The organism is Streptomyces sp. NPDC093591 (genome assembly GCF_044764885.1).
Lineage (GTDB): Bacteria > Actinomycetota > Actinomycetes > Streptomycetales > Streptomycetaceae > Streptomyces.
This window is the reverse complement of record NZ_JBIWIY010000006.1, coordinates 171,368-285,521: the sequence shown is the minus strand read 5'-3', so window position 1 is coordinate 285,521 and position 114,154 is coordinate 171,368. Positions and strand designations below refer to the sequence as shown.

At 70.8% G+C, this 114,154-nt stretch carries 99 protein-coding genes and 2 pseudogenes (2 of these 101 cut by a window edge); 54 read left to right on the top strand and 47 right to left on the bottom strand.

The genetic code is table 11. The features are described 5' to 3' along the window. The 6 genes and pseudogenes from ACIREI_RS15480 to ACIREI_RS15455 form a co-directional block, all read left to right on the top strand. Window positions 1-4,247, top strand: the 3' portion of a protein-coding gene (locus ACIREI_RS15480; protein WP_403332644.1) for an amino acid adenylation domain-containing protein. 439 nt of this gene lie to the left of the window's left edge; the window shows 4,247 of its 4,686 coding nt (coding positions 440-4,686); its start codon lies beyond the left edge, outside the window; it ends in the stop codon at window positions 4,245-4,247. Beyond that, window positions 4,247-8,122, top strand: a complete 3,876-nt coding sequence (locus ACIREI_RS15475) for an amino acid adenylation domain-containing protein (protein ID WP_403332642.1) — start codon at window positions 4,247-4,249, stop codon at window positions 8,120-8,122. The genes ACIREI_RS15480 and ACIREI_RS15475 overlap by 1 nt, the downstream gene beginning before the upstream one ends. Next, window positions 8,112-11,414, top strand: coding sequence for an amino acid adenylation domain-containing protein (locus tag ACIREI_RS15470; RefSeq protein WP_403332639.1), 3,303 nt, complete (start codon window positions 8,112-8,114; stop codon window positions 11,412-11,414). The genes ACIREI_RS15475 and ACIREI_RS15470 overlap by 11 nt, the downstream gene beginning before the upstream one ends. Further along, window positions 11,411-13,486: a beta-ketoacyl synthase N-terminal-like domain-containing protein gene (locus ACIREI_RS15465; protein ID WP_403332636.1), complete on the top strand. Its 2,076-nt coding sequence runs from the start codon at window positions 11,411-11,413 to the stop codon at window positions 13,484-13,486. Before ACIREI_RS15470 ends, ACIREI_RS15465 begins: the two co-directional genes overlap by 4 nt. Next, on the top strand, window positions 13,483-14,235 hold the full coding sequence (locus tag ACIREI_RS15460; RefSeq protein WP_403332634.1) for a thioesterase II family protein: 753 nt from the start codon (window positions 13,483-13,485) through the stop codon (window positions 14,233-14,235). Before ACIREI_RS15465 ends, ACIREI_RS15460 begins: the two co-directional genes overlap by 4 nt. A gap of 100 nt (window positions 14,236-14,335) precedes the next feature. Beyond that, window positions 14,336-15,601 (top strand): annotated as a pseudogene (locus ACIREI_RS15455) (beta-ketoacyl-[acyl-carrier-protein] synthase family protein); the annotation flags it as partial. Window positions 15,602-15,619: 18 nt separating this feature from the next. Here the strand turns inward: ACIREI_RS15455 and ACIREI_RS15450 are convergent. Continuing rightward, on the bottom strand, window positions 15,620-16,666 hold the full coding sequence (locus ACIREI_RS15450; RefSeq protein ID WP_403332631.1) for a Ku protein: 1,047 nt from the start codon (window positions 16,664-16,666) through the stop codon (window positions 15,620-15,622). 42 nt (window positions 16,667-16,708) lie between these two features. Between ACIREI_RS15450 and ligD the strand changes: the two genes are divergently transcribed. Further along, entirely contained in the window at window positions 16,709-17,590 is an 882-nt protein-coding gene (gene ligD, locus ACIREI_RS15445; RefSeq protein ID WP_403332629.1) for a non-homologous end-joining DNA ligase, read from the top strand. 179 nt (window positions 17,591-17,769) lie between these two features. On the opposite strand, the gene ACIREI_RS15440 is transcribed toward ligD, so the two are convergent. Beyond that, window positions 17,770-18,579, bottom strand: a complete 810-nt coding sequence (locus ACIREI_RS15440; protein WP_403332626.1) for a nuclease-related domain-containing protein — start codon at window positions 18,577-18,579, stop codon at window positions 17,770-17,772. Between the two features lie 114 nt (window positions 18,580-18,693). Between ACIREI_RS15440 and ACIREI_RS15435 the strand changes: the two genes are divergently transcribed. From ACIREI_RS15435 to ACIREI_RS15410, 6 genes are all read left to right on the top strand, one after another. Further along, window positions 18,694-19,200 carry a dual specificity protein phosphatase family protein gene (locus tag ACIREI_RS15435; RefSeq protein WP_403332623.1) on the top strand — a complete coding sequence of 169 codons (507 nt, stop codon included), beginning with the start codon at window positions 18,694-18,696 and terminating at the stop codon, window positions 19,198-19,200. A 92-nt stretch (window positions 19,201-19,292) separates the two neighbouring features. Next, entirely contained in the window at window positions 19,293-20,048 is a 756-nt protein-coding gene (locus ACIREI_RS15430; RefSeq protein ID WP_403332620.1) for a hypothetical protein, read from the top strand. Then, window positions 20,045-21,280, top strand: a complete 1,236-nt coding sequence (locus ACIREI_RS15425) for an ATP-binding protein (RefSeq protein ID WP_403332618.1) — start codon at window positions 20,045-20,047, stop codon at window positions 21,278-21,280. The genes ACIREI_RS15430 and ACIREI_RS15425 overlap by 4 nt, the downstream gene beginning before the upstream one ends. 216 nt (window positions 21,281-21,496) lie before the next feature. Then, on the top strand, window positions 21,497-22,015 hold the full coding sequence (locus tag ACIREI_RS15420) for an SH3 domain-containing protein (RefSeq protein WP_403332615.1): 519 nt from the start codon (window positions 21,497-21,499) through the stop codon (window positions 22,013-22,015). A 43-nt stretch (window positions 22,016-22,058) separates the two neighbouring features. Beyond that, complete coding sequence (locus ACIREI_RS15415; RefSeq protein ID WP_403332612.1) at window positions 22,059-23,486, top strand: FtsW/RodA/SpoVE family cell cycle protein; 1,428 nt, start codon at window positions 22,059-22,061, stop codon at window positions 23,484-23,486. After that, window positions 23,483-24,958, top strand: coding sequence for a penicillin-binding transpeptidase domain-containing protein (locus tag ACIREI_RS15410; protein ID WP_403332609.1), 1,476 nt, complete (start codon window positions 23,483-23,485; stop codon window positions 24,956-24,958). The genes ACIREI_RS15415 and ACIREI_RS15410 overlap by 4 nt, the downstream gene beginning before the upstream one ends. On the opposite strand, the gene ACIREI_RS15405 is transcribed toward ACIREI_RS15410, so the two are convergent. Then, a complete protein-coding gene (locus tag ACIREI_RS15405; RefSeq protein WP_403332606.1) occupies window positions 24,935-26,902 on the bottom strand; it encodes a nitrate- and nitrite sensing domain-containing protein in 1,968 nt (655 codons plus the stop codon). The two genes, ACIREI_RS15410 and ACIREI_RS15405, sit on opposite strands and share 24 nt — an antisense overlap. 167 nt (window positions 26,903-27,069) lie before the next feature. Between ACIREI_RS15405 and ACIREI_RS15400 the strand changes: the two genes are divergently transcribed. From ACIREI_RS15400 to ACIREI_RS15375, 6 genes are all read left to right on the top strand, one after another. Beyond that, window positions 27,070-27,588 (top strand): DUF3291 domain-containing protein, encoded by a 519-nt coding sequence (locus ACIREI_RS15400; protein ID WP_403332603.1) that lies wholly within the window; start codon window positions 27,070-27,072, stop codon window positions 27,586-27,588. Window positions 27,589-27,901: 313 nt separating this feature from the next. After that, window positions 27,902-28,186 (top strand): hypothetical protein, encoded by a 285-nt coding sequence (locus ACIREI_RS15395; protein WP_403332600.1) that lies wholly within the window; start codon window positions 27,902-27,904, stop codon window positions 28,184-28,186. Window positions 28,187-28,416: 230 nt separating this feature from the next. Continuing rightward, window positions 28,417-29,355 carry a diiron oxygenase gene (locus ACIREI_RS15390; RefSeq protein ID WP_403332597.1) on the top strand — a complete coding sequence of 313 codons (939 nt, stop codon included), beginning with the start codon at window positions 28,417-28,419 and terminating at the stop codon, window positions 29,353-29,355. A 246-nt stretch (window positions 29,356-29,601) separates the two neighbouring features. Beyond that, entirely contained in the window at window positions 29,602-30,249 is a 648-nt protein-coding gene (locus tag ACIREI_RS15385; protein WP_403332595.1) for a TetR/AcrR family transcriptional regulator, read from the top strand. Between the two features lie 10 nt (window positions 30,250-30,259). Further along, window positions 30,260-30,562: a hypothetical protein gene (locus ACIREI_RS15380; RefSeq protein WP_403332592.1), complete on the top strand. Its 303-nt coding sequence runs from the start codon at window positions 30,260-30,262 to the stop codon at window positions 30,560-30,562. Window positions 30,563-30,664: 102 nt separating this feature from the next. After that, entirely contained in the window at window positions 30,665-31,786 is a 1,122-nt protein-coding gene (locus tag ACIREI_RS15375; RefSeq protein WP_403332590.1) for an NlpC/P60 family protein, read from the top strand. Here ACIREI_RS15375 and ACIREI_RS15370 read toward each other — a convergent pair. The 5 genes from ACIREI_RS15370 to ACIREI_RS15350 are packed head-to-tail and all read right to left on the bottom strand — an operon-like array spanning window position 31,704 to window position 37,425. Continuing rightward, window positions 31,704-32,957 (bottom strand): styrene monooxygenase/indole monooxygenase family protein, encoded by a 1,254-nt coding sequence (locus ACIREI_RS15370; RefSeq protein ID WP_403332587.1) that lies wholly within the window; start codon window positions 32,955-32,957, stop codon window positions 31,704-31,706. The genes ACIREI_RS15375 and ACIREI_RS15370 overlap by 83 nt on opposite strands. A gap of 29 nt (window positions 32,958-32,986) precedes the next feature. Beyond that, window positions 32,987-33,634: a GTP-binding protein gene (locus ACIREI_RS15365; protein ID WP_403332584.1), complete on the bottom strand. Its 648-nt coding sequence runs from the start codon at window positions 33,632-33,634 to the stop codon at window positions 32,987-32,989. Next, entirely contained in the window at window positions 33,615-34,043 is a 429-nt protein-coding gene (locus ACIREI_RS15360) for a DUF742 domain-containing protein (RefSeq protein WP_403332582.1), read from the bottom strand. Before ACIREI_RS15360 ends, ACIREI_RS15365 begins: the two co-directional genes overlap by 20 nt. Next, entirely contained in the window at window positions 34,040-34,543 is a 504-nt protein-coding gene (locus ACIREI_RS15355; protein ID WP_403332579.1) for a roadblock/LC7 domain-containing protein, read from the bottom strand. The genes ACIREI_RS15360 and ACIREI_RS15355 overlap by 4 nt, the downstream gene beginning before the upstream one ends. After that, window positions 34,540-37,425, bottom strand: a complete 2,886-nt coding sequence (locus tag ACIREI_RS15350; RefSeq protein WP_403332576.1) for a nitrate- and nitrite sensing domain-containing protein — start codon at window positions 37,423-37,425, stop codon at window positions 34,540-34,542. The genes ACIREI_RS15355 and ACIREI_RS15350 overlap by 4 nt, the downstream gene beginning before the upstream one ends. Window positions 37,426-37,791: 366 nt before the next feature. Between ACIREI_RS15350 and ACIREI_RS15345 the strand changes: the two genes are divergently transcribed. Continuing rightward, window positions 37,792-38,649 carry a protein phosphatase 2C domain-containing protein gene (locus tag ACIREI_RS15345; RefSeq protein ID WP_403332573.1) on the top strand — a complete coding sequence of 286 codons (858 nt, stop codon included), beginning with the start codon at window positions 37,792-37,794 and terminating at the stop codon, window positions 38,647-38,649. A gap of 154 nt (window positions 38,650-38,803) precedes the next feature. Next, window positions 38,804-39,358 carry a DUF2690 domain-containing protein gene (locus ACIREI_RS15340; protein WP_403332570.1) on the top strand — a complete coding sequence of 185 codons (555 nt, stop codon included), beginning with the start codon at window positions 38,804-38,806 and terminating at the stop codon, window positions 39,356-39,358. A 54-nt stretch (window positions 39,359-39,412) separates the two neighbouring features. Here the strand turns inward: ACIREI_RS15340 and ACIREI_RS15335 are convergent, their stop codons facing one another. Beyond that, window positions 39,413-39,907 carry a MarR family winged helix-turn-helix transcriptional regulator gene (locus ACIREI_RS15335; RefSeq protein WP_403332567.1) on the bottom strand — a complete coding sequence of 165 codons (495 nt, stop codon included), beginning with the start codon at window positions 39,905-39,907 and terminating at the stop codon, window positions 39,413-39,415. A gap of 240 nt (window positions 39,908-40,147) precedes the next feature. Between ACIREI_RS15335 and ACIREI_RS15330 the strand changes: the two genes are divergently transcribed. After that, window positions 40,148-40,987: a lysozyme gene (locus ACIREI_RS15330; RefSeq protein WP_403332564.1), complete on the top strand. Its 840-nt coding sequence runs from the start codon at window positions 40,148-40,150 to the stop codon at window positions 40,985-40,987. An 84-nt stretch (window positions 40,988-41,071) separates the two neighbouring features. On the opposite strand, the gene lon is transcribed toward ACIREI_RS15330, so the two are convergent. Continuing rightward, entirely contained in the window at window positions 41,072-43,486 is a 2,415-nt protein-coding gene (gene lon, locus ACIREI_RS15325; protein WP_403332561.1) for an endopeptidase La, read from the bottom strand. A gap of 212 nt (window positions 43,487-43,698) precedes the next feature. Between lon and ACIREI_RS15320 the strand changes: the two genes are divergently transcribed. After that, complete coding sequence (locus tag ACIREI_RS15320) at window positions 43,699-44,451, top strand: GNAT family N-acetyltransferase (protein WP_403332952.1); 753 nt, start codon at window positions 43,699-43,701, stop codon at window positions 44,449-44,451. A gap of 78 nt (window positions 44,452-44,529) precedes the next feature. Here ACIREI_RS15320 and ACIREI_RS15315 read toward each other — a convergent pair. Then, window positions 44,530-45,195: pseudogene (locus ACIREI_RS15315) on the bottom strand (rhomboid-like protein); the annotation flags it as partial. A gap of 236 nt (window positions 45,196-45,431) precedes the next feature. On the opposite strand from ACIREI_RS15315, the gene ACIREI_RS15310 reads away from it, so the two are divergent. From ACIREI_RS15310 to ACIREI_RS15295, 4 genes are all read left to right on the top strand, one after another. Beyond that, window positions 45,432-46,109 carry a spermidine synthase gene (locus ACIREI_RS15310; protein WP_403332558.1) on the top strand — a complete coding sequence of 226 codons (678 nt, stop codon included), beginning with the start codon at window positions 45,432-45,434 and terminating at the stop codon, window positions 46,107-46,109. A 132-nt stretch (window positions 46,110-46,241) separates the two neighbouring features. After that, window positions 46,242-46,979, top strand: a complete 738-nt coding sequence (locus ACIREI_RS15305) for a response regulator transcription factor (protein ID WP_030956984.1) — start codon at window positions 46,242-46,244, stop codon at window positions 46,977-46,979. After that, complete coding sequence (locus tag ACIREI_RS15300) at window positions 46,976-48,082, top strand: ATP-binding protein (RefSeq protein ID WP_403332555.1); 1,107 nt, start codon at window positions 46,976-46,978, stop codon at window positions 48,080-48,082. The genes ACIREI_RS15305 and ACIREI_RS15300 overlap by 4 nt, the downstream gene beginning before the upstream one ends. A 281-nt stretch (window positions 48,083-48,363) precedes the next feature. Further along, complete coding sequence (locus tag ACIREI_RS15295) at window positions 48,364-52,158, top strand: multifunctional oxoglutarate decarboxylase/oxoglutarate dehydrogenase thiamine pyrophosphate-binding subunit/dihydrolipoyllysine-residue succinyltransferase subunit (RefSeq protein ID WP_403332552.1); 3,795 nt, start codon at window positions 48,364-48,366, stop codon at window positions 52,156-52,158. A gap of 93 nt (window positions 52,159-52,251) precedes the next feature. Here the strand turns inward: ACIREI_RS15295 and ACIREI_RS15290 are convergent, their stop codons facing one another. From ACIREI_RS15290 to ACIREI_RS15275, 4 genes are read right to left on the bottom strand one after another with little or no spacing between them, the layout of a single operon-like run. Further along, window positions 52,252-56,640, bottom strand: a complete 4,389-nt coding sequence (locus ACIREI_RS15290; RefSeq protein WP_403332549.1) for an SAV_2336 N-terminal domain-related protein — start codon at window positions 56,638-56,640, stop codon at window positions 52,252-52,254. Further along, window positions 56,640-57,671: an AAA family ATPase gene (locus ACIREI_RS15285; RefSeq protein WP_403332546.1), complete on the bottom strand. Its 1,032-nt coding sequence runs from the start codon at window positions 57,669-57,671 to the stop codon at window positions 56,640-56,642. The genes ACIREI_RS15290 and ACIREI_RS15285 overlap by 1 nt, the downstream gene beginning before the upstream one ends. Window positions 57,672-57,700: 29 nt before the next feature. Beyond that, window positions 57,701-59,647 (bottom strand): trypsin-like peptidase domain-containing protein, encoded by a 1,947-nt coding sequence (locus ACIREI_RS15280; protein WP_403332543.1) that lies wholly within the window; start codon window positions 59,645-59,647, stop codon window positions 57,701-57,703. A 2-nt stretch (window positions 59,648-59,649) separates the two neighbouring features. Next, a complete protein-coding gene (locus ACIREI_RS15275; protein ID WP_403332540.1) occupies window positions 59,650-60,057 on the bottom strand; it encodes a CU044_2847 family protein in 408 nt (135 codons plus the stop codon). Window positions 60,058-60,245: 188 nt separating this feature from the next. Between ACIREI_RS15275 and ACIREI_RS15270 the strand changes: the two genes are divergently transcribed. After that, the gene (locus ACIREI_RS15270) at window positions 60,246-60,428 is read left to right on the top strand and encodes a DUF6104 family protein (RefSeq protein ID WP_003997970.1); all 183 of its coding nucleotides are present in this window, start codon (window positions 60,246-60,248) and stop codon (window positions 60,426-60,428) included. A gap of 226 nt (window positions 60,429-60,654) precedes the next feature. Here ACIREI_RS15270 and ACIREI_RS15265 read toward each other — a convergent pair whose 3' ends face one another. Then, window positions 60,655-61,500, bottom strand: coding sequence for a hypothetical protein (locus ACIREI_RS15265; protein ID WP_403332537.1), 846 nt, complete (start codon window positions 61,498-61,500; stop codon window positions 60,655-60,657). 169 nt (window positions 61,501-61,669) lie between these two features. On the opposite strand from ACIREI_RS15265, the gene ACIREI_RS15260 reads away from it, so the two are divergent. Together ACIREI_RS15260 and ACIREI_RS15255 are read left to right on the top strand one after the other, a co-directional pair. Continuing rightward, on the top strand, window positions 61,670-62,671 hold the full coding sequence (locus ACIREI_RS15260) for a DUF4097 family beta strand repeat-containing protein (RefSeq protein WP_403332534.1): 1,002 nt from the start codon (window positions 61,670-61,672) through the stop codon (window positions 62,669-62,671). Window position 62,672: 1 nt separating this feature from the next. Beyond that, window positions 62,673-63,722, top strand: coding sequence for a helix-turn-helix transcriptional regulator (locus tag ACIREI_RS15255; protein WP_403332531.1), 1,050 nt, complete (start codon window positions 62,673-62,675; stop codon window positions 63,720-63,722). Window positions 63,723-64,007: 285 nt separating this feature from the next. Here ACIREI_RS15255 and ACIREI_RS15250 read toward each other — a convergent pair whose 3' ends face one another. From ACIREI_RS15250 to ACIREI_RS15235, 4 genes are all read right to left on the bottom strand, one after another. Then, the gene (locus tag ACIREI_RS15250) at window positions 64,008-64,571 is read right to left on the bottom strand and encodes a Clp protease N-terminal domain-containing protein (protein WP_403332528.1); all 564 of its coding nucleotides are present in this window, start codon (window positions 64,569-64,571) and stop codon (window positions 64,008-64,010) included. Then, window positions 64,571-64,780, bottom strand: a complete 210-nt coding sequence (locus ACIREI_RS15245) for a helix-turn-helix domain-containing protein (protein WP_003997975.1) — start codon at window positions 64,778-64,780, stop codon at window positions 64,571-64,573. Before ACIREI_RS15245 ends, ACIREI_RS15250 begins: the two co-directional genes overlap by 1 nt. A 108-nt stretch (window positions 64,781-64,888) precedes the next feature. Continuing rightward, window positions 64,889-65,851: a zinc-binding dehydrogenase gene (locus tag ACIREI_RS15240; protein WP_403332524.1), complete on the bottom strand. Its 963-nt coding sequence runs from the start codon at window positions 65,849-65,851 to the stop codon at window positions 64,889-64,891. Window positions 65,852-66,232: 381 nt separating this feature from the next. Further along, window positions 66,233-67,456, bottom strand: coding sequence for an NADP-dependent malic enzyme (locus ACIREI_RS15235; RefSeq protein WP_403332522.1), 1,224 nt, complete (start codon window positions 67,454-67,456; stop codon window positions 66,233-66,235). A gap of 637 nt (window positions 67,457-68,093) precedes the next feature. On the opposite strand from ACIREI_RS15235, the gene ACIREI_RS15230 reads away from it, so the two are divergent. From ACIREI_RS15230 to ACIREI_RS15220, 3 genes are read left to right on the top strand one after another with little or no spacing between them, the layout of a single operon-like run. After that, window positions 68,094-69,059, top strand: a complete 966-nt coding sequence (locus tag ACIREI_RS15230) for an ABC transporter substrate-binding protein (RefSeq protein WP_403332519.1) — start codon at window positions 68,094-68,096, stop codon at window positions 69,057-69,059. A 31-nt stretch (window positions 69,060-69,090) separates the two neighbouring features. Beyond that, window positions 69,091-70,056, top strand: a complete 966-nt coding sequence (locus tag ACIREI_RS15225; RefSeq protein ID WP_403332517.1) for an amino acid ABC transporter permease — start codon at window positions 69,091-69,093, stop codon at window positions 70,054-70,056. Further along, window positions 70,053-70,814 (top strand): amino acid ABC transporter ATP-binding protein, encoded by a 762-nt coding sequence (locus ACIREI_RS15220; protein ID WP_403332514.1) that lies wholly within the window; start codon window positions 70,053-70,055, stop codon window positions 70,812-70,814. Before ACIREI_RS15225 ends, ACIREI_RS15220 begins: the two co-directional genes overlap by 4 nt. A gap of 62 nt (window positions 70,815-70,876) precedes the next feature. Here the strand turns inward: ACIREI_RS15220 and ACIREI_RS15215 are convergent, their stop codons facing one another. The 3 genes from ACIREI_RS15215 to ACIREI_RS15205 form a co-directional block, all read right to left on the bottom strand. After that, window positions 70,877-71,590: a hypothetical protein gene (locus ACIREI_RS15215; protein WP_403332511.1), complete on the bottom strand. Its 714-nt coding sequence runs from the start codon at window positions 71,588-71,590 to the stop codon at window positions 70,877-70,879. Continuing rightward, the gene (locus ACIREI_RS15210) at window positions 71,587-72,075 is read right to left on the bottom strand and encodes a SigE family RNA polymerase sigma factor (RefSeq protein ID WP_403332508.1); all 489 of its coding nucleotides are present in this window, start codon (window positions 72,073-72,075) and stop codon (window positions 71,587-71,589) included. Before ACIREI_RS15210 ends, ACIREI_RS15215 begins: the two co-directional genes overlap by 4 nt. A 147-nt stretch (window positions 72,076-72,222) precedes the next feature. Beyond that, complete coding sequence (locus tag ACIREI_RS15205) at window positions 72,223-72,996, bottom strand: class I SAM-dependent methyltransferase (protein ID WP_403332505.1); 774 nt, start codon at window positions 72,994-72,996, stop codon at window positions 72,223-72,225. 100 nt (window positions 72,997-73,096) lie between these two features. Between ACIREI_RS15205 and ACIREI_RS15200 the strand changes: the two genes are divergently transcribed. Further along, window positions 73,097-73,726: a CGNR zinc finger domain-containing protein gene (locus ACIREI_RS15200; RefSeq protein ID WP_274243280.1), complete on the top strand. Its 630-nt coding sequence runs from the start codon at window positions 73,097-73,099 to the stop codon at window positions 73,724-73,726. On the opposite strand, the gene sodX is transcribed toward ACIREI_RS15200, so the two are convergent. Further along, window positions 73,630-74,064, bottom strand: coding sequence for a nickel-type superoxide dismutase maturation protease (gene sodX / locus ACIREI_RS15195; RefSeq protein WP_403332950.1), 435 nt, complete (start codon window positions 74,062-74,064; stop codon window positions 73,630-73,632). The genes ACIREI_RS15200 and sodX overlap by 97 nt on opposite strands. A gap of 145 nt (window positions 74,065-74,209) precedes the next feature. Between sodX and sodN the strand changes: the two genes are divergently transcribed. Then, window positions 74,210-74,605, top strand: a complete 396-nt coding sequence (gene sodN, locus ACIREI_RS15190; protein ID WP_007491258.1) for a superoxide dismutase, Ni — start codon at window positions 74,210-74,212, stop codon at window positions 74,603-74,605. A gap of 7 nt (window positions 74,606-74,612) precedes the next feature. Here the strand turns inward: sodN and ACIREI_RS15185 are convergent, their stop codons facing one another. Continuing rightward, on the bottom strand, window positions 74,613-75,767 hold the full coding sequence (locus ACIREI_RS15185; protein ID WP_403332501.1) for a tyrosine-type recombinase/integrase: 1,155 nt from the start codon (window positions 75,765-75,767) through the stop codon (window positions 74,613-74,615). A 21-nt stretch (window positions 75,768-75,788) separates the two neighbouring features. Beyond that, window positions 75,789-76,292: a helix-turn-helix domain-containing protein gene (locus ACIREI_RS15180; protein ID WP_403332499.1), complete on the bottom strand. Its 504-nt coding sequence runs from the start codon at window positions 76,290-76,292 to the stop codon at window positions 75,789-75,791. 120 nt (window positions 76,293-76,412) lie between these two features. On the opposite strand from ACIREI_RS15180, the gene ACIREI_RS15175 reads away from it, so the two are divergent. The 4 genes from ACIREI_RS15175 to ACIREI_RS15160 all read left to right on the top strand — a co-directional run bounded on the left by ACIREI_RS15175 (window position 76,413) and on the right by ACIREI_RS15160 (window position 80,968). After that, on the top strand, window positions 76,413-76,607 hold the full coding sequence (locus ACIREI_RS15175; protein WP_102912061.1) for an AlpA family transcriptional regulator: 195 nt from the start codon (window positions 76,413-76,415) through the stop codon (window positions 76,605-76,607). A gap of 577 nt (window positions 76,608-77,184) precedes the next feature. After that, the gene (locus ACIREI_RS15170) at window positions 77,185-78,357 is read left to right on the top strand and encodes a DUF3631 domain-containing protein (RefSeq protein ID WP_403332947.1); all 1,173 of its coding nucleotides are present in this window, start codon (window positions 77,185-77,187) and stop codon (window positions 78,355-78,357) included. Window positions 78,358-78,675: 318 nt separating this feature from the next. Continuing rightward, window positions 78,676-79,284: a hypothetical protein gene (locus ACIREI_RS15165; RefSeq protein ID WP_403332496.1), complete on the top strand. Its 609-nt coding sequence runs from the start codon at window positions 78,676-78,678 to the stop codon at window positions 79,282-79,284. Beyond that, entirely contained in the window at window positions 79,274-80,968 is a 1,695-nt protein-coding gene (locus ACIREI_RS15160) for a relaxase/mobilization nuclease domain-containing protein (RefSeq protein ID WP_403332493.1), read from the top strand. The genes ACIREI_RS15165 and ACIREI_RS15160 overlap by 11 nt, the downstream gene beginning before the upstream one ends. A gap of 62 nt (window positions 80,969-81,030) precedes the next feature. On the opposite strand, the gene ACIREI_RS15155 is transcribed toward ACIREI_RS15160, so the two are convergent. The 4 genes from ACIREI_RS15155 to ACIREI_RS15140 all read right to left on the bottom strand — a co-directional run bounded on the left by ACIREI_RS15155 (window position 81,031) and on the right by ACIREI_RS15140 (window position 84,069). Continuing rightward, window positions 81,031-81,609, bottom strand: coding sequence for an HAD domain-containing protein (locus ACIREI_RS15155; protein WP_403332490.1), 579 nt, complete (start codon window positions 81,607-81,609; stop codon window positions 81,031-81,033). Between the two features lie 30 nt (window positions 81,610-81,639). Continuing rightward, the gene (locus tag ACIREI_RS15150; RefSeq protein WP_403332487.1) at window positions 81,640-82,335 is read right to left on the bottom strand and encodes a class I SAM-dependent methyltransferase; all 696 of its coding nucleotides are present in this window, start codon (window positions 82,333-82,335) and stop codon (window positions 81,640-81,642) included. Further along, the gene (locus ACIREI_RS15145; protein WP_403332484.1) at window positions 82,336-83,247 is read right to left on the bottom strand and encodes a phosphotransferase family protein; all 912 of its coding nucleotides are present in this window, start codon (window positions 83,245-83,247) and stop codon (window positions 82,336-82,338) included. It abuts the gene before it with no gap. Between the two features lie 72 nt (window positions 83,248-83,319). Further along, window positions 83,320-84,069, bottom strand: a complete 750-nt coding sequence (locus ACIREI_RS15140; RefSeq protein ID WP_403332481.1) for a hypothetical protein — start codon at window positions 84,067-84,069, stop codon at window positions 83,320-83,322. Window positions 84,070-84,294: 225 nt separating this feature from the next. Here ACIREI_RS15140 and ACIREI_RS15135 point away from each other — a divergent pair, with 225 nt between their 5' ends. The 5 genes from ACIREI_RS15135 (at window position 84,295) to ACIREI_RS15115 (ending at window position 91,752) form a co-directional block, all read left to right on the top strand. Beyond that, window positions 84,295-85,653 carry a tetratricopeptide repeat protein gene (locus tag ACIREI_RS15135; RefSeq protein WP_403332478.1) on the top strand — a complete coding sequence of 453 codons (1,359 nt, stop codon included), beginning with the start codon at window positions 84,295-84,297 and terminating at the stop codon, window positions 85,651-85,653. 34 nt (window positions 85,654-85,687) lie between these two features. Beyond that, a complete protein-coding gene (locus ACIREI_RS15130) occupies window positions 85,688-86,188 on the top strand; it encodes an NUDIX domain-containing protein (RefSeq protein ID WP_403332475.1) in 501 nt (166 codons plus the stop codon). A gap of 1,634 nt (window positions 86,189-87,822) precedes the next feature. Next, window positions 87,823-89,946, top strand: coding sequence for an ATP-binding protein (locus tag ACIREI_RS15125; RefSeq protein ID WP_403332472.1), 2,124 nt, complete (start codon window positions 87,823-87,825; stop codon window positions 89,944-89,946). Window positions 89,947-89,959: 13 nt separating this feature from the next. Continuing rightward, the gene (locus ACIREI_RS15120) at window positions 89,960-90,685 is read left to right on the top strand and encodes a hypothetical protein (RefSeq protein WP_403332469.1); all 726 of its coding nucleotides are present in this window, start codon (window positions 89,960-89,962) and stop codon (window positions 90,683-90,685) included. Beyond that, window positions 90,682-91,752 carry a ComEC/Rec2 family competence protein gene (locus tag ACIREI_RS15115; protein WP_403332466.1) on the top strand — a complete coding sequence of 357 codons (1,071 nt, stop codon included), beginning with the start codon at window positions 90,682-90,684 and terminating at the stop codon, window positions 91,750-91,752. Before ACIREI_RS15120 ends, ACIREI_RS15115 begins: the two co-directional genes overlap by 4 nt. A gap of 287 nt (window positions 91,753-92,039) precedes the next feature. Here ACIREI_RS15115 and ACIREI_RS15110 read toward each other — a convergent pair whose 3' ends face one another. Then, window positions 92,040-92,693, bottom strand: coding sequence for a M15 family metallopeptidase (locus tag ACIREI_RS15110; RefSeq protein ID WP_403332464.1), 654 nt, complete (start codon window positions 92,691-92,693; stop codon window positions 92,040-92,042). A gap of 313 nt (window positions 92,694-93,006) precedes the next feature. Between ACIREI_RS15110 and ACIREI_RS15105 the strand changes: the two genes are divergently transcribed. Further along, window positions 93,007-94,458, top strand: coding sequence for a glycosyltransferase family 39 protein (locus ACIREI_RS15105; protein WP_403332944.1), 1,452 nt, complete (start codon window positions 93,007-93,009; stop codon window positions 94,456-94,458). Window positions 94,459-94,502: 44 nt separating this feature from the next. On the opposite strand, the gene ACIREI_RS15100 is transcribed toward ACIREI_RS15105, so the two are convergent. Together ACIREI_RS15100 and ACIREI_RS15095 are read right to left on the bottom strand one after the other, a co-directional pair. After that, window positions 94,503-94,736, bottom strand: coding sequence for a hypothetical protein (locus tag ACIREI_RS15100; protein ID WP_403332461.1), 234 nt, complete (start codon window positions 94,734-94,736; stop codon window positions 94,503-94,505). 79 nt (window positions 94,737-94,815) lie between these two features. Beyond that, window positions 94,816-95,970 (bottom strand): anion permease, encoded by a 1,155-nt coding sequence (locus ACIREI_RS15095; RefSeq protein WP_403332458.1) that lies wholly within the window; start codon window positions 95,968-95,970, stop codon window positions 94,816-94,818. A gap of 188 nt (window positions 95,971-96,158) precedes the next feature. Between ACIREI_RS15095 and ACIREI_RS15090 the strand changes: the two genes are divergently transcribed. Next, the gene (locus tag ACIREI_RS15090; RefSeq protein WP_403332455.1) at window positions 96,159-96,932 is read left to right on the top strand and encodes a VOC family protein; all 774 of its coding nucleotides are present in this window, start codon (window positions 96,159-96,161) and stop codon (window positions 96,930-96,932) included. Here ACIREI_RS15090 and ACIREI_RS15085 read toward each other — a convergent pair. The 6 genes from ACIREI_RS15085 to ACIREI_RS15060 all read right to left on the bottom strand — a co-directional run bounded on the left by ACIREI_RS15085 (window position 96,919) and on the right by ACIREI_RS15060 (window position 100,136). After that, window positions 96,919-97,155 (bottom strand): hypothetical protein, encoded by a 237-nt coding sequence (locus tag ACIREI_RS15085; RefSeq protein WP_403332452.1) that lies wholly within the window; start codon window positions 97,153-97,155, stop codon window positions 96,919-96,921. The two genes, ACIREI_RS15090 and ACIREI_RS15085, sit on opposite strands and share 14 nt — an antisense overlap. Further along, the gene (locus tag ACIREI_RS15080) at window positions 97,152-97,484 is read right to left on the bottom strand and encodes a DUF952 domain-containing protein (protein ID WP_403332449.1); all 333 of its coding nucleotides are present in this window, start codon (window positions 97,482-97,484) and stop codon (window positions 97,152-97,154) included. Before ACIREI_RS15080 ends, ACIREI_RS15085 begins: the two co-directional genes overlap by 4 nt. Before the next feature lie 9 nt (window positions 97,485-97,493). Next, window positions 97,494-98,720, bottom strand: coding sequence for an RNA polymerase sigma factor (locus tag ACIREI_RS15075; RefSeq protein ID WP_403332446.1), 1,227 nt, complete (start codon window positions 98,718-98,720; stop codon window positions 97,494-97,496). Window positions 98,721-98,727: 7 nt separating this feature from the next. Beyond that, the gene (locus ACIREI_RS15070) at window positions 98,728-99,144 is read right to left on the bottom strand and encodes a YciI family protein (protein WP_403332443.1); all 417 of its coding nucleotides are present in this window, start codon (window positions 99,142-99,144) and stop codon (window positions 98,728-98,730) included. Between the two features lie 93 nt (window positions 99,145-99,237). Further along, a complete protein-coding gene (locus tag ACIREI_RS15065) occupies window positions 99,238-99,525 on the bottom strand; it encodes a hypothetical protein (RefSeq protein WP_403332440.1) in 288 nt (95 codons plus the stop codon). Window positions 99,526-99,551: 26 nt separating this feature from the next. After that, complete coding sequence (locus tag ACIREI_RS15060) at window positions 99,552-100,136, bottom strand: dihydrofolate reductase family protein (protein WP_403332438.1); 585 nt, start codon at window positions 100,134-100,136, stop codon at window positions 99,552-99,554. A 121-nt stretch (window positions 100,137-100,257) separates the two neighbouring features. On the opposite strand from ACIREI_RS15060, the gene ACIREI_RS15055 reads away from it, so the two are divergent. After that, on the top strand, window positions 100,258-100,848 hold the full coding sequence (locus tag ACIREI_RS15055; protein WP_403332436.1) for a TetR/AcrR family transcriptional regulator: 591 nt from the start codon (window positions 100,258-100,260) through the stop codon (window positions 100,846-100,848). A 21-nt stretch (window positions 100,849-100,869) separates the two neighbouring features. Here ACIREI_RS15055 and ACIREI_RS15050 read toward each other — a convergent pair whose 3' ends face one another. The 3 genes from ACIREI_RS15050 to ACIREI_RS15040 all read right to left on the bottom strand — a co-directional run bounded on the left by ACIREI_RS15050 (window position 100,870) and on the right by ACIREI_RS15040 (window position 104,360). Continuing rightward, window positions 100,870-101,463: a GNAT family N-acetyltransferase gene (locus ACIREI_RS15050; RefSeq protein WP_403332433.1), complete on the bottom strand. Its 594-nt coding sequence runs from the start codon at window positions 101,461-101,463 to the stop codon at window positions 100,870-100,872. Window positions 101,464-101,759: 296 nt separating this feature from the next. After that, on the bottom strand, window positions 101,760-102,899 hold the full coding sequence (locus ACIREI_RS15045; RefSeq protein WP_403332430.1) for a family 2 encapsulin nanocompartment cargo protein polyprenyl transferase: 1,140 nt from the start codon (window positions 102,897-102,899) through the stop codon (window positions 101,760-101,762). Window positions 102,900-102,953: 54 nt separating this feature from the next. Beyond that, on the bottom strand, window positions 102,954-104,360 hold the full coding sequence (locus ACIREI_RS15040; RefSeq protein ID WP_403332427.1) for a family 2B encapsulin nanocompartment shell protein: 1,407 nt from the start codon (window positions 104,358-104,360) through the stop codon (window positions 102,954-102,956). A gap of 316 nt (window positions 104,361-104,676) precedes the next feature. On the opposite strand from ACIREI_RS15040, the gene ACIREI_RS15035 reads away from it, so the two are divergent. Both ACIREI_RS15035 and ACIREI_RS15030 read left to right on the top strand, forming a co-directional pair. Then, complete coding sequence (locus tag ACIREI_RS15035) at window positions 104,677-105,267, top strand: N-acetylmuramoyl-L-alanine amidase (protein WP_403332424.1); 591 nt, start codon at window positions 104,677-104,679, stop codon at window positions 105,265-105,267. A gap of 65 nt (window positions 105,268-105,332) precedes the next feature. Continuing rightward, window positions 105,333-106,235 carry a 1-aminocyclopropane-1-carboxylate deaminase/D-cysteine desulfhydrase gene (locus tag ACIREI_RS15030; protein ID WP_403332421.1) on the top strand — a complete coding sequence of 301 codons (903 nt, stop codon included), beginning with the start codon at window positions 105,333-105,335 and terminating at the stop codon, window positions 106,233-106,235. 56 nt (window positions 106,236-106,291) lie between these two features. Here ACIREI_RS15030 and ACIREI_RS15025 read toward each other — a convergent pair whose 3' ends face one another. The 3 genes from ACIREI_RS15025 to ACIREI_RS15015 form a co-directional block, all read right to left on the bottom strand. After that, entirely contained in the window at window positions 106,292-106,753 is a 462-nt protein-coding gene (locus tag ACIREI_RS15025; RefSeq protein ID WP_403332419.1) for a toll/interleukin-1 receptor domain-containing protein, read from the bottom strand. Between the two features lie 101 nt (window positions 106,754-106,854). Continuing rightward, entirely contained in the window at window positions 106,855-108,450 is a 1,596-nt protein-coding gene (locus ACIREI_RS15020; RefSeq protein ID WP_403332416.1) for a Na+/H+ antiporter, read from the bottom strand. Beyond that, a complete protein-coding gene (locus ACIREI_RS15015; RefSeq protein WP_403332413.1) occupies window positions 108,441-108,587 on the bottom strand; it encodes a hypothetical protein in 147 nt (48 codons plus the stop codon). Before ACIREI_RS15015 ends, ACIREI_RS15020 begins: the two co-directional genes overlap by 10 nt. 27 nt (window positions 108,588-108,614) lie before the next feature. On the opposite strand from ACIREI_RS15015, the gene ACIREI_RS15010 reads away from it, so the two are divergent. The 3 genes from ACIREI_RS15010 (at window position 108,615) to ACIREI_RS15000 (ending at window position 110,686) form a co-directional block, all read left to right on the top strand. Further along, window positions 108,615-108,875 (top strand): UBP-type zinc finger domain-containing protein, encoded by a 261-nt coding sequence (locus ACIREI_RS15010; protein ID WP_403332410.1) that lies wholly within the window; start codon window positions 108,615-108,617, stop codon window positions 108,873-108,875. A gap of 249 nt (window positions 108,876-109,124) precedes the next feature. Next, window positions 109,125-109,538, top strand: coding sequence for an anti-sigma regulatory factor (locus tag ACIREI_RS15005; protein WP_004925829.1), 414 nt, complete (start codon window positions 109,125-109,127; stop codon window positions 109,536-109,538). A 17-nt stretch (window positions 109,539-109,555) separates the two neighbouring features. Continuing rightward, on the top strand, window positions 109,556-110,686 hold the full coding sequence (locus tag ACIREI_RS15000; RefSeq protein WP_403332407.1) for an RNA polymerase sigma factor SigF: 1,131 nt from the start codon (window positions 109,556-109,558) through the stop codon (window positions 110,684-110,686). 16 nt (window positions 110,687-110,702) lie between these two features. Here ACIREI_RS15000 and ACIREI_RS14995 read toward each other — a convergent pair whose 3' ends face one another. Beyond that, window positions 110,703-111,149 carry a hypothetical protein gene (locus ACIREI_RS14995; protein WP_403332404.1) on the bottom strand — a complete coding sequence of 149 codons (447 nt, stop codon included), beginning with the start codon at window positions 111,147-111,149 and terminating at the stop codon, window positions 110,703-110,705. A 466-nt stretch (window positions 111,150-111,615) separates the two neighbouring features. Between ACIREI_RS14995 and ACIREI_RS14990 the strand changes: the two genes are divergently transcribed. Both ACIREI_RS14990 and ACIREI_RS14985 read left to right on the top strand, forming a co-directional pair. After that, window positions 111,616-112,584, top strand: a complete 969-nt coding sequence (locus tag ACIREI_RS14990; RefSeq protein WP_403332401.1) for a diacylglycerol/lipid kinase family protein — start codon at window positions 111,616-111,618, stop codon at window positions 112,582-112,584. A gap of 318 nt (window positions 112,585-112,902) precedes the next feature. Further along, complete coding sequence (locus ACIREI_RS14985) at window positions 112,903-113,160, top strand: WhiB family transcriptional regulator (RefSeq protein WP_006142322.1); 258 nt, start codon at window positions 112,903-112,905, stop codon at window positions 113,158-113,160. A gap of 281 nt (window positions 113,161-113,441) precedes the next feature. Here ACIREI_RS14985 and ACIREI_RS14980 read toward each other — a convergent pair whose 3' ends face one another. Next, window positions 113,442-114,154 carry the 3' portion of a sensor histidine kinase gene (locus tag ACIREI_RS14980; protein ID WP_403332941.1) on the bottom strand. 754 nt of this gene lie beyond the right edge of the window, so 713 of the gene's 1,467 nt are visible here — the last part of the coding sequence; its start codon lies off the right edge, out of view — the gene reads right to left on this strand; the stop codon is at window positions 113,442-113,444.

Here is a 114,154-nt window from a genome sequence, read left to right as displayed (position 1 = left end):
TCGAGACGTTCCGGCGCCGCTCCTTCGACATGGGCGGGGGGCCGCTGATGCGGGCCCGTCTCGTCACGGTCGACGAGAAGCGGACCACCCTGATGCTGGGTCTGCACCATGTCATCGCCGACTGGTGGTCCTTCGACGTCCTGCAGGCCGAGTTCGCCGAGGCCCACCACGCGACCGGGGCCGGCGCCGCGTCGGCCCTGACCCGGCCGCCCGTCCAGTACGCCGACTTCGCCTCCTGGCAGGGCGAGTTGGAGGAGGCCGGGGTCTTCGAGGCGCGGCTGGGCTTCTGGCGCCGCTATCTGGCCGAGCCGCCCGCGCCGCTCACCGTGCCCGGCACCCGTACCGGGACCGGGGACGGCATCGCCCAGGTCCCCTTCCGTGTCGACGAGCCCACCGCCCGGGCCGTACGGGCGCTGGCCCGCGAACGCGGCGCCTCCGTCTACGTCGTCCTGATGGCGGCCTTCGCGGTCCTGGCGCACCGCCTGACCGGCGCCGACGACATGGTGCTCGGCACGCCGACCGCCAACCGGGCCGCCAAGGGGCTGGAGCGGGTCATCGGGTACGTCATGAACGCCATCCCGACCCGCTGGCGGATCCGGCCCGATGACTCCTTCGCCGGCGTACTGGCCCGGTTCGCCGCGGACTTCCCGGAGCTGATGGCCAACTCCGACGTGCCCGTGGGCCGGATCGTCTCGGCGGTCGCGCCCGACCGCAGCGCCGGGCGCTCCCCGCTGTTCCAGTGGGTCTTCATGCACCTCACCCAGCAGCGCAGTGTGGCCGCGCTGCGGGAGTTCAGCGAGCCCGAGCGCATCCACACCGGTGGCGAGCACGACCTCGTCGGCATCGTCCGTGACTGCGACGACGGCACGATGGAGGGCAGCTTCGAGATCCGTACGGCCCTCTTCGGCGCCGACACCGTACGGCACTGGACGGACGCCTACCTGGAGCTGCTGCGCCGCTTCACCGCCGGCCCCGAGGTGCCGCTCACCGAGGTCGGCCTGGTGCCCGAGGCCGACCGGCGCCGGCTGGTGGAGCTCGGCTGCGGCGGGCCCGCCCCCGAGCCGCTGGCCCTCCCCGACCTGGTGGCCAGGCAGGCGGCCCGCACGCCCGACGCGCCCGCGCTGGAGGGCGATGACCTGCGGCTGACGTACGCCGGACTGACGGACCGCGTGAACCGGCTGGCGGCTCATCTGGCCCGGCACGGGGCGGGCCCCGGACGGATCGTGGCCCTCGCCCTGGGCCGTACGGCGGTCATGATTCCGGCGCTGCTGGCGGTGCAGCGCACGGGCGCCGCCTACCTCCCGATCGACCCCGACTATCCGCCCGAGCGCATCCGGTCGGCGCTGGAGGGCACGGCGCCGATCCTGGTGGTGACCGCCGGGCCCGGGGTGCTCCCGGAGACGGACGTCCCCACGCTCGTCCTCGACGAGCGCGCCTACGACGAACAGCCCCTGGACGACCAGGAGTTGGATCCTTCGGCACCCGCCTACATCATCCACACCTCGGGCTCCACCGGCCGCCCCAAGGGGGTGGTCGTCCCGCACACGGGCCTCACTGCCCTCACGCGTGGCCTCGTGGACGTGCTCGCGCCGGGCGCGGACAGCAGGGTGCTCCAGCTCGCCTCGCCCGCCTTCGACATCTCCCTGGGCGAGATGTGCCTGGCGTTCGGGTCCGGCGGCACTCTCGTCGTACCGCCTCCGGGCCCGCTCGTCGGACAGGACCTGGCGGACGTGCTGACCGGGCGGCGGATCAGCTGTGCGCTGCTGCCGCCCTCGGTGCTGGCGACGGTACCGGCCGGGCAGTATCCGCAGCTGCGGTCGCTGGCCGTCGGTGCGGAGGCGTGTCCGCCGGATCTGGTGGCCCGGTGGGCCGTCGGCGGGCGCCGGTTCCACAACGCCTACGGGCCCACCGAGTTCACCGTCGGCGCCACCGTCTCCGGCCCGCTGACCGGCGACGGCACGGTGCCGCCCATCGGCGCCCCGTTCCCGGGCACGCGCACGTACGTCCTCGACGGGCGGCTGCGTCCCGTGCCGCCCGGGGTGTACGGCGAGCTCTATCTGGCGGGGCCGGGCGTGGCGTACGGCTATCTGGGGCGGGCGGCGGCGACCGCCGAGCGGTTCGTCGCCGACCCGTACGGGCCGCCCGGCGAGCGCATGTACCGCACCGGGGATCTGGCCCGCCGCCGGGACGACGGGCAGCTGGAGTATCTGGGCCGCTCCGACGACCAGGTGAAGATCCGCGGCCTGCGCATCGAGCCGGGCGAGATCGCGGCCGTCCTCACCGGGCATCCCTCGGTCGAGCGGGCGGTCGTCGTCGTCCGGGAGGACCGGCCAGGCAGGCCGCGGCTCGTCGCCTACGTCGTGGGCGGCGACGAGGGCGTCCCGGTACCGGACGCGCTGCTCGCGTACGCCGCCGGGCGGTTGCCCACCGCCATGGTGCCGTCCGACGTGGTGGTGCTGGACGAGCTGCCGCTGACGGCCAACGGCAAGCTGGACCGGGCCGCGCTGCCCGCGCCGGGCAGTCGGCCGAGCGGTTCCGGACGGGCCCCGCAGGGCGCCCGTGAAGCCACCCTGTGCGCCTTGTTCGAGGAGGTGCTCGGCGTCGAAGGGGTCGGCGCCGACGACGACTTCTTCCGGCTGGGCGGCGACAGCATCATGGCGATCCAGCTGGCGGGACGGGCCTCGGGGGCGGGGCTCGGCATCGCGCCGCGTGACGTCTTCACGGCCCGTACGCCTGCCGTGCTCGCGCTGACGGCACGGGAGGCGGCGGACACCGGCGCCGGCGAGGACACCGGCACGGGGCGGTTCCCGCTGACGCCCGTCATGCGGTGGTGGCGCGAACAGGGCGGGGATCCGGCCGCGTTCACGCAGTCGATGGTGTTCCCTGTGCCGCGGGACGCCGGCCCGGAGCGTGTCGGGGCGGCGGTGCTCGGGCTGGTCGAGCGGCACGGCGTGCTGCGGATGCGCCTGGTGGACGGGGAGCTGGAGGTCCCCGAGGAGGTCCCCGGTGTGGCGGTGGAGCGGGTCGAGGTGCCCGTCGGCGCCGATCCGCGGGCGGCGGCCGAGGAGTGGGCGGCGTCGGTGCGGCTCGCCCCGGAGAAGGGGGAGATGCTGCGGGCCACCTGGCTCGACCCGGCCTCCGGCGGGCCGGGGCTGCTGTTGCTGACGGTGCACCATCTGGCGGTGGACGGGGTGTCCTGGCGGCTGCTGGGTCCGGAGCTGGCGGCGGGACTGGCCGGGGAGCGGGTGCCGCAGAGCCCGGGCACGTCCTTCGCGCGCTGGGCGCGGCTGCTGGCGCGGGAGGCCGTCGCGCCCGAGTCGGCCGGCACGGAGTCCGCCTGGTGGGAGCGGATGCTGGGCGGCCCGGACGCACGGATCGCGGGCGGGCGGGGTGTCGGCGCGAGCCGTGCCGTGCTCACCGTCGAGCTGACGCCCGAGGTCACCGAGGCGGCGCTGTCCGAGGTGACCGCGGCCTTCCACTGCGGCCCGGACGCCGTGCTGCTGACGGCGCTGGCCGCGGCGGCGGTACGGCGGCGGGGCGAGGCCCCCGCGACGGCCACCGGCCTGCTGGTCCACCTGGAGGGCCACGGCCGCGAGGCACTGTCCGAGCCCGCCGACGTCTCCCGCACCGTGGGCTGGTTCACCACCCAGTACCCGGTCCGGCTGGACGCGGGCGGCGCGCTCGGCCGGGACTTCTGGCAGCCGGCGCGGGACGCGGCCGGTGAGGCGCTCAAGCGGGTCAAGGAGCAGCTGCGGGCGGTCCCGTCGGGCGGGCTCGGCTGGGGGCTGCTGCGCCACCTCAACCCGGACACGGCCCCGAAGCTGGCCGCACTGCCCGTCCCGGACCTGCGCTTCAACTACCTGGGCCGGTTCTCCGGCGGCGACACGGCTGACGGGGAGCTGCTCGGCATGGCCGCGGAGGCGCTGCCGCTCGGCCATGCGGTGGAGGTGGACGCGCTGGTCCTGGAGCGGGAGGACGGGCGGCTGTGTCTGAGCGCCGGGTTCTCGTACGCGCGCGGGGTGCTCGGCGAGGACGAGGTGAGGGAGCTGGCCGGGCTGTGGTGCGAGGCGGTCGAGGTGCTGGTCGAGCACGCCCGCCGGGACGGCACGGGCGGCCACACCAGCTCCGACTTCCCCCTGGTCGACCTGTCGTCGGACCAGCTCGCCCTGCTGGAGGACGACTTGGAGTTCGAGGACTGGGACGAAGAGGCCGAAGAGCACGGAGAGAACGACGAGGGGGACGCCTGATGGGCGGCCGCATCGCGGACGTACTGCCGCTCTCCCCCGCTCAGGAGGGCCTGCTCTTCCACGCCCTGCGCGACCCGGACCGCCCCGACCCGTATCTGGTGCAGGCCCGCTTCCGGATCGCCCCCGGCATCACGGCCGAGGCGGTGCGGGCCGGGGTGACGGCGTTGCTGGAGCGGCACCCGAATCTGCGGGCGCGTTTTCGGCACGAGCAGGTCGACCGGCCGGTGCAGGTGATCCCGCTCTCGGTGAAGGTGCCGTGGGCGCAGACCGACTGCACGGGCCGTACGCCGGACGAGACGGAGGCGGAGTTCGCGCGTCTCATGGCCGAGGACCGGGGCCGCCGCTTCGACCTGGCCCGGCGCCCCCTGGTGCGGGCCACGCTGGTGCGGCACGACGCGGGCGCCGACCTGCTGCTGACGATCCATCACATCCTGCTCGACGGCTGGTCGCTGCCGTTGCTCGCGCGGGATCTGCAGGCGCTGACGACGGGTACCGCCGCGCTGCCGCCCGCGGTGCCCTTCAAGCAGTACCTGGTCTGGCTGAACGGGCAGGACCGGGCGCGGGCTCAGGCCGCCTGGCGCGACGCGCTGGACGGACTGTCGCGGCCCGCGCTGCTCCCCTCAGCCGTGCCGGACGGACCGGGCGGGGCCGAGGACACGATCGACATGGAGCTGACGCCCGAGCTGACGGCGGCGATCACCCGGCGTGCCACGGACGCGGGCGTCACCGTCAACACCGTGGCGCAGACGGCGTGGGCCCTGGTGCTGGCCCGGCTGACCGGTGCCGATGACCTGGTGTTCGGCGCGGTCGTCTCCGGGCGGCCGCACGATCTGCCCGGGGTCGAGCGGATGGTGGGCCTGTTCATCAACACGCTGCCGGTGCGGATCCGGCTGCGCCGCGGTGAGGGCGTCGACGAGCTGCTGGCCCGCGTGCAGAGCGAGCAGCTGCGGCTGGCGCCGTATCACCATGTACGGCTGTCGCAGGTGCAGCGGGCGGCCGGGGTGGGCGAACTCTTCGACACGGTCCTGGCGTTCGAGAACTTCCCGCGCGCCCAGGGGTCCACCGCGAGTGTCGAGCTCGTCGAGACGCGGGACGCCACCCACTACCCGGTGACGGTCGCCGTCGTCGCCGGGGAGCGGATGCTGCTGCGGATCAGCTGTCGCCGGGGCATCTCCGCGGCCGCGGTCGGCGCCCGGCTGGCGCGCGCCTTCGAGGCGCTGACGTCCGCGCACGGCACACCGACCGACCGGCTCGACGTCCTCCCGGAGGAGGAGCGGCGACAGCTGCTCGCCCTCGCCGAGGGCCCGGTGCGCCCGGCACCGGAACCGTCGAGCATCACCAGGCGCTTCGCCGAGCAGGCGACCCGTACGCCCGGCGCGCCGGCCGTCGAGGCGGACGGTGAGGTGCTGACGTACGGCGGTCTCGACGCGGCGTCCGACCGGCTGGCGGCGCGGCTGTGGGCGGCGGGGGTGCGGCCCGGCGACACGGTGGCGTTGCCGCTGGCCCGGTCCGTGTCCCTGGTCGTCGCACAGCTGGCGGTGCTGAAGGCGGGCGCGTGTTGTCTGCCGCTGGATCCGGCGGCTCCGGCGGGGCGGCGGGCGGCGCTGGTGGGGCAGGCCGGCGCGCGGGTCGCGGTGACGATGCCGGATGTACAACTACCGGACGGGGTAAGGAGGTTGGACCCGGAGGGCAGCGCCGCCGACGCGCCGCCGACCGTGTCCTCGCACTCCGAATCCGCCGCCTGCGTGATGTACACCTCCGGCTCGACGGGTGAGCCCAAGGGCATCGTCACCCCGCACCGGGCCGTCGTCGAGCTCGCCGCCGACACCCACTTCGCGGGCGGCGCGCACCGACGCGTCCTGCTGCACAGCCCGCACACCTTCGACGCCGCGACCTACGAGACCTGGGTGCCGCTGCTGAACGGCGGCACGGTCGTGCTCGCCCCGCCCGGCCCCGTCACCCCCGACCTGCTGAAGCGGCTGCTGCCCGAAACGCGCGTCACCGCTGTGTGGCTCACCGCCGAACTCCTGCGCGCCGTGGCGGAGATCGCGCCCGAGGCGCTCGCCGCCGTGCGGGAGGTGTGGGCGGGCGGGGACGTCCTCGCGCCCGAGGCGGTCCGGCGGGTGCGCGAGCACTGCCCCGGCACTCGGGTCGTCAACGGCTACGGGCCCACCGAGACGACCGTGTTCGCCACGGCCCACCGGGTGACCGGTGACGTCGGCGCGTCCGTGCCCATCGGGCGGCCCCTCGACAACACCCGCACCTACGTCCTCGACCGGCTCCTGCGCCCCGTACCGGCCGGAGCCGTGGGCGAGCTGTACGTCGCGGGCACCGGGCTCGCACGCGGCTACCTGAACCGTCCGGGGCAGACCGCCGAGCGCTTCGTCGCCGACCCGTACGGGCCGCCCGGCGCCCGCATGTACCGCACGGGCGATCTGGTGCGACAGCTCCCGGGCGGCGAGCTGCAGTTCACCGGCCGGAGCGACGACCAGGTCAAGGTGCGGGGCTACCGGATCGAGCCCGGCGAGGTGGAGGCCGCCCTGGCCGCCTGCCCGGGCGTGGAGCGGGCCGTGGTGGCTGCACGCCCCGGGCCGGACGGCGGCAAGAGGCTCGTCGCCTATGTCGTGGGCGGCGACCTGGGCCTCGTACGGGAGCATGCGGAACGCACGCTGCCGGCGCATCTGATGCCGTCGGCGTGGGCCGCCCTCGACGCCGTACCGCTGACCGCGCACGGCAAGGTCGACCGGGCCGCGCTGCCCGAACCCGGGCCGCAGCGAGCCCGGCCGGGCCACGGACGGGTCGCCCGGCCGGGGCGCGAGCAGCTGCTGTGCGCGCTGTTCGCCCAGGTGCTCGGGGTCGAGGCGGTCGGCCCCGACGCCGACTTCTTCGCGCACGGCGGCCACTCGCTGCTCGCCCTGCGGCTGACCGCGCGGATCCATGCCGAGCTCGGGACCCAGGTGTCGCCGGCCACGCTGTTCGAGGCGCCGACGCCGGCCGCGCTCGCCGCCCGCCTGGCCGCGGGGCCGGCCGGCAAGGGCGACGACGAGGACGCGTACGCCCCGCTGCTCGCCCTGCGCCGCGAGGGCGATCTGCCCCCGCTGTTCTGCCTCCACCCGGGGCTGGGGCTCGGCTGGGGATACGCGGCGCTGCTGCCGCACCTCGCCCCCGGCCGCCCGGTGTACGCACTTCAGACCCCGGTACTGCACGGCGAGCAACTCCCCGGCACATTGGGAGAGTTGGCGGAGAGCTATGTGCCACGCATCCGGGCGGTGCGGCCGCACGGGCCGTATCTGCTGCTGGGCCGCTCCTTCGGCGGGCCGTTCGCCCATGAGCTGGCGGTGCGGTTGCGCGCGGCCGGCGAGGAGGTCGCGCTCGTCGCCGTCCTGGACTCGATGCCGAAGCCGCCCGAGGTCGCGCGGGTGCCGCTGGACCCGGCGGTCGTGGAGCAGGTGGCGCTGGGCAACCTGCTGCGCAACGCGCTGCCCGGGACCGCGGCCGGTGCCGGGCCACTGGAGCGGGCCGAGGTCGTGGCACGCGTCCACGCGCACAGCGCGCTCTTCGCCGACCTCGACGAACAGCGCCTCGACACCCTGGTCGCCGCCATGGAGCGGTACATCGCGATGGCCCGCGCCTGGCAGCCGTCGCCGTACGACGGCCGGGTGACCCTCTTCTCGGCCACCCGCGCCTCGGAGGCGACGACCGCGCAGAAGCGCGCCGCGTGGCAGTCCTGCTCGGCCGGGGTGGACGTACACGAACTGGACTGCGAGCACAGCGATGTGCTCACGCCGGGGCCGGTCGGCGAGATCGCCGCGGCCGTGGCGGACGTACTGGCAGGGAACCGCACGGGGGACGGAGCACAGACAGATGGACGCTGACGACACAGGGACGGCCGAGGACGGCGAGGAGTACGAGTTCCCGACCTCGGACGCGCAGGCCCGGCTGCTCGTCCTGGACCACATGGACCTGTACAGCCCGACCTACCACGTGCCGGCCGCGTTCGCCGTGCGCGGGCCGTTCGATCCGGCCGCGTTCGGCCGGGCCCTGGACGCGCTCGTCGCCCGGCACGAGTCGCTGCGCACGGTGTTCCGCACCGGCCCCGACGGGGTGCCGGTGCAGATCGTGTCCGCCACGGGGAGGGCCGAGCCACGCGTGGAGCGCGACGTACCCGCGTCCGAGGTGGACGCGCGGATGCGCGCGGAGGCCGCCCACCCCTTCGACGTGGCGTCCGGACCGCTGCTGCGCTGCACGCTGTACGCCGTGGCCGACGGCAGCCACCGCATCCTGCTCGTCGCCCACCACCTGGTCTGCGACGGCTGGTCGCTGGGCGTGCTGCTGCGCGAGCTGTCGGCCGGCTACGAGAACGAGACCAAGGGCCTGCGCCACACACTGCCCGAACTCCCCTTGCAGTTCCCCGACTTCGCGGCCTGGCAGCGGGAGCGGCAGGCGGCGGGCGAGTACGCCGACTCGGTCGCGCACTGGGCCGGGCGGCTGCGCGGCGCTCCCGAGACGGTCGCGCTGCCGCTGGACCGGCCGCGTGGGGCGGTCCGCTCGGCGGCGGGCGGCACCGAACGCTTCACGCTGTCGGCCCGGCTCCGTGAACGGCTCGCCGAGACGGCCGGAGCACGCGGCGGTACGCCGTTCATGGCGGTGTTCGCCGCGTACGCCGCGTTCGTGAGCCGGCTGTCCGGCTCCGAGGACCTGGTGATCGGCTTCCCCGTCTCCGGCCGTGACCGCCCCGAACTCCAGGACATGGTCGGCATGCTGACCAACACCCTGGCCCTGCGCGTCGACCTGTCCGGCGACCCCTCGTACCACGACCTCATCGCCCGTCTGCGCACCGCGCTGCTGGACTCCCAGCCGTACCAGGACGCCCCCTTCGAGGCGGTCGTGAACGCGGTCGCCCCGGCCCGCGAGATCAGCCACGACCCGGTCGTCCAGGTGATGTTCGGCTACGACGACGACACCGAGCTGACGCTCGCCCTGGCGGGCGCCGAGGTCGAGCGGGTCCATGCGCCCCTGGACACCGCCAAGTTCGACCTCCACCTCCAGGTGGAACGGTGGGGCGACGACCTCGCCGCGTACCTGATCCACCGCAGCGCCCTGTTCGAGGAGGAGACGGTACGGCGGTGGGTGCGGTGCTTCGAGACGCTGCTGGCCGGGCTCCTGGAACGCCCGGACACCCCGCTGTCGGCCATCGACATGCTCCCGCCGGACGAGAGAGAGCGCCTGCTGGCGCAGGGGACTGCAACGCCCCTAAGGGGCGCGGGGCTGTATCGACATGCGGCTCCGCCGCGGGGCGCGACCAGCCACGAAGAACCCGCAGCCGCCCGACAACACAAGGCGGCACATCCTGAGGCGCGCCTGGTCCCGAACCTCGTGGCGGACCGAGCCGCCGAACGGCCGGAGGCCATCGCCCTCGTCTACGGCGACCTCCACCTGACGTACCGCGAACTACTGGACCGCGCGGACAACCTCGCAGCCCACCTACAGACACGCGGCGTACGCCGAGGACACCGAGTCGGCCTCCTCCTCCCCCGAGGCGCCGAGATGGCCATCGCCGCCCTCGCCGTCCTGCGTGCCGGCGGCGCATACGTCCCCCTGGACCCGGCACACCCGGCCGCCCGCCTCGCCTACATGGTCACCGACTCGGGCACGTCCCTGCTGCTGACGGCAGAGGAAACGACGAGGCTCGCGCCAACGGACGTCCCGGAACTACGCGTGGACGAGACCACGGACGACGTACCTCCGCTCACCCCCGTGACCTGCGCACCCCAAGACCTCGCCTACGTCCTCTACACCTCCGGCTCCACCGGCGTCCCCAAGGGCGTGGCCGTCGAACACGGAGCCCTGCTCAACCTCGCGGTGAACGTCCGCCCCGTGTTCCCGGTGACGGAAAAGGACCGCGTCCTCCAGTTCGTGTCGTTCGGCTTCGACGTGGCCGTGTCCGACCTGTTCTTCCCCTGGGTCGCGGGCGCGGAGCTGCACATCGCGCGGGAGGACGAACGCCTGGGCGAGGCGCTCCAGGCGCGGCTGCGGGACTCCCGCATCACCTACGTGTTCCTGCCGCCGTCCGCCGCGATGACCCTGCCGCGCGCCCCGGGCGCCCTGCCCGAGCTGCGCACGCTCGCGGTCGGCGGCGAGGCCTGTCCGGCCGAACTGGTCGAGCGGCTCGCCGAGGAGGGCCGCCGGATCGTCAACGCGTACGGTCCCAGCGAGGCCACGGTGTACTCCACCACCGCCGATCTGCGCCCGGGCGAACCGGTGGTGATCGGCCACGCCGTCCCCGGCACCCGCGCCTACGTCCTGGACCGGCGGCTGCGCCCCGCCCCGGTCGGCGTGACGGGCGAGCTCTACGTCGCCGGCGCCTCCCTGGCCCGCGGCTATTTCGGCCGGCCCGGCATGACCGCCGAGCGCTTCGTCGCCGACCCGTACGGGCCGCCCGGCGGCCGGATGTACCGCACCGGGGACCTGTGCCGCATCGACGCGCACGGCGTGCTGCATTACCTGGGCCGCGGCGACTCCCAGGTGAAGCTGCGCGGCTACCGCATCGAACTGGGCGAGATCGAGGCGCTGTTGGCGGGCCATCCCGACGTCACGGTCGCCGCGGCGGCGGTCCGCGGAGAGGCGGCCGAGCAGCGGCTCGTGGCGTACGTCGTCACCACCGCCGAAGTGTCGGACGAGATGCTCCGGGCCCACCTGGCCGGGCGGCTGCCCGGCTACATGCTCCCGGAGGTCTTCGTACGCCTGCCGGAGCTGCCCCTGAACCGCTCCGGCAAGATCGACCGGTCCCGGCTACCCGAACCGCCCTCGATTCGCCCGGAGTTGAGCGCGTCGTACGCCGCTCCGAGCACCGAGGCCGAACGGCGCGTGGCCGTGGTGTGGCAACGGGTGCTGACCCTGGACCGGGTCGGCGTGCACGACAACTTCTTCGATCTGGGCGGCAATTCGGTACGGCTGCTGGCCGTGCTGTCGGCCCTGCGCGAGCACCCCGAGTGCCGCGAACTGACCCTGATCGACCTGTTCCGCCATCCCACGGTGGCCGCGATCGCGGCCCACCTCGACAGCGGTGCCCGGCCGGCCTCGCGCCACGAGGAGGCGGCCAGACGCGGCGGCGACCGCCGGGCGGCCCTGCACAAGCTCCGTTCCAGGAAAGGCACGACGCGATGACGACCGAGCAAGTGGCACCGCAGGACCTCGATTCCGCAGTGGCCGTCGTGGGCATGAGCGGCCGCTTCCCCGGCGCGCGGGACCTGGAGACCTACTGGGCCAACCTGCGCGACGGCCTCTGCTCCATCTCCACCTTCACCGAGAAGGAGCTGCTGGCCGACGGAGCGGACGCGGCCGAGCTGAGCAGTCCCGCGTACGTCGGCGCCCAGGGCCGCCTCCCGGACGCCGACCGCTTCGAGGCGGAGCTCTTCGGCTTCAACCGCACGGAGGCGGCGGCGCTGGACCCACAGCACCGCGTGCTGCTGGAGACGGCGTGGTCCGCCCTGGAGGACGCGGGACACGCCCCGCTGACCGCACCATCCGCCGCTGCCGCGGCGGGCCCGTCCCGCACCGGCGTGTACGTGGGCGGCAGCCCCACCGAACACGCGCTGGCGGCGGGCACGGACCCGGCGCTCGCGGCGTCGATCGGCGCCCTTCAGGTCCGTATCCTCACCGACCGCGAGTTCCTGGCGCCGTGGATCTCCTACCGGCTGGGCCTGGACGGCCCCAGCATGACGGTCCAGACGGCCTGCTCGACCTCGCTGACGGCGGTCCATCTGGCCGTCCAGGCGCTCCTGCTCGGCGAGTGCGACATGGCCCTCGCGGGCGGCGTGGCCATCGGCACCGTGCGCAAGCAGGGCTACGTCCACTACCAGGGCGGGATCTTCTCCCCCGACGGCCGCTGCCGCCCCTTCGACAAGAAGGCGGCCGGCACGGTGCCCGGCAGCGGTGTGGGCGTGCTGGTGCTGCGCCGGCTGGCGGACGCGCTGGCCGACGGTGACCCGGTGCGCGCGGTGATCCGGGGCAGCGCGGTCACCAACGACGGTTCCGGCAAGGTCGGTTTCACCGCTCCGGGGGTGGACCAGCAGTCGGCCGCGATCACGGAGGCGTGGGCGGCGGCGGGGCTCGAGCCGTCGGCGGCGCAGTACGTGGAGGCGCACGGGACGGGGACCGAACTCGGGGACCGGATCGAGCTGGAGGCGGCGAGCGCGGCCTTCGCGGGCGGGGCGGGCATCGGCCTCGGCTCCGTGAAGTCGAACATCGGACACGCGGACGCGGCGGCCGGGGCGGCGGCGCTGATCAAGACGATCCTGATGCTGGAGCACGCCACGCTGGCCCCGACGGTGGACGTCACGAGCCCGGTCGCCGCCCTGCGGGGGTCACCGCTGCGGCTGGTGACCGAGGCCGAGAAGTGGCCGGGCCGTGCGGGCCTGCCCCGGCTCGCGGGCGTGACGTCGGTGGGCATCGGCGGCACGAACGTGCACGTGGTGGTGGAGGAGGCACCGGCGCGACCGGCTCCGGCGGACGACGCCGTACGACCGCTGCTCCTGCCGCTGTCGGCCCGGACCGAGCCCCAACTGTCCGCCGCGGCTGAGCGGTTGGCGGCGGTGCTGCGCGCGCCGGGCGCCCCCTCCCTCGCCGACGTCGCGCACACCCTGCGCACGGGCCGGGTCGCCCTGGCCGTACGGGCGTATGTGGTGGCCTCGGACGCGGCGGAGGCGGCGGAGAAGCTGACGGCACTGGCCCGGGGCCGGGCTCCGCACGGCACGCCCGACCCGCTGGGCGAGGCCTGGGTGCGGGGCGAGGAGGTGACGTGGCCGGTATCGGGCGGGAACGTGCGCAAGGTGCACTTGCCGACATACCCGTTCGCCGGCGAGAGCCACGGTGCGCTGACGCTTCGGAAGTCCACCGCGCAGGGGACCGAGGAGGCGCCCGAGGAGGCGCCCGAGGAGACGACGCCGGAAGGCGGCGAGCTCGAAGCCACGGTGGCCGCGCTGGTGATCGAGGCGCTGGACCTGAACAGCGCCGCCGATCTCGCGCAGACGTACTTCGAGGCGGGCGGCGACTCGCTGACGGCCGTTCACCTCGCCGGCAGGCTCCGTGACGAGCTGGGCATCGACGTGCCGATCCAGCTGTTCCTCGAACCGATCACACTGAAGGACATGACGAGCAGCATCTGCGAGATGAAACGGAACGGTGACGCGGACGGCGCCCTCGACGCCCTCCTCGCCGAGTTCGAGGCGGAGTCGTGAACATCCCGGACATCAGGACCCGGTGGTTCCGGGGCGTGAGCGCGCCCGGCGCGAGGATCCGCCTGCTGTGCTTCCCGCATGCGGGCGGAGCGGCGGTGGCCTTCCACGACTGGGCCGCGCTCGCCCCGCCGGACATCGAGGTCGTGGCGGTGCAGTACCCCGGCCGCCAGGACCGCCTGTACGACCCGTGCGCGAGCACGATGGAGGAGCTGGCGGACACGATCACGACGGCCCTGCGGCACGAACTGACCGGGGACATGCCGTTGGCCCTCTTCGGCCACAGCATGGGTTCGTCGGTGGCGTACGAGGTGGCCCGCCGTCTGGAGGACGACCCCGGACGCACCCTCACCCACCTGGTCGTGTCGGGCCGGCACCGGCCCCGCCTCCCGCAGGAGGAGGCACCCGGCCCGGCCCCGACCGACACCGAGGTCATGGACCGCGTCCGGCTGCTGGACCCCGACGGCGCCGACGTCTACGACCACCCCGACCTGCGGCCCATGATCCTGCCGGCGCTGCGCGCGGACTTCGGGCTCCTCGCCCGGTACCGTCCGGCCCACCTGCACCGGCTGGGAGTTCCGGTCACGGTGTGCGGAGGCGACCGCGACCCCATGTGCACGGTCGAGGACCTCAAGTCCTGGTCGGATGTCACGACGCAGGGGCTGGACCTCCGGGTCTTCGAGGGCGGCCACTTCTATCTCCAGCAGCGCAAAGAGGAGTTGCTCGCGTTCGTCGCCTCGCAGCTGGCCTGAGACGGGTGACAGGAGACCCCGTCTCGAACGGACGTGCAGGCCCTGAGGAATCTGGGCATGTTTCCCTTTCAACCACCTGAGGGGGCATGCCCGGATGAGCGAGTCCGCCGCGTCCGCACCGCGAAGAGTCGTCGTGACCGGGCTCGGGGCGGTCACGCCCCTGGGCATCGGGACCGACGCGTTGTGGCAAGGACTGCTCGAAGGGCGCCACGGCATACGGGAGCTGGCGGATCCGGAGTTCGACGGGTTACCCGTGCGGGTGGCGGGGGTCGTACCCGTGGATCCCGGTCGGCTGCTGCCCCGGCCCGTCGCCCGGCGGATGAACCGGGCCGCCCGGTTCGGGGTGCTGGCCGCCCGGGAGGCGTGGGCCGACGCCGGGTTCACGGCGGGCGGCACCCGGGAGAGCGGGATCGATCCGGAGCGGGTGGGGGTGAGCCTCGGGGCCATCCTCGGGGACGCGTCCGTACTCGTGGGCGGGGACCGGCAGCTGCGGGAGAAGGGGCCCCGGGCCGTCTCGCCGCTCACCACTCCCATGACCGTGCCCTCGCAGGCCGCCTCGCAGGTCTCGCTCGATCTGCACATCACCGGCGAGGCCCGCACCGTGACGAGCGCGTGCGCGTCGGGGACCGAGGCCATAGGGCAGGCGATCGACCGCATACGGTACGGGCGGATCGACGTCGCTCTCGCGGGCGGCGCCGAAGCGGTCGTCACGCCGGCGATCATGGCGTCCTTCGCGGCGATGCGGGCCCTGGCCGACGGGGACCTGGCCGACGGGTCGCCCTCCCGGCCCTTCGCCAAGGACCGGGCCGGGTTCGTCAACGGCGAGGGTGCCGGGATCCTCGTACTGGAGGCCGAGGAGCACGCACGGGCCCGGGGAGCGCGGATCTACTGCGAGGCCGCCGGTTGGGGACTGTCCGCCGACGCCCACCACATGGCCGCCCCCGACCCGTCCGGCAACGGCATCGCGCTCGCCCTGCGACGGGCCCTGCGGGACGCCGGTGGCCGCGTCGGGGACGTCGTCCACGTGAACGCCCATGCCACGGCCACCGTCGAGGGCGACCTCGCGGAGGCGAGTGCGCTGCGGGCGGTGCTGGGACGACGGTCCGTACCGGTCACCGCGCTCAAGGGGCACCTCGGGCATCTGCAGGGGGCCGCGGGCGGGGTCGAGGCCGTCGCCGCCGCACTGACGCTGCATCACGGGGTGGTGCCGCCGACCGTGGGGTGCGAGGAGGTCGACGACGCGATCGACCTGGATGTGGTGACGGGGGTGCCGCGGGCGTTGCCGCGGGACGGGGACCTGGCGCTCAGCAACTCGTTCGGGTTCGGAGGGCACAACGCGGTACTGGTGCTGCGCCGGTCGGGCTGAGGCTCCGGTCGCCCCCGCTCACGCGCTGCGTTTGCGGGCCGCCGTCTTCTTGGCGGTCTTCGCGGTCTTGGCCGTGGTCTTCTTCGCCGTGCTCTTCGCCGTGCTCTTCGCCGCCGTCTTCTTCGCCCCCTGGGCCGTCTTCGACGTGGACTTCTTGGCCGACGCCGTCTTCTTGGCCGCCGTCTTCTTCGTCGCCGTCGACTTCTTGCCCGCCGCCTGCTTCGGGGCGGCTCTGGCCGCCTTGCGCTCCGGCAGACGTCTGACCTCGGCCGGCTCCTCGCCGCGCGACTCCTTCGCCGCGCGCACGCTGCTCTCCAGGGCCGCCATGAGGTCGAGGACCTTGCCGCCGGCGGCGGGTTCGGGCGCGGAGGGCGGGGCCTCGCCGGCCGCCTTCGCGGCGATGACCTCCTCGACGGCCTCGCGGTACTCGTCGTGCAGATCGTCGAGGTCGACCTCGCCGAGCGTGTCCATCAGGGCGTCCGCGAGGTCGAGTTCCTTGTCACGGACGGTGACGTCGACGTCGGGGGCGACGCCCTCGGGGGCGCGGACCTCGTCGGGCCAGAGCAGGCCGTGCATGGCGATGGCGTCACCGACGACCCGGAGCATGCCGAGCCGTTCCCGGCCGCGCAGCGCGAACTTGGCGATGGCGACCTTGTTGCTGCGCTTGAGCGCCTCGCGCAGCAGGGTGTACGGCTTGGCGGCGGGGGCGCCGCTCGCGGCGAGGTAGTACGCCGCGTCCATCTGGAGCGGGTCGATCCGGTCCTCCGGGACGAAGGCCACGATCTCGATCGTCTTCGCGGTCGGGATCGGCAGCTCGGCCAGGTCCTCGTCGGTGATCGGGATGATCGAGCCGTCCGCGTCCTCGTACCCCTTGCCGATCTCGCCCTGGGTGACCTCGCGGTCCTCCAGCTCGCAGAACTTGCGGTAGCGGATCCGGCCGCCGTCCTCGGTGTGGATCTGGCGGAAGGAGATCGAGTGGCTCTCGGTCGCGTTCACCACCTTGATCGGGATACTGACCAAGCCGAAGGAGATGGCGCCGTTCCAGATGGATCGCACGTTCAGCACCTTTCGAGGCGATTACGGCCGGTTTCATGTGATTCTCATCGTATGACGCCGATCACAGAGGTGGAGGGGCGACGGCTCGCGCTCAGCAACCTGGAGAAGGTGCTGTATCCGGCGGCCGGGTTCGCCAAGGGCGAGGTGCTGCACTACTACGCGACCATCGCCGACGTATTGCTGCCGCATCTGCGCGACCGGCCGGTGTCCTTCCTGCGCTACCCGGACGGGCCGGACGGACAGGTGTTCTTCACCAAGAACGTGCCGCCGGGTACGCCCGAGTGGGTCACCACCGCCGAGGTGCCCCGGGTGGAAGGACCGGCGCGGATGGTGCTGGTGCAGGATCTGCCCTCACTGATGTGGGCGGCCAACCTCGTCACGGAGTTCCACACGCCGCAGTGGCTGATCGACGCGCCCGGCGAGGCCGACCGGCTGGTCTTCGACCTCGACCCCGGCTCGCCCGCCACCGTCGTCGAGTGCTGCGAGGTGGCCCTCTGGCTGCGTGAGCGTCTGGCGGCCGACGGCATCGAGGCCTACGCCAAGACCTCCGGCTCCAAGGGCCTCCACCTCGCCGCCGCCATCCGGCCGGCCCCCTCCGAGCAGGCCACCGAGTACGCCAAGGAGCTCGCCGTGGAGGCCGAGAAGGCCATGCCCCGGCTCGTGATCCACCGGATGACGAAGAGCCTGCGGCCCGGCAAGGTCTTCGTCGACTGGAGCCAGAACGCCGCCCGCAAGACCACGGCCACGCCCTACACCCTGCGCGCCCGCCGCACCCCGACCGTGTCCGCGCCGGTCACCTGGGAGGAGGTGGAGGACTGCCGCTCCCCCATCTCCTTGACCTTCCTCGCCGCGGACCTGACCCCACGCCTCCAGGACTACGGCGACCTGCTCGCTCCGCTGCTGGAGGCGGACCGGGCGGGCGCACTGCCGTGACCGTTCGTGGCCGTCGGCCTCACATTCCCGACGGCCCCTTTCCAGCGCCGGCCCAGGCACTTCAGCCCGTCCGGGGGTGCCCCCTCTGGGGGAGTTTGAGGACGAGGCCCGTTCAGGGCCGAAGCGGGGGTCTGGGGGCGGCAGCCCCCAAGGACGGCCACCCCGGCCGACCCGGCCGTTCAGCCGGGTGCACCCCACACCCGCCGGTCCCTAGCCACCGCATGCAGCGCCTCCACATCCGCCGGCTTCAACAACCCGCCCAGCCGAGCCAGCCCCTCCACCTCCGTGTCCCGTAGGAGGCGCAGGTCCCGCACCGGCCCGGGGATCGCCACGTCGGCCGCCCCGACCAGCACGAGGACCGGCCGGACCTCCGCGGTCAGGGCGTACGAGGCGCGGTCGGCGTCGGCACGGACGCGGCGCAGCAGGGGATACGGCTCGCGGCGCCCGAGGGAGACCATCGGGTCGGCGACGGTCACCTTCTGCTTACGGGCGTACAGGCTGTGCAGCGCGAACAGCCCCCCGGGCCCGATCACCAGGTGGTGGATGCGGTCACCGCCGGGAAGCGGAATGGAGTGCAGCGCGTGCCAGCCCGCGCCGTCCAGCCGGTCCAGCGCCTCGCCGACCGTCCGCTCCGCCGTCAGCGCCCCCACCCGCGGGTCGGGGCGGCGCAGCCGGTGGGAGCGGGCCGGATCCCGGTCGAGGGAGACGATGAGCGCCTCGCCGGGGCGGTTGGGCGCGAGGTCGTCGTCGGGGTGCAGGGACAGCCGGGCCAGCTCGGCGGGCGTGGGGACCGGCGGCGGGCCCACCGTCACCGGGCCGGTGACGAAGGGGCCGAGCGCCTCCAGCACATCCTCCCGGCGGTCGTCGCTGAGCAGGTTGATCCTGGCGGCCTCACGGTCGTACCAGGCGAGGTTGCGCCCGTCCGTGAGGCAGACGTAGAGCCGCTCCCGGCCGTGCCGCCAGGTCGGTATGACGCGCAGTCCGCTCATGCACCATCACCCCACTGACCATGGGAACAGGCGGGGTGCCGCGGGGGCAAGAACCCGGTTACCTTTGCCAGGAGTTGGGCAGACCCCCCGGGAGGGGTGGTTGGGGAGGCGCCGTTGCGTACCCGCAGGAAGCAACCCGACGTACCGGCTCCGGACAGCCCGTGGAGCGAGATCGTGCCCGGCCTGTGGATGGGCGGGCACGAGTTCCGGGGGTCGTCGGGACAACTGGAGTTCGTCGTCGTACAGGACGAGTTCGATCTCGTACAGACTCTGCTGCGCCTGCCGGGACACGGGCCCGATCCCGGGGTCGAGCACCATGTGTGGCCGATCCCCGACGGGCCGCTGGACGGGACCCAGCTCGCCGGGGTGATACGGCTGGCGGAGGCGGCGTGCGAGGCGCTGGACGAGGGCCGCAGGGTCCTCGTTCGCTGTTACCACGGGTACAACCGCTCGGGACTCGTCATCGCGCACGCCCTCATCCGCCGGAGCCACTCCGCCGAGCAGGCGATCCGGCTGATACGCTCCCGCCGCTCTCCGTGGGCCCTGCACAACGACCTGTTCGTCGACTACCTCCGGGCCGGCCTGTCGACCGCCCGACTCCTCGAGGAACTCGCCGAGTAACCGTTTCGCCCGTCCGCCCACCGGGTGCGCAAAAAGGACTTCCGTACGAATAGGGTGTACGGGCCTACGCCCGTCCCAGCCCCAGGAGAACCGTGCCTCGCAGCCGCCCCACGCGCGCCGTCGCGCTCGGTGCCCTTGTCGCACTGCTGCTGCCGGCGGTGACGGCCTGCGGTGACGCCGGGGGGCTCCAGGGGGCGGGCCCGACCGAGACCGCGGTCAGCCCGGACAAGCTCTGGCCGGAACTGACGCCGGCGTCCCGTCCCGCCTATGAGATCGGCGAGGTGAACAGGGAGACCGTCAAGGGCGTCACCGTCGCCGGGGGCGACATCCGCGACGTGGACCCGGTGGCGGTCGTACGCAAGGAGATCGCCGAGAGCCCGGACGACTTCACCGGCAAGGACGCGGCGTACGGGCAGACCGGCCGTCTGATGGCCGAGTGCGCCAAGGGCGCCGGGCGCGGCAGGTGCCCGGTGCTCCAGCCGTACTACCGGGATCTGACCGGCGACGGGCACCCCGAGCTGACGCTGGGCTTCAAACTGATGCCCGGCCGGACCACCGCGGTGCGCGTCTACACCGTCGAGAAGCGCAGGCTGGTGCAGGTGATGAGCTGGGACGACGCCATCAGCGGCGTCGAACTGGCCGGACGCTCGGTGATCCTGCGCTCGCCCTCCGAGGTGGCCGGGTACGAGTACCGGCTGCAGTGGACCTGGGCGGCGGACCAGAAGGCGATGCTGCTCACGCACGACGAGATGCTGCGCACCGGCCATCGCAAGAAGACGCCCCACCCGTCGCCCTCACGTTCCGCCTCGCCCTCCCGGTCCGCCTCCCCCTCGGCGAGCACCCCATGAGGCTCGCGCTCCCCCGGTGGGCCGGCCCGCTCGCCGTGAAGGCCGCCGTCTTCATCACGGTGATGTGCTGCGCGCTCGCGGCGCTGCTCGGCATCCTCGTCCACGTCTCGGTGACGAACCAGACCGTCGGCCAGGCCCGTGACCTCGCGCTGTCCCGGCTGGAGGACGCGACGGCGGCGTTCGAGGCCGGGGACCCGCTCGGGCACGGTGTCGGCCTGGATCCGCCGGAGCTGCCGGAGTCCCTGCGGGAGCTGGCGTGGGCCGGCGAGCGCGGCACGATGGTCGCCGACCACCACGGGCGCCCCACCATGTGGGCGGCGGGGCCGGTCGACGGCGAGCGGGCCCTCGCGGTCGAGGTCGACTACTCGCAGCAGGCGCGCACCATCGAGGGGCTGGACCGGGCGATCCTGTGGTCGTCGGTCCTGGCGATCGGGGCGACGCTGCTGATGGGCGCGTTCGCGGTGACCCGGGTGACGCGGCGGCTGCACGCCACGGCCCGGGTGGCCCGGCGGATCAGCGGCGGCGACCTGGACGCGCGGGTCGACGATCCGCGTACGAAGGACCCGAGCCGCCCGCAGGACGAGGTGGCCGCCGTCGCCGCCGCCCTCGACTCCATGGCGTCGTCACTGCAGAGCAAGCTGCTGTCCGAGCAGCGGTTCACGGCGGACGTGGCGCACGAGCTGCGCACACCGTTGACCGGGCTGCACGCGGCGGCCGAGCTGCTGCCGCCGGGGCGGCCGACGGAGCTGGTGCAGGACCGGGTGGCCGCGTTGCGCACGCTGACCGAGGATCTGCTGGAGATCTCGCGGCTGGACACCGGGCGGGAGCGGCTGGAGTCGGACAGTGAGCCGCTCGCGGCGCTGGCGGAGCGGGTGGTGCGCGGGTCCGGCACCGACACGGAGGTCGTCGTCGTACGGGACGCCGTGGTGGAGACCGACCGGCGGCGCCTGGAGCGGGTGCTCGGGAATCTGGTGGCGAACGCGCACAAGCACGGGCGGCGGCCGGTGTCCCTGACCGTGGACGGGCCGGTGGTCACCGTGCGGGATCACGGGGCGGGCTATCCGGAGTACCTCCTCGCGCATGGGCCGCAGCGGTTCCGTACGGAGGGCGGAGCCAAGGGGCACGGGCTGGGGCTGACCATCGCGCTGGGTCAGGCGGAGGTACTCGGCGCACGGCTGACGTTCACCAACGCGGCGGACGGCGGGGCCGTGGCCACGTTGACGCTCCGCTAGGGAGACCGGTTTCGACCAAGAGCTCGGGGCCTCTGGTTGTTCGTCGGGCGCGGGATGGTGGGGGCTTGTCGCGCCCGCGCGGCGGAGCCGCACATCGACACAGCCTCGCGCCCCTGCGGGGCGCTGCCCCTATGGCCCAGCGTGGCGCGCGACCCTCCCGACGCGCTCTTAATGTGGCGGTTAGTCAGGTTCGCCCCCTCTTTCCTGGAGGTTCCCATGGCCCTGCGCTCGCGCCTCGCCATATCCATAGCCGTCGGCACTCTTACCGTCGCGGCCTTCGCCACGCCCGCTGCCGCCGATGACGAGTGGGGGTCCGGGAGCGACTCGGGCGCGTCCCAGGGGGACTGGGGCGGGGGCCAGGATGACGGAGGCGGCGGCCAGGGCGGCGACGGGGGCGAGGGGCAGGGCGGCGACGGGGGCGGCGGCCAGGGCGGCGACGGGGGCGGCGACTGGGGCGGCGGCCAGGGCGGCGACGGGGGCGACCGGGACGACGACGACCGTCGGTTCGCCAAGGGGCGCGTCACCGCGAACACCCTGCTGCTGCGCAGTGCGCCCAACCGGCGCAGCCAGGTGATCCGGGTCGTCCACAAGGGCGACATCGTCAGGATCTTCTGCAAGACGCCGGGCCAGCGGATCCAGGGCAACCCCCTGTGGTACCTGCTCGCGGACGGCACCTGGGCCTGGGGTGCGGCCCGGTACATCGACAACATCGGGCCCGCGCCGCGCTGGTGCTGAGCCGTAAGGCACACAAGACGGACTATTTGGGTAGGTTCCGGGCATGACCAAGGCCGGAACCACCGGAACCACCCTGGTGGCAGCGGACGCGCCCGCTCCCGCCGCACGTCTCCCCCGGCGCCGTGGCATCGAACTGTCCCTGATCGTCGTGGCCGTCCTGCTCTCCGTGTACGGCTACTGCGCGGTCGGCCTCGCCAAGAACGGCACCGTCCCGCCCGGTGCCGCCGGTTACGGAGCCGGGCTCGGCGTGCTCGCGCTGGTCGCCCATCTGGCGGTGCGCCTGCGCGCCCCCTGCGCCGATCCCCTGCTGCTGCCGATCGGCGTACTGCTCAACGGCCTCGGCCTGGTCCTGATCTACCGGCTCGACCTGGAGACACCGGGCGACCACGCGGCACCCGCCCAACTCATCTGGTCCACGCTGGGCGTGGCGCTGTTCATCGTGGTCGTACTGCTGCTGCGCGACCATCGTGTACTCCAGCGCTACTCCTACGTCTGTGTCGTGGCCGCCCTCGTCCTGCTCACCCTGCCGATCTTCTTCCCCTCGGTGAACGGCGCCCGCATCTGGATCCGGATCGCCGGATTCTCCATCCAGCCCGGCGAGTTCGCGAAGGTGCTGCTCGCGGTGTTCTTCGCGGCGTATCTGGCCGCCAACCGCAGTGCGCTGGCGTACACGGGCCGTCGTGTCCTCGGGATCGACCGACTGCAACTGCCCACCGGGCGCGTCCTCGGCCCGATCGTCGCCATCTGGCTGCTGAGCGTGGGCGTGCTGGTCCTCGAACGCGACCTCGGCACCTCACTGCTGTTCTTCGGCCTGTTCGTGGTCCTTCTCTACGTCGCCACGGGCCGCACCGGCTGGATCGCGCTCGGCCTGCTCCTCGCGGCGCTCGGCGCGGTGGCCGTCGGCCAGCTGGAGCCGCATGTGCACAGCAGGGTCGAGGACTGGCAGCACCCGTTCGCCTCGATCGACGCGGGCGAGGGCCCCAACCAGCTGGCCCAGTCGCTGTTCGCCTTCGCGGCGGGCGGCATGTTCGGCACGGGACTGGGGCTCGGCCACTCCATCCTGATCGGCTTCGCGGCCAAGTCGGACTTCATCCTGGCGACGGCCGGGGAGGAGCTGGGCCTGGCGGGCCTGACGGCGATCTTCCTCCTCTACGGCCTGCTGGTGGAGCGCGGCTACCGGGCGGGCCTCGCCCTGCGGGACCCCTTCGGCCGGCTGCTCGCGGTGGGGCTCGCCTCGATCCTGGCGCTCCAGGTGTTCGTGATCGCGGGCGGGGTGACGGGCCTGATCCCGCTGACGGGCATGGCGATGCCGTTCCTCGCCCAGGGAGGCTCGTCGGTGGTCACCAACTGGGCGATGGTGGCGCTGCTGATCCGGGTGAGCGACCGGTCACGCAGCCGGCTCGGCGTTCCCAAGGGCGAGGAGGCAGACCGAATGACGGCGTACGACGACCGCGCGGAGGCCGCCCGATGACCCGGCACATCCGCCATGCCGCGTTCTTCTGCGCCCTGCTGCTGATCGCGCTGCTCGTGAACGCCACCCGCCTGCAGGTCTTCGAGGCCCCCGGCTACGACGACAACATCGCCAACCGCCGTGCCAACTTCGCCCGTTACGGGCAGCCGCGCGGCGACATCCTGGTCGGCCGTGAACCGGTCACCGGCTCCCACGACACCGGGGAGCACCTCCGCTACGAACGGACGTACGCCAACGGCCCGATGTACGCCCCCGTCACCGGCTACGCCTCGCAGGTGTACGGCACATCGCTCCTGGAGCACACCGAGGACGGCGTCCTGTCCGGCACGGACCCGCTGCTCTCGCCGTTCCCGTTCTGGAAGGGCCTCGCCCGCGGCCGCAACCCCGGCGGCGACGTCGTCACCACCCTGCACCGGGGCGCGCAGGAGGCGGCGTACGAAGGGCTGGCCGGCCGCAAGGGCGCGGTGGCGGCGATCGAACCGGCGACCGGGCGGATCCTGGCCCTGGTGTCCGCCCCGTCGTACGACCCGTCCGTACTGTCGGGGAACGGCTCGTCCGTGCCCCGATCCTGGAAGTCGCTGAACGGCGACGCGGACAAACCGATGCTCAACCGGGCGGTGCGCAAGACGTATCCGCCGGGTTCGACGTTCAAGGTGGTGACCGCGGCGGCCGCCTTGGACTCGGGCGTGGTCCAGGACCTGGACGAGCCGACCGACTCCCCGGATCCGTACCGTCTCCCGGGCACCCGGACCTCGCTGACGAACGCGTCCGACGGCTGCGAGGACGTTCCGCTGCGGAAAGCCTTCGAGTGGTCGTGCAACACGGTCTTCGCCAAGCTCGGCGTGCGGGTGGGGGCGAAGCGGATGGCGGCGACGGCTGGGGCCTTCGGTTTCAACGACGCGGACCTGCGGATCCCGTTCTCGGTCGCCGAGTCCACCTTCGACCCGAAGGTGGACCGGGCTCAGCTCGCCCTGTCGTCGATCGGCCAGTACAACACGCGGGCCACTCCGCTGCAGATGGCGATGGTCGCGGCGGCCGTGGCGAACGGCGGCAAGGTGCGCTCGCCGTATCTGGTGGAGCGCACGACCCGGGCGAGGGGCGGCACGGTCTCGACGGCCGGGTCACGCCCGGCGCGGCAGGCCATGCACCCGTCGACCGCCGTACTGCTGAAGGAACTGATGGCGGACGCGGTGCGCGAGGGCACCGGCACGAACGCCTGGATCCCCGGCGCGACCGTCGGCGGCAAGACCGGCACGGCCCAGCACGGCCTGGGCAACTCCGGGACGCCGTACGCCTGGTTCGTCTCCTGGGCGCAGGGCGACCGCGATCTGGAGCCCAAGGTCGCGGTCGCGGTGGTCGTGGAGGACGCGGACGCGGACCGGGGCGAGATCAGCGGGGGCGGGGACGCGGCGCCGATCGCGCGGGCGGTGATGCAGGCGGTGCTGAAGTCATCCTCGAAGGGCGGCGGTTGACGTCGGCGCCTGCATCAGGGCGGCCGGCAGGGCGACGTACGCGGTGACGCCCGTGCCCTGGGTGGGGCGCAGCTCGACGTGGGCGCCGAGGCGGGCGGCGAGGGCGCCGACGACGTGGTGCCCGAGGAACCGGGTCGGGGCGGCGTGCGGGGAGTCGGCCTTCCCCGACAGCACGGCGTTGGACTCGGCCAGGCGCTCCGGGGTCATCCCGATCCCCCGGTCCACGACGGCCAGGCAGTACTCGGCGCCGTCCCGCCAGCCGTAGACCTCGACGGGCTGCGCGGGCGGGCTGAACATCAGCGCGTTCTCCACCAACTCGGCGAGCAGGTGGGACAGTTCGGCGACGCAGTGGCCGCGGACGCCGCCCTGCTCGATGTCCACCGCGGCCACCCTGCGGTACTGCTCGACCTCCGACACCGCCGACCGCACCACGTCGGCGACGGGGACCGTGCCCTTCCAGGACCGGGCCGGCGACTCCTCCCCGGCGAGCACGAGGAGGGACTCGGCGTTGCGACGCATCCGGGTTGCCAGGTGGTCGAGTTCGAAGAGCTCCGCGAGGGCGTCCGGATCGAGCTCCTGGCTCTCCAGGGTGGTGATCAGGCCGAGCTGCCGGTTGAGCAGGCTCTGGTTGCGGCGGCCGAGGCTGGCCAGGGACTCCGTGCTGGTGCGGCGCAGGACGGCCTGCTGGGCGGCGAGTCCGACGGCGGCGTCCTCGACGTTGCGCAGGGCGGCGGCCAGACGGCTGATCTCCCGCGCGCCACCGGGAAGTTCGGGCCGCTCGACATCGTCGGAGAGCGGTGTGTCCGGGCCGGCCTCCTGGATCCGCCGGACGGCTTCGGGCAGCCGGCTCCCGGCAACGGCGTCCGCTTCGTCGGCGAGGGCGCCGAGGGGCCGGGTGATGGAGCGGGCCGAGAAGACGGCGAGCGCTACGGCCACGGCGAGGATCAGCGCCCCGAGGGCGAGGAAGCCGCCGAGCTGGCGTGTGGCGGCGGAACCGGCCTCGGCGGCCCGCGCACGGACGTCGTCGCCGACCGACCGCTGCACCCCGTGCAGATCGTCGACGAGGGTGCTCATGTCGGCCCACCAGCGGCCGGGGGAAACCGCGAGAGCGGATCCGTCGGCCCCCCGCTCGGCCCGCGCCTCGTATCCGACGACCCGGCGCGCGGCGGCCGTACCGAAGGCACCGTCGAGCGCGGACTCCTCGCCGTCCCCCGCGAGCTGCCGGAACTGCCCCAGGGCGGCCACCCGGGCGGCCCGCACCTCCGTGAAGTCCAGGTACTCGCCGTCCCGGAACCGCCCGGCCGCGAACACCCCGTTGAGGGAGCCGCGTTCGAGTGCGACGGCCTCGGTGGCCCGGGCGAGGGCCTGGAGCGCCTGCACGCCCTGCGCGATCCGCCGGTCGCCGTCCGGGGCACCGGCCGACTCGGCGTCGATGAGAGCGGTGACGGCCCTGGTGTACGTCCGCAGGGTGGCGGCACGATCGGCGGTACCGGCGTCGGCATCCTCGCGCGTCGCGGTGAGGGCGGCGAAGGGAACGTCGGCGGCCCGCAGCGCGGAGACCGCGGCGTCGGGCAGCGCCCCGCTCTCCTCGTCGAGCGCGGCACGCAGGGCGTCCCGTGCCTCGTCGGTACGGACGCGCTGCGCGGCGACGTCGTCGCGGTAGCCCTCCTCACCGCCCAACAGCCCGTTGGTCAGCCCGCGTTCGCGCTGCACCTCCCTGACCAGCTCCTGTGCCCGCAACAGCACCCCGACCTGCGCCTCGGTCGCCCGGGCGGCGGACCAGTCGGCGGCCCGGTCGGCGACGCCGAGCCCGATCAGGGCGAGCAGCAGACAGGTCGGAACGGCCAGCACGATGGCCATCCGGCCGCGGATGGAGTTCCAGCCGGGAAGGCCGGCCGGGCGGCGGACGCTGGAGCGGAGGGCGGTCAGTACATTCCCCGTCATGCCCGGCGACGCTACGGGCGGGCCGGTCAGGGCACGGTTTCCCGCCCGTAAGACGTCGGTGCACAGGTACTCACGCACACGCCGTCCCGCCTGTGAAAGAGGGACATGTGCCCACGTACTGAGACGCCCCCTGGGCCCGCGACCGCTCCCGACCTATCGTTCGGTCCATGACGCCATCAACCGCCCCGGAAGCCGCCTACGAACTCGCCCAGGTCAACATCGCCCGCCTCAAGGCCCCGCTGGATTCCCCGCAGTTGAAGGACTTCGTCGACAACCTCGACCCCGTCAACGCCGACGCCGACGCCGCCGACGGCTTCGTCTGGCGGCTGAAGGGCGACTCCGGCGACGCGACCGACGTGAGCGTCTTCGGCGACGAGTGGCTGATCATCAATTTGACGATGTGGCGGGACACGAACGCGCTGACCGCGTACATGTACCAGGGCCGCCACCGCGAGATGCTGGCCCGCCGCCGGGAGTGGTTCGAAAAGGTGCAGGAGGCGATGACGGCGCTGTGGTGGGTGCCGGCCGGCCACCGGCCGACGGTGGCGGAGGCCGAGTCCCGCCTCCTGCACCTGCGCACCCACGGACCGACGCCGTACGCCTTCAACCTGCGCACGTCGTTCCCGGCGCAGGGGGCGGAGCCGGTGCTGGGCGAGGTGCCGGAGGGGCTGGGGTGCTCGGTCTAGAAGTTCCCGGCGCCACGACCACTCCTCAGCCATGACCTCGACGCCCTCGCGGGCGGCCACGATGCCGCCCGTGGTAGCGCGGGTGCGCCCTGCTCGCCGGGCAGAAACTGGGTCGACGACCCGGGACTGAAGTCCCGGGCTCGCACAACGGGCGCCACTGGCGGTGGTGCTGCGCTTGCGTCCTGTCCCGCCCTCGGGTTTCGGGGGCGGGTCTGGGGCGGTTGACTGCGCCCCGCGCCGCCACAACGTGCGTTGCGGCTTGGTGCGCAGCGTGCGTTCGCGCAGCCGTCCCCGGTTCAGGGCGCGACCGGCCATGATCTGGCCGTCCGAGGTGGTGGCGATGTTCACGATGCCCAGATCAATGCCGAGGAAGCCGTCCTGGGTGGTGTTCGGCTCCGCCTCGGGGATCTCGCAGGTGGCGTTCAGAAACCACATGCCGTCGCGGTACAGCAGGTCGGACTCGCCCTTGCGGTACAGGGCCGGCCGGGCCAACTGCTCCGGTGAGGCGGTGAACGCCACCCCTTTCACCCGGCCCGACAGCGTCCAGATCGAGACCGTGCGGTCGGGGATCTGCCAGGACAGCATCCGGTCGTCATAGGGCTGGGCGCCCTCGGGCCGGAAGGCGGCCGGCCTCTCGTGGTGTACGCGTCAGCCTGCCCAACTTTTCAGCGACGAGTCGCCCAGACGTTCGATGTCGCCCCGGCTCCGGCAGACTCACGCGCAGTAGACGCCGGGTCAACAAGTCATGCGCAAGGGATTGACGGCCTTGCTGACAAGCAGTCTCATAAGACGCGGACGACGTACCCCCGGTAACGAGGTGAGGGACCGATGACGACCCTGACGGACGCCGACGCGCTCGACGGCCTGCGCGACGCACTCGGCCTGCTCAAGGACCGCGAACAGGTGGCCGAGCGCCTCCTCGCCTCGTCCGCCAAGCACTCCTTCGACCCCGACACGGAGCTGGACTGGGACGCGCCCTTCGAGGAGGGCAAGTGGTTCTGGCCCCCGGAGCTGCTCTCCCTCTACGACACCCCCCTGTGGAAGCGGATGAGCGAGGAGCAGCGCCTCCTCCTCTCCCGGCACGAGGCGGCCGCGCTCGCCTCCCTCGGGATCTGGTTCGAGATCATCCTCATGCAGCTCCTGGTCCGCCACATCTACGACAAGTCGGCGACCAGCGCACACGTGCGCTACGCCCTCACCGAGATCGAGGACGAGTGCCGCCACTCCAAGATGTTCGCCCGCCTGATCTCCCACGGAGACACCCCCTGGTACCCCGTCAGCCGCACCCACCAGCACCTGGGCCGCCTCTTCAAGACGATCTCCACCACCCCCGGCTCCTTCACGGCGACCCTCCTCGGCGAGGAGGTCCTCGACTGGATGCAGCGGCTGACGTTCCCCGACGAGCGCGTACAGCCCCTCATACGCGGCGTCACCCGCATCCACGTGGTCGAGGAGGCCCGCCACGTGCGGTACGCCCGTGAGGAGCTGCGCCGCCAGATGCTGACGGCCCCGCGGTGGTCCCAGGAGTTCACGCGGGTGACCTCCGGTGAGTTCGCGCGGGTGTTCTCGGTGGCGTTCGTGAATCCCGAGGTCTACACGAACGTGGGGCTGGACAAACGGGAGGCGATGGCGCAGGTGAAGGCGAGCGGCCACCGGCGGGAGGTCATGCAGACGGGGGCGAAGAAGCTGACGGACTTCCTGGACGACATCGGCGTGCTGCGGGGGGTCGGGCGGCGGCTGTGGAGGTCGTCCGGTTTGCTGGCGTGAGTGGGGGCTGGCGCAGGGTCGGGACGCTCGCCCGCGCTTGCGGGGTGCCGCCTTCTTTGGGTCGGGAGCCGCCCCAGCGGCACGACTGCCCGCAGGCTAGGGGGCTTGTCAGCCGACGGCGCTGCAGCGCCCCAAGGGGCGCGGGGGGCTGTATCGACATGCGGCTCCGCCGCGTGGGCGCGACCAGCCACAACCGGCCCGCAGCCGCCAAATCTCAGCACCCCCCATGGCGACTAGGCTGCCCTCATGACCCCCGCCGCCCCGGCCTACCGCCGCCTCAGCGTCGAGGAACGCCGCGCCCAGCTCCTCAACGCCGCCCTCACCCTCTTCGCGCACCGCGCCCCCGAGGACGTGTCCCTGGACGACGTGGCAGAGGCGGCCGGAGTGTCACGGCCACTGGTGTACCGGTACTTCCCGGGCGGAAAGCAGCAGCTGTACGAGGCTGCCCTGAGGTCGGCCGCCGAAGAGCTCCAGCAGTGCTTCGACGAGCCCCCGGAGGGCCCGCTCCTCGCCCGCCTCGCCCGCGCCCTGGACCGCTACCTCGCCTTCGTGGACGAGCACGACGCCGGATTCAGCGCGCTGCTCCAGGGCGGCAGCGTCGTGGAGACCTCCCGTACGACGGCGATCGTCGACGGCGTACGCCGCGCCGCGGCCGAGCACATCCTCAGCCACCTGGAGGTCACCGACCCCGGCCTCCGCCTGCGCATGACCGTACGGATGTGGATCACGGCGGTGGAGGCGGCCTCCCTCATCTGGCTCGACGAGGACAAACAGCCCCCCGTCGAGGAGCTACGGGACTGGCTGGTCGACCAGTTCGTCGCCGTACTCTCCGTCACGGCGGACCGGGACCCCCAGACCGCGGCACTGACGCGGAAGCTGACCGCGGATAGCTGAGACTGGTGCCGTGAAGAGCGAAGAGACCCCCTTCGAGGGCGGCCCCATGGACGGCCGTGTACTCCCGGTGCTGCTGGGCATCACCGGCCACCCGCCCAAGACGTACCGCATCCCGGTCCCCGACCCGCACGGCGGCCCGCCGACCGTCCTCGTCTACCACCGCGTCCCCCGCACCCCGGGCGCCCGCATGGGCCTGTCCCAACGCTGGAAGTACGAGTACGACCCGGAGGGGAAGCAGTCCCGCCGCCTGAACTGGCCGTGGTCCAAGCCGGACGCCACGCCGCGGGGCAAGCCGGACGACTCCGACGGGTGACCCGGTTACGCCGAACCGCGCACACCGGCCATACAAACCGGCCACCCCGGTCTAATCCTCACGATGCGGAGCAGAGAGCCTCTCCGCACCGGAGGTGATGACGTGTCAGGAAGACTTCTGCGTCTGGCATGCAGGGCAACGGCCACCGCCACGACAGCCGCCGCGCTCCTCTCACCGGCACCCGCGCTCGCCGCCCCCGAACCCCAAGCCCGGTCCACGGCCGAACTCCTGACCGACCTTCAGCGCCTCTACCGTCAGGCCGAGCAGGCCACGGAGACCTACAACGCCACCGCGGAGAAGCTGAAGAAACAGCGCACCGAGGTGGCCCGGCTGGACGCCGCCCTGGCCCGGACGCGCCTCTCCCTGCGCGACAGCCGAGGAGCGGCCGGCCGCCTGGCCCGCCAGCAGTACCAGAACACCACCGACATCTCCCCGTACGTACGCCTGCTCCTGGCCCGCGACCCCCAGCACGCCCTGGACCAGGGCCACGTCATCGGCCGGCTGGCACGCGAGCGCGCCGAGACGGTGGGCCGTTTGACCGGCATGGAGAAGAAGGCCGGCGAGCTGGCCCGGCAGGCCCGCAAGGCGCTGGACGCCCAACGCGCCCTGGCCGAGCGGCAGAAGAAGGACCGGGACGCCGTACGAAAGCGTCTGAAGAAGGTGGAGGAGCTCCTCGCCTCCCTCACCGCCGCCCAGCTCACCGCCCTGGCCGAGTTCGAGAAGCAGGACATCGCCAAGTCCCAGCGGGCCTTCATGGCGTCCGGTGCCCTCGCCAAGGACGACCACAAACCGTCCCCCGAGGCCCGCCGCGCCATCCGCTACGCCAGGAAGCAACTGGGAAAGCCGTACAAGTGGGGCGCGGAGGGCCCGAAGTCCTACGACTGCTCGGGCCTGACGTCAGAGGCGTGGGCCCACGCCGGGACCCCGATCCCCCGCACCAGCCAGGAGCAGTGGGCGCGGCTCGACCGCATCCCGCTGACCGAACTGCGCCCGGGCGACCTGGTCGTCTACTTCCCGGACGCCACCCATGTGGCCCTGTACCTCGGCAAGGGCAAGGTGGTCCAGGCCCCGCGCACCGGCGAGAAGATCAAGATCTCGCCGATCGCGTCGAACCCGGTCCTGGGAGCCGTACGGCCGCAGGTCAGGACCCAGAAACCTCAGCGAGGTAAGCCGCGGCCTTCTCCGGCTCATAGAAGTAGTTCTCGAAGTCAGCCGGGTCGTTGAACCCGTTGGCGAACCGGTCGGCGACCGGCGGCAGCTGGCCCGCCGCGCCGATGAGGTTGAGGATGTGCTCCGGCGGCGGCGCGAGCATCGCGTTCGTCCACTTGGTCACGTGCTGCGCGGTGGCCCAGTACCGGTCGAAGGTGGCGCGCATCCACGCCTCGTCGAACTCCTTGTCGCCGTGCTCGACGATCGAGTCGAGGTAGGCGGCCGCGCACTTGGACGCGGAGTTGGAGCCCTGCCCGGTGATCGGGTCGTTCGCCACGACGACGTCCGCCACACCCAGCACGAGCCCGCCACCGGGCAGCCGCCCGACGGGGTTGCGCACGGTCGGCGCGTACCGGCCGCTCAGCACGCCTCCGGCGTCCGTGAGCTCGACCTTGGTCGCCCGCGCGTGCTCCCACGGGGTGTACTTCTCCATGAGTTCCAGGGTCAGGGAGAGGTGCTCCGCCGGGTCCTGCACGCCGTCGAAGACGTCGAGCGGCCCGCCGGGTATGCCCTCCCAGAAGAGGATGTCCGCCCGCCCGGAGGTCGTCAGACACGGCATGACGAACAGCTCGCCGACGCCGGGGACGAGGTTGCAGCGGACGGCCTCGGTGTCCGGGTGCTCGGGGCGCGGGCCCAGGCCGTGGACGTACGACACGGCGAGCGCGCGCTGCGGCTCGCTGTACGGGGACCGCTCCGCGTCCCGCCCGAACATCTGGACGAGCTCACCCTTGCCGGCCGACACCAGCACCAGGTCGTACGTACGGGAGAAGTAGTCGAGGTCGCCGACCGCCGCGCCATGGATGACCAGCTGGCCGCCGCGCTGGGCGAACGTCTCCATCCAGCCGGCCATCTTCACCCGCTGGTCGATCGACTGCGCGAACCCGTCGAGATTCCCCATCCAGTCGATCGCCCGCGCCGCGGGGCCCTCGCCCCAGGAGCCGGGGGCCGCCACCGAGACGCCGAGTCCTTCGATCTTCGGGGCCTGGGACTCCCAGAAGTTCAGCTGGAGATCGCGCTCGTGCTGCAGTGCCGTGTGGAACATGCACTGGGTGGACATGACCCGGCCGGAGCGGATCTCGTCCGCCGTCCGGTTGGACATCAGGGTGACCTCGTACCCGTGCGACTGGAGTCCGAGGGCTATCTGGAGTCCGGACTGACCGGCTCCGACGACGAGTATCTTCCGCATCGGGTGGTGTCTCCTACAGGGATCGGGGACTACTCGGGGGTGACGTCCAGTGCGTGGCCGACGAGGGCCAGCAGGGTCTCGATGACCGAGATCCGCCGCCGCGCATCCATGATCATTACAGGTATGTGCGCGGGGATCGTCAACGCCTCCCGCACGTCCTCCGGTTCGAAGCGCTCACTGCCGTCGAAGTGGTTGACGGCGACGACGTACGGCAGTCCGCAGCTCTCGAAGTAGTCCAGCGCGGGGAAGCAGTCCTTCAGGCGCCGGGTGTCGGCCATGACGACCGCGCCGATCGCGCCGCGCACCAGGTCGTCCCACATGAACCAGAACCGCTGCTGGCCCGGCGTGCCGAACAGGTAGAGCACCAGGTCGTCGTCGAGCGTGATGCGGCCGAAGTCCATGGCCACGGTGGTGGTCAGCTTGCCGGGCGTCGAGGTGAGGTCGTCCGTCTCCTCGCTCGCCTCGGTCATCAGCGCCTCGGTCTGCAGGGGCGTGATCTCCGAGACGGCGGTGACCAGCGTGGTCTTGCCGACGCCGAAGCCGCCGGCCACGACTATCTTCGTGGCGATCGGGGCCCGGGTACGGTCCGTCTGCCAGGGCTGTTCGGGCCCCTCTTCGGCGACTTCGGCGAGGAGCGGGGAGACACCGCGAGCGGCGTCAGAGACGACGGAGTCCACTGAGCACCCTTTCCAGCAGAGCGCGGTCCGGACGGCCCGTGCCGTGGCCGGTTCCCGTGCCGTACACCCGGATCTTTCCCTGGTCCGCGAGGTCGCTGAGGAGCACGCGAACCACGCCGAGCGGCATCTTCAGCAGCGCGGCGATCTCGGCCACCGTGCGCATCCGGCGGCACAGTTCGACGATGGCCCGCATCTCCGGCATGACCCGGGTGGTGAGGGAACCATTCGTCAGTTCCTTGCGCTCCTCGCCCGCCTCCAGGGCGGCGGTGCTGCTGACGAACGTCTCGACGAGCAGGACGTGGCCGAAGCGGGTACGGCCGCCGGTCAGCGAGTACGGGCGCACGCGGGCGGGCTTGCGGTCGCCGCCGCGGACGGGGAGCTGGGGCCTGTTCTGCGGGGCGTTGCTCATCGGGTACTCCCTGCCGACGCGGTCTCGAGGGACTTCCGTAGCTCGCTGCGGAGTTCGGGCGTCAGGACGTGGCCGGCGCGGCCGACGAAGAGCGCCATGTGGTAGGCCACCACGCTCATGTCGCAGTCCGCGGAACCGTGCACGCCGAGCAGCGAGCCGTCGCTGATGGACATCACGAACAGGCTGCCCTCGTCCATCGCGACCATCGTGTGCTTCACCCCGCCGAACTGCATCAGCTTGGCGGCGCCGATGGTGAGGCTGCCGATGCCGGAGACGATGGTGGCGAGGTCGGCGGAGGAGCCGCGGGGGCCGGTGGGCTTGCCGGTCGTGGCTTCCCGGGCCTCGGCGTTCCGTGCGTGGTCCGAGGAGAGCAGGAGCAACCCGTCGGAGGAGACCACCGCGACTGACTGGATGCCCGGCACCTCCTCGACCAGATTCGTCAACAACCAGTGCAGGTTGCGGGCTTCACTGCTCAGTCCGAAGGTACTGGGCGCGGTCAACTGCTTGCCTCCTCGACTGTGCCCCCCGTGGCTGCTTCGGATTCACTGCTGGGTGTTCTGTTCTCGCCGGTCTGTTCGGCGATCTCTGCCTGTACGTCGCGGTAGCCGGCCTGCGCTCCCTGGCGGAAGCCGCCGAGCCTCCTGCGGAGGGCTTCGGCGTCCACGGTGCCGGTCCGCTGGCGCGGGGCCTGGGCGGGGGCGGCGATCCTCGGGGTGCGTTTGGGGAGGCCCTTGTCGGTGAGCTGCTCCTCGGGCTGGTCCGGGACGCGTTCGTGTTCCGCCTCGGCTTCGCCTTCGGCGGGGTCGTTCCCACCCACACCACCCGTGCGGCCATCGTCGTCGGGCGCAGGCGGCCCCTGTGGGGCGTCCTCGCCGTCGGCGGCTGCGGATTCGTCGGTCCCCGGTTCGCCCGTCGCCGGTTCGTCGACCGCGGGCTCCTCGGTCGCGGGCGCGGCAGGCGCCGGTCCGGGAACCGCCGGCCCACTGGGCGTCTCCTCGCCCGTCGGCTGGGACGGGATCAGGAGCTCCATCGTGGTCTCGGCAGGGTGCTCCCGCTCCTGCTCGGCCTCGGGTGCACCCGGCTGCGCCTGCGGCGTCTCCTGTACGGCCTTCTCCGCCAGCGCGACCAGCGGGTCGCCGTTCTTCGAGCGGCCGCGCAGGACGTTGGAGTTGGCCTCGGCGTCGGCGCCGGGCAGGGAGAAGGCGTGGGTGCCGGTGTGGTGCGGTGAGTCCGAGGGGACCGCGGCCGCGGGGGCCGCCGCCAGCAGGCCCCTGGGCAGGACCGCGACCGCCGCGACCCCGCCCTGCTTCTGCTCGCGGAGCTGGACGCGGACGCCGTGGCGGTGGGCGAGGCGGGCGACGACGTAGAGGCCGAGGCCCAGGCCGTCGTCGCCCTCCTGGTCGTAGGTGGCCTCGGGGTCGAAGTCGGCGAGGCGGGAGTTGAGGCGGGTCATGCGCTCGGTGGTCATCCCGATGCCCTCGTCGTGGACGGAGAGCATGACCTCGCCGTTCTCCAGCAGCCAGCCGGAGATTTCGACGGGCAGGTCGGGCGGGGAGAACGACGACGCGTTCTCCATCAGCTCGGCCAGGAGGTGGGAGAGGTCGTCGGCCGCGAAGCCCGCCACATGCGCGTGCGGCGGGAGCGCGGCGATGCGGACCCGCTCGTAGCGCTCGATCTCGCTGACCGCCGCGCGGACGACGTCGACGAGCGGAACCGGTCCGGCGTGCTGCTGGACGTGCTCGGTACCGGCCAGGACGAGGAGGTTCTCGCTGTGCCGGCGCATGACCGTGGCGAAGTGGTCGAGCTTGAAGAGCGTGGCGAGCCGGTCGGGGTCCTGCTCGCGCTCCTCCAGACTCTCGATGACGGTGAGCTGACGCTCGACCAGGCCGAGGGTGCGCAGTGCGAGGTTGACGAAGGTGGAGCCGATGGTGTCCCGCAACCGCTCCAACTCGGCGGCGGAGTCGGCGAGTTCGGTGCGCAGCTCGTCGCGTGCGTCGGCCATCTTCTGGCGCTGGCCGACGAGGTGCTTGCGGTCGGACTCCAGGGTGGCGATGCGCTCGTGGAGGGCGACGGCGTGCGCGTGCAGGGCGTTGACGGAGTTGACGACCTGGGCGAACTCGTCCTTGCGGCCGGTGAACTTGACCGGCTCCTCGGCCGCCGGGACCTCGGCCTGGGCGAGCCGGGCGGAGCCAAGCCGCAGCACGGCGAGGGGCCGGGTGAGGCTGCGGGCCATGCCCGTGGCGACGCCCACGGCGAGCAGCATCAGCGCGCCGAGGATCGCGATGCGGATCTCCAGGGCGGTGACGTCGTCGTCGCGGAGCTGTTCGAGGGCCTTGGTGCGGCGGTCGTAGAGGGCTGACTCGACGCCGCGCATGGCGTCGACGCGGGCGGACAGGGCGGCCTCGGCACGCTGGGTGTTGGTGGCGAGGTCCCGGTCGGAGAGCGTGGCCTGGTCGGTGAGGGCGGTGAGGTACCGCTCGGCGGTGCTGATCTCGGGGCCGGTGACCGTGGAGTCGTACGAGGTGCGCGCGCTCTTGGGGGCGGTGTCGTGGAAGTCGGCGAGGGCGGCGTCGGAGCGCAGCCGGGCCTGCTGGGCGGCAGCGCTGAGGGTGGCGCGCTGCTTGGCGTCGGCGTCCGAGGAGGTCTTCCGGGTGGTCGCGATGCCGGTGATCGGGTCGATCACGGTCTCGGTGGTGGTCGGCACGCTGAGGGCGGCGAGCAGCAGCCCGCGGGCGGCGGCGGCCTGCTGTACGGCGGAGTCCAGCTCGGCGAGGGCGTAGGAGCCGGCGCCCGCGCGGGGCGGCATCTGCTCGGCCAGCTGCTCGGCGAGCCGGTGGAGTTCGGTGATGGTGACCGAGTAGGCCGCGTGCGCTTCCAGCGCGGTGCTCTTGCCGGTGAGCGCGGCCCTGCGCACGGTCGCGATGCCGTCGAGGTCGCCGCGCAGCGAGGCAGGCGTGTCGGTGTCGGCGCGCAGCTCCTCGACCTGGCGGTCGACACGGACGCCGCGCTGCTCGCTGGGCGCCTTCGACTTGGGCCGCCCGGCGGCGATGTACGAGGTGACCTCGTCGCGCTCGTCGGCGAGGGAGTGAGCGAGGGTGAGCGCGTCCTCGGTCTGCTCGGCAAGCGTCACCAGCCGCTGGGAGTCGTGCAGTTGCCCGGAGGCGGCGACGACCGAGGGGACGCCGGCGCCGGCTATGGCGGCGGCGACGACGGCCACGGCGACGATCAGCCGGTTCCGTACGTGGGTCGGGCGCCCCTTGCCCGCGGGTGTGACGTCGGTCGTCGTGCCGTTCGTGGAGCCGGACGTGGACTGCGCGCCCCCTGCGGAGGACGTCTGCTTGCCTGAGCGACGAGGCCGCATCTTCTGCACCGGTGCTCGCATTCCTGACTCGTGATACCCATGGGTCCGAGTGACGCTCCGTCAACTACCGTCGACTCTACGTACACTCGATGCGGTTCCCGACCCTCCCAGTGCCGGTGGGCAGCGGCCGCGCATCACCTGACCCGCCACCCGAAGGAGTGAACCCCGGAGGAGAGTTGGCGGGCAAGTTCCTCTGGCGCGTGCACACGCCTTGCACGGCGGGTCGGTTGGACGTCCGCGGCGGGCGATGGCAGTATTCGCCGCCACGCTCTGCCGGAGTGAACCATTCCACCCCAAATCAGGCGCCTGACCTGCATCGCCGCACCGATTCGGCGGCCGATGCGGCCCCTTGGCGAACCTTGTGAAGGCCTCGTGCAGACTGGCCGGATGCGAACAGAGCTTGTTTCGGAGCCCGGTGACCCGGTCCGCCCCAACGAGGACTTCGCGAGTGTCGCCGTTCCCGCTTCGGGACAGGGCGGCGCACTGGTGGTTCTGGATGGAGTGACCCCACCGAGGGGTGAGACGGGCTGTCTGCATTCCGTCCCCTGGTTCACCGCGCGACTCGGCGGAGCCCTGACCGAACTGACCGTTTCACTCCCTGATGTTCCCCTCGTCGACGCCTTGGCCCGCGCCATCGCACGTACCGCCGAGGCCCACGCCGAAACCTGTGACCTTTCTCACCCACGCACCCCACAGGCAACGGTGGTTCTGGCGCGGTGGTCGGCGCAGGCGGTGGAGTACCTGATCCTGTCGGACTCGGCCCTGCTGGTGGAGTCCCCGGACGGCGCGATCACGCCCTACCTGGACGACCGTCTGGCCCGCCTCCCCCGCGCCTCCCTGGCCACGGACGCCATGATCGACGCCCACATCCGCAACAAGGAGGGCGGCTTCTTCACGGCCGCCGCGGATCCGTCGGTGGCGGGGCGGGCGGTGACGGGGGTGCTGGACCGGGGGGATGTGCGGGCGCTGGCCGCGCTGACGGACGGGGCGACCCGGTGGGTGGAGAAGTTCCGGGAGGGCGACTGGGGGGATTGTTTCCGGCTCCTGCGGAAGGTGGGGGCGCGGGAGTTGGTGGAACGGGTGCGGGGGTTGGAGCGGGCGGACGCGGAGGAGCGTACGTATCTGGGGCGGAGCAAGACGCATGACGATGCGACGGTGGTGTTTGCGGAGTTGGCCTTCGGTACTGGTGGGCTCGCCGGTACTGTCCCCGCGGCCTTCGAGAGGACCGTCAACCTCGAAGAGTGAGCGCCCGCCGCCTGGATCCGGTGTCGTCGTGGGCCGACCCGGGGGCGCATGCGCGGGTGCCCTCATGCCCCTCGCGCCCCCTGCCGTGCGCCTTGTTCCTACGGCAACAGAAAGCCGATTCTGACCCTCCCGGCTCCGCATCAAGGTGACCCCCATGTCGACGAGCGAAACCGACAACACCTCCGTGTCCCCGTCCGAGCCCGGATCACCTGCGCCCCGGAACAGGCGCGGCCGGCGAAGCAACGCGACGGTGGTGGCGCTGACGGTGGCAGTCGCCAGTACCGTCGTGGCCTCCGTGGTGACCCCGCTCGGAGATCACCTGATGAAAGCCGTCCTCGGCGAGCCGACCTGCCCGGGGGAGGCCTGTGACGGCAAGAACCCGCAGAACCAGGGATGCGCGGAGGACGCGCAGAGCTTCAAGCCCGACACCGGCAACCCCGCGACTCTCTCCCTGCGCTACAGCAAGGACTGTCAGGCCGTGTGGGCGAAGATCGAGCGCGGCAGCCCCGGGGACCAGGTCCAGGTCAAGGCCGTCGGACGCGGCGAGCGCAACGCCGAGATCACCTACGGCGATGACCAGTTCACGCAGATGGTGGCGGTCGGGGACGGCGAGTTCCAGGTAACCGCCTGCGCCGTCCCGAAGGCCGGCGGGGACAGTACGTATGAGCACTACTGCATCCACGCGAGCGAAGCGACTGCTTGGCGGTGACCGTCGGGCGGGCCGGCTGCAGCCGTATCGGCCCATTGCCCGGTGACCGTCGCCCTACTTCTCCATCCCCCGGTTCAACTGATTCAGCAACCGAGCCAGCTCCGCCACCTCACCCCGATCCCAGTGGGACAGCTGCGCGACATACCGGGCCCGGCGGGCCTCCCGCACCTTCGCGACCCGGCCGCGCCCCTCCTCCGTGAGATGCACCAGCCAGGCCCGCCCGTCGGCGGGGTCCGGCTCGCGGGCGACCAGGCCCAGGTCCTCCAGGGCGCGCAGCTGGCGGGACATGGTGGCCTTGCCGACGCCGATGTACGCGGCGAGTTCCGTGGCCCGCATGCGGCCGGACTCGTCCAGCCGGACCAGCAGTCCGTACGCCGCGGACTCCAGGTCGGGATGGACCTGGCGGGCCATCTCGCCCTGCTTGGCCCTGGCGCGCCGGAAGAGGACCGTCAACTCGCGTTCCAGGTCGAGGAATTCGGGCTGGTCCATACCGCCACCGGACATGCCGGATGCGACTCTCCGCCCGTCGCTGTTTCCGTCTTCGTGCACGTCAGCCCCTGCCTCGATGTCCCGGTCCTGAGAATGTCCGTCACCCGCCGTCATTGCCGCAGCTCCGCCAGTATTTCGCAGGCGTAGACCAACGGCAGCCTCCGGACCCCCTTCCACCTGCCGAGGCCCTCACCCACCGCGGCCCGGACGGAGCCGCCCAGCGGTCCCCCATCACCCGACCGCAGTCACGCCCCCGGCCCGTTTTCCCACCGAGCGTCACCGAGCCGTGGGATGCACGCTATGCCCGTGCTCAGATCCGAATCGCTCCGCTCCCGGCACCCCCACCTCGCCGGGCTCCCGCTCGCCGCCGCCCTCTCCCTCCTCCTCGTCCTCCTCACCGCCCAGCCCTCTTCCGCATCCATCGACGACGACCCGCCGCGCGGCTCCGCCCACATGGGCATGGGCGTCGCAGCCCACGACGGGGTGCACGGCGGCCCCGTCAACACCCTGGCCACTCGGACGGAAGGCGTGGACGTCTCCAGCCACCAGGGCGACGTCGACTGGCCGAAGCTGTGGGGCAGCGGGGTCAAGTGGGCCTATGTGAAGGCCACCGAGGGGACGTACTACCGGAACCCCTACTTCGCCCAGCAGTACGACGGCTCCCACGACGTCGGCATGATCCGCGGGGCGTACCACTTCGCCACCCCGGACACCACCAATGGAGCAACCCAGGCCGACTATTTCATCGATCACGGCGGCGGCTGGTCCCGCGACAGCAGGACCTTGCCCGGCGTCCTCGACATCGAGTGGAATCCGTACGGAGACGCCTGCTACGGCAAGACACCGACCGCGATGGTCAGCTGGATCCGCGACTTCCTGAACCGGTACCGGGCCCGCACCGGCCGCGGCCCCGTCATCTACACGGCCACCAGCTGGTGGAAACAGTGCACCGGCAACCACAGCGGCTTCGCCTCCGTCAACCCGCTGTGGATCGCCCGGTACGCGACGGCGGTGGGCGAACTGCCGGCGGGCTGGAGGTACTACACGATGTGGCAGTACACGTCCTCCGGGCCGACCGTCGGTGACCACAACAGGTTCAACGGCGCGCTGGACCGCGTGAAGGCGTTGGCCAACGGCTAGTCCGACACGGCGACATGCGCCCCACGGCGAAGGCCCGGCCTCCCTCACGAGAGACCCGGGCCTTGCCTTTTCCGGTTACGTCCGTCACGCCGCGACCGGAACCTCCGGCGCCACGCCGCTGGTGGCCGGCGACAGCGCCAGCTCCAGGACCTGGCGGACGTCCGTCACGGCGTGGACGTCGAGCTTGTCCAGCACCTCGGCGGGGACGTCGTCCAGGTCGGGCTCGTTGCGCTTGGGGATGATCACGGTCGTGATGCCCGCCCGGTGGGCCGCCAGCAGCTTCTGCTTCACGCCGCCGATGGGCAGGACCCGCCCGGTCAGCGAGACCTCGCCCGTCATCGCCACGTCCGTGCGGACCAGCCGCCCGCTGAGCAGCGACGCCAGCGCCGTCGTCATCGTGATGCCCGCGCTCGGGCCGTCCTTGGGCACCGCGCCCGCCGGGAAGTGGATGTGCACGCCCCGGTCCTTCAGGTCGGCGACGGGCAGCTCCAGTTCGGCGCCGTGCGAGCGGAGGAAGGACAGGGCGATCTGTGCGCTCTCCTTCATCACGTCACCCAGTTGGCCCGTCAGGGTCAGGCCCGCCGCGCCCGTCTCCGCGTCCGCCAGCGACGCCTCGACGAACAGCACGTCGCCGCCCGCGCCGGTCACCGCGAGCCCGGTCGCCACGCCCGGCACGGCCGTACGGCGCTCCGCCGGGTCCTGGGCGGACTCGGGCACGTGGTGCGGCCGGCCGATCAGGCCGCGCAGGTCACCGTCCGCGATCGTGAACGGCAGCTTCCGCTCACCCAGTTCGTGCTGCGCCGCCACCTTGCGGAGCAGCCGCGCGATCGAGCGCTCCAGGTTGCGGACGCCCGCCTCGCGCGTGTACTCGCCGGCGAGCTTGCGCAGCGCGCTCTCGTCGAGCGTCACCTCGTCCTTCTCCAGGCCCGCCCGCTCCAGTTGGCGCGGGAGCAGGTGGTCGCGGGCGATGACGATCTTCTCGTCCTCGGTGTAGCCGTCGAGGCGGACCAGCTCCATACGGTCGAGCAGGGCCTCGGGGATGGCCTCCAGGACGTTGGCGGTGGCGAGGAAGACCACGTCCGACAGGTCCAGTTCCACTTCCAGGTAGTGGTCCCGGAAGGTGTGGTTCTGGGCCGGGTCCAGGACCTCCAGGAGCGCGGCCGCGGGGTCGCCGCGGAAGTCCGAGCCCACCTTGTCGATCTCGTCGAGGAGGACGACCGGGTTCATCGACCCGGCCTCCTTGATCGCGCGCACGATCCGGCCGGGCAGCGCGCCGACGTACGTACGGCGGTGGCCGCGGATCTCGGCCTCGTCGCGAACGCCGCCGAGGGCGACCCGGACGAACTTGCGGCCCATGGCGTGGGCGACGGACTCGCCGAGCGAGGTCTTGCCGACGCCGGGCGGGCCGACCAGGGCCAGTACGGCACCGCCGCGCCGGCCGCCGACGACCCCGAGGCCGCGGTCGGCACGGCGCTTGCGCACCGCGAGGTACTCGGTGATCCGCTCCTTCACGTCCTCCAGACCGGCGTGTTCGGCGTCCAGCACGCCCTTGGCGCCCTGGATGTCGTAGGCGTCCTCGGTGCGCTCGTTCCACGGCAGTTCGAGGACGGTGTCCAGCCACGTACGGATCCAGGAGCCCTCGGGCGACTGGTCGCTGGACCGCTCCAGCTTGTCGACCTCCTTGAGGGCCGCCTCGCGGACCTTCTCCGGCAGGTCGGCGGCCTCCACGCGGGCGCGGTAGTCGTCGGACTCCTCGCCCTCCTGCTCGCCGTTGAGCTCGCGCAGTTCCTTGCGGACGGCCTCCAGCTGGCGGCGCAGCAGGAATTCGCGCTGCTGCTTGTCGACGCCTTCCTGGACGTCCTTGGCGATGGTCTCGGCGACGTCCTGCTCGGCGAGGTGGTCGCGCAGGTGCCGGGTGGCGAGCTTGAGGCGGGCGACCGGGTCGGCGGTCTCCAGGAGTTCCACCTTCTGCTCGGTGGACAGGAAGGGCGAGTAACCGGAGTTGTCGGCCAGGGCCGAGACGTCGTCGATGGCCTGGACGCGGTCGACGACCTGCCAGGCGCCGCGCTTGCGCAGCCAGGCGGTGGCAAGGGCCTTGTATTCCTTGACCAGTTCGGTGACCTGTCCGGGCAGCGGCTCGGGCCCGCTCTCGTCGAGCCGCGTCCCCTCGACCCACAGTGCCGCACCCGGTCCGGTCGTCCCGGCGCCGATCCGCACCCGGCCGCGACCGCGGATCAGGGCGCCCGGGTCGCCGTCGGCCAGCCGGCCGACCTGCTCGACGGTGCCGAGCACACCGGTGCTCGCGTACGTGCCGTCGATGCGCGGCACCAGAAGCACTCGTGGCTTTCCGGGTTGCGAGCGGGCGGCCGCCTGCGCGGCCTCCACCGCGGCGCGCACATCTGCGTCGTTCAAGTCCAGCGGGACCACCATTCCGGGCAGCACGACCTCATCGTCGAGCGGCAGCACAGGCAGGGTGAGCGGTGTGGACGTCGAAGCCATGATCTCCCCTTCGGCAGTCAAGTTGAGTTATGCCGACTCAATGCACGGGGAGGCTGGAATGTTCCCAGGCCTTCGTTCGCTGTGAGCGATCACCGGCGCCACACACGGTGACCTCGGCTTTCGTGAATAAACGGTTGCCGGGGGCCGGTTCCTTCCCCCACCGTCTCCCCGTGACGGACACAGAGACCTTTCTCGCGGCCTACGACGACCAGATGCGCGGCGCGCCCCCGACCCCGCCCGCCGGGGTGACGTACGAACAGGACGGTCCCCTGCTGCGGATCGTCGGCGGTTTCCGCGGCCTCGTCAGCGGCCCGCGTTCGCTCGGTGTGGGCGGCGCGGAGCTCGCCCGGCTCATCGCCCGGCAGCGCGACTACTTCGCGGCGCGCGGCGAGGCGGTGGAGTGGAAGACCCGGTCCCACGACGACCCGGCCGACCTCACCGACCGGCTGCGCGGGGCCGGCTTCCTGCCCGAGGACGCAGAGACGGTCCTGGTGGGCCGGGCCGCCGACATGGCCGTACGGCAGCCCGTCCTGCCCGAGGGCGTGACGCTGCGGCGGGTCACGGCGGACGCGGACATGCGCCGTATCGCCTCGATGGAGTCGGTCGTGTGGGGCGAGGACCGGACCTGGCTCGCCGACGATCTCATCGGCCGGGTCGCGTCCGCCCCTGACGAGATCGCCGTGTACGTCGCCGAGGCGGACGGCCAGGTCGTCTGCGCGGCATGGCTGGTGTTCCGCGCGGGCACCGAGTTCGCGAGCCTGTGGGGCGGGTCAACGCTGGCCGAGTGGCGCGGCCAGGGCATCTACCGCGCGCTGGTCGCCACCCGCGCCGCCCTCGCCGTCGCGCGCGGGGTCGGCTATCTGCACGTGGACGCCTCCGACGACAGCGCGCCCATCCTGCGGCGGCTGGGCTTCGAGGCGGTGACGACGACCACGCCGTACGTGTGGTCGCCCGTGGCCGGCTGAACCCGGGGTGTACCAGCGGCGCACCGCCGGCCACAGCGCGATCCCGATGACCAGGGAGATCAGATGCCCCCAATTGGTCAGCGGATCCGTGAGATCCAGCAGGTCCTGGACCAGCATCCCGCCGAACAGCGCCAGCACCGGCCACCGCAGCCACGGCCGCAGCAGCCCGGCCAGCGCGCCGACGCTCGTGGCGACACCGAAGCTGATGCCGTAGTCGAGGCGGTGCAGCGAGCCGGCGGGAAGGTGGCCGGCCAGCACCGCGATCCCGACCGGGACCTCGGTCGCGAGGGTGGCCAGGACGTGCCCGAGCAGGAAGACGACGGCCGTGCGTACACCGCCGATGCGCCGCTCCAGCGCGGTGAGCACGAGCAGGAAGCCGAGCGTGTACGGCGTCAGGATCCCGCCCGCGATCCACAGCGCGCTGGCGATCAGCACCAGCACGGGCGTGTGCACGAGGTGCGCCACATCGGTGCTGGAGCCCTGGTGCAGGGCGTGGACGAGGGCGGGGTCGGCGTAGGTGGCGATCAGCGAGGTGACGGCCAGGACGGCGGCGTAGGCGCAGGTGAAGGGCGTTGCGGTGGGGGTGGGGAGCAGATGCCGGGGGCGGAGGGCCGGGGTGCGGGGTGCGGTGGCCGCGGCAGTCGCGCCGGCCTCGGTGACGCCGGCCGCCTCGGTCGCCTCCGTGATCTGCGGCGCCGGGGACGGCGCGGGAGCGGCGCTCAGTGGTCCGCGCTGGCGCGGCATCCCGTCCAGCAGCCCGGCCACCTCGGGCAGCCCCGCGTCGCCGGAAGGGCCGGTCACGGTTCGTTCCACGGTGAGGCGCTCCTTCCGTTTGCCCCACCCTCGGCCCGCCACCCACCCGTGTCTGTGACCGGCACCACACGCCAGCGGATTCTCAGCAACCTCTCAAGAAGGTCCCGGGGTCACCCACTGGTGGTATTTCCCTCGGCCGTCCCGGCCCGGCCTGCCAGGATGGCCGGATGCCCACTTCGTACGACACCCCTGAAGTCCTGGACCGTCGCGAAGGCCCGTACGGCGAGATCGTGTTGCGGCGGCACGGCGAACTGCTCCAGATCATCGCCAACGGCTGTTTTCTGATGGACACCTCCGACGGGCGCTCGGAGCGGCTGCTCGTCGACGCGGCGCTCGGCGCGCTGGGCGGCCGGCCGGAGCCGCACGTGCTGATCGGCGGGCTCGGCGTCGGGTTCTCGCTCGCACACGCCGCCGCGGATCCGCGCCCGAATCGGATCACCGTCGTCGAGCGCGAGCCGGCGATTATCGGCTGGCATCTCGACGGGCCGTTGTCCCACTTCTCCGCCCGTGCCCTCGCCGACCCGCGCACCCGGATTCTGGAAACGGATCTGGTGGCGCACGTACATGAGACTTACGACACGTATGACGCCCTGTGTCTCGACATCGACAACGGGCCCGGCTGGACCGTCACCGAGGGCAACGACAGCCTGTACTCCCCGGCCGGACTGGCGGCCTGCGCAGGGGCGTTGAGACCGGGTGGAGTGCTGGCCGTTTGGTCCGCCCGGCCATCTCCGGAATTCGAAGAAACCTTGTGTAATGCCGGATTCCAACAGGTGCGTACCGAAGAGATCCCCGTTGCCCGGGGCGTTCCGGACGTCGTACACCTCGCCGTACGACCTGGATAGCCGTGGCACGGTGACTCCCCGTACTCTGCTCACCTGACGCGGATCATTCAAGCGTCAATCGCAAGCATGCGCAGGCATAGCCAGTTAGCGGGATCACCCCACGGATTCCGGAAAGCAACTTTGGGGCGGGCGATGGAGCAGACACACACCTCCCACAACGGCACGGCGGCGACTCCCGGCGCTCAGCGCCGGGTCCTCGTGGTCGAGGACGATCCGACCATCGTGGACGCCATCGCGGCCCGTCTGCGCGCCGAGGGTTTCCTCGTGCAGACCGCGGGCGACGGTCCGGCGGCCGTCGACACGGCCGAGGCGTGGCAGCCCGACCTGCTGATCCTCGACATCATGCTGCCGGGCTTCGACGGCCTGGAGGTCTGCCGCCGGGTGCAGGCCCAGCGGCCGGTGCCGGTGATGATGCTGACCGCGCGCGACGACGAGACCGACATGCTGGTCGGGCTCGGCGTCGGCGCCGACGACTACATGACCAAGCCGTTCTCGATGCGGGAGCTGGCGGCACGCGTGCACGTGCTGCTGCGCCGCGTCGAGCGGGCCGCGCTGGCAGCCACGACGCCGCGCTCGGGCATCCTGCGCCTCGGCGAGCTGGAGATCGACCACGCGCAGCGGCGGGTGCGGGTGCGCAGTGAGGATGTTCACCTCACCCCGACCGAGTTCGACCTCCTGGTGTGCCTGGCGAACACCCCGCGCGCGGTGCTCTCCCGTGAGCAGCTGCTCGCCGAGGTCTGGGACTGGGCGGACGCCTCCGGCACCCGCACGGTCGACAGCCACATCAAGGCCCTGCGCCGGAAGATCGGCGCCGAGCGGATCCGTACGGTGCACGGCGTGGGCTACGCCCTGGAGACCCCGACGCCATGAGCGACGGGCCGTCCGCGCGGAGAGGCCCCGGGGAGCCCTGGGGCGGCGTACGTCCGTTCTCGATCAAGACCAAGCTGGGCGCGCTGGTCATCATCGCGGTGCTGATCACCACCGGCCTGTCGATGATCGCCGTACGCACCCAGACGGAGCTGCGCTTCATCACGGTCTTCTCGATGATCGCCACGCTGCTCATTACGCAGTTCGTGGCGCATTCGCTCACCGCGCCGCTGGACGAGATGAACGCGGTGGCCCGGTCCATCTCGCACGGCGACTACACGCGCCGGGTGCGGGAGAACCGCCGGGACGAGCTGGGCGACCTGGCCGAGACGATCAACCGCATGGCGGACGAGCTGGCGGCCCAGGACCAGCAGCGCAAGGAGCTGGTGGCGAACGTCTCGCACGAGCTGCGCACCCCGATCGCGGGCCTGCGGGCCGTCCTGGAGAACGTGGTCGACGGCATCGCCGAGGCCGACCCCGAGACGATGCGTACGGCGCTGAAGCAGACCGAGCGGCTGGGCCGGCTCGTGGAGACGCTGCTGGACCTGTCCCGGCTGGACAACGGCGTCGTACCGCTGCGCATGCGGCGCTTCGAGGTCTGGCCGTACCTGTCGGGCGTGCTGAAGGAGGCCAACATGGTCGCCTCCGCCCGCGGGGGCATGGCCTCGGGCTCCGGCAGCCACACCCGCACGGACGTCCATCTGCACCTCGACGTCTCCCCGCCGGAGCTGACCGCGCACGCCGACCCCGAGCGCATCCACCAGGTGGTCGCCAACCTCATCGACAACGCGATCAAGCACAGCCCGCCGCACGGCCGCGTGACGGTCAAGGCGCGCCGCGGGGCCTACCCGGAGTCGCTGGAGCTGGAGGTCCTGGACGAGGGCCCGGGCATTCCGCGCTCGGACTGGCACCGGGTCTTCGAGCGGTTCAACCGGGGCGCCGTGCGCCGCCCGCACGGGCCGGGCAGCGACGGCGGTACGGGGCTGGGGCTGGCGATCGCACGCTGGGCCGTCGATCTGCACGGCGGCCGGATCGGAGTGGCCGAATCCGAGCGGGGCTGCCGGATTCTTGTCACACTGCCGGGGCAGCCATCTGTGCCAAGTTGACGTAAAGTTCGAAGCGGAGCGACAAGATCCACGTGCGTCCTGACTGACGGACACGTGTGATCAGGCAGAGCCCCGCGCCTGTGGCGTGCCGGGCCGCGGTCGCCCCTTCCCAGCTGAAGCGGAACCACGCTTGTTTCCCGCCATTTCCAGGCACGAAACACGCTTTCCGATGTGACTTACGCGACGATGACCTTGCTCAGCCTGACCTTCCCGGCCATAGGGGCGTAGCCTTTATTCCCGCTGTCCATCACCTTGTGAAGCGGAAGAGGGCGGTTGCCGCCGTGTCGCCACAGTCCCCCAGTAACTCGAGCATCTCGACCGACACCGACCAAGCGGGCAAGAACCCCGCGGCCGCGTTCGGTGCGAACGAGTGGCTCGTCGACGAGATCTATCAGCAGTACCTCCAGGACCCCAATTCGGTAGACCGAGCCTGGTGGGACTTCTTCGCCGACTACAAGCCGGGGGCGCCCGCCGCCTCGGCTCCGGCGGGTACTGCGGCCGCGGGGGCCGCAGAGACCACCACGGCTCCAGCGGCTCCCGCCGCCCCGGCTCCGGCCGCTCCCGCCGCTCCGTCGGTCCCCGCGCCGGCTCCCGCGGCCCCGAAGCCCGCGGCCGCCGCCCCGGCCCCGGCCGCGGCGAAGCCCGCCGCGCCCGCGCCGGCCGCGAAGCCCGCTCAGCCGAAGAAGGCCGAGCCCGCCGCAGCCGCTGAGGGCCCCGAGTTCGTGACGCTGCGCGGCCCGTCCGCCGCGGTCGCGAAGAACATGAACGCCTCGCTGGAGGTGCCCACGGCCACGTCCGTGCGCGCGGTCCCGGTGAAGCTGCTCTTCGACAACCGCATCGTCATCAACAACCACCTGAAGCGTGCCCGGGGCGGGAAGATCTCCTTCACCCACCTCATCGGCTACGCGATGGTGCAGGCCATCAAGGCCATGCCGTCGATGAACTACTCCTTCGCGGAGAAGGACGGCAAGCCGACCCTGGTCAAGCCGGAGCACGTCAACTTCGGCCTCGCCATCGACCTGGTCAAGCCCAACGGCGACCGCCAGCTCGTGGTCGCGGGCATCAAGAAGGCCGAGACCCTGAACTTCTTCGAGTTCTGGCAGGCCTACGAGGACATCGTCCGCCGCGCCCGCGACGGCAAGCTGGGCATGGACGACTTCACCGGCGTGACGGTCTCCCTGACCAACCCCGGCGGCCTCGGCACCGTCCACTCGGTGCCGCGCCTGATGCCCGGCCAGTCGGTGATCATGGGCGTCGGCTCCATGGACTACCCGGCGGAGTTCCAGGGCACCTCCCAGGACACCCTGAACAAGCTCGGCATCTCGAAGGTCATGACGCTCACGTCGACCTACGACCACCGGGTCATCCAGGGCGCCGCCTCCGGCGAGTTCCTGCGGATCGTCGCGAACCTCCTCCTCGGCGAGAACAACTTCTACGACGAGATCTTCGAGGCCCTGCGCATCCCCTACGAGCCGGTCCGCTGGCTCAAGGACATCGACGCGTCGCACGACGACGACGTCACGAAGGCCGCGCGCGTCTTCGAGCTGATCCACTCCTACCGGGTCCGCGGCCACGTCATGGCCGACACCGACCCGCTGGAGTACCGCCAGCGCAAGCACCCCGACCTGGACATCACCGAGCACGGCCTCACCCTGTGGGACCTGGAGCGCGAGTTCGCCGTCGGCGGCTTCTCCGGCAAGTCCCTGATGAAGCTGCGCGACATCCTCGGCGTCCTGCGCGACTCGTACTGCCGCACCACCGGCATCGAGTTCATGCACATCCAGGACCCCAAGCAGCGCAAGTGGATCCAGGACCGCATCGAGCGCCCGCACACCAAGCCGGAGCGCGAGGAGCAGCTGCGCATCCTGCGCCGGCTGAACGCGGCGGAGGCCTTCGAGACCTTCCTGCAGACGAAGTACGTCGGCCAGAAGCGCTTCTCCCTGGAGGGCGGCGAGTCCGTCATCCCGCTGCTGGACGCGGTGCTGGACTCGGCCGCCGAGTCCCGCCTCGACGAGGTCGTCATCGGCATGGCCCACCGCGGCCGCCTGAACGTGCTCGCCAACATCGTCGGCAAGTCGTACGCGCAGATCTTCCGCGAGTTCGAGGGCAACCTCGACCCGAAGTCGATGCACGGCTCCGGCGACGTGAAGTACCACCTGGGCGCCGAGGGCACCTTCACGGGCCTGGACGGCGAGCAGATCAAGGTGTCGCTCACCGCCAACCCCTCGCACCTGGAGGCGGTCGACCCGGTCCTGGAGGGCGTCGCCCGCGCCAAGCAGGACATCATCAACAAGGGCGGCACGGACTTCACCGTCCTGCCGGTGGCGCTGCACGGCGACGCGGCCTTCGCGGGCCAGGGCGTGGTGGCCGAGACCCTGAACATGTCGCAGCTGCGGGGCTACCGCACCGGCGGCACGGTCCACGTGGTCATCAACAACCAGGTCGGCTTCACGGCCGCCCCGGAGTCCTCGCGTTCCTCCATGTACGCCACCGACGTGGCCCGCATGATCGAGGCCCCGATCTTCCACGTGAACGGCGACGACCCCGAGGCGGTCGTCCGCGTCGCCCGCCTGGCCTTCGAGTTCCGCCAGGCGTTCAACAAGGACGTGGTGATCGACCTCATCTGCTACCGCCGCCGCGGTCACAACGAGTCGGACAACCCGGCCTTCACCCAGCCGCTGATGTACGACCTGATCGACAAGAAGCGCTCGGTGCGCAAGCTCTACACCGAGTCCCTCATCGGTCGCGGCGACATCACCCTGGAAGAGGCCGAGCAGGCGCTGCAGGACTACCAGGGCCAGCTGGAGAAGGTCTTCACGGAGGTCCGCGAGGCCACCTCGCAGCCGGCCGCCGCGGAGCCCTCGGACCCGCAGGCCGAGTTCCCGGTCGCCGTGAACACCGCGGTGACCTCGGAGGTCGTCAAGCGGATCGCCGAGTCCCAGGTCAACATCCCCGACCACATCACCGTCCACCCGCGTCTGCTGCCGCAGCTGCAGCGCCGGGCGTCGATGGTCGAGGACGGCACCATCGACTGGGGCATGGGCGAGACCCTCGCGGTCGGCTCCCTGCTGCTGGAGGGCGTCCCGGTCCGCCTGGCCGGCCAGGACTCGCAGCGCGGTACGTTCGGCCAGCGTCACGCGGTCATCATCGACCGTGAGACGGGCGAGGAGTACACGCCGCTGCAGTACCTCTCCGAGGACCAGGCGCGGCTGAACGTCTACAACTCCCTGCTGTCCGAGTACGCCGCGATGGGCTTCGAGTACGGCTACTCGCTGGCCCGCCCCGACGCGCTCGTGATGTGGGAGGCCCAGTTCGGCGACTTCGTCAACGGCGCCCAGACGGTCGTGGACGAGTTCATCTCGTCGGCCGAGCAGAAGTGGGCCCAGACCTCCGGCGTCGTCCTGCTCCTGCCGCACGGCTACGAGGGCCAGGGCCCGGACCACTCGTCCGCCCGCCCGGAGCGGTTCCTGCAGCTCTGCGCGCAGAACAACATGACGGTCGCGATGCCGACCTCGCCGTCGAACTACTTCCACCTCCTGCGGTGGCAGGTGCACAACCCGCACCACAAGCCGCTGGTCGTCTTCACCCCGAAGTCGATGCTGCGCCTGAAGGCCGCCGCGTCGAAGGCGGACGAGTTCGTCAACGGGCAGTTCCAGCCGGTCATCGGCGACTCCTCGGTCGACCCGGCCGCCGTCAAGAAGGTCGTCTTCTGCGCTGGCAAGGTCTACTACGACCTCGAGGCCGAGCGGAAGAAGCGCGGCGTCACGGACACGGCGATCATCCGCATCGAGCGCCTGTACCCGCTGCCGGGTGCCGAGCTCCAGGCCGAGATCGCCAAGTACCCGAACGCCGAGAAGTACCTGTGGGCCCAGGAGGAGCCGGCGAACCAGGGTGCGTGGCCGTTCATCGCGCTCAACCTGATCGACCACCTGGACCTGGCGGTCGGCGCCGACGTCCCGCACGGCGAGCGCCTGCGCCGCATCTCGCGTCCGCACGGCTCGTCCCCGGCCGTCGGTTCCGCCAAGCGGCACCAGGCCGAGCAGGAGCAGCTGGTGCGTGAGGTGTTCGAGGCCTGAGCCTCTGACACCGGGTGACCGAACGGAATCGGCCCCGACGCCTCGTCCGAGGTGTCGGGGCCGATTCCTTGTCCCAGCCGGTCCCAGCCGTCCTCAGAAGAGCGAGTGCCCGAGTGGCGGGTCGTAGAGGACCGCGAGGTCCCGGGCCCAGGCGTGGGCGGGATCGTCCTGGCCGGCGCGGAGCCGACGGACTCGTTCGAGGAGATCCGCCACCGTACTGGCGGTGGACACCAACTCGGCGGCCCGGGCGTGGAACTCCGCGCAGTCGCGGTGGTCGTCGCTGCGCCGCCACAGCACCAGTCCGTACCCGTCACCCAGCGCCGCCTCCAGCGCAGCGGTTCCCCTGCCGGTGCTCAGCGATCCGCAGTGGACCGGCACGGTCGCCAGGGGCGCGAACAGCAGCTCGGCGTGCGGGTCCCGGCCGGACTCGTGCACGAGGGACAGGGGCCGCAGCGGGCCGTTGCTGACGCCGGCCCAGCGGAATCGCCGTGATGCCTCGTCGTCCTGGTGGAACAGGCTTTCCCGCTCCAGCGCCACACTGACCCGGCAGCGCTGCCCCAACCGCTCGTGTGCGGTCTCCCATTCCTCGAACGGCTCGTCGAGCAGGGGGCCGGGCGGCACGACGAAGACGACGTGTGCCCGCTCACCGTGCGCCTCGCTGAACCTGATGGCCGCCTCGAACTCACTGTGGCGGTACGCCGACAGGGGCGAGGGCCATCCGCCGGTGCTCTCCTGAACGGTCCGCAGGTTCTCCCCCGCCCGACGGCACAGCCGCCAGCCGTGGCCGCCGCGGACCTGGACCAGCTCGACGAAGATGTCCGAACGGGCAAGTGACCGACCCTCGTTCAGGACATCGAGCACCCGTCGCCGTGCCTCCCCGTCGAGACGCCTGAAGGCCACATCCTCCGTCCATCCCCGCAGTTCGACCAGCGCCCGGTGATCCTCCCCGTGACCTACCCCGAGGCGATGGGCCCAGATGTGCGCGGCGCACAGGGCGATGACCTCCAGACCTTGGCCGTACGCGACCAACCGCCGCAACCCGTCCCCCCAGTCGCGCGGCGCCTCGACCACCTCCACACCGGCCAGTTCCAGCGGGGCTCGCGCCTCCTCGTGGCCGGTCGGTGGCGTGAGGGCCGCCACGATGCCGTACAGGCGGGTGCGCAGCACCGGAGTGACGGCCGCGGGACTGCCCCCCGTTTCCCGCGCGAGGCTCTCCTGGACCGCGGGCCAACTCCCGGCATGGTCCAGTCGGCCGAGGTGATACCGGTCGTGTGCGCGCATGATGTCGTGCCACAGGCGCGCACCCGGCTCGGATGCCTCGAACTGGGCACGCAACACCCCCATGGACGCGAAGACCATGCTCCGCGGAGGGCTGGGCAGGCGCAGCCACGCCAGGCCGACGACCGTCCCGAGGTTCCGGTCGATGACGGGACCGCCGACGGCGGACGGCGGCAGGTCGATGCCGGGCACCCGGAACCCGGAACCGAACCCCTCGGCCACTTGTCCCGTGCCGGTCCAGCGCGCGAGCCGCCTCGGCAGGGCGCGCAACCCCTGCACCAGTACCTCGCTCGGCTGCGGCCCCGGCTCAGCGAGCCACACGCATTCGTGCTCGACTCCCTCGGGGAGCCGCACGAGCGCCGGCCGGGGCTCGACGAGCCCGGCCGTGTCATGAACCAACTGGCCAGGGAGCCTGCGTCCGTCGTCCAGGGTGACCACGACCGTGTCCGCTTCGCCGAGTACGTCCGTCGCGGTCAGCACCCATCCCGGCGCCACCAGCACACCGCAGCCGGTGTGCGTCTCGGCCGCGCCGTCGGTGCTGAGGCCCACCACACAGCGGTGGGTCAGTGCGTCCAACTGGTGCACGGCACTCATGTCATCGGTCGACACCGGCGCCCGGCCCACCGCCCGTGCCAGGGCCGCCGGATGGTCGGCACAGGCCTGGGCCTGGGCCTCGGCCTCCCCCCGGGACACGCGCAGCATCCGCATGAGGTAGACGACGGAGTCCTGCCGGGTCAGGGCGCCGACGGGAACGACACGGCAGCGAGGCGAGTCGGGCACCGCTCCTGCCGTGACCAGCACCTGGGTGTGCGCGGTGAGTTCGGTCAGTGCGTCGAGGTCCTGGCCGTCCCAGTCGTCGACGACCCATAGGAGGCTGTCCGGCTGAGAGCTCCGCCGCATGGGTCCGGGGCGGTTGCCCGACGCCGTCCACCGCACCTCGTCGTAGTCGACCCCGAACCGATGCACGTACTCGGCCGCCATCGCGGTCTTGCCGACGCCCGGTTCACCGCTCAGGACGAGGACGGATCCGGCCCGCCGGGCCTGCCGCAAGCGCTCGGGCAGGGCATGGAGCTGGTCGCCACGTCCGGTGAAGTACGGGTCACGCGGGGGCACATGCGCCTCGTCGGCCCTCATCGCTCGGGGGAATCGCGTCTCCCACGTCCGCCGACGGGTGACCGAGACCCCGATGTCGAGGGCGAGCGCGTCGAGCAACAGTTCCTCGGCCTCCACCTCACCGACCGCGTCCAAGGCCCGATGGAAGCCGGGCGGCCAGCTCTCCTCCGTCAGCCGCATTTCCAGGGCGACCAGGGCGAAGAGGCCGGGCCTTCCCTCTCCGACCAGGTACAGCGCGTCCCACCACTCGTCAGGTCGACGGACACCGGGCTGGAGCAGCGCCTCGCTCAGCATCACCAGCACCCGGCCGGCGGGCGGACGCGTCACATCGAGGTCGCGCACGGTCGCCAGGGCGTCGACCAAGTCCCGGTACGGCCCCGGATCCCACCGCGTCTCGACGACCTCTATGCCGTAGGACTTCAGCACCCGCGCGGCCCAGGCCGCCCACGGCCGGTCATAGCCCGCGTAGAGGATGCTGCAGCGCATGGACGTCACAGGTTCCTCCAGAGGCGCCGTCCTGCGTTGTCTCTCCTCCGGCGCCACCACCTCGCCCCCGTACCGCCGCACCACCATCCGCGACACCTCGGCGAACGCCCCCGGTACGCCCGCCTCGGCCCCCCTCGGCAGCTCGCCGCCGGTGAGCAGGGCGTGGGCCAGGGCGGGGAAGTTGCGGGCCCGGCGGCCAAAGTTGCGGTCGATGTAGTCGCCGCAGTGCTTCAGTACGAGCAGGGCGTCGCCGAGGGGCAGCAGGTTCAGGAGCTGTTCGCGCACCCCGGGCAGGAACTCGTACCAGTCGTCCCGCCCACCCCTGCGCAGCAGCCCGCTCAGCAGCACCTCCGCGAGCACGGCCGGGCCGGTCCCGGGCAGCATGGCACGCTGGACGAGCTGCATCACCGGGATGGTGAGCGGTACGGCGGACAGGAGCACGGCGAGCTCGACGGCGTGGTGGGAAGCGGTCCCGCGGAAGACGGTCAGCGGCTCCTCAGCCGGCTCACGTCGCCCCGCCGTTTCACGCTCCGGAGCGGTGTGGTCCGCGCGGACCCAGGCCGCGGCGGCCGACACGGTCACCCCCGTGCTGCCGGACAGCAGCCTCGCCCAGGTGCCGAACGCCGCGCCGGTCAGGCCGAGCACCGGCACAGGCAGCGCGCCGGCCGGCGCGTGGGCGGGGGTGAAGTCCATGCGCGCGCCCAGGCCTTCACGGCGGCGCAGGGTTCCGGGAAGCGCGGGCAGGTGGGTGCGCTGCCACATCCGCTGGGGCAACGGCTGGACGACGGCGACCGGCGCCGCCTGCGCCCAGTCGTGGAGGAGTCTCTGCATGCGGCCGTCACGCCAGAGTGGTCCGGCGCAGTCGCTGAGGACGAGGGTCAGCTGATGGCCGGTCGGGTCGCGCAGTTGCTCGGCAGGGCGCGGCGCACGGTCGCGGCGGCGCGAGGGGGCGACGAGGAGGGAGCCGTCGGGGCCTTCGTGGACGTAGTGGACGAGCACCTCGCGGAAGGCGCCGGTGCCCGCGCAGATCTGGCTGAGCTCACTGAGGGCCTTGTCCCAGACGGGCGTCGACGTGGAGGCGTCCATCAGCAGTCGCAACCGGGCCTGGCGGCGGACGACGGGCATGAGGACTGGCAGCAGCAGGCCGGTCTCCGCAGCGCGTTCCGCGGTGGCCTGTTCGTCCAGCCGGTGGGCGACGGCGCGGACCGGTGGGTGGTAGCGCTGGAGCGGCCGAAGGGCGCGCTGGAGCCGGAGGGAGCGGGGCAGGGCGGTGGCCGCGGGGACGCGCACGCGGACGAAGGAGTCGTCGAGCACAGGCGTCGTGGCGCGTGGGCCGGAGGGTGTGGGGTCCGGATACAGGCGGGCCCGGTCGGACTCGGAACCGGCGGCACCCTGCTGTTCCGGAGTCGGTCGCCGGGCAGACGGGGGTTCGGCGTCCGCAGGGGCCGGGCGGGCCCGCGGGGGTGGCTCGGGCGGGGCCGTCGGCTCGACGGGGGTCACATGGCGGGCCAGCCACAAGGCCTCCGCGAGCTCGCGGGCGGAGGGCTCGGCGCCCAGTGCGCGCAGCCGTTCGGCCAGCCTGCCGATCGCGCCCCCGGCACTCATCAGCGCGCTCCGTGGTCGCCGTGGTCGAGCGGGCGCATCAGCAGCTCCGCCAGCCGCTGCCGGTCGGGATGGGCGGCGCGCAGTGACTGCTGGGTCAGGTAGACGGCGTTGAGGAGTTGGTCGGCGGCGCGCAGGGAGCCGGGGCTGCTCTGCAGGAAGTGCTGGATCAGCGTCTCGTACTCCGCTGCGTCGCCGTCGCCGAAGTGAGCGCCGACCATGGCGGCCAGGCGGTCGGCGCCCGCGCGGTCGTTCGTCGGCGAGGGCAGATCGAGGTGGACGCAGCGACGCAACAGCGGGGCGGGGAAGTCCCGTTCGCGATTGCTCGTCATCACGACCACCGGGAAGGCGCGGCAGCGTACCTTGCCGTCGGTCACCGCGGCTCGGCCGCCGTCGTCGGTGAGCACCTCGGCGGTCGGTTCCACGCGGGCGATCCGCTGCAGCTCGGGGATGGTGAACTCGCCTTCCTCCAGCGCGTTCAGCAGATCGTTCGGCAGGTCGATGTCGCTCTTGTCGAGCTCGTCCACGAGCAGCACGCGCGGCCGCTCGTACGGAAGCAGGGCAGTGCCCAGGGGCCCGAGGCGCACATACTCCCCGATGTCCGTGCCGGCCCGCTCGCCGAGTTCCCTGGCCATCTGGATGTCCTGGAGCCGGGCGATGGCGTCGTAGCTGTACAGACCGTCGCGCAGAGTGGTCCGGCTGACGATGGGCCAGTGGAGCACGCGGCCGAGGCCGAGTTCATGGGCGAGGGCGTGCGCGAGGGTGGACTTGCCGGAGCCGGGGTCGCCGGTGACGAGCAACGGCCTGCGCAGGTGCAACGCCGCGTTGACCAGATCCAGTTCCTCGGCGCGCCAGGCCGGGGCGCGGGTGCCGTGGCTGCCCAGGCGGCGGGTGGACTCGGTACCCAGGGGCGGTGCGTCGGTCAGCGACGGGCCGCCGTCGAAGTCACGCCAGGGCGGTGGGGCGGGCAGCCGGGTGATGCCCGCGTGGGGCTCGCCCGAGCCTGTGAAGACGTACCAGTCGGGGGTTGTCACGGGGCCCTCCTCGGGCTGTTCGCGTCGGTTCAGGGCGAGTTCAGGGGCTCGTCGCAGCGTGGGACGGGGCGCTGCGGATCGTCGTAGAGGAGGGCCAGCGGCTCGGCCCACTCCGCTTCCTCGTCGCACTCGCCTATGCGTTCGCGCAGTCGGCGCAACGCTTCGGGGAGCGCCACGGCGCGGCCGGTGCGGCGCAGCAGCTTGGCGGTGTGTTCGTGCAGGTCCACACATTGCTGTCCGCAGCCGTACGTGTGCTGGACGCCGCGGGCCCACAGGGCGAGTCCGTAGCCCGCGTCGATCGCCTCCTCGAGAGCCTCGATGCTTTCGGCCGCGGTCCGGCACAGCACGGGCACGGTGGGGCCGGGGGCCGACTCCAGTGTGGTGCGCGCGTATGTGGGCGGGTTCAGCGGAAGGGCCTCCAGGCCGCCTTCGTCGAGGGCCCGCCAGCGCTCCCGCCAGGCCTGCGCGGACAGGCCGCGGCTGTGGCCGAGGTATCGGAGCACGACCTGCCGGTGCACGCCGAAGGGACGCTCGGCGGGGTGCAGGCGGTAGCTGCGGACGGCTGCCTGGGGCCGCCAGAAGTCCACGTCCACGTCGAAGTGCTCGACCGGCAGGGCGACTTCGAGCCGGGCTCGCCGGTGGGGGGAGTCGAGCAACTGGAACGCCTTGCCCAGGGGCGCTCTCAGCTCGTTCTGCAGCGCGGTCAGCGGTACGCCCTCCATGCCGTCGGACTCGGCCAGCGAACTGGTCTTCCCGGATCCGCCGGGCCAGGTCCACACCCGCCAGTGGAACCGGTCGGCGGGGTGGAAGGCGTCGGGCTCCAGGACGACGGTCACCACCGGGTTCCGCCCGTCGTCGCCCTGGGTCTGCGGCGGGGGTGCCGCCACGCTTGCCGGCGTCCGGCCGCCCGACAGCTTGTCCTTGAGCAGCCCCCGCTCTCCGTCCGGCAGCGTCTCCACCCGTTCCCGCAACCAGTCCTCCAGGGCGGCGACGGGTACCGGGCAGTCCTGGGCGCATCCCTGGGCGACGAGGGTCAGATAGTGCAGGAAGGCGATGTCGGCCCGCTCGCTGCGGTCGTACAGCCAGCCGTGGCCGTCGCGCCAGTCGCGGGGCGGCGGCGCCCCCCGCCAGTGCGGCTCGACGTCGAGGACGACCTTGATGAGCCGCTGGAGGGTGCCCGTCCCCTCGGGCAAAGGCAGATCTGCCAACAGAGCGCAGGCGATGGCGCCGTCCGACGGGCGCCACACGCGCGCGTGCGGCGCGGCCAGCCGCTCCTGCGCGGCGACCCAGCAGGTGCGGCGGGTCAGGTGGTCCCGATGGCGGTCGTGGTGCCACTGGTCGTGGGCGCGGATGAGGGCGTGGTACGGGTCGGGGCCCAGTTCGCCCCCGCCGTCCAGGGCGATCGCCTCACCGAAGCCGCGCAGGGCTGTGGCCGCGACGGCGAGGCCGCCGTCCCGGCCCCTGCGGCGGGCCTTGACGACCCCGGCGACCACCCCGTGCAGCCGGTCCAGGACGGGGCCGCCGGAGGCACCGTGCGGTATCTCGCTCTCCGGCCCCAGGGTGACGCCGTAGTCGCCGTCGGTGCCGCTCACGAGGCAGCGGCCGCTCCACGTCTCGGGGCCGCCCGACCGTGCGCGCCAGCCGAACGCGGTGACCTCGTGCGGCCGGTCGTAGCGGTCGGTGAGCCGCACGCATGCGTGCGGCACGTCGTCCAGCAGCCGGAGCAGGACGAGGTCCTGCTCGGGGTCGACGCGGGAGCCCAGCCAGTAGGCGGGCCGGGCGCGGGCCGCTCCGTGCTCGCCCGAGACCCGTAACGGCCCCTTCCGCTCGCCGTCCTCACCGAGACGCAGCACGTGCGCACAGCTGAGCACCCAACCGGGCGCGACGAAGAAGCCGCTGCCCCACAGCACGTCGGGATCACCGGCCGGCCCCAGGCGTACGGTGGCGCCGCGCGTCAGGTCTTCCAGTTCGGACACGGTCAGGCTCCGCCGGCGCCGGTCCCTTCTCCGCTCTCTGGGCCGTCCCCGGGCCGCTGTGTGCCGCGTCCGTTCAAGTGCCAGGTCAGCGTGACCGAGATCGCCGCCTTCGCCTCGCCGTCCGCCAGGAGGGCCACGGCCTTGCCGGGCTTGGCGGCGAGTTCGACGCCGAACGTGGCGCTGATCTCGTCCGGCCCGGCGGCCCGGCCCGCCATGAGGACGGCGCTGCCGACGCCCGTGACGAGTTCGTTCAACTGCTCCACCCGGGCGGAGAGCTGATCGAGAGCGCCGACGTCGTCGTAGGCGAAATCGTCCTCTTTCCCGGGAATGTCGTCGGCCCTGAGGATTCCGACCCTGGCGAGCACCGTCTGCCCTCCGGGCAGCTCGATCTCCTGGATCCTCCGCTCCATGGCTCCCCCGCACTCCGGGGCAACTCCCCTGTGCCCCTGACCGGTTGGCGCTTTCTTCGCGCCTGCGGACATTGTGCCCGCCACGCGCGCGTGGCGTGCGGAAACGCGGTGGTACGACCTGGGTCCCGGGCCACATAACCTGGAGAGGTATGACCCGCGGCCCCAGGCCCAGCCCCAGGAGAGCATCCGTGTACTTCACCGACCGAGGCATCGAAGAACTGGAGAAGCGGCGCGGCGAGGAGGAGATCACCTTCGAGTGGCTGGCCGAGCAGCTGCGCACGTTCGTCGACCTGAACCCGGACTTCGAGGTACCGGTGGAGCGGCTGGCGACATGGCTGGCCCGGCTGGACGACGAGGACGACGACGTGTAGTAGTTCGGCCGACCCTCTCGGCACTGAGAGGGCCGTTCCACGGGCGTCCTTGGCGGACGCCTCCTGCCTGGGCGCCCTGACGCGGGGCGCCCTTCGCGTTGTCCGGCCGCCCGAGCGGCTGTCGGTCGTGTCGTACGGCAGGCTGCGCGGCCGTCGGCCATGCGGCGGGTCAGCGCGCGTACGGCTGTCGCGGGCCGGAGCAGCGGCCGCCCCCACCGCAGCCCCCTCAGTCCAGCGGCCACACCGCGTTGTACACCAGCCCCAGCGCGCCGTGGGCCAGCAGCACCGCGCCCGCCACGGTCCAGCCGGGGCTGCGCCGCCGCAGCCCCCAGGCCGTGACAGGCAGCCCGGCCGCGACCTGGGCCAGCGCGAGCCGGTGGGACTGGGGGCCGCCGGCCCAGGGCAGCAGGGGGCCGAGGCGGCTGCCTTCGACGGCGTCGAGTTCCGCGCGGAGGGTGTCGCGCCAGCCCGCCGCCCCCTCGATGCGGACGTGCGGGTGGTCGCGGGCGGCCTCGTGGAGGCGGTCGGCGCTGTCGCCGGGGGCGAGGCCTGCGGGCAGGGACACGCCCGCGCGCGTGAGGACGGCGAGCAGGCCACGCATGCGTGCCCGCGCGTCGGCCGCCGGGTCGGGTGCCGTGAGGGCGTCGAGGGCCTGCACGTCCAGCACCGGATCGAGGCCGAGGCGGCCGGCGAAGGTGTGCATGGCCTCGCCCTCGCCGGCCGGGGTGCCGTTGGCGAGCCAGACGTAGCCGACGGGGCGGCGGAAACCGGAGGCGAGGGTGTATCCGGCGCGGTCGGCGTCCCACCAGAGGGCGAGAGCGGGCCAGGGCGCGCCGACGGCGAGGGCGGTGGCCCAGCCGGTCAGGACGCGGTCGACCGGCTCGCCGCCCTCCAGCCAGGGCCTGCCCTCGGGGACGAGCACGCTCCACTGCGCGCCGGCCGGCACGAGCAGCATGTGCTCACGCAGCAGCTGGGCGGCGGGGCCGACGGACTCGGGCTCCGCGCGGCAGAGCAGCAGGGCGCCCGGGGCGGGGCGGGCTCGGCGGGCGGCCCGGGACTCTTCCGTCGGCATGACAACACGCTAGGCCAGTTTGTCCACCTCGCGTGATTTGTGGTCACCAGAACGAGTGCCTTGACTTACGACGCCCACGATATATCGTGTTTTACGGAAGACGCGATATGGCGTGTCGTGTTCCGGTCGGCCCGTGCGGCCGCGTCCGGTCGCCCAGGAGGTCCGCAGCATGTCCGAGTGGTCCGTCGCAGAGCCCGGGAAGCTCACCTTCGACGAGCCGGTGAGCGAGCTCCACGTGCGCATCGTCAATGGAACGGTGAACGTGGTGGGGACGGACGAAGGTTCCGCCCGCCTGGAGGTCTCCGAGATCGAGGGCCCGCCCCTGGTGGTGACCCAGCAGGGCGGCACACTGACGGTGGCGTACGAGGACCTGCCCTGGAAGGGCTTCCTCAAGTGGCTCGACCGCAAGGGCTGGCGCCGCAGCGCGGTGGTCTCCCTGGCGGTCCCGGCCGACACGCGCGTCGAGGTGGGCGTGGTCGGCGCCGGTGCAGTGGTCTCCGGGATCCACGGCCCGTCGGTCGTCAAGGGCGTCACCGGTGACACGACGCTCGTCGCCCTGTCCGGCCCGGTCCGCGCCGACACGGTCTCCGGGAACCTGGAGGCCCAGGCCGTCACCGGCGACCTCCGCTTCAACTCCGTCTCCGGTGACCTCACGGTCGTCGAGGGCTCCGGCTCCGCGGTGAAGGCCGACTCCGTCAGCGGCTCGATGATCGTCGACCTCGACCCGGACGGCCCGACCGACGTCCGGCTGACCAGCGTCTCCGGCGAGATCGCCATTCGCCTGCCGGCCCCGGCGGACGCGGACGTCGAGGCCAACACCGCGAGCGGCCGGATCGCCAACGCCTTCGAGGGTCTGCGGGTCCACGGCCAGTGGGGCGCCCACAAGATCACCGGCCGCCTGGGCGACGGCACCGGCAAGCTCCGGGCGACGACGGTCTCCGGCTCGATCGCCCTGCTGCGCCGCCCGCCCAAGGAGGACGAACCGTGGGAGGCGGAGGCCTGGGAGGAGCCCGAGCCCGCCACGCCCACCTCACCGACGCCACCCACGGACTCGACCACCGACCCGGTGGACAGCGCACAGGACGAGTCGGGGGACAATTCCGTCTCCGGCCAGGGCGACGGCCCCACCGCCGCCCCGGCCGACGGCACGACCGACAAGAAGGTGCTCTGACATGCCTCCCGTCTTCGCCCATGGCCGCCTCCGCCTCTACCTGCTGAAGCTGCTGGACGAAGCCCCGCGCCACGGCTACGAGGTGATCCGCCTCCTCGAGGAGCGCTTCCAGGGGCTGTACGCACCGTCGGCCGGCACCGTCTACCCCCGCCTGGCCAAGCTGGAGGCCGAGGGCCTGGTCACCCACACCACCGAGGGCGGCCGCAAGGTGTACGCCATCACGGACGCCGGCCGCGCCGAACTGGCCGATCGCAGTGGCGAGTTGGCCGACCTGGAGCTGGAGATCAGGGAGTCGGTCGCCGAACTCGCCGCCGAGATCCAGGCCGATGTGCGCGGCGCGGCGGGTGATCTGCGGCGCGAGATGCGGGCGGCGGCGTCGGAGGCCCGCCAGGGGAACGGCGCCAGGGCGGAAGCGCCCTTCGGCGACTTCTCGGACTACACCGACAAGGAGGCGTGGCGTGCCGCCAAGGAGGAGATGCGCCGTGCCAAGCAGGAGTGGAAGGAGCAGGCCCGGCGCGCCAAGGACGAGAGCCGCCGCGCCCGTGACGAGGCGCAGCGCGCCCGACGCCAGGCCAAGGAGGCACAGGACCGCGCCCGGGCCCAGGCCCAGGAAGAGGTCCAGCGCATCGCCCGCCGGGTCCAGGAGCACGTACAGGATCATTTCGCGCGGGGTGACTGGCCGACGGGCGTGCGCGAGGGCCTGACGGAACTGGCCAAGGAGTTCGGCGACTTCGGCAAGGACTACGGGAAGGAGTTCGGCCGGGACTTCGGCTTCGGCCGCCCGGGCGCCCCCAAGTCGGCGCAGCAGCACCCCGACTACTCCGACACCCCGCAGGACTTCCCCGCCGACTACGAACCCACCTGGGCCCATGAGCCCCCCACCGGCGACCCGACCCGCGACCTGGACCGCCTGCTGGACCGCTTCCGCGACGACATCCGCGACGCGGCGAGGGACCACGGCGTGACGGCGGACCAGCTCCGCGACGCCCGCCGCCACTTGTCGACGGCGGCGGCTCATATCGGAGCGCTACTGCGTACGCCTAAGCACTGAGCCCACCCTCCGGGGCAGTGCGACCACCGACTCGGCGCACTGCCCGGCCACCCGGACGCAACAGGCGACGCGCCCGGCCGGCACCCGGGTTCTGGGCCGGCACCGCCGGCCGCGCGGGCCGGCGCCCCCTGCCGTCGGGTCGCCGAGGGCAGCCGGGAGCCGACCCACCCGACCGGACCTGCGACGCGTCCAGCCCGAGAGGCGGTACTCCGGGGCCGTGGGGCCGCCACGAGGACGGCGCCCCCAGCCCCGAGGGCGGGGCACCCACCGTGCGCGCGCCACTCCTCAGCCGGCCTTGGCCTCTCCCTCGCCGTACAGCACCCTCGTCACGGACTCGTACGTCACCCCGTGATCGGCGAGGACCTCGGCGGGCACGCCTGGGCGACTGGTCAGAGCCAGCAGGATGTGCTCATCACCGATGTGCCGGTCCCGACGGGCGACGGCCACACGCAGCGCCCGCTCCAGCACGTCCTTGGCACCCCGGCTGAACGACCGCCGCCCCGACCACCAGCCCTTGTCCTTCACATCCCCGGCCAACGCCCCCACTCCGTGCGCTTCCTCCACCCGGGCGACGATCTCCCCCACATCGATCCCCAGCCCGGCCAGCGCGTCGGCCTCGGCCTGCGACAACCCGCCACGCCGCCGGGCCTCACCCAAGGCCTGCCGTACGGACTCCAGCCACTGGCCGCCCCCGAGCGCGGCGAGCGCGAACGAGGCCCGGCTCCCCTCCCGATCGAGCACCGCGAGCAGCAGGTGCTCGGCATCGACGGTCTGCGCCCCACCTGTCTCGGCCTGCTCGACCGCGCCCGTCACCACCGCGCGGGCGTCCTTCGTGAACCGCTCGAACATCAACGCCTCCCGTACTTCTTGTGCACGGCCTGCCTGCTGACCCCGAGTTCCGCGGCGATCTCCTGCCACGACCACCCCTGATTGCGCGCACTGCGCACCTGCACCGCCTCCAGCTGCTCCAGCAGCCGGCGCAGCGCGGCAACGGCCCGCAGCCCGACCCGCGGATCGCGATCACCCGCCCGCTCGGCGAGATCTGTTGCTTCGGTCATGATGTCAACGTAAGTTGACATACCGGCCCCTGTCAACCCCAGTTGACAAACGAACGGCGGGCCCGAGGCAAAGCCCCGAACCCGCCGCAAGCGCCGTGGCGAGAACCGTCAGTTGGTGAGCACGATCTTCCCGAACAGCTCCCCGGACTCCATCCGCTCGAAGCCCTCACGGGCGCGGTCCATGGGAAGCATCTCGTCGATGACGGGGCGCACACCGGTGGCGGCACAGAAGGAGAGCAGATCCTCGAGCTCGTCCTTGGTTCCCATGGTGGACCCGACGACCTTCAACTCCAGGAAGAAGATCCGCGTGAGCTCGGCGTGCGAGGGCCGGTCACCACTGGTGGCACCGGAAATGACCAGCGTGCCGCCCGGCTTCAGCGACTTCACGGAGTGCGACCAGGTGGCGGCACCCACCGTCTCGATCACCGCGTCCACCCGCTGCGGCAGCCGAGCCCCCGAATCCACGGCCTCCACGGCCCCCAACTCCAGGGCACGCTTGCGCTTGGCCTCGTCCCGGCTGGTGGCGAAGACCCGCAGCCCCGCGGCCTTCCCGAGCGCGATGGCAGCGGTGGCGACCCCGCCCCCGGCCCCCTGTACGAGCACGGAGTCCCCGGGGCGCACCCCCGCGTTGGTGAACAGCATCCGATAGGCCGTCAGCCAGGCGGTCGGCAGACAGGCGGCCTCCGCGAAGGAGAGCTCCTTGGGCTTGGGCAGGATGTTCCAGGTCGGCACGGCGACCTGCTCCGCGAACGTGCCCTGGTACCGCTCGGTGAGGATGGAACGGGGCTCCTTGGGCCCCACCCCGTGCCCGCTCTGTCCGATCACGGAGTGCAGGACGACCTCGTTGCCGTCCGCGTCGACACCGGCGGCGTCACAGCCGAGGATCATCGGCAACTTGTCCTCCGCGAGGCCCACGCCCCGCAGTGACCAGAGGTCGTGATGGTTGAGGGAGGCGGCCTTGACGTCGACGGTGCTCCAGCCGGGGCGGGCCTCGGGGGCCGGACGCTCCCCCAACTCCAGCCCCGCGAGCGGCTCGTCGCGGTCGATTCGGGCGGCGTAGACAGCGAACATGACCTTGACGATAGGTGCCCACGCCGACCGACGGAACCGCAGCGCCCTGTGAGACACGCCCGCTTGACGCGGCGCTCGGCGTGGACCGTCGGCTTGCGGCTTGCCCGGCGAGAGGGCTGAGCCAGGGGTGGGTCGCGCAGCCCGGCGCTTACGGGGTGCCGCTGCGCCCACCCGTGCCGCCCCAGCGGCACGACTGCCCGCAAGGGGCGGGCATAACAGCTCGAAGCCCCGCAGGAGCTACGCGCACCCCCACCCCACCCGCACGGGCCGCCACGGGCATCGCACCCGGCACCCCGCCGACGGCACACCCAAACAGCCCAACCCACCCAAAGAAGTGGCCCCGCCCAACCACCGGACGGGGCCACTCAACCGACACTCACGTCAGCGCCGGGCGACACCCTCCGCCCGCGCCGCGGCGGCGACCGCCGCCGTGACCGCCGGAGCGACCCGCTCGTCGAAGGGCGACGGGATGACGTAGTCCGCGGCGAGGTCGTCCCCCACCACCCCCGCCAACGCCTCCGCCGCCGCGATCTTCATCCCCTCGGTGATCCGAGAGGCACGCACCTGCAGCGCGCCGGCGAAGATGCCCGGGAACGCGAGGACGTTGTTGATCTGGTTCGGGAAGTCGGACCGCCCGGTCGCCACGACCGCCGCGTACTTGTGCGCGACCTCGGGGTGCACCTCGGGGTTCGGGTTGGCCATGGCGAAGACGAAGGCGCCCTCGGCCATGGAGGCCACCGCCGCCTCCGCGACCGTACCGCCGGAGACGCCGATGAAGACGTCCGCACCCTCCAGGGCCGCCTCCAGCGACCCGGTGATGCCGGCCTTGTTGGTGAAGCCGGCGAGTTCCCGCTTGACCGGCGTCAGATCGTCCCGGTCGGCCGAGACGACGCCCTTGCGGTCCGCGACGGCCACGTCGCCGATGCCGGCCTCGACCAGCATCTTGGCGATGGCGACACCGGCCGCGCCCGCGCCGGAGATGACGGCCCGCAGGTCCCCGATGGACCGCCCGCTCAGCCGCGCGGCGTTCCGCAGGGCCGCCAGCGTCACGACCGCCGTACCGTGCTGGTCGTCGTGGAAGACCGGGATGTCGACCCGCTCCTGGAGCTTTCGCTCGATCTCGAAGCACCGCGGTGCCGAGATGTCCTCCAGATTGACACCGCCGAACGACGGCGCGAGGCGCACCACCGTCTCGACGATCTCGTCCACGTCCGTGCAGTCGAGCGCGATCGGGACCGCGTCCACGCCGCCGAACTGCTTGAACAGAATCGCCTTGCCTTCCATCACCGGAAGGGAGGCCTCCGGGCCGATGTCCCCGAGCCCGAGCACGGCCGTGCCGTCGGTGACCACGGCCACGACGGACGACTTCCACGTGTAGTCGTGGACGAGCTCCGGCTGCTCGGCGATCGCGGTGCACACGCGCGCGACGCCGGGTGTGTATGCGAGGGACAGGTCGTCCTTGTCACGGACCGGCACGGTGGCCTGCACAGCCATCTTGCCGCCGCGGTGCAGCGCGAACGCCGGATCGAAGGAATCGAGGGGCTCGGCCCCGCCGTCCTGATCCGTATTGCTGTCGCTGCGAGGATTGACGATCTCCGCTGCCACTTTGTCTTACCCCTTAGATCTTCATTGGTTGAGGGTGGCCACTCCTGGTGAGGGGTGGGCGGGACCGCGCATGCCCCGATCTGTTGATGCGTACGGGTCATACGCGACGGGCGCGCCGCACACGCGCCCTGAGCCCCGGATGAGGGGTGTAAAGAACCTTCTTACCGGACGGACGGCGTCGACGACGAGCCCAATACGTGCAAGGTCACATGACGTGAAGGGAAACACGTGTGCCGATGACACGGATCGAACACGGCCCGGCAACGACAGCGGTGCGATTCATGGCGAAATAAGCGGACAATCGATGCCGTAGGCCCCAAAGGCTGCGAACTCCCGCAAACCCCACACCGCACTGATCCATATCCCGAGATACGCCGAAGATCCTCCGGCTGGAAGGGCAGATCCCCGTAGAAGGTGCGGTCAGGATGTACCGACCTGAGGCGGTTCGGGGGTCACCCGTTATCCGATTTTGACATGGCGGGCGTCCTGAATGGATCGGACCGAATGGCAAGATGCCGTAATCACACGAGGTCGCGACACTCGAAGACGTGTGTTCTCGTCGACCATCGCAGTGCCGAACCCATCGGCAGCTGTACGCCCCATCGGCAACTCCACCCATCCGCCGGAGGAACCCACCATGACCGCACGCTCCACCCGTCGTACGACCGCCGCACGCTCCCGGCTGGCAGCGGTCGGCTCGATCGCGGTCGCAGGCGCACTGATTCTCACCGGCTGCGGTGACCAGACGAACGACGGCGGCAGCGAGGGCACCAACGAGACGGGCAAGGCGAACACCGCCCCGCTCTTCGACAAGCTGCCCAAGAAGATCCAGGACGCGGGCGTCATCAAGGCCGGTACGAACGCCGAGTACGCCCCGATGGAGTACCAGGAGGGCGGCAAGATCGTCGGCGTCGACCCCGACATCGCCGCCGCGCTCGGCAAGAAGCTCGGCGTGGAGTTCCAGTTCACCTCCGGCTCCTTCGACGGCCTGATCACCGCCCTGAACTCCGGCCGCTACGACGTCGCCATGTCCTCCATCACGGACACCAAGGCGCGCCAGGAGGGCTTGGACGACAAGGGCAAGAAGCTCGGCCCGGGTGTCGACTTCGTCGACTACTTCACGGCCGGCACCGCCGTGTACGTCCAGAAGGGCAACCCGAAGAAGATCAACTCGATCGAGGACCTCTGCGGCCAGACGGCTGCCGTGCAGCGCGGCACGACGTACGAGAAGGCGCTGCAGGACCAGTCCAAGAAGTGCACGGACGGCGGCAAGAAGAAGATCAACATCGAGTCGTTCGAGAACGACACCGAGGCCCAGACCCGTGTGAAGTCGGGCGGCGCGGTCGCCGGCGTCAACGACTACCCGGTCGCGATCGACCTGGCCCGCAAGGCCGACGGCGGCAACGCCTTCGAGGTCGTCGGCGAGCAGGTCGACGCCGGCCCGTTCGGCATCGCGGTGAACAAGGACAACAAGGAGCTCACCGCGGCACTCGAAGAGGCCGTCAACGCGATCATCGAGGACGGCACGTACAAGAAGATCCTCGAGAAGTGGGGCGCCGAGACCGGCGCCATCGACAAGGCCGCGATCAACGGCGGCAAGTGACCGTCCCGAGCAAGACTGAAGGGCAGTCACAGTGACTGACAAGTTCGACAAGGAGCCGGCCGACGCGGACCCGTCGGCCGCCGTCTCCAAGGACGGCGGGGCCCTCCCGCCCGAGGCGATCAAGGCCATTCCGGTACGGCACTACGGCCGCTGGGTCAGCGGTGTCGTGGTGCTGGCCCTGGTGGCCCTGCTCGTCAACGCGTTCGCCACCGCCGAGAAGATCCAGTGGAACGCCGTCGGCGACTACGTCTTTGACTCCACGGTCCTCGCGGGTGCCGGCCGCACCCTGCTGATCAGCGTCCTCGCGATGCTCATGGGCGTGGTCCTGGGCGTGATCCTGGCCGTGATGCGCCTGTCCAAGAACCCGGTGACGAGCTGGGTGGCCTGGGTCTACATCTGGTTCTTCCGCGGCACGCCGGTCTACGTCCAGCTCCTCCTCTGGTTCAACCTGGCGCTGATCTTCCCCGTACTGAATCTCGGTCCCATCTACAAGGACGAGATGGTCGACGTCATGACCCCGTTCATGGCCGCCCTGCTGGGCCTGGGCCTGAACGAGGCGGCGTACATGGCGGAGATCTGCCGCGCCGGTCTGATGGCCGTCGACGAGGGCCAGACCGAGGCGTCGCACGCACTCGGCATGAGCCACGCGAAGACGCTGCGCCGCATCGTGATCCCGCAAGCGATGCGAGTGATCGTGCCGCCGACCGGCAACGAGTTCATCAACATGCTGAAGACCTCGTCGCTGGTGTACGCGGTGACGTACAACGAACTGCTGCGCGCCACCTCCACGATCGGCTCCACGTCGTACGCCGTGATGGAGATGCTGTTCGTGGCGTGCATCTGGTACCTGGTCATGACCAGCGTGTTCAGCGTCTTCCAGTACTACCTGGAGCGCCGTTACGCCCGCGGCTCGACCCGGAACCTGCCGCCGACGCCGTGGCAGAAGATCAAGGTCAACATGATGGCCTTCAGCCGCGAAAGGGGCAGTTCGGTATGACGGCCATGGTGAAGGCCGAGGGCGTCCACAAGTCCTTCGGTCCCGTACAGGTCCTCCAGGGCATCGACCTGGAGGTGCAGACCGGCGAGGTGTTCTGCCTCATCGGCCCGTCCGGCTCCGGCAAGTCGACGTTCCTCAGGTGCATCAACCACCTGGAGAAGATCAACGCGGGTCGGCTGTACGTCGACGGTGAGCTGGTCGGCTACCGCCAGAAGGGCGACAAGCTGTACGAGCTCAAGGACAGCGAGGTCGCGCAGCAGCGCCGGGACATCGGCATGGTGTTCCAGCGGTTCAACCTGTTCCCGCACATGACGGCCGTCGAGAACGTCATGGAGGCGCCGGTCCAGGTCAAGGGCACGAGCAGGACCGAGGCCAGGGAGCGCGCACGGGAGCTGCTCGACCGCGTCGGCCTGGCCGACAAGGCCGGCAACTACCCCTCGCAGCTCTCCGGTGGCCAGCAGCAGCGCGTGGCGATCGCCCGCGCGCTGGCGATGGACCCGAAGCTGATGCTTTTCGACGAGCCGACCTCGGCCCTCGACCCGGAGCTGGTCGGCGACGTCCTCGACGTCATGCGCGACCTCGCCGAGTCCGGCATGACGATGGTCGTCGTCACCCATGAGATGGGCTTCGCCCGCGAGGTCGGCGACAGCCTGGTCTTCATGGACGGCGGCGTGGTCGTCGAGTCCGGCGACCCACGCGAGGTCCTGACCAACCCGCAGCACGAGCGGACGCAGGCGTTCCTGTCCAAGGTGCTCTGACGGTACGACGGTGAAGGGGCGGTACGAGATCCTCGTACCGCCCCTTCACCATGTACGCCCCCCTACGGCAACAGCTCGGGGGACATCACCACGTCACGCAACTGGTCCGCCGTCAGCGGCGGGGCGTCGAGCCGTGGGCCCAGCGCCCGCTTGCCCTCGAAACCGCTGTTGGCCGTGATCATGACGATGTAGCCCTTCGTGAACAGCCGCACGGAACGCTTGGGACCATAGGTGTTGCCGCCCCTGCGGCTCTCCCGCGCCAGCTCGGTGGACTCGCGCTGATCGCCGTTCGGCAGCGTTTCCGGGACGCAGGTCGCCGCCGTCCCGGGGATGTACGACGAGCACCGCTCACCCACCGGCACCGGCCAGTCCTGCCGCCGTCCGGGGAGGACCTGGACGTTGAGATACCCGACGCCGCCGTCCTTGTAGACGGCGTAGAGCCCGTCGTACGGTCCTTCGCCCACGACGTCCTCGACCTGGCGGATCTCGCCGATCCCGGGCGGCAGCAGCTTCGCCAGCCGGTCCGCCCTGGACCCGGGCTGTGTGCCCGTGACGCCCGTGGGCTCCCGGCCGTTCCCCGGCAGCGCCCCGATCCCGACCGTCAGACTCACCGCGACCACCGCCGCCGCGACCGCCCCCCGCCGACGCCACCGCACCCGGGCGGCCCGCGCGAACACCGCGTCGCAGCCGGGCCCTGAGGGCATCGGAACACCCTGGAGGGCCCGCCCCAGCAGCTCCGTCGCCTCCGGCACCTCGTCGACCTCGCCGTGACTCATACGTGCTCCTCCCGCACCACGGCCCGCAGCGCCGCGAGCCCCCTCGCCGTGTGGCTCTTGACCGTGCTCTCCCGCATGCCGAGCAGTGCGGCGGTGTCGGCGACGCTGAGGTCCTCCCAGTAGCGCAGTACCAGCACCGCCCGCTGCTTGGGCCCGAGCCGCGCGAGCGCGGCCCGCACCATGACCCCGGTGTCGCTGTCCACCGACCGCCCGGGCACGTCCGGCACTTCGCCGTACGCCTGCTCGCGTCGCCAGAAGCGCCGGCGCGCGGCGATGAAGGTGTTGACCAGCGTCTTGCGCGCATACGCGTCGAGGTTGTCCAGCCGCCGGTGCCGGCGCGCGCCGAGGACGACCTTCACCAGCGTGGTCTGGACGAGGTCCTCGGCCTCGTCCGGGTTGCCGCACAGCAGATAGGCGCTGCGGAACAATGCCGTGCGTCTGCCCTCGACGAAGGCATGCAGTGACGCTTCCGCGCCCCCCGTCATCCCTCCCCCTCTCCCGCCCCTCCCGTAGGGACCGTCTCACCCCTTCCAGTGCGGCGGGACTCCCTCCAGGACGCGGCGGAGGCGGTACGAATTTCTCGCACCGCCTCCGCGTCCTCGTACCGCCTCCGCTTTCTCCGACGGCCTGCCCTACTTCAGGGCGAGCAGCAAAGTGTCCGACGGCGAGCACCACACGGGCCGCGCCTCCCCGAACCCCTTCTCGCGCAGCACGCGGGCGTGCCACTCGGTGGACGGCATGTCGCCGTCGGCATGCTCGCCGTAGATCGCGAAGCGCTGGGCCGTCGGCTCCGCCAGGGCCGGGTCCTTGGCCGCCAGCTGCCACCACTCGGACCAGTCGAGGGCACCGTCTCGCTTGGCTTGATCCATGCGGGCGTGGCGCAGGGCGCGCTCCGCCGCGTTGATCCGGGGCGTCGAGTCGTCGATCATGTGGTCCGCGTTCAGGAAGACACCGCCGTCGCGGACGAGCTCCGCGACCTGACCGTAGAGGGCCGCGAGGGGTTCACGGTGCAGCCAGTGCAGGGCCGTGGCGGTCAGGACGGCGTCGTACGAGTCGTACGGCAGCTGCGTCGGCCAGTCCGGCGTCTTCAGGTCGGCCGTCACGAACGAGACCCGCTCGTCGTCCGCGAAGGTGCCCTCGGCGATGGCGAGGAGGGCGGGGTCGAGGTCGACGCCGGTGCTGACGGCGTCCGGGAACCGCGCGAGCAGCCGGGCCGTGATACTTCCCGTACCGCACGCGAGATCGAGCACGCGCGGGGCGGGGCCGACGAGGGCCTCGACCATGTCGAGCATGATCCGGAACCGTTCCTCGCGGTCGGGCATGTACCACTCCTGCTGCCGGTCCCAGCTCTCCTGCCAGGCGGCCCAGTCGGCTCCGGCCGTGGTGGTGATGTCCGTGTCCGTCATCGAGCCCCTCCATCGCGCACGTCACGTAATACCCTGGAAGCACGATCAGCTGTTACCCGACCGCACCACGACGATAGAACGCCCTCCGTAAGGACTACAAGTGGAACTGGCCTATTACTCGGATTACGCCGTACGACTCGTCAACAGCGAGGACCCGGCCCGGGGCAAGGACTCGCTGACCTCGGTCGAGGCCGTCCGCGACCTGTTCGGCGTCAGCCAGGAGGCGGGCCGCCGGGCCACCGACGCCGACGTCACCCGCTTCCGCTCGGTCCGTGCGCGGCTGAGGGCGGTCTTCGAGGCGGCGGACAAGGGCGACGAGGCACTGGCGGTGAACCTGCTGAACTCGCTGCTGCTGGAGTTCCCGGTGAGCCCGCAGATCTCCGGCCACGACTTCCGGGACGACGACGGCCGCCCCCTGTGGCACATGCACCTGGCGGACCACCCGTCGAACGCGACCGCCGGCTACGCGGCCATCGCGGCGATGGGCCTGGCCTTCCACCTCACCGAGTACGGCGTGGACCGCCTGGGCCTGTGCGAGGCGGCCCCGTGCCGCAACGCCTACCTCGACACGTCCACCAACCGCTCCCGGCGCTACTGCTCGGACCGCTGCGCGACCCGCGCCAACGTGGCCGCCTACCGCGCCCGCAAGCGCTTGGAGGCCGACCGGTCGGCGAAGACGGGCCGCACGGCCGACACCGCCCAACGCGCCAGCGCGAACGGCGAGCGCTGATCGGGCTTGCGCGGCCGGTACCGGAAGCGGACCTTGCCCAGAATCAGCTCGTCCGGCACGACTCCGTAATCCGTGCTGTCCCCACCCGCGTACGCGTTGTCCCCGAGCACCCACCAGCCGCCCTCACGGCGCTCCGCGGCACGCTTGACGACGAGCAGGTCCTGCTGGAACGGATGCCGCAGGACCACCACGTCCCCCGGCCTGATCCGGCCCCGGTGCCACACGACGAGCAGGTCGCCGTGGTACAGCGTGGGCACCATGGACGGCCCCGTCACCTCGGCCCACCCGAAGGGCTGAGCGGCCCGCCCGCGCTCGACGTCCTGCGACAACTCCGGCATCCCCGGCACCTCCCCGGTACTGTCCTCCACCAGTCTCAGTCTGACCCTGGACTTTTGTCCTAAGCCCATGGGGGCACTCGCGAAAACCCGTCTTGCAGGGAGTAATGTCCCACCTGAGAAGACGATCACGAGGAAGGAATGCTCCATGCTTTCCCGCCTGTTTGCCCCCAAGGTCAAGGTCAGCGCACACTGCGACCTGCCCTGCGGTGTGTACGACCCGGCCCAGGCCCGCATCGAGGCGGAGTCGGTGAAGGCCGTGCAGGAAAAGATGGCCGCCAACGACGACCCGCACTTCCAGGCGCGTGCCACCGTCATCAAGGAGCAGCGCGCCGAGCTCGCCAAGCACCACGTCTCGGTGCTCTGGAGCGACTACTTCAAGCCCCCGCACTTCGAGAAGTACCCGGAGCTGCACCAGCTGGTCAACGACGCCCTGAAGGCCCTCTCGGCCGCCAAGGGCTCGACCGACCCGGCCACCGGGCAGAAGGCGCTGGACTACATCGCCCAGATCGACAAGATCTTCTGGGAGACCAAGAAGGCTTGATCTATGGCTAGGCCGTCTGACCTGCGGTTTCGCGGGTCGCATCGCCTACCTGTCCGCACCCGGTCCGCAGGCCGCCGAGAACGGCGTCCATGACGGTCCGGGTGCGGTCTTCTTCCCCCGGCCACAGGTGGGCGTAGATCCGCAGCGTGATGACGGCGGACGCGTGGCCGAGGACCAGCTGGACCTGCTTGACGCTCGCTCCGCCGGCGATGAGGGCGGAGGCGTAGAAGTGGCGCAGGTCGTGGGTCACCATGTGGGGCAGCTCGACGGGCTTGCGGCCCTCGCGCTCAGCCACCTCGTTCTCCGCTGATTGGAGCGTCCTGCGAGCGCAGTTCCACTCCGTCTTCCAGCGGCGGTAGTTGAGGGGCTCGCCCTCCTCCATCGTGAACAGCCACTCCTTGGACGGACGTGCGGCGAGATGCGCGAGGAGCGCGTCCGTGACGACCTCGCCGACCGGGACCGTACGGCGAGACTTGGCGGTCTTCGGCGGGCCGATCTTGCCGGACTGGAGGCGCTGGCGCTCGACGCGGATGGTGCCGGCCTTGAAGTCGACGTCCGAGATCTTGAGGCCGAGCAACTCGCCTATTCGCAAGCCTGATCCGGCCAGCGTGACGATCGCCGCGCGGATGTACGGCGGCATTACGCGGGCCATAGCCTCGACTTGCGCGACCGTGGGCGGGATGACCTCTTCATCCGGCATGGGCGGGAGGGTGATCCTGCGGCACGGGCTGGACGCGATGACCTTGTCCTCCACGGCCGCCGTCATGAGGCGTACGAGGACGTCGTAGACGTTGCGCACGCTGCCTGGGCCGAGCTGCTCGGACAGGCTCTTGAAGAGCACTTGGAGGTCGTTGCGGCGTATCGCCGCCATGGCGCGGGAGCCGAGCGCCGGGACGAGGTGGAGCCGGAGCGCGTTGTCGGTGATGCGCTCGCCTGCCTCGCTGGCGATGAGTGACTCCTCCCACTTCTTCGCGTACCTCTCGAACGTGGTCCGTCCGGCGCGGGGATCGACGTACTGACCCGTGACGATGCTGGTCGTGACCTCGTCGAGCCAGCGCTGGGCGTCGATCTTCCGGTCGAAGTGGCGGGCGTGCTCCTTGCCGTCGAGGTCGCGGTAGCGGGCCCGCCATTTGCCGTTGGGGCGCTTTTGGATGTTGGCCAAGTGGCTTCTCCCTTGGGTTGCTTATCGGTAGTAGCCGCCGCCCTCGATGTACTCGGTGAGGGTGCGGGCGTCGCGCTCCTCGCCCATGAGGCGAAGGCACTGTTCGTGGATGGCTCGTGAGCTGTCGGGGTGGGCCTGGATGTGCTCGGCGATCCCGACGACGGCGTGGTGCAGGCGGCCTTCGGCGTCGCGCGTCTCGTAGTAGGACTCGACGGCTTCCTGGACGAGCCGCCTGCTGTCGAGGTCCAGCCCTTCCAGCGGCGGGGACATCAGCTCTTCGAGGGGCAGCTCGAAGACGCGAGCAAAGGCGAGGGCTTCGTCGACGTTGATACGGCGGCGTGGGGTGCCGTTCTCGATACGCCAGACCGCGGTCTGGTTCATCTTGACGCCGGCCTTGGACACCCGATCCGCCAGCTCGATCGTGCTCCACCCCCTGACCTCGCGCTCCAGTGCCACCCGCGCGGCGATGTTGCCCTCGCTGTAGAGCAGCGGCACCTCACCACCGTCGACCTTGTCGCCTGCCATCGAACCTCCATCCTGACCGTTGCTTTCCCAATTGAAACATGAGCTTCCCGATTTGGCTAACCGGCGATCATCGAGTACAACCTATGCAGATTGAATTGCCACCTAGTCGATTGGGAATGCATGCGATATCTGACCACCGCCGAGGTCGCCGAGCGCTACCGCACAGCGGAGAGCACCGTCCGCTACTGGCGCCAGATCGAGAAGGGACCGCGCAGCATCAAGATCGGCAAGCGGGTGCTGTACCCCGAGGCCGAGCTGCTGCGGTACGAGCGGGCTCTGATCGACGGCCGGGAGGAGTGGGGTCTGGCCTCCTGAGCCGTCGGCGCCCCCGGACACAGCAACGGCCCTCGGCGCGCCAACGCCGAGGGCCGGAGATTCCCCTGCCGATCGCCCATCCCTGAACGAACGAGCTGGTGAGGGGCGGGGCCTTGCCCGTCCTGCCTCTCACCGGAGAGGAACGTCTATGGAGGACTCTACGTCCCCCAACTCCACGAACTCATCCCCCGCCGCCTGGCCTGCAACGGCGGTGCCCGGCGAGGGCATCCCCTGGCGCCGCGGGGACCAGCACTCCGCTGATGCGACGTCAGGGGACCGTCCCCGCGAAGCATCCGGTCCCCTGTCACCGCAAACCACGGTCCCGATAGCCACATCCGGTGGAGAGGCGCAGGCCAGCAGCGTGACAACGGGGACCGGTCCCCAAGACGCAGACGTTGCACCAGGGGACCGCAATGGGGACCGGGACAACGGCTCCCACCTGTCGCCGGGGACCGGCACTCCCGTGGAGGGGGCCGAGCAACACAAGATCGCGGCCGTCGATGACGTGGCAGGCACCGGAGGCCATGAAGGCGCGGGGGTCCTGGTAGCTGCTGACGGGGTCGCGCTGCTGGACGAGTTGCGGGCAGCGATCGGCAAGTACGTGGTGCTGCCCAGTGAGGAGGCGCTGACCGCGGTCACCCTGTGGGTGGCGGCCACGCACATCCAGACGGCTCTGCAGCACGCGCCGCGTCTGGCGGTGGTGAGCCCGACGAAGGGCTGCGGCAAGTCCCGGGTTCTGGACGTGCTTCACGAGACCGTGCACCAGCCAATGATGACGGTGAACACCTCCCCGGCGGTCATCTTCCGGGTCATCGGCAAGAACCCGCCCACCCTGCTGGTGGACGAGGCGGACACCATCTTCGGCCCCAAGGCGAGCGGTGACAGTGAGATCCTGCGCGGCCTGCTGAATGCCGGGCATCAGCGCAACCGGCCCGCCTGGCGAATCTCTGATCCGGAGCACAAACCGACCCCGTTCCCCACCTTCGCCATGGCCGCCATCGCGGGGATCGGCGACCTGCCAGACACGATCATGGACCGGGCGATCGTGCTGCGGATGCAGAAGCGCAAGCCGGGCGAGAAGGTCTCCCCCTTCCGCTCCCGGTATTCGGTGCCCGAACTCAACGCGCTGCGTGATCGGCTGGCCTCCTGGCTGAGCCCGCTGCGCGGGCAGGCCGCCCGCATGGTGCCGCAGATGCCGGTGGAGGACCGGGCAGCGGACACCTGGGAGCCGCTGGTCATCATCGCCGACCTGGCCGGCGGCCACTGGCCCGCCCAGGCCCGTGCCGCCTGCCTGGCCATGACCCGCCACGAGGCGGCCCAGGACGAGCAGAGCAGCCTGAAAACGCGGCTACTGCGCGATATCCATCGCATCTTCGCGCAGGCGGACAACCCCGAGGCCCTGGCCACCCAGGATCTGGTCGCCGCCCTGATCCAGGACGCCGAGGCCCCGTGGGCGGAGCACGGCACCAAAGGGCTGAACGCCTACCACCTGAGCAACCTGCTGCGGGACTTCAACATCAGCCCGGCCAACTACCGGTTCGACAAGGGCACGCAGGCCAAGGCGTACATGCGGAACCGGTTCCTGGACGCCTGGGCCCGCAATTGCCCCGACCTCGTCGAGGCGGCACCCGAGCCCGAACACGGCACTGCACATGCCCGCATGGCCCAGGGCAAGCCGCCCACCGCCCCGGCGGGGACGCTGCCCGTCGGCCCGCCCGGTAGCCCCGCCGGACCCAGGCGCACTCTCTGATCCCACCGGGGTCCGTATCACTTCGTCGCATCCGTCCCCGCGCAGGTCAGCGCGGGGACGGATTCTCTCGCCGGGACGGAGTTCTCCGTACCTGCCTGCGTGTCCGTACCTGTGCTGACCAGGCATGCAACGGATGCGACGGACGTGACACAGCCCCATCCCCCTCTCCATCGGAGCACCACCATGCACACTGAGGACGACACGAACCCTCTTTCCTCCCGCCGCTGGGGATGGTTCGGCCGGAGCCGACGAACAGCAGCAAGCTGGAGCGAACGAGCCCCTAAAGGGGCTTCGTCCGCGCTTGCCCCCGCCCTTGGGATGGCGGAGGAAGAGGGGGCCGGGCGCCAGCGGGCATCCGAGCCTGAGGAGGGGATGAACGAGCCCCGCACCACGTCTGCCGCCGACAGCGCCGAGCAGCCTGTCGCCGACTCCATCACCCCACACGCCGAGCCGTCCGCCGATCCCCAACCGCCCTCCGCAGTTGAGCAGCCCTCGTGGCCCGAGCCCGACGCCCCCGCGCTGCCCGCGCGGATGAACCGCAAGCGCACTACCGAGAAGCGCGACCAGGAGAAGAAGATCCGCTTCACCCCGACCGCGGTCCGCCTTATCGACGCCGAGGCTAAACGGCGCCGCCAGAAGTTCGCCGGCTTCGTCGGCGACGCCGCCCTCGCCGTCGCGCTCGGCAAGGCGAGCATGGTCGGCAGTCCAGAGGACGACCCCATCCGCCCGCTGGTGGAGGCCATCGAAGCGCACACCAAGGCGCTGAACCGGATCGGCACCAACCTCAACCAGATCACGGCAGCCATCCACTCCGGCGCGATACCCGAGCGCGCCGAGGCCGCCTTCGACCGCATTGAGCAGGCCGCCCAGGCCAGTTACGCACTGATGGACCAGCTCCTGGCGGAAGGGGCCGGTCATGGTGCCTGACGTCTCCACCGGCTCCAGCACGGTCGGCCTGATCAACTACCTCTTCGGCAAGGGGCGGCGCGACGAGCACACCGACCCCCACATCGTGGCTGCTTGGGACATGGCCGGCGCACCCGACCCCGGCCGCGACCCCACCGCCACCTACACCCAGCTCGCCCGGCGCCTAGATCACCATGTCGACCTGCGCACCCGGGAGCTCGGTGGAGAGAAGCCGCCGCAGCATGTGTGGCACTGCCCCGTACGCACCGCGCCTGGCGACCGCTACCTCACCGACGCCGAGTGGGCCGAGGTCGCCCGCCGCGTCGTCGCCGCCACGGGCATCGCCCCCGACGGCGACGAGAAGGCGTGCCGATGGATCGCGGTCCGGCACGCTGACGACCACATCCACATCATGGCCACCACCGTCCGCGCAGACGGCCGCCGCCCCCGTACGAATCGGGACGGTTGGCGAGCCCAGCGCGAATGCCGAGAAATCGAGGCCGAGTTCGGGCTGCGCCGCCTGAAGTCCGGCGACCTCACCGCCCCGCGCACGCCCACCGGCGCCGAGCGCGCGAAGGCCGAGCGCCAGGGCCAGGACGAGACCGCACGGGAGTGGCTGCGCGAGCAGGCGTACGCGGTCGCTGCCGCCGTACGCAACATCGACGAGTACTTCACCGTACTGCGCTCCCTCGGCATCCAGGTCAGGCCGCGTATCGGCCCCGAGACCGGCGAGGTGACCGGCTACAGCTTGGCCGCGCCCGGCGATACCGCCCAAGGCGAGCCGGTCTGGTACGGCGGCTCAAAGCTCGCCCCCGACCTGTCCTACAACCGCCTCTGCGAACGGCTCCCCACCCAGGAGCTGACCGACCGCCCCCAGCAGGTGGCGGACCCAGCCGAACCGTGGCACCGCGCCGAAACCGCCATCCGCCACACCCACGCCGTGCTCGACTCAGGCGACGACGCCGTGGCCCAGGGCCACCTGGATGCCTTCGGCGACACCCTCCACAACCTGGCCCTCGCCACCAACAGCGAGCACCGGGCCGAACTACAAGCTGCGGCAAGGGCGTTCAACCGCGCCCGCCGCTCAGCGATCCGGGCCGACCAGCAGGCCGCCACCTCCCTGAGGGAAGCCGCCAAGGAACTCGCCTACGCCACACACGATCCGGGCGGACTCGCCATCGCCCTGATCTTCGCCGCCCTCCACTTGGCACGCGCCGCCGCCAAGTGGCATGAGCAGCGCGGTCACGAGCAGCAGGCCGCAGCGGCCGAAGAAGCCTTCCGCCACCTGCAGGCCGGTTACCAGCAGGCCGCCCAGCCAGTCTTGGCGGATCTCGCGCGGCGCGCACCGCGCGCGACAACCGCCAGCCGCTTCGAGCAAGATCTACGCGCAGTCCTCCCCGACCACGCCGACCGCGTCCTCTCCGATCCTGCATGGCCAGCCCTGACTACGACCCTCGCCCGCGCCGAGACCGCCGGGCACAACCCCCGGCGCCTCCTGTCCGAGGTCGGCACCCGGCGGGAATTCGATAGTGCCGAGCATCCCGCCGAGGTCCTCAACTGGCGCATCACCGCTCAACCGAACAGGCGCGCTCAGGCAGCACGTAGGCAAAGCACCGTCAGCGGGACGAAGTCCACGTCCTTCGCTCCACATCCTCCGGCCACGCCAGTGATCACGACGCCCGAAGAACGCCGTCGGCACCGCTGAACTCGGTCGGATGCCCTCGCCATACCGCGCGGCGGGGGCATCGACTGTTCTGCCACAGCGCGTCAGGCTGCTTCGGTTCCGTTCGGAGCAGCGGGTGCACCAGTCCGCACGGCGAACAATCGCCCGGCCCACGCTCGGACTTCGGCCAGATGTTCAACCTGCAGCCCGACGCGGGGATCAGGTTGAACCAGCAGGGTCGTCGCGCCACGGGCGGTGCGCTCCGCAGCCCAGGAATGGTCGAGGTCAGTGAAGTCGTCGTCGATCCACACAGCGGGGGCGTCAGCCAGCCACGCGTCGACGTAGTCGCGCTTCCACAGGTAGCCATTGGGGTGGCTGGTTGTGATCTTGGGGCGCGGGAGATCGACGTGCGGCAGGGGTGGGAGACCGAGGAGCGGTCCGATCAGAGTGGCGGCGTCCCGGCGCCAGCTGGTGCACCAGACTGGCGTGACCATGCCGGTACGGATCACTTCCATGAGCATGGGGCCATGGGCGGGGTTGAGCCAGATGGTGACCGGGTCGTCGGCGCTGCGGCCAGCGGGGACGACGTCGTGGCGGGCGTGGGTGGCTGGGGTCGAGCCCCCCGCGTCGGGAAAGGGTATGAGGACGCCGTCGATGTCGAGGAGCAGGTAGGGCGGGCGCATCGGATTCTCCCAGGGGAGCCGGAGTGAGGGTCAGAGTTTGCGCGCGGTGATCAGCAGGGTGGTGGGCCAACGGCCTCCGTGGCGGGCGTCGTGGAACTCCTGGGCCGAGGTGAGCCAGAGGCCGGCGCGATCGAGGTGTTTCTCCCAGCGGTTGGCGTCGAAGTCCCAGCGGGCGATGGGTAGTCGGGTGCGGTCGGGGAGGGTGACGTAGTCGCGGCGGGGCCGGTCGTCGGTGGCCGGGCGGAGGCCGCACCGCTGGGGGTGGGGGACGGAGAAGGCGAGGGTGCGACCGGGCTTGAGGTGCTGGGCGATGGCCGGGAGCAGGAGCTCGGGAGCTACGAGCCCGATGGCGCCGAAGACGGAGTAGACGGCGTCGAATTGCTCGTCGGAGGCTTGTAGGTAGTGCAGGGCGTGGCCGGCGACGAAGGTCAGGTTGTTCAGTCGGCCGTAGTGCGAACGGGCTCGGCGGACTTGGAGGCCGACGAGGTCGACGCCGGTGACCTTGGCTCCGTAGCGGGTGGCGAGGTGGGCGGCGTTGTGGCCGGGGCCGCAGCCGAGTTCCAGCAGTCGCTTGCGGCGCAGGTCCTGCCCGAGGATCTCGGCGCCAGGTCCGCTGCCGGGCCGGGTGATCCACTCCATCCGTGCGGGCACCGAGAGTGGCTCGGCGGGGCTGGCCGTGGTGCGCTGGAGGGCGTGGACGTACCAGGGGGAAGCTTGGGCGAGCACCTAGACCTCCAGGAGGTGGAGGACGTCGGTGAGGTGGCGGCGGACGGCCTTGATGTAGGCGGGGTCGGTGGCCGGGTCGTTGATCCAGCGGATCGACTGCTCCATGAACCACTCGACGGCCCACATGCGATGCCAGCCCAGGGCCCAGTTCTCGGCGGTGAGCCCGCCGCGCTGGGTGAGGGCGTCAGGGGTGCCGCCGGCGGTGACGTACTGCTCCAGGAAGACCCGCAGGCGTACGGGGTCGGGGGTGTCGAGGATGCCGTGCCAGCTGGCGAGGTCGAGCAGGCCGGGGCCGGTGAAGGCGCGGGCGAAGTCCAGCAGGCGCCAGCCGTGCCGGCTGATGTGGAGGCTGGTGGGGTGGAACTCAGAGTGCACCCATCCGAACGGAGCCACCGACGTACCAGCTGAGCGTGCCTCGGCGGCTTGGGCAATCCGATCGAGCGCGTCCTCCACGTCTTCCGTGTCCTGCCACCGCTCGGCCTTGCGGAGCAGGGCGAGGTACTCCAGGGCCCGGTTCGGCAGCGTGCGGAGCCGGGCCTGGTCGAGGACGGGGAGGGCGGGAGCCGTACGAGTGCCGTGCAGGACCACGGCCGCTGCGGTGCCGTCGAGGTCGTCGGCGTCGCGGACGGCCGGGCCGAGGTCCTCCATGAGCATCCCGAGCCAGCCGTCCAGGACGGCGGAGGCGTGGACCTGCGGGACGGGAACGCCGAGCGTGCGCGCCAGACGCAGAGCTTGATCCTCGCTGTCGAAGGGCCGCTTTGCGTACTTGAAGATCGCGGTGGTCGCGTCGGGGAAGGTCAGGCGCTCGACACCGGACATGGACCACACGCGTACCTCCTCACGCATGGCGGTGGTGCGTCCGGCCATGGTGAGCAGGTTGTCGAGGAGTTCGGCGCTGGGGTTCGCGGTCACGTGGGGGCTCCAAGGAGATCGGGGCGTCCGGGGCGGGCGAGAGGTGCCGGCCCCGGAGCCTGGTGTGCGGTGTTACGCGGCTGGGGTCACGCGGTGGGCGTAGACCTGCTCGATCCATCCGGCCTTGAAGGCCGCGAGGTCGTCACGGAAGGCGGCCATCGACGCACCGTAGGGCGCGACGACGCCACCGGTCTGGTCCGGCACGGACTGGCAGCCGTGCACGAGCCGGCCACCAAGGGCGGCGTGGGCCTTGATGGATTCGATGCGCCGGTGCTCGTTGAACCAGCCACCGTGGTAAACCTCGTCGAGCATGCCGCCCATCTCGTCGCTCAGGTCGAAGACGACGGAGGTGGCGGCGGGGAAGAACCAGCACGGGCCGACGTTGGAGATGTGCCCGTCCAGCTCCACCTTGTTCAGCGCCATCAGCGTGGCCGCCTCGCGCAGCATCCGCAGGTGCTCCGCGGTGATCTGCGGCAGGCCGAGGCTGGCGAGGTGCTCGTCGCGGAACAGGTACGCGTACACCGCGTGGGCGGTGGACAGTACGCGGGCGGCGTCCGAGGTGGACTCGGCGTGGGCCTTGATGAAGTCCAGCGCGAGCTGCTCGACCGCGCTCTCGGTGGTCTCCTCCACGTCCAGGAGCTGGGACTTGACCAGCTCCCAGTCGGCGACGAGCCAGGAGCTGGACTCGAAGCGGAAGAAGTACTCGGCCGGGTCGATGGTGATGCGTCGGCCGTCGACCTGGATGCCGGGCAGGCGGTTCCAGCGCTCGTCGAACGCCTCGGGCAGCTCGACCGTGATGGCCGTGGTGTCGATGGTGGTCACCGTGTCTCCGTCTCTGATCGGCCGGGTTTGGGCATAGGAATGCCCGAACCCGGTGTAGGTGTACGGAACTTCGGGGGCCGCCCGGCCGAAGGGGGGAGCCTGGTCGCGGTGTCGGACCGGGGCCGGGCGGCTGATGATTAGTGAACCCTCCGTCACGCACAGTGGGTACGGTGAGAGGCAGTTGAAGCGGTATACGCGGTTTACAGCTCCTGAGCGGAGGCGATCGTGGCAGCAGTGCCGAGAGGTCCCAACTCCCGCCTGCGTGACGTCATCGAGGCGATCGGCTGCACCTACGAGGCTCTGGCGAAGGACATCCGGCGTATCGCGGCCGAGAACGGCGAGACTCTCCAGACCAACAAGTCGGCCGTCTCCCACTGGGCGAACGGCACACGCCAGCCGACTGGACGGACCGGGCAGTACCTCGCAGAGGCGCTGTCCCGCCGAGCAGCCCGCACCATCACCTTGGCCGAGATCGGCCTGCGAGCACCCGAAACTGCGGTGTCGGAAGAGCCCGATCCAGTTCTGGCCGCCACCGATCTGGGCCGAGCCGACGTCGAACGCCGCCGTTTCCTCGCCGTGGCTGCCTTCACTACAGCCGGCGTGGCCATGCCGCTCTTCTACGACCACGAGGCCACGGCCCGCATGCTGCGGGCCCGCACCGGCAACTCGGTGGTTGGGATCGAGGACGTGGATGTCGTACGGCACATCACCGCTGCCTTCAGCGCGGCCGACGAACGCCTCGGCGGAGGCCATGGCCTGACCACCGTCACCGCTTACCTCGCCGACACCGCCGCCCCGATGCTCCGCGGACGCTTCCCGAACGAAGCCTTACGGCAGGCCGCCTTTGGCGCCGTCGCCGAACTCGCGTACCTCGCCGGGTGGAAGCACCACGACCTCGGCCAGGAAGGCGCTGCGCAGCGCTATTACCAGGTCGGGTACCAACTCGCCTGCGAAGCCGACCCGCGTGGGCACGCCTCCTGGATGATGCGTGCCCTCGCCCATCAGGCACTGAGCCTCAAGCAGCCCCACCACTGCGTCGACCTCGTCGAAGGAGCCCTCGCCCGCGGTCTGGGCCACGTTGACGGCCAGACCGAGGCGCTGCTGCACATCACCCATGCCCGCGCCTACGCCGCGGTCGGCGCGAAGCCCGCAGCGGCCCGCGCCCTGCTCGCCGCCGAAGACGCCCTCCTGCGCGACGACGGGCCCCAGCCCAGCTACTCCCGCGTCAGCGGCCCGGCCGCCGGCACCGTCGCCAGCCACACCGCCCGCACTCTGACCGACCTCGCCGACCACGTCGGCACCGAGCAACAACACCGCGATGCCCTGGTGCGCTGGGACCCCGAGAAGTACAAGCGCGTCCACGCCCTCACGCACGCCGACCTCGGCGACAGCCTCGCCGCCCAGGCCCGAGCCGACGAGGCCGTCGGCGCCTGGTCCCAGGCCCTGACCCTGATGGAGGGCATGACCTCAGACCGCACCCGCAAGGCCATCACCTCGCTCCGCTCCACCCTCTCCATCTACCAGCGCCGCAAAGTGCCCGGAGCCGCCGAACTCGCCCGCCGCGCACGCGAAGCACTGGCCTAAGCTGCCACCAACCGGCAGATGAAGGGACGCAACCGTGGCTCATCCGCAAACCGACGACCAGCGCCAAGCCCTCAAGCCCGCCCTCGAATCTATGACCCTGCTGGTCGCTGCGGTCATCGTCCACGACCAAGCCACCAACCGCGTCGTTCTCCTCCAGCGCAGCGAGAACGCCAAGTTCGCTCAGGGCATGTGGGACCTCCCCGTCGGCAAGAGCGAACCCGGCGAGCCCATCACCGAAACCGCCGTTCGCGAGCTCTACGAGGAGACCGGACTCACCGTGGAGCCCGAATGCCTGGAAGTGGTCCACATCATCCATGGCGCGTGGGGCGTCGAGGCCCCCAACGGCTTTCTGACCGTGGTCTTCGCCGCCCACGAGTGGACGGGCGAGCCCGAAAACCGCGAACCGCGCAAGCACGCCCAGGTGTGCTGGATCGACGCCAACGCCATCCCCGAGACGTTCGTCGACACCACGGCCAGCGCCCTCCACCGCTACCTCACCGACGGACCCCAGGTGTCGCTCGACGGCTGGAAATAGACGAGAAGTACTCCGAGGTCACTCGGGCGATGGCAGGTGTCCGCGCCAGGCCAGATCCTCAACGGCCACTACTTCCGCTGCACTGTGCCGCTAAGATAGTCCGCCTGGTGAGCCTGCAGAAATAATCCGGCGGCTGCCGTTTCGAAAGAATTCTCTGCGGGCCGGAGGCTGGACTACTCAATGGGCCATGGCAGGGATCGAATTACGCCAACCGTGAGATGCCGACAGCGAATTCTCTGATCCAGCCAGTCCGAGACCGTAGAAGACTCCAAGACTTCCAGGAGACGCTTACAGTCGGATTCGTCACCACTAAGCGGCGAGGCGGTAATAAGGTGATTGTCCACTGCAATGGGCTCGACGCCCGTAACCAATACACCAGCCGCACGCGCCTCACCTCCTGCCCGAGCACCAGGCCGTGACGTTCGCCGGATCGCAACGAATGGCGGCACAACAAGACGGCCGGCAAACTGCCGCGTACGACCTGGAACCCCCCTCGTACCAGTGGTCGGGAGGTCCCGAGCTGTAAGGAAGGGTGCACTCGGCCCTGCATGCGGATCCCGGTTGTCTACCACCGGCCCGACACGCACTTCGAACGCCTCTTCAATAGTTGAGACCCCTATAGGTTCCGGCCACCACGGCGCGACAGTGGCTACTGGCCGACTCTTCCTCTTGCGCGTCCCACCCAAAAAGAAAACATCAATGTCGGTGTGAGGATCAAACTGGCCATACAGTTCCGCTCGATCGACCTTCAGCACTGACTCAATCCGCGAGCGCCACGGTTCATACCGGCTACCACTACGCAACACGTCGGGCAGAACCGCGTGCAACTGCTGGCCTACTTTTAGCGCTTGCGCGCCCGCCAGAACAAATACAGCAGCTTGGGAGACCGCACCACTTGACCAATCGCAGTCATCGTCAGCGAAAGTGTTCCCATATGGTGGATTGAGCAGGAGATGACCTCGATATCCGGCGGTAGTGCGGAGCTCGGCAAGTCCGTCTCCGACTTCTACCCCCCGGAAGGCCCGTAGGCCCGCCTCAAGATCGATACTCTGCGGTTGGACCTCCCCCTGATGGCGAGCGGCAGCGGCGAGGAACAGGCGTAACCGGGCAGCGTCGACGAACGGCTGGTGAAGATCGCAACCACGGAGCCTGCCGCCCCACAACCTCACGGTGCCGGCGAGGGTAGGAGCAGTGGGCAGGCGGTCAGAAGCAGCGATCAGGAGATCCCCCGCGCCACATGAGGGGTCCCAGTAGCGATCCGCTGGCGGGGAGGCCTCGGGGCCACCGAGCAACGTGGCGAACTTGGCCCGTACCGGCCCACCCGTGAAGAAGGCGCCCTCATCACGCCGCACCTGCAGCGGCACCAGGGAACGCAACTGCTGCGCCGCCTGACCGTTCAAGGCGTGATGAACGTCCTGCTCAACGCGCCCCCACGCCCCGCGCACAACGTCCGAGGCGAGCACCCTCAGTCGGTCGGTGTACACCCCATATTCGGCCGTTCGCACGCGGCCCCCTTCCCCAACGGTGTCAACTGCCTTATATGTAGCTGACATTGACGATCAGCGCGCCGCTATTCTGCAGCAGGCTGGCTGTGCCTCGGAACCCCGGGGTGGGTCCAGTTCGGAGGGGGATCCTTGACTACTCATCTGCGCTTCGCCCCAGAGATCTTGGTGCGACTCGGCGAGGAGCTCATCCCGCACCCCGACCTGGGGGTGATCGAACTGGTCCGTAACGCCTATGACGCTGATGCTGACTACTGCAACGTCACCCTCACCAACGCATCCCAACCCGGCGGGACACTGGTTGTCGAGGACAACGGTGACGGCATGACCGCAGACGACATCAGGGACGGCTTCCTCCTGATCGGTCGCTCGACAAAGTCCGGCTCGCCACTGACACCCAAAGGGCGACGCAAAGTAGGCGAGAAGGGACTGGGGCGGCTCGCGGCCCTGCGCCTGGGACGCAGAGTGGATCTGATAACCCGGCCACGCGAAGATCTGGGTACCGAATATGTGCTTCACATCGACTGGGCAGATTATGAGTCGGTGACTACCGTCGAGGACGTTGAATTAAACGTCGAGAAACGGCAAACAACGAAGAAGCCAGGCACCAGTCTCATGATTTACGGCCTGCGCCAAGGCTTCGATGCCACCGAAATGGAGCGGCTCGCCCGGGCCATGCGCCTCCTAACAGGATTCTTCGAAGATCAGGACACGGGCTTTGAGGCAACCCTCAATGCGCCACAGTTCGAGAAAGTCGCCGCTGCCGTAAATCACGGATTCTTCGATGATTACGAGTACAGACTAGTAGCTCATCTGGATGACGAGGGACACGCAAGCGCGGCACTCTACAACTGGAAGAATGAAGAAGTTGCGCGTGGCGATCACTTTGATGTAGCACAGGGCCGCGTACGGGGCCAATTGCAAGCACCACTCGCTTATCAGGCACCATCAGCAACATTTGAACTTTGGATGTTCCTCCTGGACGCCAAGTCCTTTACCCGTCGGGCTTCACCTCACAAACACTCCGACCTCAGGCCATGGCTAAAAGTGATTGGCGGGGTCCACCTATTTCATCGAGGCTTGCGTGTTCACCCGTACGGTGATCCCGGTTTTGACTGGCTCGAGCTGAACCTCCTACGATCGCGCAGTCCAGAACTTCGTCCCTCCAGTAACACTAGCGTGGGTCGCGTTTCCGTGGAGGATTCGGGTGACGCCCTAACCCCCAAGACCGACCGGATGGGATTTCAGGAAAATCTGGCCTTCATTGATCTGCGCGAGTTTGCCCGACGGGCAACCGACTGGGCGGCACGCGAGCGTCTTCGAATTCGCGAAGACGGAAGAATCGGTGGAGCGGCAGCAGCCAAAAAAGAGAAAGAGAAAGCTAAGCGTTCGATCAACACAGTACTGAACGAGATCAGGAAGTTTAATCCCGTCCAAGCGGCAGAAGTCTCAGAGTTGGTTGATACCCAAGAGCGATATATTCAAGCTCTTGAGCGAGACCGCCTCCTGTACAGGTCTCTGGCGACAGTCGGCATTAGCACCGCAGTCTTTGCCCATGAGTCGCTTACAACGTCCGCCGGGCTCGGCGAGGACCTGGAACTCCTGGAGAACCGCATACGGGAGCTGACTGAAGAGTCCTCGTACACCGGGCGCCTCGAAAAAATCCTGAGCCGGGCCAAGGGATGCGCCACGTCCATTCATTCATTCGCAAAGGTTCCCTTGCGTATGCTGCGGCGTAGCAAACGTCGAGCGGCAGTAATAGATGTGAATGACGCCTGCCGAGAATTTGCCGAGATGTTCGGAGGCTACCTAACCGACAGAAATATCGTGCTGGACCTGGATCTGTGTGATGAACCAGCTCGGGTACTTACGCCCGTAGCGGACATTGAGTCGATCTACACCAATCTGGTCATTAATTCAGCGAATGCCTTCTCGCATTCGACGGAGCCTTCCGGCGAGCAAGTGGTCCTGATTCGCACCCGGACAGACCCTCGTCATGTATTCATCGACGTGGCTGACTCAGGGCCAGGACTGACTGACGTGTCCGTGGAGAACATGTGGCTGCCAGGCGAGGGGGGCGAGAAGTCCGACGGGACAGGTCTGGGGCTGACAATTGTCAGGGATATTGTGGCCGACCTTCACGGGAAGAAAAGCGTACTGGAAGACGGAGAGCTGTCGGCTGAAATCCACGGGGAGCTGGGGGGCGCTGCTTTTCACATCCGGCTTCCCAAGCAGGCTGACGGTAGGGACAGGTAGGTAGCACAACCCGATGCTCAACACGGCCACATCTGATCTTCAAGGGCTCGATGAAATAAGGGTTGCCCTCGTGGATGATCGCAGGGATGCACTGACCAGGACTTGCGATCTCCTGGAGGATTTGCCACTCAGTGTTGAATCGATGCTTCTGCGAGAAACTCAGACGCTCGATAGCGTACTGAAAGAGATCCAGGACCGCGGCTGCAATGCTTTAATTTCAGATCACCGCCTACGTCATCAATCGCATGTCGGATTCGATGGTGCAGAACTCGTGTACAGGGCTAACGAGAGAAAGCTACCAGCAATCCTGTATAGCGCATACGTAGAGGATGACGAAGCGACAACAATCCGCGAGTGGCGCTACTTCATTCCCCGCGTCGTGGAGAAGGGGCCTGGGTCCGTCAAAGTGATCCCGGGAGCTCTCAAAGCCGCCAAGGCAGAATCAGACGGTGTGCGACCGCTTGAGCGGCGAGGGTTCCTGACCCCGATTCGGGTCGTCGATATTCACCGAGATTCGGGATACCCAACGGTGGAAGTTACCGTGACCGCGTGGAAACCGGACGCTAGAGTGACGATTCCTGCTACCCGCCTTCCGGTCACGCACCGAAAACTCACGCCTGGACTTATCGGTCAGATCTTCCTCGGTAATGTCAATTTCTACGCCGAGGAAGAATCCGAGTTATTCTTTCACGAACTTCGGCCGGCACCTGAGATCCCCTCTGATTGGAAGTCAGAATGACTACGGCGCAAGCGGGGATCCATTCCACGCCGCAAACCGCAAAAGTTGCGACTGAGGCAGTCATCTTGGACGTAGGTCATGGAAACTGTGCAGTCCTTCGAGATGGCAGCAAATGCGTTATAGTGGACGCCAAGTCCGACAAGTTGCTATATCAAGAACTTGTGGCATCAGGCGTGCGCCGCATCGAGCACTTGGTGCTCTCTCACGCCGACAGTGACCACATCGCTGGTGCGTTGAGGCTACTCCCAAATGAAGACTTCGAAGTTGGAACTGTATGGGTAAACTCCGACAGCCAGAAAGACAGTCAGCAATGGCATGAACTACTGGCGCTTCTAACAGCTCTGCACCAGGCTGGGCGCCTAAAGGCTAGACTCGCTATCTGTGATCTTGACGGCTGGGATCTCTCTCTTGAAAACGTCTTAATCGATGTCATCCATCCCACCTTGACCGACATCGGCCATGGCACCGGAAAACGGGGGCGAGTTCGCCCGGAGATTACGACCAATGGCATGTCCGTCGTACTTCGTGTCCTCCTCGAAGGGCTTCCTGCGCTGCTTCTTCCTGGCGACCTCGACTCTGCTGGCCTGGATCAAATACTCAGCCGTGACAAAGAAGTATCGGCTCACGTCCTTGTCTATCCACATCACGGTGGGCATAGCGGAGGTGGCCCAGAAGAATCCTTCGCAAAAATTCTATGCGACGCAGTATCTCCAGACGTCGTCTTATTCTCCATGGGTCGAGGGGTTTTCAGGAATCCGCTGCCCGAGGTTGTGGGGGAGATAACCCGCTCATTCCCTGATACCCGCGTGGCCTGCACACAGCTTTCCGAGAACTGCCACGCTGGCACCGTGCCTGAGGGCGAAAGAGGTTATCTACTGAATCGCCCTGCCGCCGGCAACACAGGAAACAGGTCTTGCGCCGGCACTGTCAGAGTCGCCGTCGCCGACAACCGACTCGTAGTGGAACCAGCGCCCCTGGATCACCAACGATGGATCCGGCAGCATGTGAGCGCTGCTATGTGCGAGTCAGGCGGAACCCTCCCTGTACCCAGGCCGCGAAACCCGTGACGGGGGCCCCAGCCAGTCCGCACCCAGTCCGCAAGACACCCAGTCAAGACCGTCGCACCCCATCGCCACCAATCACCAAAAGGCCAGGTCAGCGCCCCACAGGAAACATCCCCGCAGGTCACCAACCCGCCCCATTACTAGGAGACGAAGAAGGCCTGATCTCCGATCACCTGGCCCACTTGACCGCACCCGGCCCACAGGCCGCCGAACATGGCGTCCTTGCTGGTCCGGGTGCGGTTTTGTATGCCCGGCCACGTCGGGCATCACAGGTGGCCCGCCCCGGCGGCTCAACCCAGTTCCCGCGCCCCGTACATCGCGCTGTCGGCCCCGCTGGAAAGGGCCCAGTAGCGGTCGCCGTACGACCAGTGCCACCACTCGGTGGGGTAGTTCACCAGGCCCGCGGTGGTCAGGGCGTCGCTGAGCAGCCGCCGGTTGGCCCGGGCCGCGGAGCCGATGTTCTCGGCATCGGTGTAGCAGGCGCCGTCGCTCTCTTCCGGGTTGGCGTTGACCGGGGTTCCCATGTCGAGTTCCTGCCCGTCGGCGGAGACGAGCGTGAGGTCCACCGCGGCGCCGGCGCTGTGCGGTGCGATCTCCGGCGGCGACACGTACCGGCTCGCAGCGTGGTGAATCCGGGTCGGCGACCAGTGCGGGTTGTCGGCTCGCAGGTTGCCGGCGTACCGCTCGAAGTAGTGGCGCTGCAGTGCGGGCGGCCGGTATCCCTCGACGAAGAGCAGGCGGATGCCGTCCGGGAGCAGCTTCTGAGCCTTGAGGAGACGTATCAGGACCCCTTCTCGCAGATGCGCGAACGCCCCTGTTCGATCGGCTTTGCGGGGGTCCACGGCGAGGGATTCGTGGAGCCGGACGTCAACGAGTGGTTCGCCGCAGTCGGCCACCGGGATTGCCGCGATCTTCGGATCTGACATCAGCACGATCTCATTCATGGACTGATCATTGCCGACCCGACCGTCGTACTCACTGAGCAACCGCACCGAACCGGCAATCAACAGCGAACGGGGCAAATCGGCAGCCCGGCAGACTCAAGGTTGCCTGCGTTCGCGGTGATTGTGTTCACGCGCCGGACGGTGGCCGCAGATCATCCCCGTCCCGTAACTTGTGCTGGGTTCACGGGGGAAGCGAGAAACGCTCCGAGGCCGAGACAAGGTCCGGCTGCTGTGCGACGAGCGGGCGAGTGGGGACCACATCACCCGGCGGTCGTCCCCCGCCGTACGGAATGTCGATCCTCCGGAGAAACCCCTGCGTCGCCGCCTGCCCCTCTGGCCGATCCCTCTGCTGTGGACCCTCGCCCTCGGGCTGTGGGGGCTGTCCCGGCAGCACAGTGTGTGGCGGGACGAGGCCGCGACCTGGCAGGTGGCCCGGCGGTCCGCAGGCGACATATGGCACATGCTGGGGCAGGTCGATGCCGTGCACGGGCTCTACTACCTGCTGATGCACGTGCTCTTCGAGTGCTTCGGGCCCGGTACCACGACCCTGCGGCTGCCCTCCGTCCTGGCCATGGCGGTGGCGGCGGCCTGTGTGGCGGTCATCGGCCGACGGCTGGCCGGGGCCTGGGCGGGCCTGGCGGGAGGGCTGGCGTTCGGGCTGCTCCCGGCCGTGCAGTTCTATCTCCAGGAGGGCCGCCCGTACGCGCTGATCGCGGCCGGGGCCGGGATCGCCACCCTGCTGCTGGTGACCGTCCTTCAGGGGCGCGGCCGAGCGGTGCACTGGGCCGCGTACGCGGGCACCGTGGCGGTGTGCGGGCTGCTGAACTGGCTGTCGCTGCTGATCCTGCCCGCGCACCTGGCGACCCTGCTCTGGACGCGGGCCGGGTGGCGGACATGGCTGCGGTGGGCGGTGGCCGCGACGGTCGCCGTGGTGGCTGTGCTGCCGTTGATCCTGTTCAGCCGGCGCCAGTCCGCGCAGGTCTCCTGGATCCCGCCGCTGACCTGGGACATGTTGATCGGCCCCGCGATCCTGCTGGCGATCGGCGCTCTCGGTGCCCTGCTGGACCGGCCGCGCGCGGGCCGGCTTTCCGTGGCCGCCGTCGGACTGCCGCTGCTCGCGGTACCGCAGCTCGGCCTCCTCGGACTCTCCCTGGTCCGGCCGCTGTTCCTGGACCGCTACGTCCTGTTCAGCATGCTGGGGCTGGCCCTGCTGATCGGCACGGCGCTGGGCACGGCCGTACGCGCGGCCCGGCCGCGGTTCCCGAGGGCGTCGACGTGGCTGGTCCCGGTGGTGGTCACCGTGGCGGTCGTAGCGCTGTTGCCGCAGTCGCTGGCCAAGCGGTCTCCGGCCAGCCGGGTGGACGACGTCCTGGCCGTGGCGGCGGACGTGCGGCGGCTGAAGCACACCGGGGACGCGGTGGTCTTCATACCGGCGGCCCGGCGCGACACCGCCCTCGTCCGCCCCGCCGACTTCGCCGGGCTGCGGGACGTCGCGCTCGCGCAGAGCCCTGTGGCGTCGGGGACGTTGAAGGGTGAGGAGGCGGGACCCGCCCGGATACGGAGCGCGATGTTGGCACAGCGGCGCATACTGCTGGTCACCGACGTGCCCGGGGTGGCCCGGCCGGTGTCGGCAAAGCGGGACCAGGCGAAGACGGCCGTGCTGAAGGAGCACTTCAGAGTGGTGGCGGACGTACAGGTCCGCGGGCGGCGTGTGACGGCGTACGAAAGGCTCGGGACGGCGGACAACGGCGGCCTGCGCGGCTGAGGGCCCGGCCGCCACTCCCCCGGCCGGGCCCCGTCAGCGGAACTTCAGTGGAACTGCGGCACGATCAGATAGATCCCGTACGCCACCACCGCCGCGCAGGCGACGAAGCAGAGCCCGGCCTGGGCGACGGCGAAGGCGGACGTGCCGCCGCCCTCGTCGCGCGCCCCTTCGTGGCGGGCCAGGCCCAGCACGCCGAGGGCGAAGACGGTGACCACGGCCACCGTGACGGCGAGGCTCACCGCGGCGACCTGGCCGAGTGCGGTCCAGTCGAGGTTCATGATGTGAACTCCCCTTGTCTCGTACGGCCGTGTCTCGTACAGCCGTGTCTCAGGCGGCCGTGTGTCGCGCGGCCGCTTCTCAGGCGGCCGTGCCGACCTTCGTCGGCTCCGCGGTGCGGAGCGTGACCTCGTGGGTGTCGTTGACGTTGTGCGCGGACACCGGGTTGCGGCGGGAGGCGAGCACGATGCCGCCGGCCACCGCCGCGCCGACCAGCGCGACCACGGCCGTACCGATGTCGCCGCCGTGCTTGACCACGCTCGCCGAGACGCCGCCGACCAGCGCGGCGGCGGGCAGAGTGATCAGCCAGGCCACGACCATGCGCCCGGCCACGCCCCAACGGACCTCCGCCAGGCGGCGGCCCAGCCCGGCGCCGAGGATGCTTCCGGAGGCGACCTGCGTGGTGGACAGGGCGAAACCCAGGTGGGCCGAGGTCAGGATCACCGTGGTGGACGCGGTCTCGGCGGCGAAGCCCTGCGGCGACTGGATCTCCGTCAGGCCTTTGCCCATCGTCCGGATGATCCGCCAGCCGCCGAGATAGGTGCCGAGGCCGATGGCCAGGCCGGCCGAGGCGATCACCCACAGGGGCGGGCCCGCGTCGTGGCCCAGCGCGCCCGCCGAGATCAGGGTCAGCGTGATGACGCCCATCGTCTTCTGCGCGTCGTTGGTGCCGTGAGCCAGGGAGACGAGCGATGCGGAGGCGATCTGGCCGACGCGGAAGCCCTTGGTGACGGACTGCTTGCGGGCGCGAGAGGTGAGCCTGTACGCCAGGTACGTGGCCAGCAGCGCCGCGACCCCCGCCACCAGCGGCGAGGCCACCGCGGGGATCAGCACCTTCTCGACAACCTTGTCAAAGTGCACGCCATGCGACCCCGCGCCCACCCAGACGGCCCCGATCAACCCGCCGAACAACGCGTGCGACGAGCTGGACGGCAGCCCGACCAGCCAGGTGAGCAGATTCCACAGGATCGCCCCGACCAGGCCCGCGAAGATCATGCCCGGGGTGACGAGTGCGTCGTCCACGATGCCCCCGGAGATCGTCTTGGCGACCTCGGTGGACAGAAAGGCACCGACGACGTTCAGGACGCCGCTGATGAGTACCGCCGTCTTCGGTTTGAGCGCCCCCGTGGCGATGGAGGTGGCCATCGCGTTCGCCGTGTCGTGGAATCCGTTGGTGAAGTCGAAAGCGAGGGCCGTCACAATGACGACCGCCACCAGGAACGTGATGTGGTCCATTCCCCAATGCAAACAAGCGCGGACCAATTCGCGGAGAACCCACGGCAAAGCGTGTCCCAGGAGCCGACGCGCGATTGGTAAGGGTCCCGCAAAGCCCGCATGGTGAAGCTCCAGGGCGTCGAGGGCGTCCAGGGCGCCGCCGCGGCCGCGGCAGGCCCGCGCCGCATCGACGGATCTACGATCGCCCCATGAGCATCCGCTGGACCTACGCCTTCGTCGACCGCCCCGCCGCGTCCTTCGCCCGGGCCCACGCCTTCTGGGCCGCGGTGACGGACACGCGGCTGTCCGAATTCCGGGGCGAGCAGGGGGAGTTCGTGACCCTGCTGCCGGGCGGCGGGGCCGACGCCTGTGTGAAGGCCCAGGGCGTCGACTCGGGTGCCGGTGGGGCACATCTCGACTTCGCCGTGGCCGACGTACCGGAATTCGTGGCGTCGGCACTTCGGCAGGGTGCGGGCACCGTCGCCGAGCACGAGGGCTGGGCCGTGCTGCGCTCGCCCGCCGGGCAGTCGTTCTGTGCCGTGCCCTGGCACGGGGAGTCGGTGCGGCCGCCCGTGGTGCGCGGCAGCCGGCTCGACCAGCTCTGCCTGGACGTACCGCCGTCGCTGTACGACACCGAAGTCGCCTTCTGGAGCGGCCTGTTGGCAGGCTGGGCGTCGGCGCCCGGCTCTCGCCCCGAGTTCCACGTGCTCAGGCCTCCGACCGGGCTGCCCGTCCGCATCCTGCTCCAGCGGCTCGGCGAGGAGCGGCCCGAGGAGGAGCGGCCCGGAGAGGACCGTCCCGCCTCCGCCCATCTGGACCTCGCCTGCGCCGACATCGCGGCCACTCGCGCCCGGCACGAGGAACTGGGCGCGACGTTCGTCTCCCAGGGCGCAAGCTGGACGGTGATGCGCGATCCGGCGGGCGGCATCTACTGCCTGACGGGCCGCGACCCGGAGACGGGCGGGCTGCCTAGCGCCCGCTGACGACGCAGAGGACCACCCCCGCTCCGTCCTCGTCGAGCGTGGGACTGGGGCAGGCCGTCGCCCACCCCTTCGGCGTCGACGGCGTCGGACTGGCCTCCTCCCAGCCGTACGGCCCCGGCGACTCCGCCGCGTCCCGCAACCACAGCGTCGCCCCGCCCGCGACGGCCACGACGATCACCCACACCACCCCGACCCACCGCCATAACCGGCGGCGCCCGCTCACCCCCACGGCTCCACATCCACCACCGCGTCCACCCGAATGGGCCCGTACACATGCGGGAACTCCTCGCCCCCGGGCTCCGGCGCCTCGTACCTCAGCGGTACATCGAGCCGCGCGGGGTCCACGACCAGCACCACCAGTTCGTCGGGGCCGTCGTAGGAGCCGTACAGAAAGGCCGCCACGGCCGGGAGTTGGGCACGGGTCGAGCAGTGGATGAAGCCCTCGTCCCGGAGCGTGCGGCCGCGTGTCGAGATCTCGTACGTGCCGTGCTCGCGCGCCGCGTCCCACAGGGAACGTTCGGTGATGTGGAGGATGTACGTCTGTTCGGGCATGGGCCCACGCTACGGCCCGAGCCGTGCCGCACGCGCGTGCAAATAGCGCTGCTCCGGCAGGCTCAGGGTCTTGGCGGCCGCGGCCTTGTAGGCGGCGCGGGCCTCGTCGTGGGCGCCCGCCCGCTCCAGGAGGTGGCCGCGTACCGCGTCCAGCCGGTGCCCGGCACCCAACTCGTCGTCCAGCACGGCCAGTTCGGCAAGACCCGCACGCGGGCCCCGGACCATGGCGACGGCGACCGCCCGGTTGAGCCGCTCGACGGGTCCGGGGACGAGGCGTACGAGAACGTCGTAGAGGCCGAGGATCTCCTGCCAGTCGGTCGCCTGCGCCGAGGGGGCCTCGTCGTGGACGGCGGCGATGGCGGCGCGCAGCTGGTACGGGCCGGCGCGGCCCCGCGACAGGGCGCGGGTGACCAGGGCGACGCCCTCCTCGATCGCGGCCTTGTCCCAGCGGTCGCGGTCCTGTTCGTCGAGGGGGACGAGCTCGCCGTGCGGGCCGGTGCGCGCGTCGCGGCGGGCGTCGGTGAGCAGCATCAGGGCCAGCAGGCCGGCCGCCTCCCCGTGGTCGGGGAGGAGCCGGTGGACCGCGCGGGCCAGCCGGATCGCCTCGCCCGCGAGGTCCCGCCGCGTCAGGCTCGTGCCGGAGGTCGCCGTATAGCCCTCGTTGAAGATCAGGTACAGGGTCTGCAGGACCGCGGGCAGCCGGTCCTCCCAGTTGTCGGGGCGCCCGAACCGCACGCCGCGGACCTTCTGCTTGGCCCGGCTGATGCGCTGCGCCATGGTCGCCTCGGGGACCAGATAGGCGCGGGCGATCTCCGCCGTGGTCAGACCGCCGACGGCCCGCAGGGTCAGGGCGATCTGGGCGGGCGGGGTCAGGTCGGGGTGGCAGCACAGGAAGAGCAGGGTGAGGGTGTCGTCCTCGCGGGGAGAACGGTCGGTCCCCGGCGCCGGTGCCGTGAACGCATCCCGTGGCGTCAGCGCCGCGGCCTTCTCCTCCCGAGCCCGGCGCGCCTGCTCCGCGCGCAGGGCGTCGGTCAGCCGGCGTGCGGCGACCTTGATCAGCCAGCCGCGTGGATTGCCGGGGACGCCGGCCCGCGGCCACTGCTCGGCCGCCGCGAGCAGCGCCTCCTGTACGGCCTCCTCGGCGGTGTCGAAGTGGCCGTACCGTCGCACCAGCGCGCCGAGGACCTGCGGCGCGTGGCGGCGCAGCAGGTCCTCGGTCTCGGGTGTGGCGCTCATGTACGGCTCAGCAGATGTCCCCGGAACCGTCCAGGATGGGCCGGATCACCACCGGGTAGACGGGGGCACCGGCCGGCTGGGGGCAGCGGGCGACGCGCTCGGCGATCTCGGTGACCCGCTCCAGGCTCGCGCAGTCCAGCACCCAGTAGCCGGCCAGCAGCTCCTTGGTCTCGCTGTACGGCCCGTCGGTGATCACCGCCTTGCCGTCGTCGCCCAAGGTGACGTGCCGGACCTTCGCGGGCTCGGCCAGTCCCTGTCCGTCGATCATCTCGCCGCTCTCGGCGAGGTCGTCGTTGATGGCCTGCATGTAGGCGTACATCGCCTGGATCTCGTCCTGACTCCAGGCCACCGAGTGCTCGGACGCCTTGCCCTGCATCGCCTCGTAGTCCGCCTGGGTGCCCTGCACCATGACCAGGTACTTCATCGGTCCGCTCCTTCGTTTGCGTCGGCTCGGGCCGCCCGTGCGGGCGGCTCTCACAGGGGACGTCGGAGCCGGGCCGGGATTCTCGACACGGGTTCAGGAATTTTTCGCGGTGGGTGCCTCGGGCTGCTCGGGCTGCTGGTCGCGCTTCGGCTCGTGCCTGGGCTCGTGCTTCGGCTCGTGCCTGGGCTCGTGCTTCGGCTCGTGCTTGCGCGCGTGCTTTTCCTCGTGCTCGGCGTCGCCCTCGGTGTACGCGTCGCACTCGGGGTTCCGGCAGGGGCCGGGCACCCATGTGGGGACCCAGGCGCCCAGCGTCTTGTGGCGCCGGACGACCGTATCGACGGGCTGTCCGCATTCGGGACAGACGTGCTCTTCGCTGCCCATGTCCTCAGGGTAGGGCGGGATACCGCTCAGCGCTTCCTGCTGTACGTACGGACCACGGCGCCGTTGCCGAACGACCGCACCCCGTCGAGGGTGAACTCCGTGACGGCGAAGTCCGAGCCGAACATCGGCATGCCCGTGCCGTACACGATGGGGTAGGACTTGATGACGAGCTCGTCGATCTCGTCGATCAGTTCACCCGCGATCTGCGAGCCACCGCACAGGTAGATGCCGAACTCGCTGTCCTCCTCCTTGAGTTCGCGCACCTTGGCGACCAGGTCGTCGCCGATGATCTCGACGTTCGGGTCGGGTGACTCGGTCAGGGTGCGCGAGGCGACGTACTCGCGCAGATGGGCGTAGGGGCTGGTGTCACCCTCCTTCAGGGCCAGGTCGTAGCTGCCGCGGCCCTGGATGACGGTGTCGAACCTCTTGTTCTCCAGGTCGTCGAGGCCGAGCGCCCGACGGCCCTGGGTCGGCAGGGTCTCCGGGTACTCGCTCTTGAGGAAGGCGAAGTACTCCTCGTCGACGAAGGCGAGCATCGCCGACGCGTCTCCGCTCGGGTCCCCGATGAAGCCGTCGAGCGAGCAGGCGATGAAGTAGGTGAGCTTTCGCAAGCCGGTCTCTTTTCGTAGGCTGGTCAACCACTTCGGTTGTAGTGCTTCATTTGTAGTGCTTCATCTGTAGTGGTTGCAAGGGTATTTTGGAACCGGCTGGAAGTGAGAGAGGGGATTCCGTATGGCGGGCAATCCGGAGCGCCGGGCCGCCCTCGTCGACGCGGGCGTCGAGGTGCTGGCCCGCGAGGGGGCGCGCGGGCTGACGTTCCGCGCGGTGGACGCCGAGGCGGGGGTGCCGGTCGGCACCGCCTCCAACTACTTCACCGGGCGCGACGACCTGCTCCGCCAGATCGACGCCCGGCTGCACGTGCGGCTGGCGCCCGACCCCGAGGTGATCGCCGGGCTGATGACCCGGCCGAAGGACCGCTCCCTGGTCGCCGCCTTCATGCACGACCTGATGGCCCGCGCCACCCGCGACCGAACGGGCTATCTGGCCCTGCTGGAGATGCGCCTGGAGGCCAACCGGCGCCCCGAACTGCGCTCCTCCTTCACCAAGTCGGTGCGCGGCGACCTGGAGGAGGGCATGGAGTTCCACCGCAACGCCGGGCTACCCGGCGGCGACGAGGTCGTCACCGTGCTCTATCTCGCGATGCTCGGGCTGCTCCTGGAGCACCTGACGCTGCCGGACGTGCTGGACGGCGTCCTGCCCGGGGTGAGCGTGCCGGACGGGCTGGTCGAGCGGATCGTGGAGTTGGTCGTACCGAAGGGGTAGATCAGGGCCGCCGGGGTCGGCTCAGCCGCGCGGCTCGCGCCACATCGGCCACATCCGGGGGCCGTCCGGGAGGTCGAGGGGACGGCCCTCGGGTTCGAAGCCGAGGCGCTCGTACAGCTTCCGGCTGCGCTCGCTGCTCGCCTCCAGATAGGCGGGCAGGCCGTCCCGGTCGCAGCGGTCGAGGACCGAGTTCATGAGCGCGGTACCGAGCCCCTCGCCCTGGTGCTCGGGTGCCACGGCGATCATCCACAGGTATTCGTGCGCACGGCCGGAAGGATGGATACCGGCCGTCAGACGGCCGATCAGCTCGACGCGCTCGTTCTCCGGGTCGACGGCCTCGCGCAGCCGCGCGGGCCCTTCGTCGTCATGGTCCTGCTCGTCGGCCGGCACCGACATCCACAGCGCGCACGCCGTGCCGTCCTCGGTGACGTCGATACGGCCGACGGAGAACACGATGTCGGTGAACGCGGCCATCAGCTCGGGGTGGACGCTACGACGGTGCTCCTCGCCGGGGAACACCCAGCCGCTGACCGGATCGTCCTGGAAGGCCGCGTCCAGCAGCCGGACCACCAGCTCCCGGTCCCCCGCGCCCGCCGTCCGGATCCGCACACCCATGTCCACCCGCCCCTTCACGTCAACCGGCCTTGATCGTAAGGCGATCGGAGCGGGCGTGCCGTCCGCGGAACGACTTTGTCGAGATCTGTCCGGTACACAGGGACGGCCCGCCGGCAGGTACGCAGACCGGTACGCAGGGACGGGCCCCGCACACCGTGGGGATGTGCGGGACCCGCCGGCCCGGAGCCGCCCGGCGGCCGTACGGGGTCAGGAACCGTACGGCCCCGAGGGCTCCGGGGTCTCGACGACCGTCGGCCGCCGCGGCCGGACGATACGGCCTGCGGCTGCCGCGGCCCTCAGTTGCTGCGCCGCGTCACGTACTCCGCGAGTGCCAGCAGTCCGCCCGCCTGCTCCGGGTCGGGGACCGCGCGGGCCAGTTCCTGCATGGCGCGGGCCATCCGGTCGGCGGCCTGGGCCTGCGCCCAGTCACGGCCACCCGCCCGCTCGACGGCGAGGGCGGTCGCCTGCAGGTCCTCCTTGTCGTACGGCGTTTCGTACAGCGCGGCCAGTTCCGCCGCCGCCGGACCGCCGGCGTTCAGCGCGGCGACGACCGGCAGGGACTTCTTGCGGGCGGCGAGGTCCGCGCCGGCCGGTTTGCCGGTGTGGCTCGGGTCGCCCCATATGCCGATCACGTCGTCGATGAGCTGGAAGGCGAGCCCGGCCTCCCGGCCGAACGCGTCCAGCGCCGCCACGTCCGCGTCCGCCGCGCCCGCGTACAGCGCGCCGATGGCGCAGGCGCACCCGAGCAGCGCACCGGTCTTGGCCTCGGCCATGCCGAGCACCTCGTCGAGGCCGACGTCTCCGGGGCCCCGCTTCTCCATCGCCGTGTCCGCGTGCTGGCCGGCGCACAACTCGACGACGCAGGACGCGAGGCGGGCGGCGGCGGCCGTGGACGCCGGGTGCGGGTCCTCGGCGAGCAGCCGCAGGGCCAGCGCCTGGAGGGCGTCCCCGGCGAGGATCGCGTCGGCGTCGCCGAACACCGTCCATACGGTGGGCCGGTGCCGTCGGGTGGTGTCCCGGTCCATCACGTCGTCGTGCAACAGCGTGAAGTTGTGCACCAGTTCCACCGCCACAGCGGCCCGTACGACCGCCGCCCGCGCCCCCGGTCCGCCGAGCGCGGCGGCCGCGGTGAGCACAAGGGCGGGACGGATCGCCTTGCCCGCGTTGTCCGCCGCCGGAGTGCCGTCCGGGTGCTCCCAGCCGAAGTGGTAGCGCGCGATCCGGCGCATGGAGGGCGGCAACGACTCGACGGCGGCGCGCAGTTCGGGGTCGACCGACGCCCGCACGTGCTCCAGGATCACCGCCGCCTCGGGCCCGTCGAGCGGACCCGCCCCGCCGTCCATGTCGGTCGTGATCGGCCTTCGCCTTTCGAGCGTCTCGGTGGACGGCCGCGCCCCGGCAGGGCGCTGCTCGGTCTCCGTCATGAACTCACCCATGGCATCGCCTCGGAGAGCCGGTGGACGGTGGCCCCTCCGCCGCGGCGGGGCAGGTCACCGCCAGCGCCCGATCTCGACGTTCTCCAGCACACCGAGGGCGTCCGGCACCAGGACCGCGGCCGAGTAGTAGGCCGTCACCAGGTACTTGATGATGGCCTGTTCGTTGATGCCCATGAAGCGGCAGGACAGGCTCGGCTCGATCTCGTCCGGGATTCCGGCCTGCTGGAGCCCGATGACACCCTGCTCCGCCTCACCGGTACGCATGGCGATGATCGAGGTCGTACGGGCCTCGGTGACCGGGATCTTGTTGCACGGGTAGATCGGGACACCACGCCAGGTGGGGATGCGGTTGCCGGCGATCTCGATCGTCTCGGGGACGAGCCCGCGCTTGTTCAGCTCGCGCCCGAACGCGGAGATCGCGCGCGGGTGGGCGAGGAACAGTTTGGTGCCGCGCCGCCGGCAGAGCAGCTCGTCCATGTCGTCGGGGCTGGGCACGCCGTCGTGCGGCTGGAGCCGCTGGTCGTACTCGCAGTTGTTGAGCAGCCCGAACTCGCGGTTGTTGATGAGTTCGTGCTCCTGGCGTTCCTTCAGGGCCTCCACGGTCAGCCGGAGCTGCTGCTCGGTCTGGTTCATCGGCTGGTTGTAGAGGTCGGCCACGCGGGTGTGGATGCGCAGCACCGTCTGGGCGACGCTCAGTTCGTACTCACGGGGCCTGGCCTCGTAGTCGACGAAGGTGTGCGGGATGTCGGGCTCGCCGCTGTGTCCGGCGGCGAGGTCGATCTCCTTCTCGCCGTACTTGTTGGTGCGCTGTTCGGGGATGGCCCGCAGCTGTTCGAGGTGCCCGCGCAGGGAGTCGGCGCGCTCGGCGATCTGCTCGACATCCTGGCGGGACAGGACGAGCACCGTGCACGCGGTGACCGCCCGGGCCGTGTACTCCCAGATCGCATCCGAGTCGAGCAGCGCCTGCTCACCGAGGTAGGCCCCATCGGCGAGGACCCCCAGGGACTCGTCCTCCCCGTACGGACCGGTGCCGATCTTCTCCACCCTGCCGTGCGCCAGGAGGTACACCTCGTCGGTCTGGCCGCCGAACGAGGCGATCACGTTCCCCGCCGCGAACTCCCGCTGCTGGCAGCGCTGGGCGAGCTCGGCGAGCACCTCTTCGTCCTCGTACGACCGCAGAGCGGGCAGTTCGGTCAGCTCGGCGGGGATGACCTCGACCCGGTCGCCGGTCTTCACGAACGTGATACGGCCGTCTCCGACGGCGTAGGTCAGACGCCGGTTCACCCGGTACGTGCCGCCCTGCACATTCACCCATGGCAGCATGCGCAGCAGCCAGCGGGAGCTGATCTCCTGCATCTGGGGCGCGGACTTGGTGGTGGTGGCCAGGTTCCGCGCCGCCGCTGTGCCCAGACTCTGCTGCGGCTTGTCCTGCTCCGTGCGGACCTCTTCGCCTACCGACATAAGGAATTGCCCTCCCGGTCGTGCACCGACGCCGATCTGGCGCCACGCATCGCGATCTGCACGACCGAGCCTTCCATCAGGGGGTGTGCCGGTGCTATTACCCGAAAGAGCGGGAATGGATCAACGGTTCACTGGGCAAATAGAGGGCTCTTGTCCACTCGTGGAACCTCGGCGGCCGTCCCGTCGGAATTGCTGCGATGTCCGAAATGACTCGCACACCGTGCGATTCGAGGAGTCCCGTCTGCCCGTTTTCGGTAAGTCACCGATACGAGCCGGCCGCGCACGGCGGCCGACGCAGGGCACGAAGGAGGCGGTCATGGCCACACCCATGTCCGCGAGCAGATTCCTGGAGAGACTCCGGGCGGAGGGCGCGACGGTCGTCGAGGTCGGCGACTGGGAGCACCACAACCGCAACCACGTCGGCCCGTGGGGTCCCGTCCACGGCGTGATGATCCACCACACGGTGACCCAGGGCAGCGCACACACCGTGGAACTCTGCCGCAACGGCTACGAAGGGCTCCCGGGCCCTCTCTGTCACGGCGTCATCACCAAGGACGGCAGGGTCCACCTCGTCGGCTACGGCCGCGCCAACCACGCCGGACTCGGCGACGACGACGTCCTGCGCGCGGTCATCGCGGAAAAGGCCCTGCCTCCCGACAACGAGGCCAACACCGACGGCAACCGCCACTTCTACGGCTTCGAGTGCGAGAACCTGGGTGACGGACAGGACCCGTGGCCGGAGCCCCAGCTGGAGGCGATCGAACGGGTCTCGGCCGCCGTCTGCCGCCATCACGGGTGGACGGAGCGGTCGGTGATCGGCCATCTGGAGTGGCAGCCGGGGAAGGTGGATCCGCGGGGGTTCACGATGGCGTGGATGCGGGAGCGGATCCGGGAGCGGCTGAAGTAGGACGGGGTGCGGGAGCAGCGCGGGCAGGGCAGCCGTACCTCCGGGGCCCGGGCGACAATGGCCGGGTGACCGGCCCCGACCTCACCGCCCTCCAGCCGCGGCTCCCCTCCCCCTTGCGGGAGGCGGCCGACGAGCGGTTCACGCGTCGTGGCGTCCGGCTGCTCCTCAAGCGCGACGACCTGATCCACCCGGAGCTGATCGGCAACAAATGGCGCAAGCTCGCGCCGAACCTGACGGCCGCGGCCGGCCGGCCGATCGTCACCTTCGGCGGCGCCTACTCCAACCACCTGCGCGCCACCGCCGCGGCCGGCCGGCTCCTCGGCGTGCCCACGGTCGGGGTGGTGCGCGGCCAGGAACTGGCCGACCAGCCCCTCAACCCGTCACTGACGCGATGCGTGGCCGACGGTATGCGGCTGCACTTCGTCGACAGATCGACGTACCGCCGCAAGTCCGACCCGCAGACGCAGGCGGCCATCCTGCGCGCGGCGGGCGCGGAGGGGGCGTACGTCGTCCCGGAAGGCGGCAGCAACGCCCTTGCCGTACGGGGGTGCCGGGCGCTCGGCGAGGAGGTGCGCGGGCAGGCCGACGTCGTCGCGATCGCCTGCGGCACGGGCGGGACGCTGGCCGGCCTCGCCGCGGGGCTCGACCCCGGTCAGCGGGCCCTCGGCATCCCCGTCCTCAAGGGCGGCTTCCTCGGCGACGACGTACGGCGCCTGCAGGCCGAGGCGTTCGGCGGTCCGCGCGGTGACTGGCGGCTGGACGAGCGGTTCCATTTCGGCGGGTACGCCCGGACGTCGCCGGAACTCGATGACTTCGCCGAGGAGTTCGAGGAACGGCATGGGGTGCCGGTCGAGCGTCTCTATGTCGCCAAGTTGTTGTACGGGCTTGTCGCGTTGGTGGAGGAGGGAGCCTTCGGGACGGGGGCCACGGTCGCCGCGGTGATCACGGGGGCTCCGTTCGCGGGGTGAGAGCCGAACGTGGGGCCGCTACGGGCGTTTCCGGCCGAACCTGCGCCTCGGTTTCTTCAAGGTCGGGAGTTGCCGCGCCGGCTTCCCGGAAACGCCGGGCGCTCGGTCGGCCGCCCCTTCCCGCTGACCGCGGCCCGCAAGGCCTCGACGGCGGCGGCCTCGTCCAGGCCGTGCAGGTTGGTGCGTACCTTCGCGGCGAACAGGGGATCGACGTCGTGGTTGCTCAGGGGCTCCACCGCGAGCGGAAGGATCCGGTCCCGACGGGCGACGACCGCGGACCGCTCCTCCTGGGTCCAACGCCCGTCCTCGAAGTACGACTTGGAGAGCAGAGCCACGACGGCGTCCGCCTTCTCCAGCCCCTTGTCCATCCGCTGGACGAAGTCGTCCCCGGTCCGCCAGTCCCACACGTCGAGCTCGACAAGGTGACCGTCCTGCTCCAGATGCCATGCCACCCACTCGGCCCACGACCGGTCCGCCCCCGCGTAGCTGATGAAGAACCGCTGTGAGCTGCCGGTCATCGAGCCCTCCCCCGAGTCACCCAGTACCGATCGTGTCCCGCCCATGATCCCCCGTCAGCGGCGCACGCGGTAGGGAGATGCGCACGCCGCCGTCCGGCCGCTCAGCCCGCCTCCCGATACGCCGCCGCCTCCTCCAGGTCCAGTCTGCGCAGCAGCGTCCGCAGCATCTCGTCATCGATATATCGACCGTCCCGCAGCTTCACGAACACCGTGCGCTCGGCGCCGATCACCTCACGGGACAGGCGCCGGTAGGTGTCGTCGACGGACTCGCCGGTGACCGGGTTGGCCTGGCCCAGCCGTTCCCAGACGGAGTTGCGGCGTCGTTCCAGGACGGCACGCAGGCGGTCGGCCAGCGGGCCCGGAAGGGCGTTGCGCTCGTCGGAGAGGAGCTCCTCCAGGCGGAGCTCGGCGACGCGGGAGGCCTGCGCCTGGGCGTTCGCCTCGGCGAGGGTCTCGGCCTGTACGTCCCGGCCGGGAAGTTTCAGGAGCCGGATCAGGGGCGGCAGCGTCACGCCCTGGACGACCAGCGTGCCGATGACCGTCGTGAAGGTCAGGAAGAGGATGAGGTTGCGCTCGGGGAAGGCCTCGCCGCCGTGCACCGTGAGCGGGATCGAGAAGGCGATGGCCAGCGAGACCACACCGCGCATCCCGGCCCAGGAGATGATGAACGGCCCCTTCCAGGTCGGGTTGTCCTCACGCTCCCGGATCCGGGCCGACAGCATGCGCGGCAGGAAGGTCGCCGGATACACCCACACGAACCGCGAGACGACGACCACGACGAAGACGGCGACCGCGTACCAGGCGGCGCGCCCGCCCTCGTACTCCCCGAGGCCCTTGAGGACCACCGGCAGCTGCAGTCCGATGAGCGCGAAGACCGCCGACTCCAGCACGAACGCGACCATCTTCCACACCGCCTCCTCCTGGAGCCGGGTGGCGAAGTCGACCTCCCACGCGCGGTGGCCCAGGTACAGCGCGACGACCACGACCGCCAGCACTCCGGAGGCGTGCACCTGCTCGGCTGCCGCGTACGCGACGAACGGGATGAGCAGCGAGAGCGTGTTCTGCAGCAGCGCTTCCTTCACATGCGTGCGCAGCCAGTGGATCGGCACCATCAGCACCACCCCCATCCCGATGCCGCCGAGCGCCGCGAGCAGGAACTCGCCGATGCCGCCGGCCCAGGTGGCGCCCTCTCCGACGGCGGCCGCGAGCGCCACGCGGTAGGCGGTGATCGCGGTGGCGTCGTTCACCAGGGACTCGCCCTGCAGGATCGTGGTGATCCGGGACGGCAGCCCCACCCGGCGCGCGACCGCCGTCGCCGCGACCGCGTCCGGCGGCGCCACCACCGCGCCCAGCACCAGCGCCGCGGTGAGCGGAAGATCCGGCACGACGAGATACGCGGCCCAGCCGACGGTGAAGGTCGCGAAGAGGACGTACCCCACCGACAGCAGCATCACGGGCCGCATCTGGGCCCGCAGATCGAGATACGAACTGTCCGTCGCCGCGGTGTGCAGCAGCGGGGGCAGCACCAGGGGCAGGACGATGTGCGGGTCGAGGGTGTAGTCGGGCACGCCCGGGAGGTACGACACCGCGAGGCCCGCGGCGACGAGCAGCAGCGGCGCCGGCACGGGGGACCGCCGGGCGGCCGCGGCCACCGCGGCACTACCCGCCACCAGCAACAGCAGGGGCATCACGTCCATGCTTCTCGCCCGCCCTCGTCCGTCACCGTGCCCACGCGCGCGTGCACCGTGGCACGGCGGCGCCCGCCCTCGATCGTCCGTCGTGGACCGCACTTGATCATCGCCGTACGCCCGCCCTCGTTTTTCCGCGCGGCCATCCTCGCGGCCGTCGTAACCTGGCAATCATGAAACAGTGCACGCACGCCGACGCGCTGCCGCACCCGGAACCCGTGGCGCTCAACGAGACGTGCCCGGAGTGTCTGGCGGACGGCACGCACCCCGTACAACTGCGGCTCTGTCTCAGCTGCGGGCATGTCGGCTGCTGCGACTCCTCGCCGGGGAGGCATGCGACAGAACACCACAAGAAGTCCGGTCACCCGGTGATGCGGACCTTCGAGCCGGGCGAGGAATGGCGTTGGTGCTTCGTGGACCACGTACTCGTGTGACCCTGGATCCGGACGGTTCGACCGTCTGACGTCTGGGTACGTCAACCCGGCGCGCGCTCTTCCCAATTGGAGCCGCAGACCCCTAGACACGGAGCGTATCCACAGGTTTACTGTGAGTGACGGCAAGGGGTTGGGGTCCTGGGGACAGGAAAGTTCAGAGCGCGATAGCGTCACCGCTGAACCACACATCGCGTTACCCCGGGGGGCGACCCTCGGCCCCGAGAAGCTTGTACCACCTTGGAGGTGAGGGTGTCCCAGATCGCAGGCGAGCCCGCGACCCAGGACTTCGTGGAAGTCCGGCTGCCGGCCGCGGGTGCCTACCTGTCGGTGCTGCGTACGGCCACTGCCGGCCTCGCGGCCCGTTTGGACTTCACCCTCGACGAGATCGAGGACCTGCGCATCGCGGTGGACGAGGCGTGCGCGATCCTGCTCCAGCAGGCCGTGCCCGGCTCGGTACTGAGCTGTGTGTTCCGGCTCGTCGACGACTCGCTCGAGGTCACCGTCTCGGCCCCGACCACGGACGGCCACGCTCCCTCCAGGGACACCTTCGCCTGGACCGTGCTGTCCGCCCTCGCGGGCAAGGTCTCCTCCGCCGTGGACGAGGACAAAACCGTTTCGATCAGCCTCTACAAACAGCGCGGCGCGGGACCCGGGCCGGCGTGAGGAACGGGGACGGGCCGGTGCGGGACGAAGAGCGCGGCACACGAGAGCTGTCGGACGGCACTCCCCCCTGCTCGGACGGAGCCGAGAGCCTGGGGGTGGGCCCGAGCGGTCCGAGCGGTTCCCGACGCGTGGTGGGCGGCATCGACGGCATCCCCGAGCAGGCCCGGCCACACCCGGAGGACGACTCCGCGGAGACCGGCTTCCTGGACGACGGTCGGGATGACGAAGGCGCCGTGCAGGGCGCGCCTCAGGGCGGAGGGAGCGGAGTCTCCCCCGTCCGTGTGGAGGCGAGGGCTCGGGAGAGGGCAACGGGCGGGACGATGAGCGAGCACGAGCGAAACGCCGAGGACGAGGCGATGGGCGCGCACAGCGTGCAGGCCACGCAGCACGACCCTCAGGACCGCAGCGGGGCGCGCGCCATGTTCATCGAGCTGCGCAAGCTCCAGGACGGCAGCGCCGAGTACGCGGAGCTGCGCAATCAGCTGGTCCGTATGCACCTGCCGCTCGTCGAGCACCTCGCGCGCCGCTTCCGCAACCGCGGTGAGCCACTGGACGACCTCACCCAGGTCGCCACCATCGGCCTGATCAAGTCGGTCGACCGCTTCGACCCGGAGCGCGGCGTCGAGTTCTCGACCTACGCGACGCCGACGGTCGTCGGCGAGATCAAGCGGCACTTCCGGGACAAGGGCTGGGCGGTGCGGGTGCCGCGGCGCCTGCAGGAGCTGCGCCTCGCCCTGACGACGGCCACGGCCGAGCTGTCCCAGCAGCACGGCCGCTCCCCCACCGTCCATGAACTCGCCGAGAAGCTAGCGATCTCGGAGGAGGAGGTCCTGGAGGGCCTGGAGTCCGCCAACGCGTACTCCACGCTGTCCCTGGACGTCCCCGACACCGACGACGAGTCCCCCGCGGTCGCGGACACGCTGGGCGCGGAGGACGAGGCGCTGGAGGGCGTCGAGTACCGCGAGTCGCTCAAGCCGCTGCTCGAAGACCTCCCGCCGCGCGAGAAGCGGATCCTGTTGCTGCGGTTCTTCGGCAACATGACCCAGTCGCAGATCGCGCAGGAGGTCGGGATCTCCCAGATGCACGTGTCGCGGCTGCTGGCGCGGACGCTGGCACAGCTGCGGGAGAAGCTGCTGGTGGAGGAGTGACGGTCAGGCCCGGGTACTACTCCTGATCCGATGCGCTGCCGGGCCCCCGGATTCCGAGGGCCTGGGTCGTCTCCTGGTTGATCAGGAGCACGAGCGTGGCGATCGCGGCCGCCGCGATCGCGATGCCCGCCGGGATCGCGATGCTGTCGGCCTGGAGCAGGCTGTAGGCCACCGGCAGGGCCAGGATCTGCGTGATGACGGACGGCCCTCGACTCCAGCTGCGCTGAGCGAAGAGGCCCCGCGCGGCGAGCAGCGGCAGCAGCGCGAGCACGATCAGGGTCACGCCGAGGGTGACGGCCTGCCGGCGGTCGTCCGGATCACCGACGAGACCAAGGACGAGCACCCAGATGCCTCCGACGGCGAGCGCCAGCCCTTCCAGCGCGGTGAGTACCGCCGCATACGTCAGTCGGCGCGGGCGCGGACCGGTGGTTTCCGGGGTGGTGGGGGTCTGCTCCTTGGTCACCCCTGAAGGGTAGCCCTCGGGTGTATCGCCCCCGCCGCCCCTACCCGTCCCATCCCCAGGGGCGCCGCCCCTTCGACCCCGCTTCCCAGGGGCTCTGCCCCCCCTGGACCCCCGCTCCTCAAACGCCGGAGGGGCTGGATTTGCCCCGTCCGGCGTTCGAGGATGAGACCGCTCCGTCCCCAGCCCCCACCCACCCACCCGCAGGGGGCTCCGCTTCTCACCGCCGGCCCAGGCATTCCAGCCCGTCCGGCGTTTGAGGACGAGGCCCCTTCAGGGCCGAAGCGGGGGTCTGGGTGCGGCAGCCCCCAGCAGGGCCCGCGTGGATTCCGGTCACCTCCCAGCGGACGGCACCAGCACACGCGGCCCAACCGACGGAGTCCCCCCGTGTTGAGACTCACGCGCGATGTCTTACTTGATCCCTACCTCGGCCTGTGCCCGGTACCCCCCAGTAGGTACGCTGCAACTCATGCGTGCACTTCTCGTGGTCAATCCGGCAGCAACCACCACAAGCGCACGTACGCGCGATGTCCTGATCCATGCGCTCGCCAGCGAGATGAAGCTCGAGGCGGTCACCACCGAGTACCGCGGCCACGCGCGCGACCTGGGCCGGCAGGCGGCGGAGAGCGACGACGTCGACCTGGTGGTCGCCCTCGGCGGTGACGGCACGGTGAACGAGGTCGTCAACGGCCTGTTGCACAACGGCCCCGACCCGAAACACCTCCCCCGCCTCGCGGTGGTCCCCGGCGGCTCCACCAACGTCTTCGCCCGCGCGCTCGGCCTGCCCAACGACGCCGTGGAGGCGACCGGCGCCCTGCTCGACGCCCTGCGCGAGGGCAGCGAGCGCACGGTCGGCCTGGGCCTGACCTCGGGCACGCCCGGCACCGAGGACGAGGCCGTGCCGGGACGGTGGTTCACCTTCAACGCGGGCCTCGGTTTCGACGCCGGCGTGGTCGGACGGGTCGAGCAGCAGCGCGAGCGCGGCAGAAAGTCCACACACGCGCTCTACGTCCGACAGGCCCTGCGCCAGTTCTTCGGCGAGGCGCACCGCCGGCACGGGACGATCACGCTGGAGCGGCCGGACGCCGAGCCGGTGACCGATCTGGTTCTCTCCATAGTCTCGAACACCTCGCCGTGGACCTTCCTGGGCAATCACCCGATGTACGCGTCACCTAAGGCCTCGTTCGATAAAGGCCTCGACGTACTCGGTCTCAGCCGCATGACGACAGCCGCGGTTGCCCGGTATGGCACCCAGTTGCTCACTTCGTCCCCCGAGCGCGGACCCCATGGAAAGCACGCCGTCTCACTCCACGACCTGGACCGCTTCACCTTGCATTCGAAGGTCCCCTTGCCCCTTCAGATGGACGGCGACCATCTGGGGCTGCGTACGAGCGTGACGTTCACAGGCGTACGCCGTGCACTGCGTGTGATTGTGTGAGCGGAACGGGCTAAAGTCCTTTCACTCGAACGTTTAGGCCAGGATCCACCCCATGGAAGTACGGCTGTGACCTAGTCGACACCGAGGAATCAAAAAAAACTTTCCGGAAGGGGTTGTATCCGCCGCTGAGGTTTGCGAGTCTCTACGTGGCGATCGGGACAGCCCGCAACACCGGCTCCACAGATCACCGGAACCCCTCTTCAAATCACAGGACCTCGCCGGGAACCTGGCGGTCGGCCCTTCACTTGTTGAGGGATTCGTGAAAGCGTTCACATTCACAAGCAACTTGCACGTAATACACAAGGAGAGGTAGCAGCCATGGACTGGCGTCACAACGCCGTTTGCCGCGAGGAAGACCCCGAGCTCTTCTTCCCTATCGGCAACACCGGTCCTGCGCTGCTGCAGATCGAGGAAGCCAAGGCCGTCTGCCGTCGCTGCCCCGTTATGGATCAGTGTCTGCAGTGGGCGCTCGAGTCCGGCCAGGACTCCGGCGTCTGGGGTGGTCTCAGCGAGGACGAGCGCCGCGCCATGAAGCGCCGCGCCGCCCGCAACCGGGCCCGTCAGGCCTCCGCCTGACAACACCCGCCCCGCAAACAGCCTGAGCTTGGCGGCGCGTACAGCGAGTACGCATCTCCCGCCCCCGAGCCGCAGCGCGCAGTACCCCCGATGCGCAGCAAATGCTGGCAACGAGCATGTTGAGCCCCAGCCCCCTGAACGGGCTGGGGCTCTTTGCTGTCCACAGGCCGGCGAACAGCGAACATCCAGCCGTTCACGTGTGTGTTGGGGGGGGCATGGAGGGCGTGTGTGCAGTGCGCCACCGCGCCACCGTGGTGCACGGCACACGGCCCCGTCGGCGCTTACTTGTGCGCCCGCACCGGGAGATCGAGGATCACCCGGGTCCCCCGCTCCGGCGCCGGCACCATGTCGAACGTGCCGCCCAACTCGCCCTCCACCAGCGTCCGTACGATCTGAAGGCCGAGGTTGCCCGCGGTGTGCGGGTCGAAGCCCTCGGGCAGGCCCACGCCGTCGTCCTGGACGGTGACCAGGAGGCGGGCCTGCTTGGTCGTGCCGCCGCGGACCGCCGAGACCTCGACCGTGCCGGTGTCGCCCTCGCGGAAGCCGTGCTCCAGGGCGTTCTGCAGGATCTCGGTCAGGACCATCGACAGCGGGGTGGCGACCTCGGCGTCCAGGATGCCGAAGCGGCCGGAGCGGCGGCCGGTGACCTTGCCGGGCGAGATCTCGGCGACCATCGCCAGCACCCGGTCGGCGATCTCGTCGAACTCCACGCGCTCGTCCAGGTTCTGGGAGAGCGTCTCGTGCACGATCGCGATCGAGCCGACCCGTCGTACGGCCTCTTCGAGAGCTTCGCGGCCGCGGTCGGACTCGATGCGCCGGGCCTGGAGGCGGAGCAGGGCGGCCACCGTCTGGAGGTTGTTCTTGACCCGGTGGTGGATCTCCCGGATCGTCGCGTCCTTGGTGATCAACTCGCGCTCGCGGCGGCGCAGTTCGGTGACGTCCCGGAGCAGGACCAGCGAACCGATGCGGGTGCCCTTGGGCTTGAGGGGGATCG

Bases quoted from the DNA above. Each gene is read 5' to 3' on its own strand.
- ACIREI_RS15175 (WP_102912061.1), top strand. From the start codon at position 76,413: ATGCGATATCTGACCACCGCCGAGGTCGCCGAGCGCTACCGCACAGCG.
- ACIREI_RS15070 (WP_403332443.1), bottom strand. From the start codon at position 99,144: ATGAAGTACCTGGTCATGGTGCAGGGCACCCAGGCGGACTACGAGGCG.
- ACIREI_RS15425 (WP_403332618.1), top strand. From the start codon at position 20,045: ATGAGGCTCGCGCTCCCCCGGTGGGCCGGCCCGCTCGCCGTGAAGGCC.
- ACIREI_RS15050 (WP_403332433.1), bottom strand. From the start codon at position 101,463: ATGGGTGTGCGGATCCGGACGGCGGGCGCGGGGGACCGGGAGCTGGTG.
- ACIREI_RS15230 (WP_403332519.1), top strand. From the start codon at position 68,094: ATGACCGCACGCTCCACCCGTCGTACGACCGCCGCACGCTCCCGGCTG.
- ACIREI_RS15345 (WP_403332573.1), top strand. From the start codon at position 37,792: ATGCGAACAGAGCTTGTTTCGGAGCCCGGTGACCCGGTCCGCCCCAAC.
- ACIREI_RS15390 (WP_403332597.1), top strand. From the start codon at position 28,417: ATGACGACCCTGACGGACGCCGACGCGCTCGACGGCCTGCGCGACGCA.
- sodX (WP_403332950.1), bottom strand. From the start codon at position 74,064: ATGCCGGAGTTGTCGCAGGACGTCGAGCGCGGGCGGGCCGCTCAGCCC.
- ACIREI_RS15420 (WP_403332615.1), top strand. From the start codon at position 21,497: ATGGCCCTGCGCTCGCGCCTCGCCATATCCATAGCCGTCGGCACTCTT.
- ACIREI_RS15305 (WP_030956984.1), top strand. From the start codon at position 46,242: ATGGAGCAGACACACACCTCCCACAACGGCACGGCGGCGACTCCCGGC.
- ACIREI_RS15210 (WP_403332508.1), bottom strand. From the start codon at position 72,075: ATGACGGGGGGCGCGGAAGCGTCACTGCATGCCTTCGTCGAGGGCAGA.
- ACIREI_RS15160 (WP_403332493.1), top strand. From the start codon at position 79,274: ATGGTGCCTGACGTCTCCACCGGCTCCAGCACGGTCGGCCTGATCAAC.
- ACIREI_RS15020 (WP_403332416.1), bottom strand. From the start codon at position 108,450: ATGGACGTGATGCCCCTGCTGTTGCTGGTGGCGGGTAGTGCCGCGGTG.
- ACIREI_RS15065 (WP_403332440.1), bottom strand. From the start codon at position 99,525: ATGGGCAGCGAAGAGCACGTCTGTCCCGAATGCGGACAGCCCGTCGAT.
- ACIREI_RS15220 (WP_403332514.1), top strand. From the start codon at position 70,053: ATGACGGCCATGGTGAAGGCCGAGGGCGTCCACAAGTCCTTCGGTCCC.
- ACIREI_RS14990 (WP_403332401.1), top strand. From the start codon at position 111,616: ATGCGTGCACTTCTCGTGGTCAATCCGGCAGCAACCACCACAAGCGCA.
- ACIREI_RS15290 (WP_403332549.1), bottom strand. From the start codon at position 56,640: ATGAGTGCCGGGGGCGCGATCGGCAGGCTGGCCGAACGGCTGCGCGCA.
- ACIREI_RS15215 (WP_403332511.1), bottom strand. From the start codon at position 71,590: ATGAGTCACGGCGAGGTCGACGAGGTGCCGGAGGCGACGGAGCTGCTG.
- ACIREI_RS15405 (WP_403332606.1), bottom strand. From the start codon at position 26,902: ATGACGGGGAATGTACTGACCGCCCTCCGCTCCAGCGTCCGCCGCCCG.
- ACIREI_RS15010 (WP_403332410.1), top strand. From the start codon at position 108,615: ATGAAACAGTGCACGCACGCCGACGCGCTGCCGCACCCGGAACCCGTG.
- ACIREI_RS15180 (WP_403332499.1), bottom strand. From the start codon at position 76,292: ATGGCAGGCGACAAGGTCGACGGTGGTGAGGTGCCGCTGCTCTACAGC.
- ACIREI_RS15205 (WP_403332505.1), bottom strand. From the start codon at position 72,996: ATGACGGACACGGACATCACCACCACGGCCGGAGCCGACTGGGCCGCC.
- ACIREI_RS15370 (WP_403332587.1), bottom strand. From the start codon at position 32,957: ATGCGGAAGATACTCGTCGTCGGAGCCGGTCAGTCCGGACTCCAGATA.
- ACIREI_RS15330 (WP_403332564.1), top strand. From the start codon at position 40,148: ATGCCCGTGCTCAGATCCGAATCGCTCCGCTCCCGGCACCCCCACCTC.
- ACIREI_RS15155 (WP_403332490.1), bottom strand. From the start codon at position 81,609: ATGCGCCCGCCCTACCTGCTCCTCGACATCGACGGCGTCCTCATACCC.
- ACIREI_RS15240 (WP_403332524.1), bottom strand. From the start codon at position 65,851: ATGTTCGCTGTCTACGCCGCCCGAATCGACCGCGACGAGCCGCTCGCG.
- ACIREI_RS15045 (WP_403332430.1), bottom strand. From the start codon at position 102,899: ATGGGTGAGTTCATGACGGAGACCGAGCAGCGCCCTGCCGGGGCGCGG.
- ACIREI_RS15035 (WP_403332424.1), top strand. From the start codon at position 104,677: ATGGCCACACCCATGTCCGCGAGCAGATTCCTGGAGAGACTCCGGGCG.
- ACIREI_RS15410 (WP_403332609.1), top strand. From the start codon at position 23,483: ATGACCCGGCACATCCGCCATGCCGCGTTCTTCTGCGCCCTGCTGCTG.
- ACIREI_RS15075 (WP_403332446.1), bottom strand. From the start codon at position 98,720: ATGAGCGCCACACCCGAGACCGAGGACCTGCTGCGCCGCCACGCGCCG.
- ACIREI_RS14985 (WP_006142322.1), top strand. From the start codon at position 112,903: ATGGACTGGCGTCACAACGCCGTTTGCCGCGAGGAAGACCCCGAGCTC.
- ACIREI_RS15400 (WP_403332603.1), top strand. From the start codon at position 27,070: ATGACGCCATCAACCGCCCCGGAAGCCGCCTACGAACTCGCCCAGGTC.
- ACIREI_RS15040 (WP_403332427.1), bottom strand. From the start codon at position 104,360: ATGTCGGTAGGCGAAGAGGTCCGCACGGAGCAGGACAAGCCGCAGCAG.
- ACIREI_RS15165 (WP_403332496.1), top strand. From the start codon at position 78,676: ATGGCGGAGGAAGAGGGGGCCGGGCGCCAGCGGGCATCCGAGCCTGAG.
- ACIREI_RS15095 (WP_403332458.1), bottom strand. From the start codon at position 95,970: ATGGACCACATCACGTTCCTGGTGGCGGTCGTCATTGTGACGGCCCTC.
- ACIREI_RS15415 (WP_403332612.1), top strand. From the start codon at position 22,059: ATGACCAAGGCCGGAACCACCGGAACCACCCTGGTGGCAGCGGACGCG.
- ACIREI_RS15475 (WP_403332642.1), top strand. From the start codon at position 4,247: ATGGGCGGCCGCATCGCGGACGTACTGCCGCTCTCCCCCGCTCAGGAG.
- ACIREI_RS15025 (WP_403332419.1), bottom strand. From the start codon at position 106,753: ATGACCGGCAGCTCACAGCGGTTCTTCATCAGCTACGCGGGGGCGGAC.
- ACIREI_RS15320 (WP_403332952.1), top strand. From the start codon at position 43,699: ATGCGCGGCGCGCCCCCGACCCCGCCCGCCGGGGTGACGTACGAACAG.
- ACIREI_RS15110 (WP_403332464.1), bottom strand. From the start codon at position 92,693: ATGAATGAGATCGTGCTGATGTCAGATCCGAAGATCGCGGCAATCCCG.
- ACIREI_RS15255 (WP_403332531.1), top strand. From the start codon at position 62,673: ATGCCTCCCGTCTTCGCCCATGGCCGCCTCCGCCTCTACCTGCTGAAG.
- ACIREI_RS15115 (WP_403332466.1), top strand. From the start codon at position 90,682: ATGACTACGGCGCAAGCGGGGATCCATTCCACGCCGCAAACCGCAAAA.
- ACIREI_RS15260 (WP_403332534.1), top strand. From the start codon at position 61,670: ATGTCCGAGTGGTCCGTCGCAGAGCCCGGGAAGCTCACCTTCGACGAG.
- ligD (WP_403332629.1), top strand. From the start codon at position 16,709: ATGACGCCGATCACAGAGGTGGAGGGGCGACGGCTCGCGCTCAGCAAC.
- ACIREI_RS15395 (WP_403332600.1), top strand. From the start codon at position 27,902: ATGATCTGGCCGTCCGAGGTGGTGGCGATGTTCACGATGCCCAGATCA.
- ACIREI_RS15310 (WP_403332558.1), top strand. From the start codon at position 45,432: ATGCCCACTTCGTACGACACCCCTGAAGTCCTGGACCGTCGCGAAGGC.
- ACIREI_RS15470 (WP_403332639.1), top strand. From the start codon at position 8,112: ATGGACGCTGACGACACAGGGACGGCCGAGGACGGCGAGGAGTACGAG.
- ACIREI_RS15340 (WP_403332570.1), top strand. From the start codon at position 38,804: ATGTCGACGAGCGAAACCGACAACACCTCCGTGTCCCCGTCCGAGCCC.
- ACIREI_RS15015 (WP_403332413.1), bottom strand. From the start codon at position 108,587: ATGGCCGCGCGGAAAAACGAGGGCGGGCGTACGGCGATGATCAAGTGC.
- ACIREI_RS15465 (WP_403332636.1), top strand. From the start codon at position 11,411: ATGACGACCGAGCAAGTGGCACCGCAGGACCTCGATTCCGCAGTGGCC.
- ACIREI_RS15250 (WP_403332528.1), bottom strand. From the start codon at position 64,571: ATGTTCGAGCGGTTCACGAAGGACGCCCGCGCGGTGGTGACGGGCGCG.
- lon (WP_403332561.1), bottom strand. From the start codon at position 43,486: ATGGCTTCGACGTCCACACCGCTCACCCTGCCTGTGCTGCCGCTCGAC.
- ACIREI_RS15055 (WP_403332436.1), top strand. From the start codon at position 100,258: ATGGCGGGCAATCCGGAGCGCCGGGCCGCCCTCGTCGACGCGGGCGTC.
- ACIREI_RS15080 (WP_403332449.1), bottom strand. From the start codon at position 97,484: ATGCCCGAACAGACGTACATCCTCCACATCACCGAACGTTCCCTGTGG.
- ACIREI_RS15440 (WP_403332626.1), bottom strand. From the start codon at position 18,579: ATGAGCGGACTGCGCGTCATACCGACCTGGCGGCACGGCCGGGAGCGG.
- ACIREI_RS15120 (WP_403332469.1), top strand. From the start codon at position 89,960: ATGCTCAACACGGCCACATCTGATCTTCAAGGGCTCGATGAAATAAGG.
- ACIREI_RS15100 (WP_403332461.1), bottom strand. From the start codon at position 94,736: ATGAACCTCGACTGGACCGCACTCGGCCAGGTCGCCGCGGTGAGCCTC.
- ACIREI_RS15245 (WP_003997975.1), bottom strand. From the start codon at position 64,780: ATGACCGAAGCAACAGATCTCGCCGAGCGGGCGGGTGATCGCGATCCG.
- ACIREI_RS15090 (WP_403332455.1), top strand. From the start codon at position 96,159: ATGAGCATCCGCTGGACCTACGCCTTCGTCGACCGCCCCGCCGCGTCC.
- ACIREI_RS15265 (WP_403332537.1), bottom strand. From the start codon at position 61,500: ATGCCGACGGAAGAGTCCCGGGCCGCCCGCCGAGCCCGCCCCGCCCCG.
- ACIREI_RS15350 (WP_403332576.1), bottom strand. From the start codon at position 37,425: ATGCGAGCACCGGTGCAGAAGATGCGGCCTCGTCGCTCAGGCAAGCAG.
- sodN (WP_007491258.1), top strand. From the start codon at position 74,210: ATGCTTTCCCGCCTGTTTGCCCCCAAGGTCAAGGTCAGCGCACACTGC.
- ACIREI_RS15385 (WP_403332595.1), top strand. From the start codon at position 29,602: ATGACCCCCGCCGCCCCGGCCTACCGCCGCCTCAGCGTCGAGGAACGC.
- ACIREI_RS15300 (WP_403332555.1), top strand. From the start codon at position 46,976: ATGAGCGACGGGCCGTCCGCGCGGAGAGGCCCCGGGGAGCCCTGGGGC.
- ACIREI_RS15360 (WP_403332582.1), bottom strand. From the start codon at position 34,043: ATGAGCAACGCCCCGCAGAACAGGCCCCAGCTCCCCGTCCGCGGCGGC.
- ACIREI_RS15275 (WP_403332540.1), bottom strand. From the start codon at position 60,057: ATGGAGCGGAGGATCCAGGAGATCGAGCTGCCCGGAGGGCAGACGGTG.